83 protein-coding genes, 1 tRNA gene and 1 pseudogene (1 of these 85 running past the window's edge) are annotated in these 115,343 nt (G+C 70.7%); 39 read left to right on the forward strand and 46 right to left on the reverse strand.

The features are described 5' to 3' along the window. Positions 1-37: 37 nt before the first annotated feature. Together AB0M67_RS02240 and mgt are read right to left on the reverse strand one after the other, a co-directional pair. On the reverse strand, positions 38-1,246 hold the full coding sequence (locus tag AB0M67_RS02240; protein WP_365741650.1) for a S8 family peptidase: 1,209 nt from the start codon (positions 1,244-1,246) through the stop codon (positions 38-40). Positions 1,247-1,685: 439 nt separating this feature from the next. Next, complete coding sequence (gene mgt / locus AB0M67_RS02245) at positions 1,686-2,897, reverse strand: macrolide-inactivating glycosyltransferase (RefSeq protein WP_365741652.1); 1,212 nt, start codon at positions 2,895-2,897, stop codon at positions 1,686-1,688. Between the two features lie 163 nt (positions 2,898-3,060). Between mgt and AB0M67_RS02250 the strand changes: the two genes are divergently transcribed. After that, positions 3,061-3,933, forward strand: a complete 873-nt coding sequence (locus AB0M67_RS02250) for an aminoglycoside phosphotransferase family protein (RefSeq protein ID WP_365741654.1) — start codon at positions 3,061-3,063, stop codon at positions 3,931-3,933. Positions 3,934-3,960: 27 nt separating this feature from the next. On the opposite strand, the gene AB0M67_RS02255 is transcribed toward AB0M67_RS02250, so the two are convergent. Further along, positions 3,961-4,578: a GNAT family N-acetyltransferase gene (locus AB0M67_RS02255; RefSeq protein ID WP_365741656.1), complete on the reverse strand. Its 618-nt coding sequence runs from the start codon at positions 4,576-4,578 to the stop codon at positions 3,961-3,963. A gap of 116 nt (positions 4,579-4,694) precedes the next feature. Here AB0M67_RS02255 and AB0M67_RS02260 point away from each other — a divergent pair, with 116 nt between their 5' ends. Then, on the forward strand, positions 4,695-5,183 hold the full coding sequence (locus AB0M67_RS02260; protein ID WP_365741658.1) for a hypothetical protein: 489 nt from the start codon (positions 4,695-4,697) through the stop codon (positions 5,181-5,183). Positions 5,184-5,271: 88 nt separating this feature from the next. Here AB0M67_RS02260 and AB0M67_RS02265 read toward each other — a convergent pair whose 3' ends face one another. Then, positions 5,272-6,276 carry a polysaccharide deacetylase family protein gene (locus AB0M67_RS02265; protein WP_365741660.1) on the reverse strand — a complete coding sequence of 335 codons (1,005 nt, stop codon included), beginning with the start codon at positions 6,274-6,276 and terminating at the stop codon, positions 5,272-5,274. Between the two features lie 201 nt (positions 6,277-6,477). Here AB0M67_RS02265 and AB0M67_RS02270 point away from each other — a divergent pair, with 201 nt between their 5' ends. After that, entirely contained in the window at positions 6,478-8,109 is a 1,632-nt protein-coding gene (locus AB0M67_RS02270) for a putative glycoside hydrolase (RefSeq protein WP_365741661.1), read from the forward strand. 97 nt (positions 8,110-8,206) lie between these two features. On the opposite strand, the gene AB0M67_RS02275 is transcribed toward AB0M67_RS02270, so the two are convergent. Together AB0M67_RS02275 and AB0M67_RS02280 are read right to left on the reverse strand one after the other, a co-directional pair. Beyond that, positions 8,207-8,926 carry a 3'-5' exonuclease gene (locus tag AB0M67_RS02275; protein ID WP_365741663.1) on the reverse strand — a complete coding sequence of 240 codons (720 nt, stop codon included), beginning with the start codon at positions 8,924-8,926 and terminating at the stop codon, positions 8,207-8,209. Between the two features lie 143 nt (positions 8,927-9,069). Beyond that, positions 9,070-10,302 (reverse strand): SAV2148 family HEPN domain-containing protein, encoded by a 1,233-nt coding sequence (locus AB0M67_RS02280; protein WP_365741665.1) that lies wholly within the window; start codon positions 10,300-10,302, stop codon positions 9,070-9,072. Between the two features lie 440 nt (positions 10,303-10,742). Between AB0M67_RS02280 and glgX the strand changes: the two genes are divergently transcribed. From glgX to AB0M67_RS02295, 3 genes are all read left to right on the forward strand, one after another. Then, a complete protein-coding gene (gene glgX, locus AB0M67_RS02285; RefSeq protein ID WP_365741667.1) occupies positions 10,743-12,863 on the forward strand; it encodes a glycogen debranching protein GlgX in 2,121 nt (706 codons plus the stop codon). Positions 12,864-13,091: 228 nt separating this feature from the next. After that, positions 13,092-15,446: a malto-oligosyltrehalose synthase gene (gene treY / locus AB0M67_RS02290; RefSeq protein WP_365741669.1), complete on the forward strand. Its 2,355-nt coding sequence runs from the start codon at positions 13,092-13,094 to the stop codon at positions 15,444-15,446. Positions 15,447-15,632: 186 nt separating this feature from the next. Beyond that, positions 15,633-16,706 (forward strand): lytic polysaccharide monooxygenase, encoded by a 1,074-nt coding sequence (locus tag AB0M67_RS02295; protein WP_365741671.1) that lies wholly within the window; start codon positions 15,633-15,635, stop codon positions 16,704-16,706. Positions 16,707-16,833: 127 nt separating this feature from the next. On the opposite strand, the gene AB0M67_RS02300 is transcribed toward AB0M67_RS02295, so the two are convergent. Continuing rightward, entirely contained in the window at positions 16,834-17,382 is a 549-nt protein-coding gene (locus AB0M67_RS02300) for a DUF1707 and FHA domain-containing protein (protein WP_365741673.1), read from the reverse strand. A 193-nt stretch (positions 17,383-17,575) separates the two neighbouring features. On the opposite strand from AB0M67_RS02300, the gene treZ reads away from it, so the two are divergent. Beyond that, on the forward strand, positions 17,576-19,378 hold the full coding sequence (treZ, locus tag AB0M67_RS02305; protein WP_365741851.1) for a malto-oligosyltrehalose trehalohydrolase: 1,803 nt from the start codon (positions 17,576-17,578) through the stop codon (positions 19,376-19,378). A gap of 75 nt (positions 19,379-19,453) precedes the next feature. Here the strand turns inward: treZ and AB0M67_RS02310 are convergent, their stop codons facing one another. From AB0M67_RS02310 to AB0M67_RS02320, 3 genes are all read right to left on the reverse strand, one after another. Next, complete coding sequence (locus tag AB0M67_RS02310; protein WP_365741675.1) at positions 19,454-20,374, reverse strand: zinc-binding dehydrogenase; 921 nt, start codon at positions 20,372-20,374, stop codon at positions 19,454-19,456. A 123-nt stretch (positions 20,375-20,497) separates the two neighbouring features. Then, entirely contained in the window at positions 20,498-21,628 is a 1,131-nt protein-coding gene (locus AB0M67_RS02315; RefSeq protein WP_365741677.1) for an aminopeptidase P family protein, read from the reverse strand. Positions 21,629-21,692: 64 nt separating this feature from the next. Beyond that, positions 21,693-22,649 (reverse strand): hypothetical protein, encoded by a 957-nt coding sequence (locus tag AB0M67_RS02320; protein ID WP_365741679.1) that lies wholly within the window; start codon positions 22,647-22,649, stop codon positions 21,693-21,695. A gap of 160 nt (positions 22,650-22,809) precedes the next feature. On the opposite strand from AB0M67_RS02320, the gene AB0M67_RS02325 reads away from it, so the two are divergent. Then, positions 22,810-23,244, forward strand: coding sequence for a VOC family protein (locus AB0M67_RS02325; RefSeq protein ID WP_365741681.1), 435 nt, complete (start codon positions 22,810-22,812; stop codon positions 23,242-23,244). A 147-nt stretch (positions 23,245-23,391) separates the two neighbouring features. Here AB0M67_RS02325 and AB0M67_RS02330 read toward each other — a convergent pair whose 3' ends face one another. After that, positions 23,392-23,559, reverse strand: coding sequence for a hypothetical protein (locus AB0M67_RS02330; protein WP_249947818.1), 168 nt, complete (start codon positions 23,557-23,559; stop codon positions 23,392-23,394). A gap of 262 nt (positions 23,560-23,821) precedes the next feature. Here AB0M67_RS02330 and AB0M67_RS02335 point away from each other — a divergent pair, with 262 nt between their 5' ends. Then, the gene (locus tag AB0M67_RS02335; RefSeq protein ID WP_365741683.1) at positions 23,822-26,239 is read left to right on the forward strand and encodes a GTPase-associated protein 1-related protein; all 2,418 of its coding nucleotides are present in this window, start codon (positions 23,822-23,824) and stop codon (positions 26,237-26,239) included. A gap of 30 nt (positions 26,240-26,269) precedes the next feature. Here AB0M67_RS02335 and msrB read toward each other — a convergent pair whose 3' ends face one another. The 4 genes from msrB to AB0M67_RS02355 all read right to left on the reverse strand — a co-directional run bounded on the left by msrB (position 26,270) and on the right by AB0M67_RS02355 (position 29,667). After that, positions 26,270-26,677 carry a peptide-methionine (R)-S-oxide reductase MsrB gene (gene msrB / locus AB0M67_RS02340; RefSeq protein WP_030350719.1) on the reverse strand — a complete coding sequence of 136 codons (408 nt, stop codon included), beginning with the start codon at positions 26,675-26,677 and terminating at the stop codon, positions 26,270-26,272. Positions 26,678-26,721: 44 nt separating this feature from the next. Next, entirely contained in the window at positions 26,722-28,125 is a 1,404-nt protein-coding gene (gene murC / locus AB0M67_RS02345; RefSeq protein WP_365741685.1) for a UDP-N-acetylmuramate--L-alanine ligase, read from the reverse strand. 74 nt (positions 28,126-28,199) lie between these two features. Continuing rightward, positions 28,200-28,670, reverse strand: coding sequence for an indole-3-glycerol phosphate synthase (locus tag AB0M67_RS02350; RefSeq protein WP_365741687.1), 471 nt, complete (start codon positions 28,668-28,670; stop codon positions 28,200-28,202). 154 nt (positions 28,671-28,824) lie between these two features. Continuing rightward, on the reverse strand, positions 28,825-29,667 hold the full coding sequence (locus tag AB0M67_RS02355; protein ID WP_365741689.1) for a pyrimidine reductase family protein: 843 nt from the start codon (positions 29,665-29,667) through the stop codon (positions 28,825-28,827). A gap of 37 nt (positions 29,668-29,704) precedes the next feature. Here AB0M67_RS02355 and zapE point away from each other — a divergent pair, with 37 nt between their 5' ends. The 5 genes from zapE to AB0M67_RS02380 all read left to right on the forward strand — a co-directional run bounded on the left by zapE (position 29,705) and on the right by AB0M67_RS02380 (position 34,774). Further along, positions 29,705-30,802: a cell division protein ZapE gene (gene zapE / locus AB0M67_RS02360; protein WP_365741691.1), complete on the forward strand. Its 1,098-nt coding sequence runs from the start codon at positions 29,705-29,707 to the stop codon at positions 30,800-30,802. A 153-nt stretch (positions 30,803-30,955) separates the two neighbouring features. Next, positions 30,956-31,381 carry an OsmC family protein gene (locus AB0M67_RS02365; protein WP_249947824.1) on the forward strand — a complete coding sequence of 142 codons (426 nt, stop codon included), beginning with the start codon at positions 30,956-30,958 and terminating at the stop codon, positions 31,379-31,381. Between the two features lie 103 nt (positions 31,382-31,484). After that, positions 31,485-32,858 (forward strand): alkaline phosphatase PhoX, encoded by a 1,374-nt coding sequence (locus tag AB0M67_RS02370; protein WP_365741693.1) that lies wholly within the window; start codon positions 31,485-31,487, stop codon positions 32,856-32,858. A 79-nt stretch (positions 32,859-32,937) separates the two neighbouring features. Continuing rightward, the gene (locus AB0M67_RS02375; protein ID WP_365741695.1) at positions 32,938-33,822 is read left to right on the forward strand and encodes a PPK2 family polyphosphate kinase; all 885 of its coding nucleotides are present in this window, start codon (positions 32,938-32,940) and stop codon (positions 33,820-33,822) included. A 190-nt stretch (positions 33,823-34,012) separates the two neighbouring features. Then, positions 34,013-34,774, forward strand: a complete 762-nt coding sequence (locus tag AB0M67_RS02380; RefSeq protein WP_365741853.1) for a polysaccharide deacetylase family protein — start codon at positions 34,013-34,015, stop codon at positions 34,772-34,774. A gap of 93 nt (positions 34,775-34,867) precedes the next feature. Here the strand turns inward: AB0M67_RS02380 and AB0M67_RS02385 are convergent, their stop codons facing one another. Beyond that, a complete protein-coding gene (locus AB0M67_RS02385) occupies positions 34,868-35,545 on the reverse strand; it encodes an AIM24 family protein (RefSeq protein ID WP_365741697.1) in 678 nt (225 codons plus the stop codon). Between the two features lie 112 nt (positions 35,546-35,657). On the opposite strand from AB0M67_RS02385, the gene AB0M67_RS02390 reads away from it, so the two are divergent. The 6 genes from AB0M67_RS02390 to AB0M67_RS02415 all read left to right on the forward strand — a co-directional run bounded on the left by AB0M67_RS02390 (position 35,658) and on the right by AB0M67_RS02415 (position 42,851). Next, complete coding sequence (locus AB0M67_RS02390) at positions 35,658-36,383, forward strand: peptidyl-tRNA hydrolase (protein ID WP_365741699.1); 726 nt, start codon at positions 35,658-35,660, stop codon at positions 36,381-36,383. Between the two features lie 113 nt (positions 36,384-36,496). Next, the gene (locus tag AB0M67_RS02395; protein WP_365741701.1) at positions 36,497-37,276 is read left to right on the forward strand and encodes a DUF4142 domain-containing protein; all 780 of its coding nucleotides are present in this window, start codon (positions 36,497-36,499) and stop codon (positions 37,274-37,276) included. 158 nt (positions 37,277-37,434) lie between these two features. Next, positions 37,435-38,757 carry a DUF692 domain-containing protein gene (locus tag AB0M67_RS02400; RefSeq protein WP_365741703.1) on the forward strand — a complete coding sequence of 441 codons (1,323 nt, stop codon included), beginning with the start codon at positions 37,435-37,437 and terminating at the stop codon, positions 38,755-38,757. 6 nt (positions 38,758-38,763) lie between these two features. Further along, on the forward strand, positions 38,764-39,753 hold the full coding sequence (locus AB0M67_RS02405) for a TIGR04222 domain-containing membrane protein (RefSeq protein ID WP_365741705.1): 990 nt from the start codon (positions 38,764-38,766) through the stop codon (positions 39,751-39,753). 212 nt (positions 39,754-39,965) lie between these two features. Beyond that, positions 39,966-41,600 carry an alpha/beta hydrolase gene (locus AB0M67_RS02410; protein ID WP_365741707.1) on the forward strand — a complete coding sequence of 545 codons (1,635 nt, stop codon included), beginning with the start codon at positions 39,966-39,968 and terminating at the stop codon, positions 41,598-41,600. A gap of 132 nt (positions 41,601-41,732) precedes the next feature. Continuing rightward, positions 41,733-42,851, forward strand: a complete 1,119-nt coding sequence (locus AB0M67_RS02415) for a SpoIIE family protein phosphatase (protein ID WP_365741709.1) — start codon at positions 41,733-41,735, stop codon at positions 42,849-42,851. A gap of 362 nt (positions 42,852-43,213) precedes the next feature. Here the strand turns inward: AB0M67_RS02415 and hemQ are convergent, their stop codons facing one another. Both hemQ and hemG read right to left on the reverse strand, forming a co-directional pair. Continuing rightward, the gene (gene hemQ / locus AB0M67_RS02420) at positions 43,214-43,930 is read right to left on the reverse strand and encodes a hydrogen peroxide-dependent heme synthase (protein WP_351409086.1); all 717 of its coding nucleotides are present in this window, start codon (positions 43,928-43,930) and stop codon (positions 43,214-43,216) included. Between the two features lie 4 nt (positions 43,931-43,934). After that, positions 43,935-45,389 (reverse strand): protoporphyrinogen oxidase, encoded by a 1,455-nt coding sequence (gene hemG / locus AB0M67_RS02425; protein ID WP_365741712.1) that lies wholly within the window; start codon positions 45,387-45,389, stop codon positions 43,935-43,937. A 143-nt stretch (positions 45,390-45,532) separates the two neighbouring features. Here hemG and AB0M67_RS02430 point away from each other — a divergent pair, with 143 nt between their 5' ends. Together AB0M67_RS02430 and AB0M67_RS02435 are read left to right on the forward strand one after the other, a co-directional pair. Further along, on the forward strand, positions 45,533-46,525 hold the full coding sequence (locus AB0M67_RS02430) for a DUF4349 domain-containing protein (RefSeq protein WP_365741714.1): 993 nt from the start codon (positions 45,533-45,535) through the stop codon (positions 46,523-46,525). Between the two features lie 57 nt (positions 46,526-46,582). Continuing rightward, positions 46,583-47,962, forward strand: a complete 1,380-nt coding sequence (locus tag AB0M67_RS02435) for an FAD-dependent oxidoreductase (RefSeq protein ID WP_365741715.1) — start codon at positions 46,583-46,585, stop codon at positions 47,960-47,962. 11 nt (positions 47,963-47,973) lie between these two features. On the opposite strand, the gene hemE is transcribed toward AB0M67_RS02435, so the two are convergent. After that, entirely contained in the window at positions 47,974-48,981 is a 1,008-nt protein-coding gene (hemE, locus tag AB0M67_RS02440; protein WP_365741855.1) for a uroporphyrinogen decarboxylase, read from the reverse strand. Positions 48,982-49,129: 148 nt separating this feature from the next. Between hemE and AB0M67_RS02445 the strand changes: the two genes are divergently transcribed. The 5 genes from AB0M67_RS02445 to AB0M67_RS02465 all read left to right on the forward strand — a co-directional run bounded on the left by AB0M67_RS02445 (position 49,130) and on the right by AB0M67_RS02465 (position 55,699). Continuing rightward, a complete protein-coding gene (locus AB0M67_RS02445) occupies positions 49,130-49,819 on the forward strand; it encodes a DUF3000 domain-containing protein (RefSeq protein WP_365741717.1) in 690 nt (229 codons plus the stop codon). Positions 49,820-50,061: 242 nt separating this feature from the next. Further along, complete coding sequence (locus tag AB0M67_RS02450; RefSeq protein WP_030350743.1) at positions 50,062-50,721, forward strand: response regulator transcription factor; 660 nt, start codon at positions 50,062-50,064, stop codon at positions 50,719-50,721. Between the two features lie 76 nt (positions 50,722-50,797). After that, complete coding sequence (locus tag AB0M67_RS02455; protein ID WP_365741718.1) at positions 50,798-52,096, forward strand: ribonuclease D; 1,299 nt, start codon at positions 50,798-50,800, stop codon at positions 52,094-52,096. A gap of 253 nt (positions 52,097-52,349) precedes the next feature. After that, a complete protein-coding gene (locus AB0M67_RS02460; RefSeq protein ID WP_365741720.1) occupies positions 52,350-53,570 on the forward strand; it encodes an acetyl-CoA C-acyltransferase in 1,221 nt (406 codons plus the stop codon). Continuing rightward, positions 53,567-55,699, forward strand: a complete 2,133-nt coding sequence (locus AB0M67_RS02465; RefSeq protein ID WP_365741723.1) for a 3-hydroxyacyl-CoA dehydrogenase NAD-binding domain-containing protein — start codon at positions 53,567-53,569, stop codon at positions 55,697-55,699. The genes AB0M67_RS02460 and AB0M67_RS02465 overlap by 4 nt, the downstream gene beginning before the upstream one ends. A gap of 121 nt (positions 55,700-55,820) precedes the next feature. On the opposite strand, the gene AB0M67_RS02470 is transcribed toward AB0M67_RS02465, so the two are convergent. Beyond that, positions 55,821-56,981 carry a hypothetical protein gene (locus AB0M67_RS02470; protein WP_365741725.1) on the reverse strand — a complete coding sequence of 387 codons (1,161 nt, stop codon included), beginning with the start codon at positions 56,979-56,981 and terminating at the stop codon, positions 55,821-55,823. A 117-nt stretch (positions 56,982-57,098) separates the two neighbouring features. On the opposite strand from AB0M67_RS02470, the pseudogene AB0M67_RS02475 reads away from it, so the two are divergent. After that, positions 57,099-57,461, forward strand: a pseudogene (locus AB0M67_RS02475) (NTP pyrophosphohydrolase); the annotation flags it as partial. Between the two features lie 29 nt (positions 57,462-57,490). On the opposite strand, the gene AB0M67_RS02480 reads toward AB0M67_RS02475, so the two are convergent. The 10 genes from AB0M67_RS02480 to ngcE form a co-directional block, all read right to left on the reverse strand. Beyond that, positions 57,491-59,149: a glycosyltransferase family 39 protein gene (locus AB0M67_RS02480; RefSeq protein ID WP_365741727.1), complete on the reverse strand. Its 1,659-nt coding sequence runs from the start codon at positions 59,147-59,149 to the stop codon at positions 57,491-57,493. 92 nt (positions 59,150-59,241) lie between these two features. Then, positions 59,242-60,741 (reverse strand): amino acid permease, encoded by a 1,500-nt coding sequence (locus AB0M67_RS02485; RefSeq protein WP_365741729.1) that lies wholly within the window; start codon positions 60,739-60,741, stop codon positions 59,242-59,244. Between the two features lie 180 nt (positions 60,742-60,921). Next, positions 60,922-62,835, reverse strand: coding sequence for a 1-deoxy-D-xylulose-5-phosphate synthase (gene dxs, locus AB0M67_RS02490; RefSeq protein ID WP_365741731.1), 1,914 nt, complete (start codon positions 62,833-62,835; stop codon positions 60,922-60,924). Between the two features lie 190 nt (positions 62,836-63,025). Continuing rightward, positions 63,026-64,351: a sugar ABC transporter permease gene (locus tag AB0M67_RS02495; RefSeq protein ID WP_365741733.1), complete on the reverse strand. Its 1,326-nt coding sequence runs from the start codon at positions 64,349-64,351 to the stop codon at positions 63,026-63,028. Then, positions 64,348-65,136, reverse strand: coding sequence for an ATP-binding cassette domain-containing protein (locus AB0M67_RS02500; RefSeq protein WP_365741735.1), 789 nt, complete (start codon positions 65,134-65,136; stop codon positions 64,348-64,350). Before AB0M67_RS02500 ends, AB0M67_RS02495 begins: the two co-directional genes overlap by 4 nt. Before the next feature lie 245 nt (positions 65,137-65,381). After that, complete coding sequence (locus AB0M67_RS02505; RefSeq protein ID WP_365741857.1) at positions 65,382-66,482, reverse strand: substrate-binding domain-containing protein; 1,101 nt, start codon at positions 66,480-66,482, stop codon at positions 65,382-65,384. A 133-nt stretch (positions 66,483-66,615) separates the two neighbouring features. Further along, a complete protein-coding gene (locus tag AB0M67_RS02510; protein WP_365741737.1) occupies positions 66,616-67,815 on the reverse strand; it encodes an ROK family transcriptional regulator in 1,200 nt (399 codons plus the stop codon). A gap of 203 nt (positions 67,816-68,018) precedes the next feature. Further along, positions 68,019-68,954, reverse strand: a complete 936-nt coding sequence (locus AB0M67_RS02515; protein ID WP_365741739.1) for a carbohydrate ABC transporter permease — start codon at positions 68,952-68,954, stop codon at positions 68,019-68,021. Further along, the gene (locus AB0M67_RS02520; RefSeq protein ID WP_365741741.1) at positions 68,954-69,877 is read right to left on the reverse strand and encodes a sugar ABC transporter permease; all 924 of its coding nucleotides are present in this window, start codon (positions 69,875-69,877) and stop codon (positions 68,954-68,956) included. The genes AB0M67_RS02515 and AB0M67_RS02520 overlap by 1 nt, the downstream gene beginning before the upstream one ends. 105 nt (positions 69,878-69,982) lie before the next feature. After that, positions 69,983-71,428, reverse strand: a complete 1,446-nt coding sequence (gene ngcE, locus AB0M67_RS02525) for an N-acetylglucosamine/diacetylchitobiose ABC transporter substrate-binding protein (RefSeq protein ID WP_365741743.1) — start codon at positions 71,426-71,428, stop codon at positions 69,983-69,985. A 422-nt stretch (positions 71,429-71,850) separates the two neighbouring features. On the opposite strand from ngcE, the gene AB0M67_RS02530 reads away from it, so the two are divergent. Next, positions 71,851-75,696 (forward strand): GH92 family glycosyl hydrolase, encoded by a 3,846-nt coding sequence (locus tag AB0M67_RS02530; RefSeq protein ID WP_365741745.1) that lies wholly within the window; start codon positions 71,851-71,853, stop codon positions 75,694-75,696. A gap of 85 nt (positions 75,697-75,781) precedes the next feature. Here the strand turns inward: AB0M67_RS02530 and acnA are convergent, their stop codons facing one another. From acnA to AB0M67_RS02545, 3 genes are all read right to left on the reverse strand, one after another. Further along, on the reverse strand, positions 75,782-78,496 hold the full coding sequence (gene acnA / locus AB0M67_RS02535; RefSeq protein WP_365741747.1) for an aconitate hydratase AcnA: 2,715 nt from the start codon (positions 78,494-78,496) through the stop codon (positions 75,782-75,784). Between the two features lie 233 nt (positions 78,497-78,729). Further along, on the reverse strand, positions 78,730-79,362 hold the full coding sequence (locus AB0M67_RS02540) for a histidine phosphatase family protein (protein ID WP_365741749.1): 633 nt from the start codon (positions 79,360-79,362) through the stop codon (positions 78,730-78,732). Continuing rightward, entirely contained in the window at positions 79,359-80,837 is a 1,479-nt protein-coding gene (locus AB0M67_RS02545) for an FGGY family carbohydrate kinase (protein WP_365741860.1), read from the reverse strand. Before AB0M67_RS02545 ends, AB0M67_RS02540 begins: the two co-directional genes overlap by 4 nt. Before the next feature lie 310 nt (positions 80,838-81,147). Between AB0M67_RS02545 and AB0M67_RS02550 the strand changes: the two genes are divergently transcribed. The 3 genes from AB0M67_RS02550 to AB0M67_RS02560 all read left to right on the forward strand — a co-directional run bounded on the left by AB0M67_RS02550 (position 81,148) and on the right by AB0M67_RS02560 (position 84,547). Beyond that, entirely contained in the window at positions 81,148-81,933 is a 786-nt protein-coding gene (locus tag AB0M67_RS02550) for a DeoR/GlpR family DNA-binding transcription regulator (protein ID WP_365741751.1), read from the forward strand. Between the two features lie 88 nt (positions 81,934-82,021). Then, on the forward strand, positions 82,022-83,038 hold the full coding sequence (locus tag AB0M67_RS02555; RefSeq protein ID WP_365741753.1) for a 2-hydroxyacid dehydrogenase: 1,017 nt from the start codon (positions 82,022-82,024) through the stop codon (positions 83,036-83,038). Positions 83,039-83,095: 57 nt separating this feature from the next. Next, positions 83,096-84,547, forward strand: coding sequence for an FGGY-family carbohydrate kinase (locus AB0M67_RS02560; protein WP_365741755.1), 1,452 nt, complete (start codon positions 83,096-83,098; stop codon positions 84,545-84,547). Positions 84,548-84,584: 37 nt separating this feature from the next. Here the strand turns inward: AB0M67_RS02560 and AB0M67_RS02565 are convergent, their stop codons facing one another. From AB0M67_RS02565 to AB0M67_RS02585, 5 genes are read right to left on the reverse strand one after another with little or no spacing between them, the layout of a single operon-like run. Then, on the reverse strand, positions 84,585-88,745 hold the full coding sequence (locus tag AB0M67_RS02565; RefSeq protein ID WP_365741757.1) for a hypothetical protein: 4,161 nt from the start codon (positions 88,743-88,745) through the stop codon (positions 84,585-84,587). A 21-nt stretch (positions 88,746-88,766) separates the two neighbouring features. After that, positions 88,767-89,630 carry a carbohydrate ABC transporter permease gene (locus tag AB0M67_RS02570; RefSeq protein WP_365741759.1) on the reverse strand — a complete coding sequence of 288 codons (864 nt, stop codon included), beginning with the start codon at positions 89,628-89,630 and terminating at the stop codon, positions 88,767-88,769. Continuing rightward, positions 89,627-90,613 carry a sugar ABC transporter permease gene (locus tag AB0M67_RS02575; RefSeq protein WP_365741761.1) on the reverse strand — a complete coding sequence of 329 codons (987 nt, stop codon included), beginning with the start codon at positions 90,611-90,613 and terminating at the stop codon, positions 89,627-89,629. Before AB0M67_RS02575 ends, AB0M67_RS02570 begins: the two co-directional genes overlap by 4 nt. Next, the gene (locus tag AB0M67_RS02580; protein WP_365741763.1) at positions 90,610-91,920 is read right to left on the reverse strand and encodes an extracellular solute-binding protein; all 1,311 of its coding nucleotides are present in this window, start codon (positions 91,918-91,920) and stop codon (positions 90,610-90,612) included. The genes AB0M67_RS02575 and AB0M67_RS02580 overlap by 4 nt, the downstream gene beginning before the upstream one ends. Further along, positions 91,917-94,892, reverse strand: a complete 2,976-nt coding sequence (locus tag AB0M67_RS02585; RefSeq protein WP_365741765.1) for a family 78 glycoside hydrolase catalytic domain — start codon at positions 94,890-94,892, stop codon at positions 91,917-91,919. Before AB0M67_RS02585 ends, AB0M67_RS02580 begins: the two co-directional genes overlap by 4 nt. 398 nt (positions 94,893-95,290) lie before the next feature. On the opposite strand from AB0M67_RS02585, the gene AB0M67_RS02590 reads away from it, so the two are divergent. Then, the gene (locus AB0M67_RS02590) at positions 95,291-96,901 is read left to right on the forward strand and encodes an alkaline phosphatase D family protein (protein WP_365741767.1); all 1,611 of its coding nucleotides are present in this window, start codon (positions 95,291-95,293) and stop codon (positions 96,899-96,901) included. 207 nt (positions 96,902-97,108) lie between these two features. After that, positions 97,109-98,638: a UDP-N-acetylglucosamine 1-carboxyvinyltransferase gene (locus AB0M67_RS02595; protein WP_351390396.1), complete on the forward strand. Its 1,530-nt coding sequence runs from the start codon at positions 97,109-97,111 to the stop codon at positions 98,636-98,638. Between the two features lie 236 nt (positions 98,639-98,874). On the opposite strand, the gene AB0M67_RS02600 is transcribed toward AB0M67_RS02595, so the two are convergent. Together AB0M67_RS02600 and AB0M67_RS02605 are read right to left on the reverse strand one after the other, a co-directional pair. Further along, positions 98,875-99,798, reverse strand: coding sequence for an RNA polymerase sigma-70 factor (locus tag AB0M67_RS02600; protein WP_365741862.1), 924 nt, complete (start codon positions 99,796-99,798; stop codon positions 98,875-98,877). 29 nt (positions 99,799-99,827) lie between these two features. Beyond that, positions 99,828-100,301 carry a carboxymuconolactone decarboxylase family protein gene (locus AB0M67_RS02605; protein WP_365741769.1) on the reverse strand — a complete coding sequence of 158 codons (474 nt, stop codon included), beginning with the start codon at positions 100,299-100,301 and terminating at the stop codon, positions 99,828-99,830. 497 nt (positions 100,302-100,798) lie between these two features. On the opposite strand from AB0M67_RS02605, the gene selA reads away from it, so the two are divergent. Then, complete coding sequence (gene selA / locus AB0M67_RS02610; RefSeq protein WP_365741771.1) at positions 100,799-102,127, forward strand: L-seryl-tRNA(Sec) selenium transferase; 1,329 nt, start codon at positions 100,799-100,801, stop codon at positions 102,125-102,127. A gap of 6 nt (positions 102,128-102,133) precedes the next feature. Continuing rightward, entirely contained in the window at positions 102,134-103,936 is a 1,803-nt protein-coding gene (locus tag AB0M67_RS02615; protein WP_365741773.1) for a SelB C-terminal domain-containing protein, read from the forward strand. Between the two features lie 54 nt (positions 103,937-103,990). On the opposite strand, the gene AB0M67_RS02620 is transcribed toward AB0M67_RS02615, so the two are convergent. Further along, positions 103,991-104,084: transfer RNA gene (locus AB0M67_RS02620), tRNA-Sec, on the reverse strand. A gap of 170 nt (positions 104,085-104,254) precedes the next feature. On the opposite strand from AB0M67_RS02620, the gene selD reads away from it, so the two are divergent. Further along, complete coding sequence (gene selD / locus AB0M67_RS02625) at positions 104,255-105,280, forward strand: selenide, water dikinase SelD (protein WP_365741775.1); 1,026 nt, start codon at positions 104,255-104,257, stop codon at positions 105,278-105,280. Between the two features lie 73 nt (positions 105,281-105,353). Here selD and nrfD read toward each other — a convergent pair whose 3' ends face one another. The 3 genes from nrfD to fdh are packed head-to-tail and all read right to left on the reverse strand — an operon-like array spanning position 105,354 to position 110,736. Further along, a complete protein-coding gene (gene nrfD / locus AB0M67_RS02630; RefSeq protein WP_365741777.1) occupies positions 105,354-106,409 on the reverse strand; it encodes an NrfD/PsrC family molybdoenzyme membrane anchor subunit in 1,056 nt (351 codons plus the stop codon). Then, complete coding sequence (locus tag AB0M67_RS02635) at positions 106,406-107,425, reverse strand: 4Fe-4S dicluster domain-containing protein (protein ID WP_365741779.1); 1,020 nt, start codon at positions 107,423-107,425, stop codon at positions 106,406-106,408. The genes nrfD and AB0M67_RS02635 overlap by 4 nt, the downstream gene beginning before the upstream one ends. Next, positions 107,422-110,736 carry a formate dehydrogenase gene (fdh, locus tag AB0M67_RS02640; protein ID WP_365741781.1) on the reverse strand — a complete coding sequence of 1,105 codons (3,315 nt, stop codon included), beginning with the start codon at positions 110,734-110,736 and terminating at the stop codon, positions 107,422-107,424. Before fdh ends, AB0M67_RS02635 begins: the two co-directional genes overlap by 4 nt. A 447-nt stretch (positions 110,737-111,183) precedes the next feature. On the opposite strand from fdh, the gene AB0M67_RS02645 reads away from it, so the two are divergent. Both AB0M67_RS02645 and AB0M67_RS02650 read left to right on the forward strand, forming a co-directional pair. After that, positions 111,184-112,329, forward strand: coding sequence for a PP2C family protein-serine/threonine phosphatase (locus AB0M67_RS02645; RefSeq protein ID WP_365741783.1), 1,146 nt, complete (start codon positions 111,184-111,186; stop codon positions 112,327-112,329). Positions 112,330-112,500: 171 nt separating this feature from the next. Further along, positions 112,501-113,211, forward strand: coding sequence for an ABC transporter ATP-binding protein (locus AB0M67_RS02650; protein ID WP_365741785.1), 711 nt, complete (start codon positions 112,501-112,503; stop codon positions 113,209-113,211). Positions 113,212-113,487: 276 nt separating this feature from the next. Here the strand turns inward: AB0M67_RS02650 and AB0M67_RS02655 are convergent, their stop codons facing one another. Further along, positions 113,488-113,688 (reverse strand): hypothetical protein, encoded by a 201-nt coding sequence (locus AB0M67_RS02655; RefSeq protein ID WP_365741787.1) that lies wholly within the window; start codon positions 113,686-113,688, stop codon positions 113,488-113,490. Positions 113,689-114,102: 414 nt separating this feature from the next. Then, positions 114,103-115,343: the 3' portion of a S8 family peptidase gene (locus AB0M67_RS02660; RefSeq protein WP_365741789.1), read on the reverse strand. It continues 2,122 nt past the right edge of the window; only the last 1,241 of its 3,363 coding nucleotides appear in the window; the start codon falls outside the window, past its right edge; it ends in the stop codon at positions 114,103-114,105.

Consider the following 115,343-nt stretch of genomic DNA (forward strand, 5'->3'; position numbering starts at 1 on the left):
AGCCGGCCGGACCTACGGATGCGCCGGGGGTGTGCCGCTACTCGACGATCTTGAGCAGCTTGTTCGGCGTGCCCGCGGACGGGTTGGTGATGGCATCCGGGACGGCCCCGTCGGTCAGGGCCGTGGCGACCTGGTCCGGGGTGGCGTCCGGGTGACCGGCGAGATAGAGCGCGGCGGCGCCGACGACATGGGGCGTCGCCATCGAGGTGCCGGAGATGGTGTTGACGCCGGTGTCGCTGTCGTTCCAGTCCGAGGTGATGGCGGAGCCCGGCGCGTAGAGGTCCACCAACGAGCCGTAGTTGGAGAAGCCCGACTGAGCGTCGGCCTCGGTGGACGAGGCGACCGTAATGGCCTCCTCGACCCGCGCGGGTGAGGTCAGGCTCGCGTCGCCGGCGTTGTTTCCGGCCGCGACACCGAAGGTGACGCCGGAGGCGATGGCGTTACGGACGGCCTCGTCGAGGGCGGGGTCGGCGCCGCCGCCGAGGCTCATATTGGCGACGGAGGGGCCCTGGTGGTTGGCGGCGACCCAGTCGATTCCGGCCACGACCTGCTCGGTGGTGCCGAAGCCGTTGTCGTCGAGCACCCGGACGGAGACGATCTTGGCCTTCTTGGCGACGCCGTGCGCGGCGCCCGCGATGGTGCCGGCCACATGCGTGCCGTGGCCGTAGCCGTCATCGGCGGAGTCGTCACCGTCGATGGCGTCGTAGCCGTAGCTCGCGCGGCCCTCGAAGTCCTGGTGGCTGATCCGGACTCCGGTGTCGAGGACATACGCCGTCACGCCCTCGCCCGCGCTGTCCGGGTAGGTGTAGGCGTGGTCACCGGCGGTCGCGGTCTGGTCGATCCGGTCGAGACCCCAGGACGGCGGGTTGTCCTGGGTGGCGCTGACGGTGAACGTCCTGTTCTGGACGACCTTGTCGACAGCCGGATCGGCCGCGAGGCGCTTGGCCTCCTTCACGGTGAGTCCACTGGCGGAGAAGCCGTCGACGGCCGTGCGGTAGTCGCGCCTCAGCTGACCTCCGTACTCCTTCGCGAGGTCCTTCTTGTCGGTCTTCCTGGCGGTCCGCTGGTCCAGCAGCACGATATAGCTGCCGGCGACCGCGTCCTCGGCGTCGGCGCCGTACACCACTCCCTGTGCCGGAGCCGCGCCCGCTGTGGGGGAGGTGAACGCGGTGATTCCGGCGGCGGCGGCCACGGCGGTGAGGGCGGCGGTGAGCTTGATCCTGCTCGCGCGCTTCTGTATAGCCATGAAGAGGGGACTCCTCGTCACTGTCTGTGGGGGGATCGCCCGCAGGACGGAAGATCTCCGGCGGGCTGATGCGAAACCCTGGCCGATTGACGCGCTCATATCAAGACCTTCATGCGGCCGTGACGAGGTAAACAACTTTCCGTCATAGGAAATCGGCCAGTCCGAAAGCTGTCGGCCCTGGCCGCCAACCCCCTTCAGGCGAAGGGAGCTTCGATCCTCCTGGTGAGAGATGTCCCCACGGTCACGGGAGGAGGGAGCCCCCCTCCCGGACCGCCGGCGCGCGGGACGATACGGCTTGAACCCGCCGCTGCCCGAACCCCCGACCCGGTTGACCGGGGCGGCCGTTCATTGAGCGCGCGCGGTTCAGTGAACGCGGGGCCGTTCAGTGAACGCGGGGCCGTTCAGTGAGCGCGCGCCGTTCGCACCGCACACGCGCCGCTCAGGCCGCGCCCTTCGGCAGGGCCTCCTCGATCAGCTCCGCCGCCCGTCGCGTACCGCCCTCCGCCGCCATCTCGCGCGCGATCTCCCCGAGCCGCTCGGCCACTTCGGCGTCCGAGGCCAGGGCGAGAACCGCCGCGCGCAGGGCCTCGGGGGTGGCCGTCTCCGCGTCGAGACGACGCGCCACGCCCAGCGCGACCAGCGCGTCGGCGTTGCCGAACTGGTCGACGGCCTGCGGCACCGCGACCATCGGCGTGCCCGTCGCCAGCCCCTCCTGGCTGCCGCCGGCGCCCGCGTGGGTGATGAACGCGTCGGCCTGCTTGAGTACGGCGAGCTGCGGCACCCAGTGGTGCACCTCCACATTGGCCGGTACGTCGCCCAACTCGGCCTCGTCGACATACGCGCCGATCTGCAGGACGACATGCCAGCCCGGCAGATCCCCGAACGCCTCGACACACGCCCGGTAGAAGGCGGGCTGCTTGGTGAAGGCCGAACCGAGCGAGACCAGCAGCACCCGCTCCGCCCCGGCGGGCCGCCGCCACTCCCCCTGTTCCGCGCGGTCCCCCTGACAGGCACCGACGAAGGTGAACACGGACTTGTCCACGGATTCGGCCTTGTACTGGAGCACCTTGGGGATCAGTACGAGGGAACGGGCCGGCCTGGCGACCAGCCGGTCCGGGTCGGTGTGGTCCATGTCGTGCTCGTCCAGCCACTCCTGGAACCGCGCGCGGTACGCCCTGCCGCGTTCGGAGGCGTTGAGTTCCGCGAGCATCGGTTCGGCGACATCCTTCTCGTATCCCTCCCAGGCGACGGCGTGCGTCGAGAACTGGAGGTACGGAACGCCCCAGCGGTGCGCGAGCAGGGGCGCCTCATAGGCCGTGGTGTCGCCGAGTACCAGATCGGGGCGGTCGTCCTCGAACGCCTCGGCCAGTTGGGGCAGCGCCTGGATGGCGTCGTCGAGGAACGGCTCCAGATTGTCGATCAGCTCCGTGCCCCAGGCTTCGGGATCGTCGTCGGGGCCGGGCAGTACGGAGGTGTAGATCACCGGATCGGCGCCGGTGGCCGCGACCTTCGCGGCGAAGGAGGCGGGGATCGCGTAACTGACGCGATGGCCCCGGGCGACCAGCTCCCGGATGACCTCCAGGCTCGGGTTCACATGCCCGTGGGCGGCGATGCAGAACATGGCGATATGGGCACGCTTCGATGCGGTCATGGCCCGACCGTAGGCGAGACGAGACGTCTCGTGCAACTCAATACCGACGTGAGGCCGCCTCCACCGCGCCCCCTCGGCCCGCCGGGCGTACCGGCACGGATGCGAGACTTTGCCCGACAGGAGCCACCAACAGGTGCGACCACCAGAGGTAAGTGAGCCATCGATGGACGAGGCGCGGGCGCGGGAGATCCTGGCCGCGACGGGGCTGCCGCGCGACGCGGAACTGCTGGCCCTGGGAGAGAACGCGGTATTCGGAACGGCCGGGCTGGTCATCAAGGTCGGCCGGGACGCGACGGACCACACCGAGCTGCTCAAGCGGGCGCGGCGCGAGGTAGCTCTCGCGTCCTGGCTCGCGGAGTCCGGCATTCCGGCCGTACGGGCGGCCGAGCCGGAAGCGCGGTCGGTGGAAGGTCATCCGGTGACGCTCTGGCACCGGCTGCCGGCCGCCGTACGGCCCGCCGGGCCCGGCGAGCTGGCATCCCTCCTGCGGCAGGTGCACGCCCTGCCCGCCCCGGACCCGTCGCTGTTCACGCTCCCCCGCCGGGAACTGCTCGGTGGCGTCGAGCGCTGGCTGCGGCTGGCCGGGGACGCGATCGACCCGGCCGACGCCGATTATCTGCGTGGCCGCCGCGACGGCTTCGCCGAGGCCGCGGCCACGCTCGTCCCCCGGCTCCCCATGGGCCCGATCCACGGCGACGCGCTGCCGCGCAATGTCCATGTCGGCCCGGACGGCCCCGTCCTGGTCGATCTGGAGACCTTCTCCTCGGACCTCAGGGAACACGATCTGGTCGTCATGGCGCTCTCCCGCGACCGGTACGGTCTGCCCGCCGAGGCGTACGACACCTTCACCGCGGTCTACGGCTGGGACGTACGCGAATGGCCGGGCTGCCCGGTCCTGCGCGGCGCCCGCGAGACGGCCAGCTGCGCCTGGGTGGCCCAGCACGCGCCGGCCAACCCCAAGGCCCTGGACGAGTTCCGCCGCCGGGTCGCCTCGCTGCGCGACGACGATCCCGAGGTCCGCTGGTACCCGTTCTGACCGACCCGCGGGGCCCGCGGACGATCCTCAGACGCCGGCCGGGGGACGGGGCTCGCGCCTCATGGCCCACAGCACGGGCCCGCCGCCCGGCAGTCGCACCTCCTCGCGCACGGCGAATCCGAAGTGCTCGTAGACGGGCAGATTGGACGGCTTGGAGGACTCCAGATAGGCGGGCAGCCCCTCCGTATCGGCCTTGGCCAGACCCGAGCGCAGCAGGGCGGCCCCGTGTCCCTGACCCTGGGCGGCCGGGTCGGCGCCGATCACCGCCAGGTACCAGTGAGGTTCCTTCGGTGTGTGCTCGGCCGCAGCCTCGACGGCGTCGCGGAACAGCGGGGCACGGTCGCCGAGGATGTTCTGGAGTTCCTGGATGGTCTCCGCGTCAGGCACGGCCTTCGCCTGGCCCTCCGGCGATACCCAGAAGGCGGCCCCCGCGTCCGTGCGCTCGCACACGCCGTGGTGGGCGTACTGCCGGGTGAAGAGCGTGGTGAAGTAACGGCCCAGCACCGCCTCGCGAGAGGAATCGTCGGGGAAGAACCAGCGCATCATCGGGTCATCTCCGAAGGCACGCGCCAGCGCCCGGCTGACCGGTTGAGCGTCGTCGAGCGTTGCCGCCCTCGGGGTGTTCTTTATCGGCATACGGGTCATTCTGCACCCCTGATGATCTTCGAAGAACGGCGGGGCGTCCTCTCGTTCGGAAACAGCGGACCGGCGCGGAGCCCGGGATCTATCGTGGTGCGGGAGATCCTCGGAAGGGGCGATCGATGGCTGCTGATGTCAGCGAACTGGTCCGGGTACTCCAAGCCATGGACCACGCGGTGAAGCTGCTGCGCGAGGAGGACACGCGGCTGCACGAGCTGCTCGGGCGGCAGCGGGGCGAGGACATGTCCGCGGGAAGTCCGCAGCAGACGCTGATCGGTATCGGCGAGCTGCGCAATGGCGCGGTGGAGTCCGCCGAGCGGATCGCCCTGGCGATCGGTTATGCCACCGCGGGGCTGGACAGGGCCGCCAGTGCGGCCAAGTGGGCCCGGCGCAAGCCGATAACGCTGCCGAGCGGAACGGAGCGGATGGCCCGCCCCCTGGGTGAGCGTACGGTCCGGGCACTGGAGCTGGTCCGCGACGCCAGTGCCTTCTTCGACGGCGACCTGGCCACCGCGATCGATGTCTGCCTCGCCGCTCCGCAGGCCACCTATCCGCCGCGGGACTGGTCCCTCGCCCACGGGCTGCGGCCGATCCCGGCATCCGACGGATGACACAGACGTAGGAGGTACGTCGTCCAGTGCGCGCGACGCCGGGGGCGTGCGCACACTGGACGACGCGGTGGGACTCTCACCACACGCCTCAGTACGGCCGGGCCTTCTTCGCGAAGGCCGGCGCCACCTTGTCCTGCGAAGCGCTGGGGAAGGAGATCGTGTTCGGGTCCCCGTCCGAGACGTACCAGTTCTTCCCCTCGGCGAGCTTGTCCAGCCATCGCGACGAACCGAACTCGGCGTCCGGGTCCTTGGGGCCCGCCGAGCGGATCCGCGGGATCGCGCCGGGTTTGAAGTCCTTGGTGAACGGCGAGACCGACGGGTTGGCGCCCACGAGGTACACCCCGTCGTTGCGGTAGCCCGTCCCCTTCGCGGCGACCTCGGGCGGCTTGGGCATGGCACCGAAGGGCAGGGCGAGGGACGTGACCTTGGTCCCGGGCGCGGCCTTCACGATCGCCTGCTGTCCGCCGGCGATGGCCCGCGCGGCGCCCGCCTGGTCCAGGGAGCCCAGGTTCGGGTGCCGGTCGGTGTGGTTGCCGATCTCGTACCCGTGAGCCTTCAGCCATGCGAGCGCCTTGGCGGGACCGGTGGCCGAGAAGGCGTCCGCGTTGACGAAGAAGGTCGCCACCGGCTTGAACTCGGGGTGCTTCTTCGCCGTCTCCGCCAGGATCGCGATGGCCGAGTCCCGCGTCGGGTTGCCGCTCGCGTCGAGGCTCACCTGGCTGTTGGTCGAGTCGTCGAACGTGAGGACCACCGGGTGCGTTCCGGCCGGGATGTCGATGTGGCCCGTCTGGAAGTCCCGGGCGGTGACCGGCACGTACTTCTCCCGGGCGAGGCGCTCCAGCTCGGCCCGGAAATCGGCCGGGGTACGGTCGTAGACGCTGGTCGGCTTGGCGGTGAGCTGGTGGTACATCAGGACCGGCACCTGGCCGAGTTCGTCGGCACCCACCTCCGCCGGTGCTTTCGCGACGACGGGGCTGGCCATCGCCGCCGAGGCGGCCGACTGACCACCGGCTGATGACGACCCCGGGGAACAGCCCGAGGCGAGCAGGGCGGCGCCCGCCAGGGCGCAGAGCGGGACGAGCGGGTGGCGCATGAGGGACCTCCAAGGCGAATGTGTCGCGCCATCCCTACCGGCGGCGGGAGCCCCCGTACCGCACCGTCCCCTGGATGGCGCAGTCACCACGCCGGAGCCGAACGCGGCCGTTCGTGTGAAATCCCGTCAGAACAGGAGCGCCGACACGCCGGTGCGGCAAGCAATGGAGGAACCACCTCCGGCCACAGCACGAAGGGCGTCATGATGGCCACGACACACATATCCCGTTCTCCCTCCTCCTACCGTCCCCACCGTCCGGCCCGCCGACGCGCCCTGATAGCGACGGCCGTGGCGCTCGCACTGGCCGGAGCCGGCGTCGGGGCCTGGACCTTCCTCGCGCCGGGACCGGGCGTGCAGGGTCTCAGCGATGGCGCCGTCCTCGACGGACGCAAGGCCGCACAGGTGAGCGCCTACCTCGACGCCGGGGAAGCCGGCAGCAAGGACAAGGTGCGCGCCACCCTCGATGGCACGGTGGTCCCCATCACCGCTGAGGGCGCCCGGCTGAAACTCGGCCTCCCGCGCCTGACCGAGGGCAAGCACACCCTGGTGGTGGAGGGCGAGAGCAGTCTCCCCTTCGCCTCGTACCGCGAGGTCGTGGGCTTCACCGTGGATACCACCGCTCCCGATCTGACGGTGGCCGATCCCGAGATCAAGAACGCCAACGACCCCGTGACCGTCACCGGCAAGGCCTCCACCGACGCCAAGGTGAGCGTCGACGGCAAGGAGGTTCCCCTCGACAAGGGCGGTGCCTTCAAGATCACGGTTCCCAAGGGCACTCCCTCTGTGAACATCACCGCTGTGGACCGCGCCGGAAACCTCACCGCCAAGGCCGTGTCGACCCGGGGCCGTCGCCCCATGATCCGTGCCGCACACATCACCGCCATCGGCTGGGGCGACAAGACCCTGCGCACCAACGTCATGGCACTGGTCCGCAGCGGCAAGCTCAACGCCGTGGAACTGGACATCAAGGACGAGGACGGCGAGGTCGGGTACGCCTCCCAGGTGGCGCTGGCCCGTCAGATCGGCGCTGCCAAGGGCTACTACGACGCCCGCAAGGCCATTGCCGAGATCCACGCCGCCGGCGCCCAGGTCATCGGCCGCATCGTCGCCTTCCGTGACCCCAAGCTCGCCACGGCGGCCTGGAAGGCCGGCAAGCGCGACCAGGTCGTGCAGACCCCCGACGGCGGGGCGTACGCGGGCGGCGGTCACTACGGAAACCTCGCCTTCACCAACTTCGCCGACCCCACGGTCCGCAAGTACAACCAGGACCTCGCCGTCGAAGCGGCTCAGCTCGGCTTCGACGACGTCCTCTACGACTACGTGCGCCGCCCCGACGGCCCGCTGTCGAAGATGCGCTTCCCCGGCATCGGATCCGCGACGCCCGAGCAGGCCATCACCTCGTTCGTCGGCGACACCCGGATCGCGATGCGCCCGCACGGCAAGTACCTCGGCGTCTCGGTCTTCGGTATAGCCGCGACCCGGCCCAAGGAGATCGCCCAGGACATCCCCGCCCTGGTCAAGGTCACCGACTACATCGCACCGATGGTCTACCCGTCCCACTGGGGGCCGGGTGAGTACGGTGTCGCCAACCCCGACACCGCCCCGTACGCGATCGTGCAGCGCTCGCTCGCCGACTTCCGCCGCCTGGCGAAGGGCACCCAGACCGAGATCGTCCCGTGGCTCCAGGACTTCTCGATGGGCAGCAAGTACGGGCCGACTCAGGTGGCCGACCAGATCAAGGCCGCGGCGGCCAACAAGATGAACTCCTTCATCCTCTGGAACGCCGGTGCGCGCTACCAGGGAGCGGCGCTGCAGCAGATCGCCGCGCACTGACGAGGGGGCGAGTGCCAAGGAGCGGGCGTCCCGTATGTGTGATCGTCAGGCGAAGGGTCTCCCCCGTACGGAACCGTACGGGGGAGATCTCTGTGAGTCAGGGCGTCGCCCGGGCCGAGGGCTCGGTGGCCGGCTCGCGCAGCGGCCAGACCCCGTCGATCACGGCGTCCGCGTTGCCCTTCTTCCGCAGGAACTTCTGGAAGTCGGCCGCCCACTCGGCGTACCAGCCGATCTGACGCTCATGCAGCAGAGCCGGGGTCAGCCCGGCCACCGAGGCATGCCGCTCCGCTATCGCCGTGGCCACCCGGACCGCCGCCAGCGCGTCCGCGCCCGCCTCGTGCGCGGCGTCGAGCACCACGCCGTACTCCGCGCAGACCGCCTCCAGCGTGCGTTTGCCGCGACGGTAACGGTCGACCGAGCGGTCGATCGTATACGGATCGATCACCGGCCCCACCGGCGCCAGCGGCGGCAGTCCGTACCGGCGCAACTCGGCGGAGAGCAGCGTCAGATCGAACGGCGCGTTGTACGCCACGACGGGCACCCCGCGTGTCCAGTACTCCCCGAGGACCCCGGCGATCTCCCCGGCCACCTCGGGCGCCGGACGCCCCTCCGCCGCGGCCCGTTCACTGCTGATGCCATGCACCGCGGACGCCTGGGCGGGGATCCGGATACCCGGGTCGGCCAGCCACGTCCGCTGCCGTACCACCTCGCCGCCCCGCACCTCGACCACCGCGGCCGTGACGATCCGTGCCTCCAGCGGCTCGGTGCCCGTGGTCTCCAGATCGAATCCGACCAGTGCTTCCCCATGCCAAGTCATCGTGGCCCTCCCTCATGGTGCGGTGGTGCTTCCCCCGTTGGACACTCACCCTGCCACGCACCACTGACAGTGCCGTGGCACGCGCTCCGGCTCCTGACGCCCGCCGCCGGCCCTCGGCCGCGGCTCCCGGCTCCCGCGCCGGCTCAGGAGACCGGCCTGGAATCGGCCCAGACCGCCTCGAACTCCTCGCGGTAGGTCTGGAAGAGACCGTGCTCCGAGTCCTGCCCCGTACGCACCACCTCACGCCCGCCGCCCCTCAGCACCAGTACCGGCGCCTCCATGCCCCGGGCCCGGCGCAGATAGGACTGGACGACGGCCAGCCCGTCGGAGCCGTCCCCGTCGACGAGATACGCGGTGAAGCGAGGGGTCTCGTCGAAGACATGGATCTCGAAGGCGCCCGGATCGCGCAGCTTGGAGCGCACCCGGCGCATATGCAGGATGTTCATCTCCACCGACCGGCTCAGCTCGCCCTTCTTGAGCCCCAGCTCGCGCTCCCTGCGCTTGACTGCGCTGCTCGCCGGGTTGAGGAAGACCAGCCGTATCCGGCAGCCCGATTCGGCGAGCCGGATCAGCCGCCGTCCGGAGAAGTTCTGTACGAGCAGGTTCAGACCGATCCCGATGGCGTCGACACGCCGGGCGCCGCCGAACAGATCCTCGGCGGGGATCTGCCGTTGCAGCCTCACCCGGTCGGGGTGTACGGAGACCACGTCCGCGTACCGGTCGCCGACCAGATCCTCCACCGCGTCGACCCGGAGCCGCGCCGCGGAGGGCACCCCGCTGCCACCGCCCAGGATCTCCAGGAGCCTGGCCGAGGCCCGTTCCGCCTGGGCGAGGACCGTCTCGGAGAGCGCGCGGTTGCGGGAGACGACATTGCGCGCGACCTCCAGTTCGTCCAGCGCCAGTTCCACGTCCCGGCGGTCGTCGAAATAGGGCTCGAAGCAGGGCCAGTGCTGGACCATCAGCTCCCGCAGCTGCGGGAGGGTGAGAAAGCTCAGGACGTTGTCGTCGGCCGGGTCGAGCAGATACCCCTTGCGCCGCGACACCTCCCGTACGGCGACGGCGCGCTGCACCCACTCCTGTCCGGCGGGTCCGGCGGCGGCGACCACCCACTCCTCGCCGTGCACGGGCTCGTAGATGGGCCGCAGGACCGCGGCGACCACCGCGCGCAGCCGCTGTTCCACGAGATTCAGCCAGATATAGGCGCGTCCGGCCCGCTGTGCGCGGGTACGTACTTCGCTCCAGGCGTCAGCGTCCCACTCCAGTTCCGCCCCGATCTCCATCGGTCGCGCGAGGGAGACCGCTCCGGGCGGGATGTCGCCGGATTCCCCCGTATGACCTGCGTCACCAGGGGGCAACTCCAGCCCTCCCGAGCTCACCCGCGCACCGCCTTCTCTCCCCTTCAACGATCAAGGAAGGGTACTCCGCATCCCGGAGGCGGTGCAGCAGGATGCACAGGCTCCTTTCTCAACTCCCTTATTCGTGAGGCTTGTTCCTGGCGCCGAGATCAGCCGGAGTGAGGCGATTCATAGCGGTTGGACCTGGTCCGTACCCCGGTCCACCGGGACGCCGTGGGGCGCGCGGGTCTCCGGGGGCCGTCGTGGCGATCCCGGCGACGGCCCGTCACGCGAGATTGACGCCGGGCCCCTTCCCTGGTGCCGCCCCGGCCGAGAACCGGCAAGAAGAGGCAAGAACCCATCGGGTTCCTAGGTGGTTGCCCTTCTTTCGGGGAAGATCTGGCTCAGAGACCGCCCCGCCCAGGCACGCGGCCTCTCAAGAGCCCCGCAGCACCCGGATCAGAAATGGAAGAGTCTTATCTATGCAGGTCTGGCCGGGACAGACGTATCCCCTCGGCGCCACGTACGACGGCGCCGGCACCAACTTCGCGGTCTACTCAGAGGCCGCCAGCCGAATCGAGTTGTGCCTGCTGCACGACGACGGTTCAGAAACGGCGGTGGAGCTGCGCGAGACGGACGCCTTCGTACGGCACGCCTATCTGCCGGGCATCATGCCCGGTCAGCGCTATGGCTTCCGGGTCCATGGCCCCTATGAGCCGGAGCGCGGACACCGCTGCAACTCCGCCAAGCTGCTTCTCGATCCGTACGCGCGTGCGATCAGCGGCAGTATCGACTGGGGTGAGTCGGTGTACGGCTACCACTTCGGCAAGCCGGACTCGCGCAATGACATGGACTCGGCCCCCCACACGATGTCCTCCGTCGTCGTCAACCCGTACTTCGACTGGGGCGACGACCGGCTGCCCCGTACGGACTATCACCGTACGGTGCTCTACGAGGCCCATGTGAAGGGCCTGACCATGCTCCATCCGGAGCTGCCCGAGGAGCTGCGCGGCACCTACGCCGGACTCGCCCATCCGGCGGTGATCGAACATCTGACGGAGCTGGGCGTGACCGCGCTGGAGCTGATGCCGGTGCATCAGTTCGTCAACGACCACCGGCTGGTCGACGCCGGTCTGGGCAATTACTGGGGCTACAACACCATCGGCTTCTTCGCCCCGCACAACGCGTACGCGTCCTGGGGCGACCGGGGCGAACAGGTCCTGGAGTTCAAACAGGCCGTACGGGCGCTGCACCGCGCCGGGATCGAGGTCATCCTCGATGTCGTCTACAACCACACGGCGGAGGGCAACCACCTCGGCCCGACGCTCTCCTTCCGCGGTCTCGACAACGCGCAGTACTACCGGCTCGCCGACAATCCCCGCTACTACACGGACACCACGGGGACCGGGAACTCCCTGCTGATGCGGAGCCCGCACGTACTCCAGCTGATCATGGACTCGCTGCGGTACTGGGTGACCGAGATGCATGTCGACGGCTTCCGCTTCGACCTCGCGGCGACGCTGGCCCGTCAGTTCCACGAGGTGGACCGGCTCTCGTCGTTCTTCGACCTCGTCCAGCAGGACCCGGTGGTCAGCCAGGTGAAGCTGATCGCCGAGCCGTGGGACGTGGGCGAGGGCGGCTACCAGGTGGGGAACTTCCCGCCGCTGTGGACGGAGTGGAACGGCAAGTACCGCGACACCGTACGGGACCTGTGGCGGGGTGAGCCCAGGACGCTGGCGGAGTTCGCGTCCCGGCTGACCGGCTCGTCCGATCTCTACCAGGACGACGGACGCCGGCCACTGGCCTCCATCAACTTCACCACCTGTCACGACGGTTTCACCTTGCACGATCTCGTCTCGTACAACGAGAAGCACAACGAGGCCAACGGCGAGTCCAACCGGGACGGCGAGAGCCACAACCGGTCCTGGAACTGCGGGGCGGAGGGCGACACCGACGACCCGGAGATCCTGGAGCTGCGCAACCGCCAGATGCGGAACTTCATCGCGACGCTGATGCTCTCGCAGGGTGTCCCGATGCTCAGCCACGGCGACGAGTTCGCCCGTACGCAGGGCGGCAACAACAACGCGTACTGCCAGGACAACGAGGTCTCCTGGGTCCGCTGGCCGGAGAAGGGCGTGGAGACCGACACCACCATGCTGGAGTTCACCCAGGCGATGGTGTGGCTGCGGCGCGACCATCCGGTGTTCCGGCGCCGGCGCTTCTTCCACGGGCGCCCGGTGGAGGGCACGCACGACGATCTCTCGGACATCTCGTGGTTCACGCCGGAGGGCGAGGAGATGACCCAGCAGGACTGGCAGGCCGCGCATGCCAAGGCCATGACGGTCTTTCTGAACGGTGGCGCGATCTCCGAGCCGGGGCCGCGCGGTGAGCGGATCTCGGACGACTCGTTCCTGCTGATGTTCAACGCGAGCGCCGAGAAGCTGGAGTTCGTGGTGCCGGTGAACCACGGCGAGCACTGGCGGATCATGGTGGACACGGCACGGCCGGAGGGAGTGACTCCCGGGCAGGGCGAGAAGGTCGACGGCGGTGAGCGGATCACGATGATCGGCCGCAGCCTTACGGTGCTGATGCGACCGGCGTAGGACCCGTTCTCCGGGTGGGTCCCGGCCGGCACCTGGGTCCGTACCGAGGGGCGGCGCTCGCGGGAAACCCGGTTGCCGCGCCGCCCCCGTGATGTTCCAGTGGCCGGATGGATCACGTTGCGGAACTGGCCCGGCGCCCTCGGACGACCACGCATGACCTCGTATGACACAGATCTCGTACGGAACCCGTATGACACAGATGCCGAGAAGCGGGGTACGTACGATCGTATGACTCCCACCGCGACCTATCGGCTCCAGCTCCAGCCGGACTTCCCGTTCGCGGCCGCCGCCAAGGCCGTCCCGTATCTCGCCGCGCTCGGGGTCTCGCATCTGCATCTGTCGCCCGTCCTGGAGGCCGTACCGGGCTCGACACACGGCTATGACGTGGTCGACCACTCCACCGTACGGGCCGAGCTGGGCGGCGAGGAGGGGCTGCGGCGGCTGGCCGGCCGGGCGCGGGAGCACGGCCTCGGGATCGTCCTCGACATCGTGCCCAATCACATGGCCGCCGCCCCCCGGCACAACAAGGCGCTCTGGGAGGTACTGCGCGAGGGCCGGGACTCGCCGTACGCCCGCTGGTTCGACATCGACTGGCCGGCGGGGGACGGCAAGCTGCTGCTGCCGGTGCTGGCCGGGCCGATCGGGGAGGAGCTGGACGGCGGCGGGCTGAGCGTCGAGGGCGGGGTGCTGCACCACGGCGACCAGCGCTTCCCGCTCGCGCCCGGCACCGAACACCTGGGGCTGCCCGAGCTGCTCGATGTCCAGCACTACCGGCTCGCCTGGTGGCGGCTGGCCCGTACCGAGCTCAACTACCGCCGCTTCTTCACCATCTCCGAGCTGATCGGCCTCCGGGTGGAGGACCCGGAGGTGTTCGCCGCCACCCACGCCAAGATCATCGAGCTGGTACGGGACGGAGTCGTCCAGGGGCTGCGTATCGACCACCCGGACGGTCTCGCCGACCCGGAGGAGTATCTGCGCCGGCTGCACGAGGCGACGGCCGGGCAGTGCTGGACGGTCGTGGAGAAGATCCTCGCCGACGACGAGGTGCTGCCCGCGGGGTGGCCGGTCGCCGGCACCACCGGCTATGACGCGCTGCGCCATGTCGACGGGGTGTTCACGGACCCGGTGGGCGCCGAGGCGCTTGAGGTGCGCTACCGCGATGTCGCCGCGCCCGTCGGGGACCGGGGCGGCTACTGGGAAGGGACGGTGCGCCGGGCCGCGTACAAGGTCGTCTTCCATGAACTGGCCGCCGAGATCTCCACCTTGGTCCGTACGGCGCAGCGCGTCTGCGCCGCCGACCCCGCGCTGCGCGACCACGCGCCGTGGGCGCTGCGCACCGCGATCCGGGAGCTGCTGGTACGGATCCCCGTCTACCGCCCCTACACGACGGCGGGCGGTCCCTGCCCCGAGGCGGCCGAGGCGGCGCTCTCGGTGGAGGCGGCCCGGCAGGCGAAGACGGTGTTCCCGGTGGAGCGGGAGGCGACGGCCGTGGACGTGGTGCGGGAGCTGGCCCTCGGCAGGCTCGGTACGGGCCCTGACCATACGGCCTTCTGCGCGCGCTTCGCCCAGACCGCGTCCGCGCTGCGCGCCAAGTCGGTGGAGGACACGGCGTTCTACCGCTATGTGCCGCTGATCTCCGCGAACGAGGTGGGCGGCGATCCGGGCAGTCCCGCGGTGAGCCCGGAGCGGTTCCACGCGTACTGCGCGCGGCTCGCGCGCGACTGGCCGGCCACCGGCACCGTACTGACCACGCACGACACCAAGCGCAGCGCGGACGTCCGGGCCGGGATCGCCGTGCTCTCCGAGTGCCCCGAGCGCTGGGACGAGTTGCTGGAGCGGGTGGCGGGGGACGTGCCCGCGCCGGCGCCCGATCCGCAGGTGGCCTGGCAGGCGTGGCAGACGGCGGTGGGCTTCACCCCGGCCGCCGAGGGCGTGCTCCCGGAGGGCTCGCGGATGGTGCCCGCGCTGCTGAAATCCGTACGGGAGGCCGGGCTGCACACCAGCTGGACGGAGGCGGAGCCGCTGTACGAACAGGCGGTGGCCGCGTTCGTGGAGGCCGGTCCCGCCGGTCCCGCGCGGCGTACGGTCGCGGCGCTGAGCCGCGCGCTGGCGCCGTACGCGCGGGCGAGTGCGCTGGGCGCGGCGCTGGTACAGCTGACCATGCCGGGGGTGCCCGATCTCTACCAGGGGACGGAGCGCGCGTACTTCGCGCTGGTGGACCCGGACAACAGGCGGCCGTTCAGGACCGGGCCGCCGGACGACAAGACGGTGATCACGACGGCGGCGCTCCAGCTGCGCGGTGAACGGCCCGAGCTCTTCGGCGAGTCGGGGACGTATGCCCCGCTGCCCGCGGCAGGACCCGCCTCCTCGCACTGTCTGGCCTTCGTCAGATCGGGGCGCGTGATCACGGTAACCACCCGGCTGCCGTACGGACTTGAGCGCTCCGGGGGATGGCGCTCCACGGAACTGGCGCTGCCGCCGGGCCGCTGGCGCGATGTGCTGACGGGGCGTGAGGTGTCGGGCGCGCCCAGGCTCGCGGAGCTGCTCGACCAGTTTCCGGTGGCGCTGCTGACGGCCGACTGACGGGATGTCGCCCGACGGGGGCGGCTGACGGACCGGAGAATCCGGCCACGAAGCCTTTACGTCCACGAAGCGTTTACGTCCACGAAGCGTTTACAGAGTGGGCCGCCCGCGCTACGTTCCGAAATGGGAGCGCTCCCAATCGTCCGCTCATTCACTTGTCATGATCACGTCGAAGGGACTCGCGTGATGAAGCACCCCCCACGACGGCCCCGGTGGCTGTCGCATCCCCGGAGAGCCGTCCTCCTCGCCCTGCTCGCCGTACTCCCCGCCCTGCTGCTGGTCGTCGGCAACAGCGGGACCTCGTCGGCCCACGGCACCCCGATGCAGCCGGCCAGCCGTACGTTCATGTGCTGGAAGGACGGCCTGAGCAGCACCGGTGAGATCAAACCCATCAACCCCGCCTGCCGGGCCGCCGTCGCCGCGGGTGGCACGACCCCGCTCTACAACTGGTTCTCCGTGCTGCGCTCCGACGGCGCCGGCCGGACCCAGGGCTTCATCCCCGACGGGCAGTTGTGCAGCGGCGGCAACACCACGTTCACCGGTTTCGACCTGGCCAGGAACGACTGGCCGCTGACCCATCTGACCTCGGGCGCGTCGCTCGACTTCTCGTACAACGCCTGGGCGGCGCATCCCGGTTGGTTCCGGGTCTACATCACCAAGGACGGGTTCGACCCCACCAAGACCTTCACCTGGTCCGATCTGGAGTCGACGCCCTTCCTGACCGTCGACCACCCGCAGGTCACCGGGCCCGTCGGGACGGTGGAGGGCGCCTACAAGTGGACCGGCAACCTCCCCGGCGGAAAGTCCGGCCGGCACATCATCTACATGGTGTGGGAGCGCTCGGACAGCAAAGAGACCTTCTACAGCTGCTCCGATGTGGTCTTCGACGGCGGCAAGGGCGAGGTGACCGGCGTCGGTGACCCCGGGAACCCGACCGACCCGCCCACCGATCCCACGGCCACCTGCACCGCCACCCGCGCGACCACCGGCACCTGGTCGGGCGGCTATCAGACGGAGGTCACGGTGAAGAACACCGGCGGCCACCCGATCCTCGGCTGGATGGTGGAGTTCACACTGCCGAGCGGCCAGCGGGTGGACAGTCTCTGGAACGGCAACGCCACCTATGGCGGCCAGGAGGTGATGGTCCACAACGCCGACTGGAACGGCTCGTTGGCCGCCGGGGCCTCCACCACCTTCAGTTACGTGGCCACCGGAGGCCCGCCGGACACCGCCTCCGCATCGCCCTGTTCCGTGCACTGACCCGCGCGGTTCCGCGCACCGAACCACGAAGCGCCCGGCCCGCCGTTCCCCACCCCCACCCGGAACGGCGGGCCGGGTCCGTCTTCTCGCCGCTCGATGCGGGATCCCGCTCAGCGCGAGATCCCGCTCAGTGCGAGGCGAGCCGGAAGCCGATCGTCCCGAAGCTCACCAGATCGCCGTCCCGTACCTCGACCGTCGTGATCACCCGCAGTCCATTGACGGTCGTGCCATTGGTCGAGCCGAGATCGCGCAGGATCCATCGCCCGCCCCGCGTGCTCAGTTCGGCGTGCAGCCGCGAGACCGTGTCATGGCTGAGCCGAAGCCCGTTGACCGGATCGCGGCCGATCCGCAGGGGATACGGGCCGGGCTGAGGCAGCAACAGCTTCGGCAGCCGCTCCGCCTGCCAGGCCCTGCGCAGCCGCTCCGAGAACGCGGACATCCGGCTCACCGTGCCGAACACCCGGCGGGACCAGGGCCCTTCGGACTCCAGATCCGCGGTGAGCGGCTTCAGCTCATCAGCCCTGCGGGCGGCCAGCGCCAGATCCATCCGGCGCAGGAAGGTGTCGTGCGACAGCTTGCCCTGCGCGGCGCCTTCCCGGAGTACCGCGAGGACACGGTCGCGCTCGGCGTCGGAGAGCCGCGCGGGATACGTGTGGAACTCGAAGGAGGACGTCACAGACGTGATTGTCCTTCCGACGGACCTGAGGTGTCCAGACAGAACGGGTTCCCGGCCCTCCGTACGCACCGCCGGACACACCCGCCCCTTCACCACCGTCACCGCGCCTCGCGCCGCCTCGCTTGTCACCATGGAATTTGTCACCGTGTGGCGGAGAGCAGTGGACAGTGCCGACGACGAGGGGGAACCACCCGTGCGGTTCGAGGTATGGGCGCCGCAGGCGCGGAACGGGGTCGTACTCCGGCTGGCGGACGACCGGGACGGCGGGCACAGCGGAAGCGCCGGCGGGCATCGCGCGGACGACGCGCCCGCCGGGCTGTCCATGGAGCGCGATCCGGAGCGGGCGGGCTGGTGGACCGCCGAGGCGCCCGCCGCCGACGGTACGCGGTACGGCTTCTCGCTCGACGGCGGGCCCGTACTGCCCGATCCGCGCTCGCGCCGCCAGCCGGACGGCCCCGACGGTCCGAGCGCCGTCGTCGACCAGGCGGCGTACGCGTGGCACACGCCGTGGCGGGGCCGCGATCTGCCCGGCGCGGTCCTGTACGAGCTGCACATCGGCACGTTCACCCGCGAGGGCACCTTCGACGCGGCGGCCGAACGGCTCGCTCCCCTGGCCGAACTGGGCATCACCCATGTCGAGCTGCTGCCGGTGTGTCCCTTTCCCGGAACCCACGGGTGGGGGTACGACGGCGTCTCGCCCTGGGCGGTCCATGAGCCGTACGGCGGTCCCGAGGGGCTGAAGCGCTTTGTCGACACGGCACACCGTCTGGGCCTGGGCGTGGTGCTCGATGTGGTGCACAACCATCTCGGCCCCGCCGGCAACCATCTGCCGCGCTTCGGCCCGTACTTCACCGACACCCACCACACACCGTGGGGCGCCGCCGTCAATCTGGACGCCCCGGGCTCGGACGAGGTGCGCGCGTATCTGCTGGGCAGCGCGCTGGCCTGGCTGCGGGACTTCCGGCTCGACGGGCTGCGGCTCGACGCCGTGCACGCGCTCGCCGACCGGCGCGCGCTGACTTTCCTCGAAGAGCTGTCGACGGCCGTCGACGCGCTCTCCGCCGAGCTGGGACGGCCGCTCTTCCTGATCGCCGAGTCCGACCTGGGCGACCCGCGCACCACCACCCCGCGCGCGGCCGGCGGCCTCGGGCTGCACGCCCAGTGGAACGACGACTTCCATCACGCGCTGCACACGGCGCTCACCGGTGAATCCCAGGGCTACTACGCCGACTTCGCGCGTGAACCGCTCGCCGCGCTGGCCAAGACGCTCACCCGCGTCTTCTTCCACGACGGTACGTATTCGAGCTTCCGGGGCCGGACGCACGGCCGGCCCGTCGACCGTACGAGAACGCCCGCGCACCGCTTCCTCGGCTACGCCCAGACCCATGACCAGATCGGCAATCGCGCGCTCGGCGACCGGCTCTCCGCCACCCTCTCCCCCGGGCTGCTCGCCTGCGCCGCCGCGCTCGTCCTGACGGGGCCGCACACCCCGATGCTCTTCATGGGCGAGGAGTGGGGCGCGACCACCCCCTGGCAGTTCTTCACCGACCACCCCGACCCGGTGCTCGCCGAGGCCGTACGCACCGGCAGGCGCCGGGAGTTCGCGGCGCACGGCTGGGCGGCGGCGGACATCCCCGACCCGCAGGACCCGGCGACGCGGGAACGCTCCTGTCTGGACCGCTCCGAGGCCGGGAAGGAACCGCACGCGCGCCTGCTGGCCTGGTACCGCGAGCTGATCGCCCTCCGGCACAGCCAGCCGGATCTCTCCGATCAGGATCTGGCCGCGGTCCGGGTGGCGTACGACGAGGAGGCGCGCTGGCTGGCGTACCGGAGGGGCGATCTGCGGGTCGCGGTGAATCTCTCCGGCGAGCCCGCGGCGATCCCGCTCGGCGACGCGGGCCGGGTACTTGCGTCCTGGGGGCCCGCCGAGCCGCCGGGCGCGGACGGTGTGCTGCGGCTGCCGCCGGAGTCGTGCATGGTGCTGACGGACGGCTGATTCCGGCTCGGCCGCCCCGGGCGGTCCCTCGGCGGGGCCGCGCCGTCCCGCGCGGGACGGCGCGGCCCGTGGCCGTCAAGGCCGGGTGACGTCGAGCACGGCCTTCCCCCGGACCCGGCGGCCGAGCAGCGCCTCCGCCGCCTCCGCCGCGCGCTCCCAGGGGCCGCGCCAGCCGATCTGCGGGTCCAGCAGTCCCTGGTCCAGAAGGCCCACCAGATAGGCGAGATCGCCCCCGATCGGCGCGTCCACGGTGAAGACCTCGATCCGCCGATGTCCGCCGCGATGCCGCTCCGCCTCGAAGTCGATGACGGTCGACTGGAGGGATGCCTTGCCGATGGCCTGGACGGAGCCGCCGACCTCAACCTTCGAGAAGGCCTCGGCCAGTTGGGCGCCGCCCACGTTGTCCAGCACCCCGAAGACGGGCTCCGTGACATTCTCCGGACCGATGACGACCTCGTCCGCGCCCAGCTCGCGCAGCCCTTCACCACGGGCCCGGCTGCCCACCGAGGCCACGACCCGCGCGCCCGCGCGCGCGGCCAACTGCACCGCGTAGCGTCCGACACCGCCCGACGCGCCGGTGATCAGCACCCGGCGGCCCACCACCGGGCCGAGGCGCCGCAGCGCCTGGAGCGCGGTGACACCCGCGACGGGCAGGGCGCTCGCGGCGCCGAGGTCCACCGCGTCAGGCACGACCGCCAGCTCCGCGGTGTCCACCGCGCGGAGCGCGGCCCAGGCCCCCGTCCAGCCGAAGGTCACCACACGCGCCCCCGCCGACGGCCCGGAACCATCGGCCGCGGCCCGTACGACGACACCCGCCGCGTCCCAGCCGGAGACCTGACCCGGGCTCAGACTCCCTTCCCGGTAGGCGATTTCCCCGAAGTTGAACGACACCGCGTGGACCTCGACCAGGGCCTGGGATTCCGTCGGCACCGGATCGGGAGCCTCCCCGAGGCGGAAACCCTGAGGTGCCTCGGGGTCGTACAGGAGCGCTCGCATGTCCGTTCCTTCCGCTCAACGCCTCGCCGATACGCGGGGCCTCTCCCGGACAACCCGTCGCGCTCCCGGAATATGCTCGCCACGGGGCAACTGTGACCTAGGTCCTGTCCGACCGGACAGGACCTATTCGACGATCGCCATCTCACGCGGGGTGTTGTTGAGGCGACGGCCGCCGTCCTGCGTGACCGTGACGATGTCCTCGATCCGCACCCCGAAGCGCCCCGGCAGATAGACACCGGGCTCGACCGAGAAGCACATGCCGGGGACCATCGGACGCTCCTCGCCCTCGATCATGTACGGCGGCTCATGGGTGGTGACCCCGATGCCATGGCCGGTGCGGTGGATGAAGTACTCGCCGTACCCCGCACCGGAGATGACCGCGCGGGCCGCCCGGTCGACGTCCTGGCAGGCGGCTCCTGGCCGGACGGCCTCGAACCCGGCCTGCTGCGCCTCCCGTACGAGATCGTGGACACGCCGCTCCTCGGCGTCGGGCTCACCGACATGGACGGTACGGGTGGTGTCGGAGCCGTAGCCGTACTTGAGCCCGCCGAAGTCGAGGACGACCATGTCGCCGTGGACGATGACGCGGTCATCGGCCTCATGGTGCGGATCGGCTCCGTTCGGGCCCGAGCCGACCACGGTGAAGTCGACCTGGGAATGGCCGTGTTCGAGAAGGAGCGCGGCGAGGTCGGCGGCCACGTCCGTCTCCCGGCGCCCGGCGAAGCGGACCTTCAGGATCTCGCCGTACGCGGCGTCGGCCGCCGCGCCCGCCGCCGCGAGCCGGGACAGCTCCCGCGCGTCCTTGACGGCGCGCAGCATCGGCAGCGCTTCGGTGAGCGCCACGTACGAGGTACCGGGCAGCGCCTGTTGCAGCGCGAGCAGATGCATCGCCCAGGCGTTGTCGCTGACGCCGAACCGTCCGGCGGGGTCGAGCAGCGGGGCCGTCACACCGTACGGATCCTTGCCGTCCGTCCAGTCGCGCAGGGTGAGCGCCGGGGCGCCGGGGGCCCGCGCCGCGTCCGGCGCCTCCAGCGTGGGCACCACGAGCACCGGGTCCTGGCCCGCCGCGACGACGAGCATCGTGAGCCGCTCGGTGTCGGCGGTCGGCCGGTATCCGGTGAGATAGGTCAGATCCGGGCCCGGCGCGATCAGCACGCCCGTCAATCCGGCCTCGGCGGCGGACTCGGCCGCGCGGGCCATCCTGGCGCGGTAGTCGTCAGCGGTGAAGGGCGGGGGCGGGGCGGTGGTGGGCATAGGTGCTCCTTCTCGGTCTCTCGCGGACCGGGGTGTCATTCCCGGATGTCACGGGATGTCATGCTCAGAGGTCATCCGGTGACTCCTTGCGGGCCAGCCGTTCGAGCAGCTCGTGGAAGTCGTCCCCGACGACGATCCGCAGCCCCTCGCCGTCCCTGGCACTCAGCTGCGTGAGCGTACCGGCGCGCCACCAGTAGACATACGGGCTCACCGCCCCGGGGGCGTCCTCGTACCCGGAGGCGGCGAACGCGGTCATGGCGTTGAGCGTCGGGATGATGGAGGTGTCGTGGATGACATGGAAGGCGAGCTGGTGCCGGTAGGGCATCGCGACCAGCGCGCCGTCCGGCGGGATCGGCCGGCCCGTCACCTTCGGTACGACGGTGTCCAGGGCCAGGACCCGGCTGGCCGTGTAGAACGAGTCACCGAGGAGCACCTCGAAGCGCATCCCGTCGGAGTCCTTGACGGTCTCGTGCCCCTCGATGGGCAGCTCCTGGAGATTGCTCAGGGCGCGGTCGCGGAGGTGCCGGAGCCGGCCCAGCGGCTCCAGGGCCTCGTCGGTGAGCATCATGACGCTCTCGGGGAGGTCGAGGGCGAGCACCTCGTAGAGCCCGGGGGCGACCGAGCGCGCGTAGCCGAACGTCTGCGGGTCGAGGCCCTCCTCGCTGATCACCCGGGGGTAGAGCTGGGCCCTGATCTGCTCGGGAGGCAGGGTGTCAAGCGCGGACGGGGAGTCCATGGTCCGCAGCACCATGCCCGCGTGGCGCCGGGCCAGATCTCCCCAGACGCGGGGGCCGCGCTCGTCGTGGTGGCAGACGGCGGCGAGATTGGCCAGCCCGAACTGACGGCCGGAGCTGTCGGTCACCTGGTCCGCGTAGAGGGTCACCTCAAGGCCGTGCTCGGCGAAGGCCTCCCGGACCTGGCTGCGGAAGAGGGCGGCCTCATCGATCGAGAAGAAGGGGAACGCGAGGTCACGGGGCGCATCGCGGCTGTCGCGCCTCGGCCCTCGTCGGAACAGCCCCACACCATCGCCTCCCGCCCGATCGTCCGGTGATCGCCCGTCCCGGTGATCGCCCAACCTCTCATGCTAGTCGCAGGGGGTGACAACGCGGCGGGCCGCATCCTCTCGTCCCCTCGCTCACCCACTCTTGCTGGCCACCGGTCATACGTATAACGTACGTCACATGCCTTACATCGCCCTGGTCACGCTCGTCGTGGACGACTACGACAAGGCGCTCGCCTTCTATACGCGGACTCTCGGCTTCGAGCTGATCGAGGACACCGAGCGGGGCGACGGTTCGCGCTGGGTCGTGGTCCGCCCGCGCCCCTCGGCCGGGGGCGGCGGCCAGGACGGCTCGGAAGGCTCGGACCGCTCGTCGGCGTCCGTATGCCTGCTGCTGGCACGCGCCAAGGACGACGCCGAGCGCGCGAGCATCGGCGTGCAGACCGGCGGGCGGGTCGGCTTCTTCCTCCACACCGACGACTTCGCCCGCGATCACGCGCGGATGCGGGCCGCCGGTGTCCGCTTCCTGGAGGAGCCGCGGCACGAGCCGTACGGCTCGGTCGCCGTCTTCGAGGACCTCTACGGCAACCGCTGGGACCTGCTCCAGCCCGCCTGAGGGTCCGGCCACCCCACGCCGCCGGCCACCCCACGCCGCCGGGCCACCCCACGCCGCCGGGCCCATACGGCTGAGGGCCGTACGGCGTCTTCCCGTACGGCCCTCGATGGCCCTGCCCGGCGCCTCCCACCAGGTCCCGCCCCCGTCCTAGGAGGGGGACTTCCGCAGCAGCCATAAACCCAGTCCTGACCCCACCACTCCGAGCCCGGCCACGACGCTCAGCGCGATCTCCGTCCCGCCGTCGTCCACCAGGAAGTTCAAGTACACGTTGGCCAGCAGGCAGCCGATAAGCACGATCCAGAGCAGGGCTTTCATGGGGATTCCTTCACCTTCCGCGACGCTTTCCTCAGCACGTCCACTCTCTCGCACCGAGCCCGCGAGCACAGGAGGGCAGCCCCCCGAACCGGGGGTTCAGCACACCCCCCGAACGCGGGTGTGATTCCCTGACTCCGCCCGTGCGGGGACGGGGGTCCCTGCGCGCGGTCTCCTCATGGACGGTACCTTCGTGCTGCCGAACTCGACGCCGCCCGAGCCGGGTTGACGGCCGGGGCACGCAAGGAACGAAGGGGGCCGGCGCATGAGCCTGGCGCAGCTGCACTACACCTCGGCCCCGCAGGGACCTGACGGTTCCGATGGACCGCACGGACCGGGCTCCCGGTTCACCGCCGTCACCCCGGGCATACCGCCGTCGCTGCTCAAGGAGGCCGAGCCGCTGCTCGGGTACGAACCGCCGCGCGACGCCCCCGCGCACCCCGGCGCCGCCGAACTCGCCGCCTTTCCGCAGGCGTTCAGTCACAGTCTGCTCTCCGACGGCACGCGTCTGCTCGCCCGCGCGGTACGTACGGGCGCGGGCGGCGGGCCGGCCGGCTCCCACACCCATGCCGTGCTGCTGCCCGGGGACGCGGGTCTGCCGGGCGGCGGGCTGCCCATCTCCGCCTGGAACTCGTCGCGATGGGCCTCCGCCGCCCCGGCCGACGGGGCTCCGGCGCAACTGGAGGCCCTTCCCCCGTCGGGTCTTCTCGGGCGGGAGGCGCTGGTCGGCTTCGCCGCCTCGCGCGGCCCCTGGCTCCCCGGCTTCCTGGCCGGTCTGCGCGAGCTGACGGAGGAGACATCCGTGCCTCGGGACACGGAGCCGGCGGCGCGGATCGTCCTCGTGGAGCGCGACAGCGCCGATGTGGCCCTGTGGATCGCGCTGGCCTGCGCCGTACTGCCGCGCGACCACGCCGACCGGCTGACCTTCACCACCTATACGCGCCGGCCGCGCGACGCCCGGCAGCGGATCGTGGGCGTACTGCCCGGGGACGCGCCGGAGCCGGACGGCCGCGACCACGGTTGCCGGGTGCACGACTGCACCGCCCCCGTGCCCGCGGAGCACATCCCCACGGACAGCTGGGCCGGGATCGCCGCGCGCGTCTGGCTGGGCCGGGCCCCCGAGCTGTTCACGGAGGCGGCGGCGCTGCCGGGCGGTGTCTTCTCCCCCGGCGCCCTGGCCGCTGTTGCCCTCTGCGCGGATCTCGCGCCCGGTCCCGACGGCCGTACGGCGGCGGCCGGCTGGGCGCACACGCACGCGCGGGCCCTGGGCGACGCCCGGCTGCACCGACTCGTCGAGGCGTTCCGGACGACCGCCGAGGACCGGACGACGGCCGAATTCACCGCCCTGACGCGGCTGTTCACCGCGCTCCCCGAAGACCTCGGCCGGCGGCTCGCCGCCGGTCTGGCTCCCGAACTGCGCGCGGGCGTCGCGGACTCCGGGCCCGGTATCAGCCGGCCGGTGGAGCTGCTGCGGGTCGCCGACGCGCTCGGGGTGGACTGTACGGATCTGCTGCCCGGTCTCGCCCACCGGCTGGCCCGCTCCCTGCTGGGCCCGGGGACCGCGGAGGCCCAGGGGACCACGGACGCCCCGGGGACCGCGGACACCCCGGATCCGCTCGCGGTCCTGGAAGACGTCCTGGAGGAGCATTTCGAGCTGCGAACCGCGCTGCTCAGCGCGCTGGACGCGCTCGCCGCCGAGGACCCGCCCGCCGCCGTCCGGCTGCTCGGCCGTACGCCCCTGGCTCTCACGGGGGTGCAGGCCCTGCCGCATCTGCGGATGTGCGCCGGTGCGCCCTGGACGCGGGCCGCCGGGGGCGGTGACGGCCTCGCCGCGCTGCATGCCGCGCTGCGCGCCTGCGGAGTCTCGCCGTTCACCGATCCACTGGTGCTGCGTACGGCAGTACGGCTGGTGTGGGACGGTGGCGCCCCGGCCCCGGGCGAGGCGCGGCGACTGCTCAGCGAGACGGGTTCCGACGCGCACCGCGCCGCGGGCACCTGGCGCACGCTGGTCCGGGCCGCGCTCGACGGCCCCGCCGACACCGCCGCGGACGCCCACGGCGGTGTCGAGGCCAATGACGCGGACGCCGCCGCGCTCGCGCACGATCTGCTGCGCTGCTTCCCCGACGAGCTGGAGCCGCGCGTACGGGGCGCCCTGCTGCTCCTCGAATTCGCCGGCGAGATCGGCGCGGGCCGGGCCGGACCTCCGTGGACGGAACGGGTGCTGGCGCTGCGCGCCGAGGCCGAGCCGGTGGAACCGGCCCTGCTGGCCCGGGTGTTCGGGACCCTCGCACGCCGGCTGCTCTCCGAGGAGCGGCCGGAGGGCGAGCTGTACGCCCTGATCCACTGCGGCGAGCCACGGCTGCTCAGTACGTACGCGACCGCCGCCCAGGAGGAGCGGGTACGCGACCGGCTGCGTACCGCCCCGGCCTACGCGGCCGACTGCTTCATCGCGTGGAGCTCCCTCCCCGGCGCGAACCGGGCGTGGGACTCGACCCGTACCGCACTGCTCGACAAGGTGTTGCGGCCGGTCGTGCGCGCACTCTCCGACGAGGACACCGCCTCCGTCGAACGGAGCCTTGAGCGCGCGGGGGTCCACCGCGCTGAGGAGTTCAGGACCTGGAACCGCCCGGGGGCCCTCAGCCGGCTGAGCCGTCGCCTCGGCGGCCTCGGACGGCCTCGCTGACGAGGCCGTCCACACCGCGCCGCGGACGCGTCAGCTCTCGTCCGGGGCCAGCCGCAGCGAGATGCTGTTGATGCAGTACCGCTGGTCCGTCGGGGTCGGGTACCCCTCGCCCTCGAAGACATGGCCGAGGTGCGAGCCGCAGCGTGCGCAGCGGACCTCGACCCTGACCATGCCGTGGGAGCGGTCCTCGATCAGCTCGACCGCGTCCGTGTCCTTCGGGTCGTAGAAGGACGGCCAGCCGCAGTGCGACTCGAACTTCGTGTCGGAACGGAAGAGATCGGCGCCGCACGCGCGGCAGGAGTAGACGCCGGTCGTCTTGGTGTCCGTGTATTCGCCGGTGAAGGCGGGCTCGGTGCCGGCCTTGCGGAGTACCTGGTACTCCGCGTCGGTCAGCTCCGCGCGCCACTGCTCGTCCGGCTTGTCGATGTCGTACGGCATGCGCTCTCCTCAGTCGGTCGGACGGGCCCGGCAGCCCCGGCGGGTCAGTCCCCGAGCCGGGCCAGGATGTCGGGACCGAGGTCCGTGACATCGCCCGCGCCCATGGTGAGAACGAGATCACCGGGGCGTGCCATTCCCGCGACCGCCTCGGGGACGGATCCCTTGTCGTGGACGGCGGTGACGGTGGCGCCCGCCGCCTCGGCCGCGTCGGTGATCAGGGCGCTGGTGACACCGGGCAGCGGGTCCTCACGGGCCGGGTAGATGTCCAGCACCAGCGAGGCGTCGGCGAGGGCCAGGGCCTGGCCCATCTCCGTGCCCAGCTCCTGCGTACGGGAGAACAGATGCGGCTGGAACACCACCAGCAGCCGGGAACCGGGGGCCGCCGCGGCCCGCATCGCCTCCAGGTCGGCGGTCATCTCGGTGGGGTGGTGCGCGTACGAGTCGATCACCTGCACGCCCGCGGCCTCGCCCTTGAGCTGGAGACGACGCTTGACCCCGGTGTACGCGCCGAGCGCCGAGGCCAGATTGTGCGCGGGGATACCGAGGGCGATACCGGCGGCGAGGGCGGCGACCGCGTTGTGGGCGTAGTGCCGGCCGGGGACCGAGACGGTGAAGGTCAGGAAGCGGCCGTCGAGCAGTACGGTGACCTCGCTGGTCAGACCGCGTGCGGTGACCTTGTGGACGCGTACGTCGGCGCCCTCGGCCGCCCCGTAGGTGACGACCTTGAGCGCGCTCGAACCCCGGACCCGGGAGGCCAGCTCGACGGCGCCTGGCTGGTCGGCGGCGATCACCAGCGTCCCACCGGGGACGATCTTTCCGGTGAACGCCTCGAACGACTCGTAGATCTCGTCCATCGACGCGTAGTTCGCGTGGTGGTCCAGCTCGACATTGAGGACGATCGCGACCTCGGGGTCGTACTTCTGGAAGCTGCGGTCGCTCTCGTCCGCCTCGGCGACGAAGATCTCGCCCTCGCCGTGCCGGGCGTTCGTACCGGGCCCCGCGAGATCGCCACCGATGGCGTAGGAGGGGTCGAGGCCCAGCTCGGTGAGGGCGACGGCCAGCATGGAGGTCGTGGTGGTCTTGCCGTGGGTGCCGGCGACGGCGATCGCGCGCAGCCCGCCCATCAGCGAGGCCAGCGCGTCGGAGCGGTGCACGACGGGTACGGAGAGCTCGGCGGCGCGGGCCAGCTCGGGGTTGTCGGCCCGGATCGCGCTGGAGACGACCACGCACGAGGCGTCGTCCGCGAGGTGCTCCGCGGCATGGCCGATATGCACGGTGACCCCCAGCGCCCGCAGCGCCTCGGCGGTCTCCGACTCCTTCGCGTCGCTGCCCGCGACCTTGGCGCCGCGCTGGGCGAGGATCTTGGCGATACCTGACATTCCGGCGCCGCCGATACCGATGAAGTGCGGCCGTTCCATGGCTGCGGGAATACCGGGTGCCGGTGCCATACGTGTTCTCTCCCAAGGTGCAGGCGGGCCCAGGATGCGGGCGCGGTACAGCGTGCAGCTGTAGCGGAGCCAGCTTATTCGCTGTGTGCGAAGAGTTTGAGCACCGGTACGCCGACCTTGTGCCGCGCCCGGGACGCCCAGTCGCGGTGGAAGAACTCCTCCACGTAGTGCGGCTCGGTGAGCACGATCACCTCGTCGGCCCCGGCTTCGTCCACGACCTCCTTGAGCCGGTCGAGCGGATGCTCCTCCACGACCTGGCCGGTGGCCGCGGAACCCTGCCCGCGAAGCAGCGCCAGCGAGTGTTCGAGCGCGAGTTCGGCGGGCTGTCTGGCCTCCTGGCCCTCCGGCACCTCGTCCTCCCTGGCCGCGTCCCGCAGCTCGCCGATCGCGATGTCGTCGATGGCGCGCAGCAGCAGATCGGCCTGGTCGCCACGTGGCTGCATGAGCACCACGAACGAGATCTCCTCGTCGCCGTGGAGGGTGGTGACGAACTCCACGTCCTCCGACGACAGGGGCTTCTCGATCATCAATACGCTTGTGAACACGACGGGCGCCCTTCTTCTTCCAGGGCCGTGCGGCCCACTGCTGAAACCATCCTTCCCCGTGCCCCCACGGGGTCCCTGAGGTTAAGTCTGCCCAGCGGAAGCTAACCGGAACGACAAATTCCGCTGATTGTCAGACACGCGGGTGGCGGGTGGATCAGACGTGCCGGTACCGGGTGAAGAGGAACCCGTCCTGCTCCAGCAGCGACGCCAGCGCGAACCGTTCGGGCACGGCGGGAGCCGGCCCGCCCGCGATGCGCTGCGCGTACCCCGAAGTGAGCATCGGAGACACGGTCAGACAGAGTTCGTCCAGCAGCCCCGCCGCCACGAACTGCCCGAGCAGCCGGGGTCCGCCCTCGGTGAGCAGCCGGACCAGTCCGCGATCCGCCAGGGCGCGTACGACACGCTCCGGGTCCGCCCCGGCGCCGTCCCCGGCGATCACCACCTCCACGCCCGCCTTCTCCGCCGCGCGGATCCGCTCCGCGGGCGCCGCCGCGCCGGTCAGCACCAGCGTCGGGACGAGGGGGGCGGTGAAGAGCGGCAGCGAGAAGTCCAGCTCCAGACTCGCGCTGACCACGGCGATCACCGGCGCGGGCCGCTGCCCGGCCGCCGCCCTGCGCCCGGCGAAGGCCTCGCGGGCGCGGGCCGGCCGGTATTTCTCCTGGCGAACCGTTTCCGCACCCACCACCACCGCGTCGGCGAGCGCCCGCAGAGTGCCGAAGACGCGCATATCGGCGGCGGAGGAGATGGACTGCGAACGGCCCTCGTGGTGGGCGGCGCCGTCCAGCGTGGACACCATGTTGGCGCGCAGCCAGGGCCGCGCGGCACCGTCGGCATCGCTGCCGGCGCCGGTGCCGCCGCCCGTGCCGACGGGGTACGCGTAGACGTCCGCCAGCTCGTCGAGCGTCCAGTCGCGGTCCACGCCGGACACAACCGCCGAATCCCCTTCGGAAGCCGCGGCGGAGGGTGTCTGATCGGTCACAGGGAACAGGCGTCGCATGCGAAGCAGTCTGGCATGGCGCATAGAGTTACGAACTGTGTCGTCCTCCACCACCGCGTCCGGCCGTCAGTCGATAACCGAAGCGGCCCCGCTCTCCCTCTGCGCACGTGAGCCACATGTCCCCGCCGACCGGCTGGTCGCGGAGATGGTGCCGCCGCCGCGCTTCGACTCCGTACGGTTCGACACGTACGTACCCGACCCCCAGCAGCCCAGCCAGACCGAGGCGGTCTCGGTCCTGAGCGCGTTCGCGGCGGGGCTCGGCGGGGCGCATCCGGCCGGCGGTGGACACGGCAAGCGGCGCTGGTTCTCCAGAAAGCCCGCGGCGCCCACCGGACCGCGCGGTGTCTATCTGGACGGCGGTTACGGCGTCGGCAAGACACATCTGCTGGCGTCCCTCTGGCACGCCACTCCCGCCGCGCCCGAGCGAAAGGCTTTCGGCACCTTCGTGGAGCTGACGAATCTGGTCGGCGCGCTGGGCTTCCAGGAGACCGTACGGACGCTCAGCGGCCATCGGCTGCTCTGCATCGACGAATTCGAGCTGGACGATCCGGGCGACACCGTCCTCGTCTCCTCCCTGCTCGGCAAGCTGGTCGACGCGGGCGTGGCACTGGCCGCGACCTCGAACACCCTGCCGGGCAAGCTCGGCGAGGGCCGGTTCGCCGCCGCGGACTTCCTCCGCGAGATCCAGGGCCTGTCGGCGCGGTTCCGCCCGCTGCGCATCGACGGCGAGGACTACCGGCACCGCGGACTGCCCGCCGCTCCCGCCCCGTACTCCGACGAAGAGGTGACCCGGGCCGCGTACGCGACCGAGGGCGCCAGCCTGGACGACTTCCCCGGGCTGCTCGAACATCTCTCCCGGGTCCATCCGAGCCGGTACGGAGCGCTCACGGACGGGGTGCGGGCCGTCTGTCTCACGGATGTCTCGCCCGTGCCCGACCAGTCGACCGCGCTACGGCTCGTCGTCCTCGCGGACCGGCTGTACGACCGGGAGGTGCCCGTCCTCGCCTCCGGGCTCCCCTTCGACCGGCTGTTCAGCGAAGAGATGCTGAACGGCGGCTACCGGAAGAAATACTTCCGGGCGATCTCACGGCTGACGGCGCTGGCGAGGGACGCGAAGGGGCTGGTCGCCCAGTAGGTTCGGAGCCGTAACTCCGCGGCGCCGTAAGGCCGCCACGGCCGAGAGTCCCCACACGTCGAAGCCTTGACACTTCGAAGCGCTGGCACCTCGCGTCGTCGCATCTGCTGTACTCACACCCGTATCACCACGACCAAGCAGAAGGGTTCCACCATGGCCACCACGCGCCAGGCGCACACGGTCTGGGAGGGCAACCTCCTCCAGGGCACGGGCACCGTCACCTTCGACTCCTCCGGCATCGCCGACCAGGCGGTCTCCTGGCCCTCCCGCGCGGAGGCGGCGAACGGCAAGACCAGCCCGGAGGAGCTGATCGCCGCGGCCCACTCCAGCTGCTTCTCGATGGCGCTCTCCAACGGTCTCGCGAAGGGCGGCACACCGCCGACCAGGCTGACCACCCAGGCCGATGTCACCTTCCAGCCGGGCACGGGCATCACCGGTATCCACCTCACCGTTCAGGGCGAGGTCCCCGGTATGGACGCCGCGGACTTCGAGAAGGCGGCCGAGGACGCCAAGGTGAACTGCCCGGTCAGCCAGGCGCTCACCGGCACGACCATCACGCTGAGCGCGTCACTGGTCTGACGCGACACCTGAGGCAGCGCTGACCCGCATGGTTCACGTGTCACACGACACGTGCTACACACATGCGGGTCACGTCTCCTGTCCGCCAACAGGGAGTTGCCTCATGTCAGCAACACGGCGTCAGATCCTCGCCCGCACCAGCGCCATCGCCGCGGGTATCACCTTCAGCGGAGCCGTCTCCGAGCTCTTCTCCGGCACCGCCGCCGCCCAGGGACTCGGCCGCCGCGGCTACGGTCCGCTGGTCACCGACCCGGACGGGCTGCTCGATCTTCCCCGGGGCTTCCGCTACAAGGTCCTCTCCAGGGAGGGCGACCCGCTGCGCTCGGGCGAGGGCCCGGTCCCCGGTAACCACGACGGCATGGCCGCCCTCCCGGGCCGCCGTGGCCGGGTGCATCTGGTCCGCAATCACGAGAACCGCGCCACCGCCCCGATCCCCGTCCCGGCCGTGCCCGGCCTCACCTACGACCCGATGGGCAAGGGCGGCTGTACAGCACTGGAGCTGGACGGCCGCGACAACGTACTCGGCGAACGCGTCGCCATCGCCGGAACCGCCGTCAACTGCGCGGGCGGCCCCACTCCTTGGGGTACCTGGCTCACCTGCGAGGAGACCGAGGACCGCGCGGGCACCAACGGCTACACCAAGGACCACGGCTTCGTCTTCGAGGTCGACGGCGCCGATCCGCGCCGTACCGGAGCCGTACCCCTGACCGCCATGGGCCGCTTCCAGCACGAGGCGGTCGCGATCGATCCCGGCACGGGCATCGTGTACGAGACCGAGGACGCGTTCGACCGGCCGTTCGGGCTCTTCTACCGCTTCCTGCCGCGGAAGCCGCACGGCGGGACCGGATCGCTGCGTGCGGGCGGCGCCCTGGAGGCCATGCGGGTGCCGGGGATGCCCGATCTGTCGGCCGTCCAGGAACCGGGCATGTCCTTCGACCGGGTGGAGTGGGTCCCCGTACCGGACCCGCTGGCCCGGGAGACCCCGATCCGCCTCCAGGACTTCGGGCCCGGGGGCATCACCCACGCGCAGAAACTGGAGGGCTGCTACTGGGGCCGGCGCGCGGTGTACTTCGTGTCGAGCTACGCGCGCAGCGCGGAGGGCTCGGCGGCGGACCACTACGGGCAGGTGTGGAAGTACGAGCCGGGGCGGGGCCGGCTCACGCTGGTGGTCGTCTTCGGCCCCGGCACGGACATCCAGCTGCCGGGCGAGTCCCCCGACAACATCTGCCTCGCGCCGAGCGGCGGCCTGATGGTGTGCGAGGACGGCGGGGGCGCCCAGCATGTGTTCGGTGTGACGCGCGAGGGCGAGGTGTACGCGCTGGCCCGGGGCGCCCAGGAGCTCCCGTCGGCCACCGCGGAGGAGCCCGAGTGGGGCGAGTTCGCGGGCGTCACCTTCTCGCCGGACGGCGCGACGATGTACCTGAACTGCTATACGCCGGGGACCACGTTCGCGGTGACCGGGCCCTGGCGGGAGTAGGGCCTGTCCGGCGGCGTCAGCGGTCGCAGAACGCTCCGATCCGACGCACCCTCTAAGGAGCCGACCGAAGGGGTGCGCAGTGGCCAAGAAGGACAGAGAAGCCGGACAGCGGAAACAGCCGCCACCGCCGCTCCGTGAGCTGCTGCGCGTCCCCGAGGGCGAGCCCGTCGACCTCTCCTCGTACGACTCCCGCGCCACCCCGGGCGGCCCGGAGAACAAAGCGGCGGCGCTCGCCGCCGTCCCTCCGCTGGCGCAGCGTCTGGCCGCTCTCCAGGACCGGCTGTACGCGGCCAGCACCGCGGGCGACCGGCGCCGGGTGCTGCTGATCCTCCAGGGCATGGACACCAGCGGCAAGGGCGGCACGATCAAGCATGTGATCGGCCATTTCAACCCGGCGGGCTGCCGGGTCAGGGCCTTCAAGACCCCGACCCCGGAAGAGCGGAGCCACCCCTTCCTGTGGCGGATCAGACGGGCGCTGCCCCAGCCGGGCGAGATCGGGATCTTCGACCGTTCGCAGTACGAGGACGTCCTGATCGCCCGCGTACGGGAACTGGTCCCCCGGCGCGATCTGGGCCGCCGCTACGGCCAGATCAACCGCTTCGAAGAGGTGCTCGCCGACAACGGCGTGACGATCGTGAAGGTCTTCCTCCATCTCGGCCACGAGGAGCAGCGCGACCGTCTCCTGGCCCGGCTCGACAACCCGGACAAGCACTGGAAGTTCAGCCCGTCCGACATCGAGGACCGCGCCCTGTGGCCCGACTACCAGGAGGCCTACGAGCTGGCCCTGAACCGCTGTTCGACGGCGACCGCCCCCTGGTACCTGGTCCCCGCGGACCGTAAGTGGTACCGCAACTGGGCGATCAGCACGCTGCTTCTCGAACATCTGGAGGCACTGGACCCGGCTTATCCGGAGGGCGACTTCGACGTCGAGGAGAGCCGCCGGGAGCTGCTGGAGACGGGCTGATCCCGGGTGTGATGCCTCTGGGGCGACTCATGACCGTACGGGACGACTTCGGCGTGGGCGAGTGCCGTGCGACCGTTCCGGGCCGATCATCATATATTTTCCGTGAGTGACCACATATGTACGTATTCTCGCCATCGCTGTCGTCCTGGGCGCCGCCCTCACCAGTTGCGCCGACGGCGCCGGCAAGGCCGTGACCTCCGGCTCCACCGGCGCGCGGGCCGCCGCGACATCCAATTCCGCGGCGGTGAAGGCGCCGCCGACCCTGGCCCCCGGTCCCGGCGGGCTGACCCCGGTCTTCAAGCGCGGGAACCCGGCCGCGGGCAAGACCGTGGCGCTCACCTTCGACGCCGATATGACGGCGGATCAGGGCACCCGGGCGGCGCGCGGCGAGCGGTTCGACAACCCTTCGCTGATCGCCCTGCTGCGCAGGCTGGAGGTGCCCTCGACGGTCTTCATGACGGGCCGCTGGGCCGAGGAGTATCCGACGCAGGCCAAGGCGATCGGCGAGGACCCGCTCTTCGAGATCGCCAACCACTCCTACAGTCACTTCGCCTTCACGGCCGACTGCTACGGGCTGCCGCGGGTGGGCGAGACGAAGATGAACGAGGACGTGCAGCGGGCCTTCACCGCCTTCCGCGACGCCGGGGCACGCAATGTGGTGCCGTACTTCCGCTTCCCGGGCGGCTGCTACGACGACGCGGCGCTCCGGGCGCTGGCGCCCTCGAAGGTGACCGCGGTCCAGTGGGATGTCGTCAGCGGCGACGCCTTCGCCACAGACGCGGACGCGGTCGCGCAGCAGGTGCTGGAGGGCGTGAAGCCCGGGTCGCTGGTGGTGATGCACTGCACGCGCAGCGCGGCGCCGGTGACGGAGGACGCCGTGCAGCAGATCGTTCCCGAGCTGCGGAAGCAGGGCTACCGGTTCGTCAAGGTCTCCGAGCTGATGAGCCACTGACCGGGCGTGTCCCGGGCGCGGCCCGGCGGGACGGCGGTCGGCCCGCGCACGCCGTCCGCGCGGACCGGGGTGCGCGGTGCCGGACCGAGATCGTCAGTGCGCGGCGGCCTTCTGCGGGGTGGCCTCGCTCGGCCGGACGATGACGAAGCCCTCGCCCTGGAGCATCAGCTGGACGGCCTCGCCCGAGCCGCCGCGGATCATCGAACCGACGGACTGCGACCGGTGCAGCGAGGTGGAGAGCTGCGCGCTCCATCCGACGATCGCGTCGGTGTCGACGTACACCGGGGCCTGGCCCGTGACGGGGATCACGATGGGGTTGCCCTCGCATATGACGCCGAGCTTCCCGTAACCGGTGAAGAGGCTGTTGAAGAGTCCGCCGCCGGTCATCCCGGCGCCCTTCACCGTCTTGATCTCGTACGAGAGGGTCGGGTCGAAGCAGAGGACATTGCGCCCGTTGATGGTGAGCGCGTCGCCCTGCTCGATGTCGACGATGAAACAGTTGGCGGCGTCCTGCGCGAACCACGCCTCGCCCTGGCCCTTGACGCTCATCAGCGGCAGGCCCTCGCCCGTGACGGCCCGCTTGAGCATGCCGCCGATGCCCTGGCCCTTGCGTTCGAACTGGAGGCCGCCGCGGAAGGCGATCATGGATCCCTGCCGTGCGTACATCTCACCGTTGACGGCGTACTTGATCGACTTGGCGTTCTGCAGCGTCATCCCGGGGGCGGCGGCCGGCTGCGCCAGGTACTCGGCGGAAAAGAGATCGCTCTTCATGCCGTGCATACTCACCCGGACGCACCCGTTCCGCCATGAAAGGTTTGCCCAAGAAATCCGCCCCGGAAAGTGGGCCCGGGGCTGCTGGCAGACTGGACCGGTGAGCAGTGACATGAGTGACAGCGGCGCCGGCGTGCCCGACCGGACCTCCCCCGACGAGGCCCCCCAGTTCGTACTGCCGCTGGTGGTCCGGATCGAGAAGGCCGCGCCGCCCGCCCGTACCGACGCCCTGGAGACGGCCGCCCGCGCGGTGCTCGTCATGCTCTCCGACGAGCGGTCGGTGGGTGAGGGCGAGTGGGCGCGGGCCATGCGGGACTGGCAGGACGCCCGGATCCGCAAGGTGGTACGGAGGGCACGCGGCGCGGAGTGGCGCCGCGCCTCCGCGCTCCCCGGGCTCACGGTCCTGGGCGAGGGGCCCACGACGGAGACGGCGTCCACCGCCGAGGTACGGGTCTTCCCGCCCGTCCCGCTCGACGGCTGGCCCAAGGAGCTGGCGAAGCTCCAGGTCTCGGGGACCGAGCTGGCCGACGCCGAGGAGCCGCCCGCGCCGGATCCGGCGCTGCCCGTGCTCTGGCTCAGCCCCGATCTGGACATGTCGGCGGGCAAGGCCATGGCCCAGGCCGGACACGGCGCCCAACTCGCCTGGTGGGAGCTGTCGGAGACGGAGCGCAAGGCATGGCGCGAGGCCGGCTTCCCGCTCGCCGTACGTACCTCCGACGCGCGGCGCTGGCCCGAACTCACCGCCAGTGGACTGCCGGTGGTCCGGGACGCCGGATTCACCGAGATCGCGCCCGGCTCCTGCACCGTGGTCGCTGATCATCCGGCGCTGCGGAGCTGAACACCGCGGCCTGACCGTACGTATCTCCCAGTACCGCGACGCGGGTTGAACCGCCGGCGAGGCCGGCGGGAGGGTCAGCGGTGTCGGAATTCGGTTCGGGAGGCAGCACATTGTTGCGACGCATCAACGGTACGGCGCTCATCATCGCGGCACTGGTCGTCACGGTCGGGGCCCTGGCCTTCCCCGTATGGTCCTACGCCGACCGCTCCGGCACCGGTCAGGCGAACCTCAACGCGTCCAGTGTGGCCACCCAGTGGGGCCCGCTCTCCGCGACCGACCGCGATCTTCTGGTGAAGGTGCGGCTGGCGGGGCTCTGGGAGCTGCCCGCCGGGCAGCAGGCCATCGAACGCGCCCCCAGCCAGGCGATCAAGGAGTGCGGTGACCATCTGGTCGTCGGCCACACCGATCTCGACAAACGGGCCCGCGATGTCGCGGCGAAGCTCGGGGTCGAGCTGCCGAACCAGCCGAACGAGCAGCAGCAGGGCTGGCTGAGGGAGCTGTCGGCGGCCACCGGCCAGGAGTACGAGCGGAAATTCGCCAATCTGCTGCGCAATGCCCACGGCAAGGTCTTCGCGCTGATCGCGCAGGTCAGGCACACCACCAGGAACACGCTGATACGGCAGCTGGCGAGCGACGCCAACCAGACCGTCCTGGACCACATCACGATGCTGGAGGCCACCGGCATGGTCGACTTCGACACGCTCGCCAACGAGGCGGCGGGCACCCTGACGGCCAGCCCGACCGGACCGCCGCCCCCGAACGGGAACCTGCCGCCCGCGCCGGACGCCGTGGCGCCCACCGGCAACGACACCTTCACCTCCCGGCCCTCCACCCAGCCGGGCGCTCCGACAGCGATCAACACCGACCGGCCGGCGCCGGGGACCGACCCGTAGAGATCCGTCCGGTCCGTACGGGCCCCGCGCGCGTGGAACCTCAAATCAACCTCTGAACGTCCCCCTCAGCGGATTCACCGGCGCGCCACGGGGTCATTACCTCCAGACCGCGCCCGTCGCGGACAGGGGAGGACCTCGGACACCGAGGAGGGGGAGCCATGAACGACACACCACAGCTGGGGATCGGCATCGGCTGGCGCCCGGAGATCGCGGACACGGTCGAGGCGCTGTCCGGTGTCGACTGGGTCGAGGCCGTCGCGGAGAATCTCTGCCCCGGCCATCTGCCCGACTCGCTGATACGGCTGCGGGAGCGCGGCGTCACCGTCGTACCGCACGGGGTCTCGCTCGGCCTCGGCGGAGCGGAGCGTCCGGACGCGGGGCGGCTCGCGGATCTCGCGGAGCGCGCCGAGGCCCTTGGCTCCCCGCTGGTCACCGAGCACATCGCGTTCGTACGGGCCGGCGGGGCGCTCACCGCGTCCCCCGTCCTGGAAGCCGGTCATCTGCTGCCGGTCCCGCGCACCCGCGACGCCCTGCGTGTGCTCTGCGAGAACATCCGGATCGCCCAGGACTCGCTGCCCGTGCCGCTCGCCGTGGAGAACATCGCCGCGCTGATCTGCTGGCCGGACGAGGAGATGAGCGAGGGGCAGTTCCTCGCGGAGCTGGTCGAGCGCACGGGCGTACGGCTGCTGATCGATGTCGCCAATCTGCACACCAACAAGGTGAACCGGGGCGAGGACCCCGCGAAGGCCCTGGACGAACTGCCGGTCGAGGCCATCGCGTACGTCCATGTCGCGGGCGGGGTCGAGCGCGACGGCGTCTGGCACGACACCCACGCGCACCCGGTCACCGCACCGGTACTGGACGTACTGTCCGAGCTGCGCGCCCGGGTCGCCCCGCCGGGCGTTCTGCTGGAACGGGACGACGATTTCCCGCCCGCGGCGGAGCTGGCCGGCGAGCTCACCACGATCCGGGAGACGATCACGGCAGGCGCCACGGCCGCGCGTACGGGGGCGGGAGCGGCGTCGGGATCGGGAGCAGGGGCTACGGAGGAGCGGAAGCCCGGCGACACCGACGCAGCCCGCGGCCGGCTCGCGCTGAGTGAGACCGCCCTGCTCTCCTCGCTGGTCGCCGGTACGCCCGTACCCGAGGGGTTCGATCCGCGGCGGCTGCGCGTGCAGAGCCACGCCCTCGCCGCCAAACGCGCCGGGGTCGTCGCCAAGGTCGCCCCCGAGCTGCCGGAGATCCTCGGCAAGGGCTTCCGCCCGGCGTTCCTCGCGTACGCCGCGCACACGCCCATGCGCGCCGGATACCGCCGTGACGCGCTCGACTTCGCCGAGAGTCTGCTGTTCGAGGGCCGGCCCGAGGACTCCGCCGCCCGGCGGCGGCTGACCCTCTGGTGGCATGAGCGGGCCGCCGCGAGGCCACCGCGCCGGGCGACGCGTCTCCTCCGTGTGGCCCGTGCCGCGCTGGCCGGGAGGTGAGGGGCGGTGACGACGTTCCTCTTCACCGCGGTCACTCTCGCGGTCGCCGTCTCCTCCGTCCTGCTGATCGCCGGGGTGGTCCGGTCGCGCGGCGGGGTGACGGGGACACCCGCCGTCCATGACGTGTGGGAGGCCGCGTTCCTCGGCGGCGGTCCCGGCAGGGTCGTGGACGCCGCGCTCGCCGGGATGCGGGCGGACGGCCGACTGGCCATCGGCGGCCCCGGCATCGTCGCCGTACTCCAGCGGGTCGCCCATCACCCGGTGGAGCGGGCGGTGCTCCAGGAGCACGCCATGGCGCCCAGTGGCGCCCTGCACGCGCTGCGGCTCGCGGTGATGCGCGCCCCCGCCGTGCAGCAGGTGGGCGACGCGCTCGCGGCGCGCGGGCTGGTGGTGCCGCGCGCGCGGATCCGCCCGTGGCGGACCTGGGGCGTCACTCAGGGGGCGCTCTGCTTCGCCGCCCTGCCCGTGTCGTTCATCGCGGGCGCGCTGGTGACCTTCGGTTCCCTGGAGTTCGGTCCCAGCGGGATGTGGGCGTTCTCCCTGCTGCCGGTCCTGTTCGGGGGCATGATCACGGGGTTCGTCTGCGCGACCGTCGCCGGGCGGCGGATCACCCGAGCGGGACGGCGGGCGCTGCGCGACTTCGTCGTGGGGCTCACTTACTCGGCCGCGGACCAGGTCGCGGCGTACGGGGTGACGGGGGTGCCGGATCCGGAGCTGCGGGGGCAGTTGAGCACCGCCGCGCGGATGCGCCCGGGGCGTGACTTCGCACCGGCGGAGCAGCTGTCCACGGCCGTGGTGGCCTGGTGCTACGGCGCCGAGCCGGGCTCGGGGACGGGCTGCGGCGGTTCGGGGTCGGGCTGTGGCGCGAGCTCCTGCGGAGGCGGCGGTTCCAGCGGTTCCGACGGAGGCGGCGGAGGTTCCGACGGAGGAGGCGGAGGTTCCGACGGAGGAGGCGGAGGAGGCGGCGGCTGTGGGGGCGGCGGCGGGGGATCGTAAGCCTCCGGGCGGTCGTCGGTCCGGGCCGTCCGTGCGATCCGGGCGGCACATCCCGTACCGTCCGGCCACTCCTCAGACCCTTCGGAGTGGCCGGACGACGCATCGGGGTCATTGCGACCGACACCGCGTACGGATGCTTGTCCGCCCCCGGCACTCTGCTGACCTTCTGTCTGCGGATCACCCTCCGATCCGCACGCACGGAAGGGAACGCGATGAGAGCAGTAACGAAATACGGGGCGTTGACCACCCTCGGCTCCGTGGTCCTGTCGGCCCTCGTCGTCGTTCCCGCGGACGGCGCCGACACCACCGGCGGACACGCCACCACCAGCGCGGCCCGTGGCGTCGCCCGCGCCGCCGAGCGCGCCGCCACCGCCGGCATCACCTTCGGCGCCTGCCCCGAGGCCGAGCGGCTGCCCGAACCCCTCGTCTGCGGCACGGTCGAGGTCCCTCTCGACTACACCGAACCCGACGGCAGGATGATCAGCCTCACCGTCAGCCGGGTGCCCGCGAGCGGGAGTCCGGAGCGGCGGCAGGGCGCGCTGGTCTTCAACCCCGGCGGACCCGGCGCCTCCGGTATGTACTTCCCGATGGCCGCCGAGGTGCCCCACTGGAAGCGGATCGCCGAGGCGTACGACCTCATCGGCTACGCCCCTCGCGGAGTGGGCCGGTCCGCCCCGCTCTCCTGCGAGGATCCGGTGGACCACGTCAAAGCCCCGACGCAGTCCCCCATCCATCCCTCCGCGTCATACAAACGGGAGCGGATCGCCGAGGCCAAGGCGTACGCGCAGGGCTGTGCCCGCGCCGCCGGCGCCGCGCTCCCCCACTACAACTCGCTGAACAACGCCCGCGATCTGGACGTGCTGCGCGCGGCGCTCGGTGAGCAGAAGCTGACCTTCATGGGCGCCTCGTACGGGACCTACTTCGGCGCGCTCTACGCGACGCTCTTCCCCTCGCACGTGGGCCGGATGGTCTTCGACTCCGCCGTGAACCCGGACCCCGAGCAGATCTGGTACCGCAACAACCTCGACCAGTCGGTCGCGTTCGAGCGGCGCTGGGAGGACTTCCGTACCTGGGTGGCCAAGCATGACGCGACGTACCACCTGGGCACCGACGCCGAGCAGGTGGCGCAGAGCTACGAGAGAGTGCGCGCGGGAGTCGCGCACAAGCCGGCCGGCGGGAAGGTCGGGCCCGGCCAGCTCCAGGCGGCGATGCTCGGGGCCGGCTACTACGACGACTACTGGCCGACGCGCGCGACGGCCCTCGCCGAGTATCTGAAGGGCAATCAGCAGCCTTTGATCGCCCAGGCCTCGCCGCGTCCGGCCGCCGCGGCGGAGAGCGAGAACGCCGGGGCGGTCTATACCGCGGTCGAGTGCAATGACGCGCCGTGGCCCACGGACTTCGCGGTGTGGGACCGCGACAACACCGAGCTGGCGCGGCGCGCGCCGTTCGAGACCTGGGACAACGCCTGGATGAATCTGCCGTGCGCCTACTGGACCGCGCCGCGCCGTCGGCCGGCCGAAGTCCGCACCTGGCCGGGCCAGTTGCCGCCGACGCTGATCCTGGCCGCGGAGCGGGACGCGGCGACGCCGTACGAGGGGGCGGTGGAGCTGCACAAGCGGCTGGCCGGTTCGGCCCTGGTGACCGAGCGGGACGCCGGCACGCACGGGGTGTCGGGCGGCGCCAACGCCTGCGTCACCGCCTATGTGGAGGACTACCTGCTGCACGGCAAGGCGCCGGTGCGGGGCGCCGACTGCGCGCCGCACGCGGAGCCCGACCCGGCGTCGCCGCGACCGACCGACCGACTCGTCGAACTGCGCAGACGGCTCAATCCGGGTATTCGTCTCTGAGCCGGCACCGAGGCCCGGGCCCCCGGTCCGCGTCGCTGCCCCGGCTCCCCGCGCCTATCGTGAAAGACACGGCGAAAGACACGGCGAAGGACACAGCAAACACAGCATCGGCGACGTCGAGGCGAGACAGACGTGACGGAACCGGAGATCGACTACAGAGCGGTGTTCCAGGCCCTTCCCGGGGCGGTGGTGCTGCTGACCCCGCAGCTGCTCTACCTGGACGTCAACGAAGAGTTCCTGCGGCAGATGGGCCGCACCCGCGAGCAGGCCGCCGTCGGCCGCTATATCGGGGACGATTTCGCCCACAGTCCGAACGACCCCGGCGCCGCCGTGGTGGGTAACGTCGTGGCCTCACTGCGCCGGGTGGCGGAGACAGGTGAGCGCGAGACCATGGAGCTTCAGCGCTACGACAGGGAGGACCCCGAGCGGCCCGGAACGCGGTACGAGCGGTACTTCAGCATGATCAACACGCCCGTGTTCGGCCCGGACGGACGGATGGCGCTGCTGATGCACCGGGTGGAGGACGTCACCGAACTCATCCGCGCCCGCGAGGTGGCGCTGAGTCTGCAAGAGGCGATGCTGCCCACTCTCCGCTGCCTCGGGAACCACCCGTCGGCCGCACGCTACCGGCCCGCCGTCGACACGCTGGAGGTGTGCGGTGACTGGTACGACCTGGTCGACCTGGACGGTGACCGCGGCGCGGTCGCCGTCGGCGATGTCGTCGGCCACGGTCTGCCCGCCGCCCAGGTCATGGGGCAACTGCGCAGCGCGCTCAGCGCCGCCTCCCGCACCACCGAAGGACCCGCCAGGGCCCTGGAAGTCCTCGGGCTCTACGCCCGCTCCGTCGAGGGCGCCGAGAACACCACCGCGGCCACCGCGTTCATCGACTGGGACACCCGCACCATCACCTACAGCAGCGCCGGCCACCCTCCGCCGGCGCTCCTGCGCGGGGACGGCACCGTCGAGTTCCTGGACCGGGCCACCGACCCCCCGCTGGGCGCCCGCCCCGAACCCGCTCCCCGCCCCCAGGCCACCGCGTCCTTCAGCGAGGGCTCCGTCCTCGTGCTGTACACCGACGGCCTGATCGAGCGCCGCCGCGAGGACATCGACATCGGCCTCGCCCGGCTCGCCCGCTCCCTGGCCCGCCATCGGGCGGCCGACCCCGAAACCCTCGCGGACGCCCTGCTGGCCGACCTGCTCCCGCCGGACGGCGTCACCGACGACACCGCGCTGGTCATCGTGCGCCTATGACCGCGCTGGTCCTTGCTCGATGACCGGGCGCCTCGCCCGGGGTGTCCTTCTCCGTCCCGACTCGGGTTCCATGTACCAACTCGGGTTCCATCGGCCGTGATCGGCGCGGAACGGAGCGGAACCGGGAGGAATGAGAAACTCCCCCGCGGTCACCGCGTTTCCGTTTCCGCGGATCAGCGGCCGATGGGAACCCTGAGCCGGACCCGGTGTCGCTGGACGAGCCGGCGAGCGGCCACAAGCCGCCGCCGAACGTCTGATCTTCCGGGCGGGATGGCCGGGCCGGCCCGCACCGGGCCGGCCCCTCCACCACATCCACATCGTTTCCTGAGGCCGGGGTCAGGTCCTTGCCGGCCGGACAGGACCTAGGCGAGTCCCGCCACGAGGTCGGCGACCGACTTGCGGCGGCCCGTGAAGAACGGGACCTCTTCCCGGACATGCATCCGGGCCTCGGAGCCGCGCAGATGGCGCATCAGGTCGACGATCCGGTAGAGCTCGTCGGCCTCGAAGGCCAGCACCCACTCGTAGTCGCCGAGCGAGAACGAGGCAACCGTGTTGGCCCGCACATCGGGGTAGCCGCGGGCCATCTTCCCGTGGTCGGCCAGCATCCTGCGGCGGTCCTCGTCGGGCAGCAGATACCAGTCGTAGGACCGTACGAAGGGGTAGACGCTCACATAGTCGCGGGGCGTCTCGTCGGCCAGGAAGGCCGGTACGTGCGACTTGTTGAACTCGGCGGGGCGATGCAGCGCCATGTTCGACCAGACCGGCTCCAGCCGCCGTCCGAACCGGGTGCGCCGGAAGCGGTTGTACGCGTCCTGGAGTTCGTCCGCGGTCTCCGCGTGCCACCAGATCATGACGTCGGCGTCCGCGCGCAGCCCTGACACGTCGTAGGTGCCGCGTACGGTGACGTCCTTGGCGCCGAGCTGGTCGAACAGCTCCTGGACCTCGTCCGCGAAGCCGGTCCGGTCCTCGGGCAGCACATCGCGCAGCTTGAAGACGGACCACAGCGTGTAGCGGATGACCTCGTTGAGGTCCTTGGCCTTCTTGCCCGCGTTCGGGGTCTTCTCTGGTGCAGCAGTCATGGGGCTATTCTCCCGCGCCCCGCCCCGTGCCCCGCGCCAGGGTCGACGTGGCGATGATCTCGTCGGCGGCGCGCCGGGCGGACGCGACGCACGCCGGGATACCGACGCCGTCGTACGCGGCGCCGCACAGCCGCAGCCCCGGGAGCTTGGCGACGGCCTCACGGACCCGGGTGATCCTGGCCTGGTGGCCGACGGGGTACTGCGGCAGACCGCCGATCCAGCGGGTGACTTCCGTGGCCACCGGCTTCGCGCTGAGCCCGACCGCGTCGCCGAGGTCGCGCAGCGAGGCACCGACGAGTTCGGCGTCCTCGCGCTCCAGTTGCTCCTCCTCGCCGTACCGCCCGATGGAGGTACGGAGGACGAAGAGACCGGGCGCGGCGTCCGCGACCCACGCCCACTTCCGGGTGGAGAAGGTCGACGCCTTGATCGTGCGGCCGTCGACGGGCGGTACGAGGAAGCCGCTGCCCTCGGGCATCGCGCCGAGATCAGCGCGCCGGAACGCCATCGTGACCAGCGCCATCGACGCGTACTCGACCCCGGCGAGTTCGGCGGCGGCTGCCGGGGACTCGTCCGAGAGCAGCGCCGAGGCGGACCAGGCGGGGGTGGCGAGCACCACGCCGTCGGCGGGCAGATCGCCCCGCTCGGTACGGATCAGCCAGCTGTCGGGGGTGCGCCGGAGGCCGAGGACGGGCGTCTCGACAAGGATCTCGCCGCCGCCCGCCCGTACGGCGTCCGCGACCGCGCCGGGCAGGGTGCCCACACCGCCCGCGATGCCCGCGAAGACCGCGCCCGGCGCCGCGCCGGCGCGCTGCCCGGCGGCGGTCGTGGCCTGGAGGTCGCGCACACCCGCCAGCAGGGAGTCATGGGTCCGGGCCAGCTCGAAGAGCTGCGGGACGGCCGCCTTCATGGAGATGCGGTACGCGTCGCCCGCGTAGACCCCGCCGAGCAGCGGTTCCACCAGCCGGTCGACGACCTCGCGGCCGAGCCGCTCGGCGACGTACTCGCCGACCGAGACATCGTCGCCGACCTCGGTGGGCGGCAGTTCGGGTTCGCGGGCGATTCTGGCGAGCCCTTCGTCGGAGAGCAGCCCGGCGAGGGCGGCGGGGTCGCCCGGCACCCCCATCACATGGCCCTTGGGCATGGGGCGCAGCTCCCCGCGCGTCCACACCGACGCGGTGGTGGCGGTGGGCGGCTGGAGCAGTCCGCCGAGCCCGACGGCCTCGGCGAGATCAACGGCCTCGGGCCGCCGGGCGAGCATCGACTCGGCCCCGAGGTCGACGGGGGCGCCCTCGATCTCGCCGGTCCGCAGCTTGCCGCCGAGCCGGTCGGTGGCCTCCAGCAGTGTCACCCGGATCCCGGCGCCCAGCAGCCGGTGCGCGGCGGCGAGACCGGCGATACCGCCCCCGATGACGACGACATGGCCCGTGTGCGTGTCCGCGTGCTGCGCGCTCGACTCCATGCCCCCACTCTCTCAAACCGGTGTGGACGGTCCATAACGAGTCCCGACCGTGACCGCTTCGGGACCGTGGACGAGCATCCGTGCCCGGCTCTCGCGCGTCGAACGGGCATCACACTTTTCTCAACCGTCTCTGGGGGGCCGATATGCGTGCGACGCCGGCGTTCGCGGCAGCACTACTCACCGTCTCACTCGCGCTCGCGGGATGCAGTGCCTCCGATGGCGGTGGCACGACATCGGCGGCGGACAGCGCCGCGAAACCGGTTCAGGAGCGGCAGGCGGACGCGGCGGACACCGCGTCGGGCGCCGGTGCGCCGGCGTCCGGCAGCGAGGGGACGGACGCCGCACAGCGGCCCTCGACGGCCCGTACGCATGTGATCCGCACCGCCGAACTCACCGTGCGCGTCAAGAACACGGAGAAGGCCCTCGCCACGGCCCGGGCCGCGGCCGTGAACTCCGGTGGCCTCGTCGAGAACGAGTCCACCGAGCGGGTCCAAGGCGACCATGTCGGCTCGCGCATCGTGCTGCGGGTGCCGCAGGACGCGTACGACGATGTCCTCGCCGAACTGGCGGGCGCCGGCACGCTGGTGGCGCGCAAGGCCGACGCGAAGGACGTCACCGACCAGGTGGTCGACGTGAACAGCAGGATCGCCTCGCAGCGGGCGAGCGTCGCGCGCGTAAGGGAGTTGATGGACCAGGCGACGACGCTCAGCGAAGTGGTCTCGCTGGAAGCCGAGTTGAGTACGCGTCAGGCGGCTCTGGAGTCGCTGCTCGCCCAGCAGGCGTCGCTCAAGGACCGTACGTCCCTGGCCACCATCACGCTGGAGCTCACCGAGGCTCCGGCCGTCAAGAAGGTGACGAAGAAGGAGGAGGACACCCCCGGGTTCCTGGACGCGCTGGGCGGCGGCTGGGACGCGCTGACCGCGACCGTGCGGTGGATCGGGGTGGTGGTCGGCGCGGTGGCGCCGTTCGCCGCCGTGCTCGCGGTGCTCTATGTGCTGTGGCGGCTGATACGGAGCCGGCTGCCCCGCGGGCCGGAGCCGGTACCCGCGCCCTGGCCCACCCCCGCGCACGCGCCCGGGGACGAGCCCTCGCCGGCCCCCGACATGCCGACCGCCCGGCGGACACCCGAGCACTGATCCCGTGACGCCCGCGTAGCGTTCCCCCTGAGAACACGGGAGTGAGAGGGGCGCGCAATGGCGGCGGAACGCATGGTGGTCATCGGCGGCGACGCGGCGGGCATGTCCGCCGCGTCGCAGGCCCGCAGGCTCAGGGGCCCGGAGGAACTGGAGATCGTCGCGTTCGAGCGCGGCCACTTCACCTCGTACTCCGCGTGCGGCATTCCCTACTGGGTGGGCGGGGACGTCTCCGGGCCCGGTGACCTGATCGCGCGCACCCCCGAGGAGCACCGCGCACGCGCCATCGATCTGCGGATGCGCACGGAGGCCGTGGAGATCGACGTGGCCGGGCAGCGGGTGCGCGTACGTGATCTCTCCGACGGTACGGAGAGCTGGACCGGCTTCGACAAGCTGGTCGTCGCGACGGGCGCCCGCCCGGTGCGCCCGGCGCTGCCCGGGATCGACGCGCCGGGCGTGCACGGCGTACAGACCCTCGACGACGGACAGGCGCTGCTGACCACCCTCGGGGCGACGAAGGGCGGGCGCGCGGTCGTCGTCGGCGCGGGCTATATCGGGGTGGAGATGGCGGAGGCGCTGCTGAAGCGCGGCTATCAGGTCACCGTGGTCCACAACGGGGACCAGCCGATGGCGACGCTCGACCCCGATATGGGCCGGCTGGTCCACGAGGCGATGGACGGGATGGGCATCACCACGGTGGGCGGCACGACGGTCACCGGCGTACGCACCGGCGCGGACGGCCGGGTGCGCGCCGTGGTCACGGACGCCGCCGAGTACCCGGCCGATGTGGTCGTCCTCGGTATCGGTGTGGAGCCGGAGACCACGCTCGCCCGCGCGGCGGGGCTGCCCCTCGGGCCGCACAGCGGGCTGCTCACCGATCTGGCGATGCGGGTGCGCGGCCACGAGAACATCTGGGCGGGCGGGGACTGCGTGGAAGTCCGCGACCTGGTGTCGGGCTCGACCCGGCATATCGCGCTGGGCACTCACGCGAACAAGCACGGCCAGATCATCGGCGCGAACGTCGGCGGCGGCTACGCCGTCTTCCCCGGGGTGGTCGGCACGGCCGTCAGCAAGGTCTGCGATCTGGAGATCGCCAGGACCGGGCTGCGGGAGAAGGACGCTCGCCGGGCGGGCCTCCAGTTCGTCACCGCGACCATCGAGTCCACCAACAGCGCCGGTTACTACCCCGGCGCCGCCTTCATGACGGTGAAGATGCTCGCGGAGCGCCGTACGGGCCGGCTGCTGGGCACGCAGATCGTCGGCCGCGAGGGCGCGGCGAAGCGGGTGGACATCGCGGCGGTGGCGCTGACGGCCGGGATGACGGTGGAGGCGATGACCACCCTGGACCTGGGCTACGCCCCGCCGTTCTCCCCGGTCTGGGACCCGGTGCTGGTCGCCGCGCGCAAGGCGACGACAACGGTACGGACGGCGGGGCTATAGCTCACAAACACTCAGCGGGCGGTCTGGGTGTGGACGTACTCCACGAGCCGGGTCAGCGCGTCCGGGTCCATGGTCGGCAGCACACCATGGCCCAGATTGAAGACATGGCCCTCCAGACCGGCCGCCGCGTCCAGTACCTCGCGGGTCTTGGTCTCCACCGCCGCCGTCGGGGCGAAGAGCACGGCCGGGTCGAGGTTGCCCTGGAGCGCCTTGCCCGGGCCGACCCGGCGGGCCGCCTCGTCCAGCGGGACCCGCCAGTCGACGCCGACGACATCCGCGCCCGCCTCGCCCATCAGACCGAGCAGTTCGCCCGTCCCGACCCCGAAGTGGATGCGCGGGACGTCGTACGGGGCGATGGCGTCGAAGACCTTCGCCGAGGCGGGCAGGACGGAATGGCGGTAGTCGGCCGGGGCCAGGGCGCCCACCCATGAGTCGAAGAGCTGTACGGCGCTCGCGCCCGCCTCGATCTGCACCTTGAGGAAGACGGAGGTGATGTCCGCGAGCCGGTCCAGCAGATCGGCCCACAGCTCCGGGTCGCCGTACATCATCGCCTTGGTGTGCTCGTGGTTGCGGGACGGGCCGCCCTCCACGAGATAGCTGGCGAGCGTGAACGGCGCGCCCGCGAAGCCGATGAGCGGGGTGGCGCCCAGCTCGCCGGTGAGCATGCCGATCGCCTCGGTGACATACGAGACGTCGTCCGGGGTGAGATCGCGCAGCCGGGCGAGATCGGCGCGGGTCCGGATCGGCTCGGCGACGACGGGGCCGATCCCGGGCTTGATGTCGAGGTCGAGGCCGATGGCCTTGAGGGGGACGACGATGTCGCTGAAGTAGATCGCGGCGTCGACCTTGTGGCGTCGTACCGGCTGGAGGGTGATCTCGGTGACCAGCTCGGGACGCATGCAGGACTCCAGCATCGGAATCCCCTCACGGACCTTCAGATACTCCGGCAGCGAGCGCCCCGCCTGTCGCATGAACCAGACCGGTGTGTGCGGCACCGGTTCACGCCTGCACGCCTTCATAAAGGGCGATTCGTACGGCTTCGTCTGCTGGCCCGGGGGGCGGTCAATGGCGCTCACGACCAGAATCTTCGCATGTACGGGGAAGCCGCTGCCCCGGCCCGGGTGTCCTTCCCTGCGCGAGGCGCGCGTTCCGCCTACTCTTCCCCGCATGGCTGCGGCTCAGGGACAGTTTTCCGATCATTCCAACGGCACCGAGGGAACGGGGGGCGCGGAGGGGGATTCCGGTCCGGCCACGTTCCGTTCGGCGGTCGAAGCACTGCGAACGGCGCGGCTGCGTCCCGAGATCGAGGTCGACCCGACACCGCCGCCCAAGCGGCTGGCACCGTACGCGTACGCCCTGGAGGCGGCGGTCGTCGACGGCGACGACGATCTGGCGGACGGCCGGCTCATCCTGCTCCACGACCCGGCCGGACATGACGCCTGGCAGGGCGCGTTCCGGCTGGTGACGCTCGTACGGGCGGAGCTGGAACCGGAGATGGCGGCGGACCCGCTGCTGCCGGAGGTGTGCTGGTCCTGGCTGACCGGCGCGCTGGAGGCGCGCGGACTGTCGTACGGGGAGGCCAGCGGCACGGTCACGCGCGCCGGGTCGCACTACTTCGGCGGTCTCGCCGAACGCAGACCCGCCACCCAGATCGAGATCCGCGCGTCCTGGACTCCGCGCGAGGGCCGGGGCGGGGTGCCCGACACGGCGGCGCATCTGGCGGCCTGGTGCGATCTGCTCTGCCAGATCGCGGGGCTGCCTCCCGCCACGGCGGGCCCGGTCACGGGTGCGGCGGACCCGGGCGCCGGAGCGGGTGTGGTGTCACTGCCCCAGCGGCGCGGGCCGCAGGTGTCCTGACCGCCCTCACCGCGCCGCCCCGGGCGGGGGGCGCGGGGGCCGGCCATGGGGGGAGTCGTGGGGGCGCGGCGCGGAATGATCGATCACCCGTCCGAATTGCCCGAATTGTTACTCACCAAATCGTGATCTTTCTCTAAAGGCGGGCGGGATTGCTGCCGAAGAGGTCAATGACCCTTCAAGCACGGATCGCCCCGGCTTCATCCCCAGAGCCGGCCCCGTCCCGCACCTTCCCAGGAGGCCTGGTGTCCGTTCTCCTAGAGCAGCCCGCAAGCCTGGTCGCCTACCGCCCGAACAAGCCGACGGCCATGGTCGTCGTGGCCGACCCACGCGTCCGCTCCACCGTCACCCGCCACTTGTGGGCCCTTGGAGTACGTGACGTCATCGAGGCGTCGTCCATCGCGGAGGCCCGCCCCCGCGTCGGTAACCCGCGCGACATCTGCGTTGCCGACGTCCATCTGCCCGACGGTTCCGGGCTGACCCTGCTGTCCGAGACCCGAGCCGCGGGCTGGCCCAACGGCCTGGCCCTCTCCGCCGCCGATGACATCGGCGCGGTGCGCAACGCCCTCGCGGGCGGCGTCAAGGGCTATGTCGTCACCGGTACCCGTACGAACATCGGCCACCCGGGCCGTCCCGGCGCCGCCCCCATCGGCGCCGGCCAGCGGATGCACCGCCGCCCTCCGGGGGCCCCGAGCCACCCGGGCGGTTACCGGGAGCTCTCCGGCCGTGAGGTCGAGGTGCTCAGGCTGGTCGCCGAAGGCCAGTCCAACAAGGCCATCGGTGTCTCGATGGGCCTGTCCGCACTCACCGTCAAGAGCCATCTCGCCCGGATCGCGCGCAAGCTCGGCACGGGCGACCGGGCGGGGATGGTCGCCGTGGCCCTCCGTACCGGAATCATCCACTGACCACTTCTCGCCCCCACCGCCCGTCGACGGAACGTTCCGTCGACGGGCGCCTTCCGTTCACGGATACCCTTGACAGGTGACCGACGCCCAAGAGACCGCAGCAGAGCCAGCACTGCGAACCACCGGGGGCCAGGGGCGGCAGCCGCTCATGTCGCTGCCCCCGGACGACGTCGAATCGGCGCCGATCCCCTTGCTGGAGCCCCGCGAGGGCATTCCGCCGGTAGTCGCCAGCGATGAGGCGCTCGCCGAGGTGATCGCGGCCTTCGCCGCGGGCACCGGCCCCGTGGCCGTCGACGCCGAGCGGGCGTCCGGTTACCGGTACGGTCAGCGCGCCTATCTCGTCCAGCTGCGCCGCGAGGGCGCGGGCACGGCGCTGATCGATCCCGTCGGCTGCCCCGATCTCTCCGGTCTCGGCGAGGCGCTCGCCGGGACCGAGTGGATCCTGCACGCGGCGACCCAGGATCTCCCCTGCCTGCGCGAAATAGGCATGACGCCCACCCGGCTGTTCGACACGGAACTGGCAGGCCGGCTGGCGGGCTTTCCCCGGGTCGGCCTCGGCGCGATGGTCGAGAACGTCCTCGGCTACGCCCTGGAGAAGGGCCACTCCGCCGTCGACTGGTCGACCCGTCCGCTCCCCGAGCCGTGGCTGCGCTACGCCGCGCTCGATGTGGAGCTGCTCGTCGATCTGCGGGACGCGCTGGAGAAGGAGCTGGACCGCCAGTCCAAGCTGGACTGGGCGCACCAGGAGTTCGACGCGATCGCCTCGGCCCCGCCGCCGCCCCCGCGCAAGGACCCGTGGCGCCGTACGTCGGGGATGCACAAGGTGCGCCGCCGCCGCCAGATGGCGGTCGTACGGGAGCTGTGGACCACCCGCGACCGCGTCGCGCAGCGGCGTGATGTCTCCCCCGGCAAGGTGCTGAGCGACGCCGCGATCATCGAGGCGGCGCTGGCGCTGCCGGTGAACGTACACGCGCTGACCGCGCTGACCGGTTTCGGCCACCGGATGGGACGCCGGCAGCTGGAGCAGTGGCAGGCGGCGGTCGACCGGGCCAGGGCGCTGCCCGACGCGGAGCTGCCCCAGCCGGGGCAGCAGGTGGCGGGGCCGCCGCCGCCGCGCTCCTGGGCGGACAAGGACCCGGAGGCCGCGGCCCGGCTGTCGGCCGCCCGCGCGGCGGTCTCGGAGCTGGCCGAGCGGCTGAACATGCCGCAGGAGAACCTGATCACGCCGGACACGGTGCGCCGGGTGTGCTGGGAGCCGCCGCACGAGCCGACGGTGGAGAAGGTCGCGGACGCGCTCGCGGGGCATGGGGCGCGCGCCTGGCAGGTCGAGCAGGTGGCGCCGCTGCTGACGCGCGCGCTGTCGGTGCCGGACTGACCGGCCGTGTCGTCCTGACCGACGGTGCACCTCGCGTTCCGGCGAGGTGTGGGCTGTCGGCCGGTGATCCGTTGCGGCCCGGCCAGGTGTGTGGGACGCCGCCACGTCCCGGGTGTCGTCTTTCCGGAGGCGAACCGAGCCCCAAAAAGGGGAGGGGGACTGGGCAGCGTGGTTACCCGCAAGTAGCATAGAAGTGGAAGCGCGTCCCAAGCGCGCCCCGCAGTGCCACCCCGCACCCTGGAGGAGAGCCATCGTGCCTCGTACCGTCAGGGATGTCGTCTTCGTCGACGGCGTCCGCACCCCGTTCGGCAAGGCGGGCCCGAAGGGCATGTACCACGAGACCCGCGCCGACGATCTCGTCGTGAAGGCGATCCGGGAGCTGCTGCGCCGCAACCCGGACCTCGACCCGGCCCGGATCGACGAGGTCGCCATCGCCGCCACCACTCAGATCGGTGACCAGGGCCTCACGCTCGGCCGTACCGCGGGGATCCTCGCGGGGCTGCCGCAGTCCGTGCCCGGCTACTCGATCGACCGGATGTGCGCGGGCGCGCTGACCGCGGTGACCAGCACCGCGGGCTCCATCGCGTTCGGCGCGTACGACATCGTCGTGGCCGGCGGTGTCGAGCACATGGGCCGCCACCCCATGGGCGAGGGTGTCGACCCGAACCCGCGCTTCGTCTCCGAGAAGCTCGTGGACGACTCCGCGCTCTTCATGGGGATGACCGCGGAGAATCTGCACGACCGCTTCCCGCAGCTGACGAAGGCGCGCGCCGACGAGTACGCGGTGCGCTCGCAGGAGAAGGCCGCCAAGGCGTACGCCGACGGCACGATCCAGCAGGACCTGGTGCCGATCTCCATCCGGCGCACCAACCCCGAGGTGGGCGAGACCGGCTGGGGGCTCGCCATCGCCGACGAGCCGATGCGCCCGGGGACGACGCTGGAGATGCTGGCCGGGCTCAAGACCCCGTTCCGGCCGCACGGCCGGGTCACCGCGGGCAACGCGGCGGGGCTCAACGACGGCGCCACCGCCTCGCTGATCGCCGCGGAGGACTTCGCGCGCGAGCAGGGCCTTCCGGTCAGGATGCGGCTGGTCTCGTACGCCTTCGCGGGCGTCGAGCCGGAGGTCATGGGGTACGGTCCGATCCCCTCGACGGAGAAGGCGCTCGCCAAGGCGGGTCTTTCGATCTCCGACATCGGTCTGTTCGAGATCAACGAGGCCTTCGCCGTGCAGGTGCTGGCCTTCCTGGACCACTACGGCATCGCGGACGACGACGAGCGCGTCAACCAGTACGGCGGCGCCATCGCGTTCGGCCACCCGCTGGCCTCCTCCGGTGTCCGGCTGATGACCCAGCTCGCGCGGCAGTTCGAGTCGCACCCGCAGGTCCGCTACGGGCTGACCACCATGTGCGTCGGCTTCGGCATGGGCGCGTCGGTCATCTGGGAGAACCCGCACTTCGACGGAGGCACCAAGTGAGCACCAGCACCGCCGAACTCCTGAAGGGCGCGGCCGAACTGTTCCCCGGCGAGGTCGTCACGCAGGCGCACGTACGCCATCTCGATCTCCCCGCGGGCGCCGGGCGGTTCGCGCTCATCACGCTGGACAACGGCCTGGACCACACCAAGCCGACCACCTTCGGACCGCAGTCGCTGGCGAACCTCAACGCCGCGATCGACCAGGTCGAGAAGGAAGCGGCCGACGGTACGGTCGTCGGCGTCGGGATCACCGGCAAGCCGTTCATCTTCGCGGTCGGCGCCGACCTCAAGGGCGTGGAGCTGCTGAAGCGCCACGAGGACGCGCTCGCGATCGGCAAGGGCGGCCACGAGGTCTTCAAGCGGCTCGCCACGCTGGCCGTGCCGACCTTCGCGTACTACAACGGCGCGGCGATGGGCGGCGGTGTCGAGGTCGGTCTGCACTGCCAGTACCGCACGGTCTCGGCCGCGCTGCCCGCGTTCTCGCTGCCCGAGGTGTTCCTCGGTCTCGTCCCCGGCTGGGGCGGCTGCACGCTGCTGCCGAACCTGATCGGCGCGGACCGCGCGGTCTCGGTCGCCATCGAGAACTCGCTCAACCAGAACAAGCAGCTCAAGGGCGCCCAGGTGCGTGAACTGGGCATCGCCGACGCGATCTTCGAGGGCGCCGACTTCCTGGAGCGGTCGCTGAGCTGGACCGCGTCCGTGCTGACGGGCGAACTGACCGTCGAACGACCCGAGGTGGACCGCGGTGAGGCCTGGGACCGCGCGGTGGAGCGCGGCAGGCAGATCGCCGACTCCAAGGTGCATGGCGCGGCCCCGGCGGCTTACCGCGCGCTGGACATCATCGCCGCCGCCAAGGACGGTGACCTCCAGGCCGGCTTCGACGCCGAGGACCGGGCCCTCGCGGATCTGATCATGGGCGGCGAACTGCGCTCCGGCATCTACGCGTTCAACCTGGTGCAGCGGCGCGCGAAGCGGCCGGCCGGGGCCCCGGACAAGGCGCTGGCGCGCCCGGTCACCAAGGTCGGCGTCGTCGGCGCGGGTCTGATGGCCTCGCAGCTGGCGCTGCTCTTCCTGCGCCGTCTCGAAGTACCGGTCGTCCTCACGGACATCGACCAGGAGCGGGTCGACAAGGGCGTCGGCTATGTCCATGGCGAGATCGACAAGCTGCTGCTGAAGTCCCGTATCAACCAGGACAAGGCCAACCGTCTCAAGGGCCTGGTCTCGGGTGTGCTGGACAAGGCCGAGGGCTTCTCGGACGCGGACTTCATCATCGAGGCCGTCTTCGAGGAGATGGGCGTCAAGCAGAAGGTGTTCGCGGAGGTCGAGGCGGTCGCCCCGGCACACGCGATCCTCGCCACCAACACCTCGTCGCTGTCGGTCTCCGAGATGGCGTCGAAGCTGAAGAACCCCGAGCGGGTCGTCGGGTTCCACTTCTTCAACCCGGTCGCGATCCTCCCGCTGCTGGAGATCGTGCGCGGGGAGCGGACCGATGACGCCGCGCTGGCCACGGCGTTCGGGGTGGCGAAGAAGCTGAAGAAGAGCGCGGTACTGGTGAAGGACGCCCCGGCGTTCGTCGTCAACCGCATCCTCACCCGCTTCATGGGCGAGATCCAGAACGTCATCGACGAGGGCACTCCGGTGGCGGTGGCGGAGCGCGCGGTCGAGCCGCTGGGGCTGCCGATGTCCCCGCTGGTGCTGCTCGAACTGGTCGGGCCCGCCATCGGTCTGCATGTCTCGGAGACCCTGCACGGCGCGTTCCCGGACCGCTTCACGGTCTCCGCGAACCTCGCGGCGGTCGTCAAGGCGGGCAAGCGCGGCTTCTATGTCCACGACTCCGGAAGGCCGGAGCTGGACCCGGAGGTGGCCGCGCTTCTCCAGCAGGGTGATGTCGTCCTCACCGAGGAGCAGACGCGCGAGCGGGTGCTGGACGCGGTGGCCCAGGAGATCGGTCTGATGCTGGACGAGGGCGTCGTGGCCGAGGCCCAGGACATCGACCTCTGTCTGCTCACGGGCGCGGGCTGGCCCTTCCATCTGGGCGGCATCACTCCGTACCTGGACAGGGAGGGTGTCTCGGAGCGGGTGAACGGCAAGCGGTTCCTGGCGCCTGGCGTGGCGAGCGTTCCCGCGTAGGCTCCCGGGCGTACGGCGTACGGCGAACGGCGAACGGGCCGGTACGGAAGGCGACTTCCGTACCGGCCCGGTCCGTTGTGACAGCTGTGTGTGCCAATGGGACGTGGCGCGGGTACCTCGCTCAGATCCGGGTCCACGCCTCCAGCGCCAGGCCCGGCTCCGCCTTCTGACGGGCCGTCCGCAGGGCGCCGTCCTCGCCGATCACCGCCAGGGTCACCCGCCCCCGGCCGTCCAGCGCCAGCGCGGGGGCGCCGGAGCAGCGCTCCCCGGTCGGGGTCCAGTGGAGGCCCGCCGCCTCGTTCTCCGTCGGGTAGGCGGCGATGTGCGGGCGGCCGTCGGCGCCGCGCTGGGCCAGGATCGTGCAGTCATGGCCGTCCACGGGGGTACGCAGCAGGGCGAGCGGGCCCGTGCCGGGACCGCCCAGCCGCGCGGGTCGCGTCCCGGGGCGCCAGGCGCGGACGGTGCCGTCGCCCGCGTCGCGCCAGAAGTGGGTGAGCCGTCCGCCCCCGGTGGGGCAGGCGGTGATGGTGCCGGGCTCGACTCCGCCTTCCGGTTCGTCCTCGGCGCGCTCCAGCTTCGCGTCGGGTTTCGGGCGCAGCCAGCGGACCACGGTGTCCCCGGCCGGGACGAGGACGTCGATCAGTCCGTGGTCGGTGACGGCGGCGGCCGTCTCGCCGGTCAGCGCCGTGTCCTCGGCGTTGGCACCGCCCCAGGGCTGCCAGCGGCCGGTGGGCGACTGGTGCTTGGCCGAGAGTCCGCCGTTCGCGTTGCGGAGGAACAGGTGCACCGAGCCGGTGGCGTCCAGGACCGCGGAGGGCAGGCCGATGTCCACGGCTTTCTCACGGTCCTTCCCGTGCGGGTTCCCCAGCGACTGCCAGTCCCGCAGCGGGCGGCCCGTCTGGTACTGGACGGCGTGGACGAGATCGGTGTCGGCGGGTCCGTCGGCGCGCGGGCGTTTCCGTACGCCCACCAGATGGACGAAGCCCTCGGCGCTGCGCGCGACCGACAGATACGGCAGCAGGCCCCGGGCGGCCAGCGGCTCGGGCCCCGACCAGTCGGGGCCGCCTGGGCGGGTCTCCGTCCAGCGCAGCACTCCGTCGGCGGTCGGCGCGTACGCCGTGAGCCTGCCGTCCTTGCCACGCAGCAGCCAGCCGGTGGTCGCGGGGAGGGCGTCGTCCATGAGGGGCGCGGGCGGCGTACGGAGTGGCCTCGTGCCCTGGTCGGGGGCCCGGCTCGCGCTCTCCCCCGACCGCTTCGACGTCCGTCCGGACCGCGGTGTCATGGCCCACTGCCACCTTCCCGAGCGCGGAAAACCCAGAGCTCGATACTAACCAGGGGCGGCGGCGGAGGCTCCGGGAGGCCGTACGTGCCGGCACTGTGCGAGGCTGCGGCTGTGCTGATGCGGTTGATCGTCGACGCGGCGAATGTGGTCGGATCCGTTCCCGACGGGTGGTGGCGCGATCGGCGCGGTGCCACCGAGCGGCTGCGTGACTCCCTGGTGCCGTACGCCGCGCGAGGAGCGGCGGGGCATCCGGGGCCCGTTGAGGTCGTGCTCGTCGTCGAGGGCGCCGCGCGGGGCGTGGAGTCCGTACCGGGGGTACGGGTGGAGTCGGCGGCCGGTGGCGGGGACGAGCTCATCGTGGAGCTGGCCGCGCGGGCGGCGGCGGACGGCGCGGGCTGTGTCGTCATCACGGCCGACCGTGAACTGCGCCGGCGGGTGGCGGCGCACGGGGCGGAGTGCGCCGGGCCCAGGACCGTACGCCGGGCAGCGGAGGGACGGCCACCGGAGGATCAGCCACCGGCCCCCGGCATGACTCCTGACCCGGCCCCGGACCAGACCGGGGACCGGACGGAGGACCGGAGCACGGACGCGCCTGCGGACGGGCCCCCGGACGGTCCGTCGGGCGGTCCGTCGGGCGGCTCGCCTGGCGCGGGTACGTAGAGCACCGCTCCGTCGACCGTCCCCGGCAGTGGTTCGTAGTGCCGGGCGAGCAGCCCGCGCAGTGTGGGCAGCCGGTCGGGGGCGAAGGGCTTGCCGCGTGAGTCGTCGACGACCAGTGCGGGCGGGTTCGCGCTCAGCTCGTCGACGAGGACTGTCCAGGTGCCCGCCATCGCGTACTTCTCGCCGACCCGGGGCCCGTCCCGGCCGCCGCTGTAGTTGGTCAGCAGACCGGCCGTCAGATAGCGGCTGGCCGGGGCGCGGTCGGCGAGCCAGTACACCTCCGGGTGTATCCCCCAGACCAGGACCCGGTCCGTGGGCGCTGTACGGGCCCGTACGGCGTCCGCGAGACGCTGGGCGTGCGCGAGTTCCGGCCGGGGCGCCAGGATGCCCCAGGTGAGGAACAGCGCGCAGGCGCAGGCCGAGGGGAGCAGCGCGGAGGCGAGCCGGTCGCGGGGCAGCAGTCGCAGCGCGGCGGTCGCCAGGAGCACCAGTGGCGGCAGCAGTTGCAGGAAGTAGTGGCCGAAGAAGTGGAAGCCGAGCAGGACGGCGGCGGCGGAGGCGGCGAGCCACACCCAGAGGTCGGCGCCCGGTCCGCGGCTGGCGCCGCGGGTGCGCAGGGCGCGGACGACGGGTGGCAGCAGCCCCACGCAGGCGAGACAGAGCAGCGAGGTGTTCGCCAAGGCCCGGGAGAGCACATGGAGTTCGGAGCCGGTCAGGGTGGCGTACGCGCCCGATCCGGTCACCGCCCAGAAGAGGAAGCCGGACGGGGTGGTGAGCAGGGCCACCGCGAGTACGGGCAGCACGAGCCCGGCGGCGAGCCGCCCGAGGGCGCCCCGGACGAGGGGGGCGGGAGTGGTGCGCGAGGTGTTCCAGAGCAGCCACAGGACCGGGGCGAGGACGGCGCCGCCCGTCTGCTTGGTCAGCAGCGCCCCGGCGACGGCGAGCCCGGCGGCGCCCCAGCGGCCCCGGCCCGCGCACCATACCGCCGCGACGGTGAACGGCAGTATGAAGACCTCGAAGGTGGCCGACTGGGTGTCCTCGGGGTTGAGTCCGATGGAGACCAGCGGGTGGAGGACGCCGGCGGTACGGCCCGCGCGGTCGCCCCAGCGCTCCCGCGCGACGGCGGCGAGCAGCGCGGCGGTGGTCAGTTGGGCGAGGACGGCGAGCGCCTTCACGGCGTACAGGGACTGGTCGCCGAAGAGCGCGAAGGCCGATTCGTAGAGCCAGGGCAGCAGCGGCGGCTTCCGGTCGACGACGGTGTCGTACAGCGCTCCCCCGGCGGCCAGTATCCGTGCCTGGACGGCGAGATAGCCCTCGTCGGGGCTCCACAGGGGCGGTCGGAAGGAGGGCAGCCGGGTGACGAGTGTCAGCAGCGCGAGAACGGGAAGCAGCCGCCGCCAGTAGCCGGCGGTGGGGCGGACCGGCGGCCGGGCGGGGGCCGGTACGGGGTGCGGGGCGGAACGTCGCGGTGGCGTGACGTACCGGAGGGCGGGCGGCTCGACGACCATGCGCGGCACAGTAACCGGCCCCGCGGTCCGTGCCGGAGCAGGACATACGGGGCCGGGCCGCGTGGCGGACCTCCGCGCGGGGTGACGGACCGTCAGCGGGACAGCCCGAGGCGGCTGTGCGCGCGTCCGTACACGACGTACACGACCACGCCGACGCACATCCAGATGCCGAAGCGGAGCCAGGTCTCGGCGGGCAGGTTGAGCATCAGCCAGAAGGAGGCGAGCACGGACGCGATCGGCAGATACGGCACCAGCGGGGTGCGGAACGAGCGCGGCAGGTCGGGGCGCCGTTCACGCAGGATGATGACGCCGACCGCGACCACGACGAAGGCGAACAGCGTGCCGATGTTGACCAGTTCGGCCAGTTCCTCGATGGACGTGAAGCCGGCGACGATCGCGACGATCACCCCGAGCAGGACGGTGGAGCGGTACGGCGTGCCGAACCGGTGGTGGACATGGGAGAAGGTACGCGGCAGCAGTCCGTCGCGGCTCATCGCGAAGAACACCCGGGTCTGGCCGAGCAGCAGGATCATGCAGACCGAGGTGAGTCCGACGGCCGCCCCGAAGCTGATCAGCCCGGCCCAGAAGGGATGTCCGACCGATTTGAAGGCGTCGGCGAGCGGGGCGTCCACCGTCAGCTCGCTGTAATGCTGCATTCCGGTGACGACGAGCGAGACGGCGACATAGAGCACGGTGCAGATGAAGAGGGAGCCGAGGATGCCGCGGGGTACGTCGCGCTGCGGGTTGACGGTCTCCTCGGCGGCGGTCGCGACGATGTCGAAGCCGATGAAGGCGAAGAAGACGACGGCCGCGGCGGTGAAGATGCCGAGGATTCCGAAGTTGGTGGGGGTGTAGCCGGCCATCAGCTGGATGAGCGGGGCCCTGAGCCCGCCGCCGCCGCCGCTCGCCTCGGACGGCGGGATGAACGGCTGGTAGTTGGCGCCGTTGATGAAGAACGCTCCGACGATGATCACGAGCAGCACGACGGTGACCTTGACGCCGACGATGACGCTGGTGACGCGTGAGGAGAGCTTGACACCGACGACGAGGACGCAGGTCAGGGCGAGGACGAGCAGGAACGCGAGCAGATCGAAGCCGAACTTCCCGTTCTGCGTGCCGGAGAGGAAGTCCGGCAGACTCGCTCCGGCGTTGCCCAGCAGCGAGCGCACATAGCCGGACCAGCCGACGGCGACGACCGCGCAGCCCAGCGCCAGTTCCAGGACGAGGTCCCAGCCGATGATCCAGGCGGGCAGTTCGCCGAGCGAGGCGTACGAGAAGGTGTACGCGGATCCGGCGACCGGCACCGTCGAGGCGAACTCGGCGTAGCAGAGGGCGGCCAGCGCGCAGACGATCCCGGCGACGACGAAGGCGATGGCGGTGGCGGGGCCCGCCGTCTGTCTGGCCACCACACCGGTGAGGACGAAGATGCCGGTACCGATGATCACACCGACGCCGAAGACCGTCAGATCGAGCGCGGAGAGGGACTTTCTGAGCGCGAACTCGGGGTCCTCGGTGTCACGGATCGACTGCTCGACATCCTTGGTGCGGAATAAACCGTTTCGGGCCGGTCCCGAGTCCTGCTGCGTACTCACCGGCGTACCTCCGTGTGCGCGTTCATCCGGCCATGATCGAGAGGTGTGCCATCTCCGGACACCCGATATGGACGGATTTCACACGGATGGGCCGATTGGACCACCCTTACAGGGCGGCCCCACCGGCCCATCGGTACCGCGCGCCAGGGCCTGCCCGGCGCATCCGGCTCTCAAGGAGGATCAGTCGCGGGCGGCCTCGGTGGGCGAGTCCACCAGCCGGCCGTCCAGCTTCGCGACCAGGCCGGTGACCTGGCGTGCGATGTCCGGCGCGGTCAGCCCGATCTCGGCCATGACCTCCTTGCGGGAGGCATGGTCGAGGAAGCGCGGCGGAATGCCGAAGTCCCGCAGCGGTACGTCGACCCCGGCGTCGCGCAGCGCCTGGGCGACCGCCGAACCGACGCCGCCGACCCGGCTGTTGTCCTCGACGGTGACGACCACGCGGTGCTGCTCGGCGAGCGGGGCGAGCGTCTCGTCGACCGGCTTGACCCAGCGCGGGTCGACAACCGTGGTCGTGATGCCCTGTTTGTCGAGAAGGTCGGCGATGTCCAGGCACATCGGGGCGAGCGCGCCGACGGAGACCAGCAGGACGTCCGCCGTACCCTCCTCGGTCCTGCGCAGCACGTCCATCCCGCCGACCCGGCCGACGGCGGCGACCGCCGGGCCGACCGCGCCCTTGGAGTAACGGACCACGGTCGGGGCGTTCTCCACCGCCACGGCCTCGCGCAGCTGGGCGCGGACCTGGTCGGCGTCGCGCGGAGCGGCGATCCGCAGCCCCGGCACGCACTGGAGCATCGACAGATCCCACATGCCGTTGTGCGAAGCGCCGTCGGTGCCGGTGATCCCGGCCCGGTCCAGGACGAACGTCACACCACAGCGGTGCAGGGCGACATCCATCAGCAGCTGGTCGAAGGCGCGGTTGAGGAAGGTCGCGTAGAGGGCGAACACCGGGTGCACACCGCCGGTGGCCAGACCCGCGGCGGAGACCGCGCCGTGCTGCTCCGCGATCCCGACGTCGTATACCCGGTCGGGGAAGGCCTTCGCGAACTTCTCCAGACCGACCGGCTGGAGCATGGCCGCCGTGATGGCGACGATGTCCTCGCGCTCATGGCCGAGCTTGACCATCTCCTCGCCGAACACGGAGGTCCAGTCCATGCCGGCGGCGGCGATGGGCAGTCCGGTGTCGGGGTGGATGGGGCCGATGCCGTGGAAGTGGTCGGCCTCGTCCTGCTCGGCGGGCTTGTAGCCGCGGCCCTTCTCGGTGATGCAGTGCACGATGACCGGGCCGCCGAAGCGCTTGGCGCGCTGGAGCGCGGACTCCAGGGCCTCAATGTCATGGCCGTCGATCGGGCCCACGTACTTCAGTCCGAGGTCCTCGAACATACCCTGGGGTGCGATGAAGTCCTTCAGGCCCTTCTTGGCGCCGTGCAGGGTGTCGTAGAGGGGCCTGCCGACGACCGGTGTGCGGTCCAGGATCTCCTTGCCGCGGGCCAGGAAGCGTTCATAGCCGTCGGTGATCCGCAGGGTCGCGAGATGGTTCGCGAGGCCGCCGATGGTCGGCGCGTACGAACGCTCGTTGTCATTGACGACGATGACGAGCGGACGGTCCTTGGCGGCGGCGATGTTGTTCAGCGCCTCCCAGGCCATACCACCGGTCAGCGCGCCGTCACCGATCACCGCGACCACATGGTCGTCCTTCTTCAGGACCTCGTTGGCCTTGGCGAGACCGTCGGCCCAGCCGAGCACGGTGGAGGCGTGGGAGTTCTCGATGATGTCGTGGTCGGACTCGGCACGGGACGGATAACCGGAGAGTCCGTTCCTGCTCCTGAGCTTCGAGAAGTCCTGACGGCCGGTGAGCAGCTTGTGGACGTACGACTGGTGCCCCGTGTCGAAGAGGACCTTGTCCTTGGGGGAGTCGTACACACGGTGCAGGGCGATGGTCAGCTCGACGACACCGAGATTGGGACCGAGGTGGCCGCCGGTCTTGGAGACCGCGTCCACGAGGAAGGACCGGATCTCTCCGGCCAGCTGCTTCAGCTGCTCCGGGCCGAGCCGGTCCAGATCGCGCGGTCCCCTGATGCGGGTCAGCAACGCCACCCGTGCCTCCTTGGGTATGAGCTGTCGAGCATGCCGATCTGGCGAGTCTAATGTTCCACTCGCGCGAGTGGTCGGCGGGCGGTGCGTTCTACGTCACCCGATCGACGGTATGTACGTCATATCGGATGTCCCCGGAGCACAGCCGTGCCCGGCACCCCGAGGGTGCCGGGCACGGCGCGCGGGACCACGGTCAGGCGCGACCCGCGGTCTTCTGGGTCTTGCGGGTGACCGAGTCGATGACGACCGTGGCCAGCAGCACACCACCGGTGATCATGTACTGGATCGGAGTGGCGATGCCCTCCAGCGCCAGTCCGTACTGGATCGAGGTGATGACCATGACACCGAGCAGCGCGTTCCAGGTGCGGCCCCGGCCACCGAAGAGGCTGGTGCCACCGATGACGGCCGCCGCGATCGCGTTCATCAGCAGGTCGCCGGTGCCGGCGCCCTGGTTGGCCGCGGCGATCTTGGAGGCGATGAAGAGACCGCCGATGGCCGCGAACGTACCGGCGATCGAGTAGACCGAGACCCGGATCAGCGTGACGTTGATACCCGCGCGGCGGGACGCCTCGACACTGCCGCCGAGCGCGAAGACCTTGCGGCCGTAGGTAGTGCGCCGCAGTACGAAGTCGGTCGCCACCAGGACCAGCAGGAAGATGACCGGCGCGAGGGGCAGACCCTTGTACTGGTTGAACATGAACGCCGCGGCGAAGGCCACGATCGCGAGGACGGCCGTGCGCAGCGCGGTCTCGCTGACCGGCCTCGACGGGACCCCGGCCGCCTCGCGGCGGCGGTTCTCCAGGAAGGAGGTCAGGAAGAACGCCACGACCGCGACGAGGGCGAGACCGTAGGCCGCCGCGACATCGGTGAAGTAGTAGGTGGTGAGCTTCGCCACCAGACCGTCGGAGTTCAGGTTGATGGTGCCGTTGTCGCCCAGGATCTGGAGCATGAAGCCGAGCCAGAAGAGCAGACCGGCCAGGGTGACGGCGAACGCGGGCGCGCCGACGCGGGCGAAGAAGAAGCCGTGGATCGCGCCGATGACCGCGCCGCTGAGGATGGCGACCACCAGGGCCAGGAACTCGTTCATGCCATGGGTGACGCTCAGTACGGCCACGATGGCGCCGGACACACCACTGACCGAGCCGACCGAGAGGTCGATCTCACCGAGCAGCAGGACGAAGACGATACCGACGGCGATCATGCCGGTGCCGACCATGGCCACGGAGATATTGCTCAGGTTCTCCGCGGACAGGAAGTTGGAGTTCAGGCTCTGGAAGACCACGCAGATGATGAGCAGCCCGACGACGACCGGGAGAGAGCCCAGATCACCGGCGCGTATCTTGCGCTTGAACTCGGAGACATAGCCCGCGAATCCCTGCTCGCGCACCAGCAGCCGGGGGTCCACCGCGGTGACCGCGCCTTCCGCCGCGGCGGGGGCGTCGACCTGGGCGGGGATCGTCTCTCCCGGTGTCTTGCCCGGGGTCTTGTCAAGAGACGTGGAGGTGTTGTCCGTACTCACTTCTGAACCTCCACGGTGCGCGACGCGCGGCGGGTCACGGCATTGTCCGTGGCGCCGGTGATGGCGGCGATGATCTCTTCCTGAGAGGTGGACGCGACGTCGAAGACGCCGTTGTTGCTGCCCAGCCTGAGCACCGCCACCTTGTCGGCGACGGCCTTGACATCGGCCATGTTGTGGCTGATGAGCAGCACGGCGAGACCGCGCTCGCGCAGCCGCTCGACGAGGTCGAGCACCTGTGCCGTCTGCTCGACGCCGAGGGCCGCCGTCGGCTCGTCGAGGATGACGAGCTTGGGGTCGCCGAGCATCGACCTGGCGATGGCCACGGTCTGGCGCTGACCGCCGGAGAGCGAGGCGATCGGGATACGGACACTGGGAATCCGGATCGACAGTGTGGTGAGCAGCTCGCGCGAGCGGCGCTCCATCTCGACCTCGTTGAGGACGCCCCAGCTGCGGAGTTCCCTGCCGAGATAGAGATTGCCGACGACGTCGATGTTGTCGCAGAGCGCCAGGTCCTGGTAGACGGTCGCGATGCCCAGGTTCTGGGCGTCGTGCGGCCGGTTGATCGAGACGGGCCTGCCCTCCCACTCGATGACGCCGTCATCGATGGGGTGGACGCCGGCGATGGTCTTCACCAGCGTTGATTTCCCGGCGCCGTTGTCGCCCACGAGGGCGATCACCTCACCGGAGTGGACCTCAAGCTCTACGTCGGTGAGCGCCTGGACGGCACCGAATCGCTTGGAGACCCCTCGCAACGCCAGCACGGGCGTAGCGGTCACGTGAACCATCTCCTTCGCCGCCTGACCGGCGGGGATGCCGCGCCGGGGGGAGGCGCGGAGGTCGAGCAGAAGAGACGAGCAAGGGGGCCGGCCGCGCGGGTCCTGATCACGGATGCCACGCGGCACGGCGCGCGGGGCGCACCGGCGGACCGGGGTGGTTCCATCCGGCACCCCGCCCCAGCTGCGGGGCGTTGACGGGCGGGGTGCCGGACAGGCTTTCACCGGGGGCGGTCACCGGACGGTCCCGGAGCGGACTACTTCAGACCGATCGCGTCGCAGCCGGCCTTGTACTTGTCGGTGCAGATCTCACCGGCGGTGTAGATGCCTTCCTTGATGACCGTGTCGTTGATGTTGTCCTTCGTCAGCGACACGACCGGGACGAGCACGGACGGGACACCCTTGGTGGTCGGGCTGTCCACGGTGCTCTTGGCGATGGAGTCGAGCTTCTCGCCCTTGGCGAGCGCGACGGCCATCTCGGCGGCCACGGCCGCCTCCTGCGGGTAGGACTTGTAGACGCTCATGAACTGCTCGCCCGTGACGATGCGCTGCACACCGGCGAGTTCGGCGTCCTGGCCGGTGACCGGCGGGAGCTTGCTGAAGCCGGCGCCCTTGAGCGCGGTGATGATGCCGCCCGCCATGCTGTCATTGGCGGAGTAGACGCCGATGATCTTGTCCTTGCCGATGGCGGAGATGGCGCCCTCCATGTTGGCGTTGGCGTTCTCCGGCTTCCACTCCTTGGTGTCGTACTCCTTGCCGATGTTCACCTTGCCGTCGAGCTCGGAGTGCGCGCCCTTCTTGAACAGGGCGGCGTTCGGGTCGGTGACGGCGCCGTTCATCATCACGATCTGGCCCGACTTGGCCTTGTCGCCGAGCGCTTCGAGGAGCGCCTTGCCCTGGACCCGGCCGACCTCTTCGTTGTCGAAGGAGGTGTAGGCGTCGATCGGCCCCTCGGCGAGACGGTCGTACGCCACGACCGGTATGCCCGCCTCCTTGGCCTTCTTCACCGAGCTGGCGATGGCCTTGGAGTCGACCGCGTCCACGACCAGCACATCGACCTTGTTGGTGACCATGGTGTCGGCCTGCTGGTTCTGCAGAGTCGCGTCCTGCTTGGCGTTCGCGTAGACGACCTTGCCCGTGCCGTCGGTCAGCTCGCTGACCTTCTTCTCGATCAGCGGCTTGTCGAACTTCTCGTACCGCGCGGTCTGGTTCTCCGGCAGAAGCAGGCCGACCGTGATCGGGCCCTTCTTGTCCGACGCGGACGCTTCGGCCTTGTCGCCGGACTCCTTGGCGCTGCCACAGGCGGCGAGGGAGACGGCCATCGCGGTAGCGGCGGTGGCCACGGCAGCACGACGCATCTTTGCGCTCACTTCAAAAACCTCCCTGACGAGGCCGCGTCGTTGCGGCCGAGGTGGCAGGAAGTCAACTCCGGCGCGAGGCCAGCGTCAAGGAGTAAATCCTTAACGAGATGACAACGGTGCCATTCGTTATCTAAGTGAAGGCAGGCGTCCCCGCCGGGAGGGAGCTCTCCAGAAGAGTCGAATCGCCCATCTCACTCAGGACGAGGGCGAGTGCGCCGAGTACCTCGGCGCGACCGCCGAGCGCCCCCGGGAGCACCGACAACTGCCGTGCCGCGCTGGGGATCGCGTACCGGGAGACGGATTCGCGTATGGGACCGAGCACCAGTTCCCCAGCCTCCGCCAGATCCCCGCCGAGCACCACCCGGCTGGGGTTGAGGAGATTGCAGAGATTGGCCACGCCGCTGCCGATGTGCCGGCCGACATCGGCGATCACCCGGCGGCAGCCCGGATCGCCCTCCCTGGCGAGCTGGACGACCCGCTCCATGGTGAGATCCACGCCATGGCTGGGCTGGAGCAGCGGCAGTACGTAGCGGGCCGCCGTGAAGGTCTCCAGGCAGCCGCGGTTGCCGCAGCGGCAGACGGGGCCCGACTCGTCGAGCGTGATGTGGCCGATCTCGCCGGCCGTACCGCCGGGGCCGCGGTAGATCTGGCCGTCTATCACCAGCCCGGCGCCGACCCCGCTGGCGACCTTGATGTAGGCGAGGTCCCTGACCCCGCGACCGCTCCCCCAGACCAGCTCGCCGAGGGCGCCGAGGTTGGCGTCGTTGTCCACGTACACCGGTACGCCCAGCCGCCCGGCCAGCTCGTCGCTCGGGTTGATGCCGGTCCAGCCGGGGAGGATCGAGGTGGAGCCGAGCGTGCCCGACTCGACGTCTATCGGTCCGGGGACACCGAGGCCGACTCCGATCACCTTCTGACGGCTGACTCCGGTGGTGACGATCAGCCGCTCGACCAGTTCCTCGGCCCGGCCGAAACCCTGCGCGGACGAGGCGTCCACATCAAGGGGCTCCGACTCCTCCGCGAGCACCTGGTGGGCCAGGTTGCCGACCGCCACCCGCAGATGCGTATGGCCGAAATCCACCCCGATGACAATGCCCGCGTCCCCGCTGAGCGAGACGCTGCGGGCCCGGCGGCCCCCCGCCGAGGTGGGCGTGACCTGGACAGTCCCGCTCTCCTTCAGCTCACGGACGATATTGGAGACCGTGGCCGCCGACAGTCCCGTGCTTCTGGCGATCTCCGCCTGGGTGAGCGAACCGGCCATACGCACCGCGCGCACGACCCGTTCGAGGTTGGCCCGGTGCAGAGACGACTGCGACCCCGGAGTCTCCACGACTCATCCACTCCTGCCCTTGGCGGACGGTACGACCACCGCCCCCGGCCGGGGCCGCGCCAATGAGACCCCGACGTATCTCCAACTTGTGAACCCTAAGCTCAGCCTTTGGGGCGCCTCCCCGTCAAGACCTTGAGCAATCGGAACACGTCGAACCCGCCCGCCGGCGCGAGGCCGACAGACGGGTTCGTCCAGGTAACGCGCTACTTCAGCGCGCCGGCCGTCAGCCCGGCCACCACCTGACGCTGGAAGATGATGTACGCGGCGAGCACGGGCAGCATCGCCATCACGAGCCCGGCGAAGAGACCGGACCAGTCCCCCTTGTACCCCTGGCTGACGGCGAGCTGCACCAGCCCCTGGGAGAGGACCTTGTTGTCCGGGTCGGTGTTGAGCACCGTGGGCAGCAGGTACTGGTTCCACTGCCCGAGGAAGTTGAAGATGCCGACACTGATCAGACCCGGCTTGGCCATCGGCAGCATCACCTGGAAGAAGGTCCTGGTGTGCGAGGCCCCGTCGATGATCGCCGCTTCCGCCACCGAGGTCGGCAGCGTTCTGAAGAACGAGGTCAGGAAGAAGACCGTGAACGGCAGCGAGTACGCGATGTAGACCAGGATCAGACCGTGGATCGTGTTCAGCAGGCCCATATTGTTCATGACATAAAACAACGGGACCAGCGCGAGGATGATCGGGAAGCTCATCCCGCCGATGAACAAGTAGTAGATGAGCCGGTTCCCGGGAAACTCGAAGCGGGCCAGCACATAGGCCGCCATCGAGCCGAGCAGCAGCGTGCCGAACAGTGAACCCGCCACCACCAGAACGGTGTTGAGGAAGTAGTCGCTCATATGCGCCTGGGTCCAGGCGCGCGACCAGTTCTCGAAGCGCAGCGTGTCCGGCAGCGACCACGGCGAAGTGAAGATCGACTTGTCGTCCTTGAAGGACGTCATCACCGCCCACAGCAGCGGCATCGCGACCAGGAAGGCCCAGATGACGAGCACGCCGTGGGAGAAGACATTGAGCACGCCGCCGGTCCTCGACTCCTTGTCGGGCGGGGCGGCCGTCTTGGTCACGGGGGGCCGGGTCCGTACGGCGTCCGCCGGCGGAGGCGTGTCGGCGGGGGGAGGGGTCTCAGTGGTCTTCATCAGAACTCCAGCCGCTCACGTCGACCCAGCCGCATCACGATGGCGGCGAAGGCCAGCGTGACGACGAGGAGGGCGACACCGATCGTGGTCGCATAGGCCGCCTGACCGTCACGGAACGCCTTCTGGTAGACGAGCAACGTCAGCACATTGGTGGAATCGGCGGGACCGCCCGGTCCCACGGTCATGATCTGGACGACCGCGAAGGACTCCGCGCCCAGGGCGAGAATGCCCATATAGACCCAGCCGGACTGCACGGTGTCCCACAGCAGCGGCAGCGTGATCCGGAAGAAGGTGGTGAAGCGGCTCGCGCCGTCCAGCAGCGCCGCCTCGTAGAAGTCCTTCGGAATGGAGGCCATTCCCGCGGAGAAGAGTACGACGAAGAAGCCCGTCGTACTCCACACCAGGACGGCCATCACACACCACAGCGCGAGTTTCGGATCGCCCAGCCAGTCCGGCTTCACACCGTCCAGGCCGACCGCGCTGAACGCCGAGTTGATGGCGCCGCTGTTCGGGTTGTACGCGAACTGGAAAAGCAGGGCGACGATCGCGATCGAGAGCACTTGCGGGAAGAAGTAGACGATCTTGTAGAACGAGGATCCACGGACCCCCGCGATGGCCGCACCCTTCCGGCTGCGCCCACCGACATTCAGCATGAAGGCGAAGAACAGCGCGAGGCCGAGGACCACCACGGGCAGCAGGAGCGCGAAGATCAGACTGTGCTGGAGGGAACTCCAGAAGGTGTCGTCATCGAGCATCCGCGTGTAGTTGTCGAAGCCCACCATCGTGAAGTCAGGGCTGAGACCGGTCCAGTCCGTGAACGAGTAATAGATGGACTGGATGAAAGGCCATACGACGAAGAGCGCGTATATCGCCAGGGGGAATACCAGAAACCCCACAATGAACCGGTACTTGCCGTGTTGCATGTCTCCCGACCCCGAATCTCCGGCGGGTGCCGCCGTGCTGCCTTGGGGGCCCGTGCGACGGGCCGGAACCGGAAGCCCCGGCGGGGCCTCCGGTCACTTCCACTCCTACTGGTGCTTGTAGTGCTTGATGGAGGTGTCCTTGGCGGCCGCGTCGGCGAATTCCTGGCACTTGTTGATGGCCTCGACGGGGGTGAGACGTCCGGCCATCATCTCGCCGAGGGCGCCCACGCCGATCTTCTCCTTCTGGAGCGCCACGTACCAGTCCTGGAGCCGGGGGTTGAGCACATTGGCACCGGCCTTGGCCAGCGCGTCCACCCCGGCCTGCAGCGCGCTGGAGAGGGTGAGGCCGTCGGTGCCGCCGTTGAAGGAGCTCAGCGACTTCACCTTGGACGTGAAGTTCTTCGACGACGCCTCGCTGAGCATGATGCGCAGCTGCTCCATGCCGCCGTCGGGGTTCTTGGCGTTCGCCGGTACGACGAAGGGCTCGCCGCCGGACGCCCAGAGCGTGCCGAAGGGAAGCTTGTCCGAGCTGTCCAGGCTGGACGGCGCGGCCACCTTCATCTGGAAGTCCTTCGGCGTCGTCTTCGCCGCCTCGTTCTCCACCCAGGAGCCGTTCGGGATGAAGAGCGCCTTGCCCTCGGTCCACGCGGTCTGCGACTGGATGTGGTCGAGACCCGGGGTGCCCTGGAGGATGTAGCCCTTCTTGAAGAGCTCGAAGTACGCCTCGAAGGCGGACTTCACCGCCGGGTGCTTCCAGGCGTTGGGCTCCAGGTTGTCAATGGCGTCGAGGACCTCGCGGCCACCGATCTTGCCGATGAAGGGGTAGAGCGAGAAGGGAAGGTAGTACGGGTACTTGCCGGCGTACGTCCAGCCCGCGATGCCCTTCTTCTTGGCCTTCGCGCAGAGGGCCAGCATCGCGTCCCAGTCCTCGGGGTACTCCGCGTCGAGCTTGTCCAGCGCGGTCTGCGAGTACCAGACACCGTAGACGGTGTAGGCGTAGTAGAGGATCCACACCGGGTCGCCGTCGAACTGGCCCATCTCCACGACACCGGGGCGCAGCGTCTCGCGGACCTTCTTGGCCGGGTCGTCGATGGAGGGGGCGTCCAGCAGCGGAGTGAGGTCGGCGAGCTGCTTCTTGCCGACGAGAACACCCATATCCATCTGCTCGGCGCCCGAGTTGTCGATCAGGTCGGGCGGGGTGCCGCCATTGAAGCGCGGCTGGAGCACGGACTGGATCTTCTGGGTCGGGGTGAACTTCACGTCGGCGTCGGGGAACGCCTTCTCGTACTCCTTGACGGCGTCCGTGGCGTACTCCGTACCGAATCCGCCGTCGAACAGGACGAAGTCAAGAGGCGCGCTCGCGTTCACCCCGAGCGGGTTCTTCTCGGTCGCCTCTCCCTTGTCGACCTTCTTGTCGCTCCCGCTGTTGCCACTGGCGCACGAGGCCAGGAAGCTCATCGTCGGGACGGTGATCAGACCGATCGCGGCGGACCGCTTGATCACATCGCGACGGCCAAGGCCCTCGCTGTTCTGAGCGGAGGTGGATCCCATGCTCAAGTCCTCGCCTTCTCCAGGACTCAGGCGGTGTACCGGTCGCCCGTCCTTCTCTTCTGAGGCGAAGGGCCCCGCCACCGCGGTCAAATGAAGCTGGGTCGTGCGGAATTGGTGTGCTTGATCGTGCTTGGTCGTGCTCGATCGCAACGCTTGGGCGGACGCGACAGGTATAGTCCACTTCCCGTCGACGGGGCAAGATCGAAAGCAGGTTTGGACGGCAGTCTTTCCCGAGTTGAGACCTCGTGGATATCTGAGCCGGGTGTGTACTCATTCGACCACCTCGGTCTCTCAGGAATGAGCCATTTCGATCACGCCATCCCCGCAACACCCTTGACACCACACGTCACTTGGCCCCTACTGGACCCTGCGCTTCGTTTGACAACGTTGTCCAACTTGGTACGCAGGATGAAAGGCTCGGTATGCGGCAGAGAACCGGACCCCGGCACAGACAATGGCATACGGCCGCCCTGGTGGCGGCCGCCTCACTGCTCGTCGTCACGGCACAGTCGGCCGCTGTGGCACAACCCGCTCAACCGAAGCCGGCGGAAAGGGAATTCACCTCCTCCTTCGAGGCGGACGAACCCCAGCCGGACTGGCGTAATACCGTCGAAGTGGGACCCGACGGAGCGAAGCGGGCATCCGGCGTCGACGGCGGCTTCACCAACGGGATTCCGGGCAATGTCACCGACCGGGTCGTGGAGCTGCGCGCGAGCGGGGAGAACACGGGCGGCGGTGAGACCAAGGAGAACCTCATCGACGTCCAGTCGGCCACCAAGTGGCTGGCGTTCGAGCCGACGGCCTGGATCGAGTTCGATCTCGACGCGCCGGTCAAGGTCGTCACCTACGCGCTGACCTCGGCGAACGACCACGACGAGCGCGACCCCAAGGACTGGACGCTCCAGGGTTCCACCGACGGCAAGGAGTGGAAGGAGCTGGACTCCCGGAAGGGCGAGACCTTCACGGAGCGGTTCCAGACCAAGTCCTACGACATCGCCGTCCCGGGCCAGGCCGCCTACCAGCACTTCCGGCTGGACATCACGGCGAACAACGGCGCCTCCGACGCGACCCAGCTGGCCGACGTGCAGTTCTCCGACGGGGATACGAGCACGCCCGCGCCCCAGGACATGCGTACGCAGGTGGACCGCGGCCCCTCCGGCTCCCCCACCGCCAAGGCGGGCGCCGGATTCACCGGTACGAAGGCGCTGAAGTACGCCGGGACGCACCAGCCGGACGGGCGGGCGTACTCGTACAACAAGGTCTTCGACGTCCACACGGCGGTACGGCGCGACACCGCGCTCTCGTACCGGATCTATCCCTCCCTCCCGGAGACGGATCTGAACTATCCGGCCACGAACGTCTCGGTCGATCTCGCCTTCACCGACGGCACCTATCTGAGTGATCTGAAGGCCACCGACGCGCACGGCGGGCTGCTCACACCACAGGGCCAGGGCGACGCCAAGCGGCTCTATGTCAACCAGTGGAACCAGGTGGACGCCCGGATCGGCGCCGTGGCGGCCGGCAAGACCGTCGACCGCATCCTGGTGGCGTACGACTCCCGCAAGGGCCCGGCGAAGTTCCAGGGCTGGATCGACGACATCAGCCTGGCGCCCAAGGCTCCCGAGAAGCGGCTCGCGCATCTGTCGGACTACGCCTCCACCACCCGGGGCACCAACTCCAGCGGCTCCTTCTCGCGCGGCAACACCTTCCCCGCGACCGCCGTGCCGAACGGCTTCAACTTCTGGACGCCGGTGACCAACGCCGGTTCCACCAGCTGGCTCTACGAGTACAGCCGCGCCAACAACGCCGACAATCTGCCGACCGTGCAGGCCTTCAGCGCCAGCCATGAGCCGAGCCCCTGGATGGGCGACCGGCAGACCTTCCAGGTGATGCCGTCGGTGGCCGCCGGGACGCCCGACGCGTCCCGTACCGCGCGGGCGCTGCCCTTCCGGCACGAGAACGAGATCGCGAAGCCGCACTACTACGGCGTGACCTTCGAGAACGGTCTCAAGACCGAGATGACCCCGACCGACCACGCGGCGATGATGCGGTTCACCTATCCCGGTGATAACGCCAGCATGGTGTTCGACAACATCTCCAACGCGGGCGGACTCACCCTCGATCCGGCGACCCGTTCCTTCTCCGGCTTCTCCGATGTCAAGAGCGGACTGTCGACGGGCGCGACACGGCTTTTCGTATACGGCGTCTTCGACGCGCCGGTTACCGCGAGCGGCAAGCTCTCCGGCGGCGGTGGCGACGATGTCACCGGCTATCTGCGCTTCGACGCCGGCAAGGACCGTACCGTCAACCTTCGGCTGGCGACCTCGCTGATCAGCCTCGACCAGGCGAAGAAGAACCTCTCCGACGAGATCCCCGCCACCACTCGCTTCGAGCGGGTCAAGGACCGGGCGCAGAGCGCCTGGGACGACATCCTGGGGCGGGTGGAGGTGGAGGGCGCGGACCACGACCAGCTGACCACGCTCTACTCCAGCCTCTACCGGCTGTATCTGTATCCCAACTCCGGCTTCGAGAACACCGGGACGAAGTCCCGCCCGAAGCAGCAGTACGCCAGCCCGTTCTCACCGCAGACCGGGCCGGACACCCCGACCCACACCGGCGCGAAGATCGTCGACGGCGAGGTGTATGTCAACAACGGCTTCTGGGACACCTACCGGACGACCTGGCCCGCGTACTCCTTCCTCACCCCGAAGAAGGCGGGCGAGCTGGTCGACGGCTTCGTCCAGCAGTACAAGGACGGCGGCTGGATCTCCCGCTGGTCCTCCCCCGGCTACGCGGATCTGATGACCGGCACCAGCTCGGACGTGGCCTTCGCCGACGCCTACGTCAAGGGCGTCGACTTCGACGCGGAGGCGGCGTACGAGGCGGCGCTGAAGAACGCGACGGTGGTGCCGCCCAGCTCGGGTGTGGGCCGCAAGGGCATGGAGACGTCGCCGTTCCTCCGCTATGCCTCCACGGAGACCCATGAGGGTCTGTCCTGGTCGCTGGAGGGCTACCTCAACGACTACGGCCTGTCGAAGATGGGCGAGGCGCTCTACAAGAAGACGAAGAAGGAGCGCTACAAGGAGGAGTCCGAGTACTTCCGCAACCGCGCCCAGAACTATGTCTCGCTCTTCGACCCGAAGGCCGGCTTCTTCCAGGGCCGCGACCTCAAGGGCGACTGGCGGGTCCCCTCGGACTCGTTCGATCCCCGGGTGTGGGGCTACGACTACACCGAGACGAACGCGTGGGGCTACGCCTTCACGGCGGTCCAGGACAGCCGCGGGCTCGCCAACCTCTACGGCGGACGGTCCGGTCTCGCGGACAAGCTGGACACCTACTTCTCAACCCCCGAGACGGCGGGACCCGAGTTCGTCGGCTCGTACGGCGGTGTCATCCATGAGATGACGGAGGCACGCGACGTACGGATGGGTATGTACGGCCACTCCAACCAGGTCGCCCACCACGCCGCGTACATGTACAACGCGGCCTCGCAGCCCTGGAAGACCCAGGAGAAGGTGCGCGAGGTCCTGGGGCGGCTCTACGTCGGAAGCGAGATCGGCCAGGGCTACCACGGTGACGAGGACAACGGTGAGCAGTCCGGGTGGTACCTCTTCTCCGCGCTCGGCTTCTATCCGCTCGTGATGGGCAGCGGGGAGTACGCGATCGGCTCGCCGCTCTTCACCAAGGCGACCGTCCATCTGGACAACGGCCGCACGCTGGTCGTCAAGGCGCCGAAGAACAGCGACAAGAACATCTATGTCCAGGGTCTGAAGGTCAACGGCAAGTCCTGGAACTCCACGGCGCTCCCGCACGATGTGCTGGCGCGCGGCGGTCAGTTGGAGTTCGCGATGGGTCCGAAGCCGTCGTCCTGGGGCACGGGCGGGAACGCGGCGCCGGTCTCGATCCAGCAGGACGACAAGGCGCCGTCACCGCGCACCGACGCGCTGACCGCGTCGGGCCCGCTCTTCGACAACTCCTCCCGCACCTCGGCGCCGGTCGAGTCCGTGGAGCTGCCGGTGGAGTCGGCGACGAAGGCGGTCCAGTACACCCTGACGTCGGCCACGGCGGCGAAGGCCCCGGCCGGCTGGACGCTCCAGGGCTCGGCGGACGGCACGACCTGGCGCACCCTGGACACCCGCTCGGGCCAGTCCTTCGGCTGGGACCGGCAGACCAGGGTCTTCACCGTCGGCAAGCCGGGTACGTACGCGAAGTACCGCCTGGTGAGCGACGCTCCGTCGACCCTGGCGGAGGTGGAGCTGCTGCGGTAGCGGCTGGGCCCGCGCGCTGAATGGCGAGGGCCGTGCCCCGTACTCTCCGTACGGGACACGGCCCTCGATTCCGTCGCGGCGCCGTCTACTTGCGGATCAGGCTGCGCAGCACGTACTGCATGATGCCGCCGTTGCGGTAGTAGTCCGCCTCACCCGGGGTGTCGATACGGACGACCGCGTCGAACTCGACGCCCGTGTCCGTCGTCACCTTGACCGTGCGCGGGGTGGTGCCGTTGTTCAGCCCCGTCACGCCGGTGAAGGAGAAGGTCTCCTCGCCGGTCAGGCCCAGAGCCTGTGCCGAGGCGCCTTCCGGGTACTGGAGCGGCAGTACGCCCATGCCGATCAGGTTCGAGCGGTGGATGCGCTCGTACGACTCGGCGATGACGGCCTTCACACCGAGCAGCGCGGTGCCCTTGGCGGCCCAGTCGCGGGACGAGCCCGAGCCGTACTCCTTGCCCGCCAGGACGACCAGCGGGGTGCCGGCGGCCTGGTAGTTCTGGGAGGCGTCGTAGATGAAGGAGACCGGGGCGCCCTCGACGGTGAAGTCGCGGGTGAAGCCGCCCTCCGTGCCCGGTGCGATCTGGTTGCGCAGCCGGATGTTGGCGAACGTGCCGCGGATCATGACCTCGTGGTTGCCGCGGCGGGAACCGTACGAGTTGAAGTCGCGGCGCTCGACGCCGTGCTCCGTCAGATACTTCCCGGCCGGGGTGTCGGCCTTGATCGCACCCGCCGGGGAGATGTGGTCGGTGGTGACCGAGTCGCCGAGCTTCGCCAGCACGCGCGCGCCGGTGATGTCCTCGACCGGGGAGGTCTCCATCGTCATGCCCTCGAAGTACGGGGGCTTACGGACGTAGGTGGACCGCGGGTCCCACTCGAAGGTGTTGCCGGTCGGGATCGGCAGCGCCTGCCACTGCGCGTCGCCCGCGAAGACGTCCGCGTAGGACTTGTTGAACATGTCCTCGCCGATGGCGTTGGCCACGACATCGTTGACCTCGGCCTCGGTGGGCCAGATGTCCGCGAGGTGGACCGGCTTGCCGTCCTGGTCGATACCGAGGGCGTCCTTGGTGATGTCCACCTTCATGGAGCCGGCCAGGGCGTACGCGACGACCAGCGGCGGCGACGCCAGGTAGTTCATCTTGACGTCCGGGTTGATCCGGCCCTCGAAGTTACGGTTGCCGGAGAGCACCGAGGTGACGGCCAGGTCGTGCTCGTTGACGGCCTTGGAGACCTCCTCGGGCAGCGGGCCCGAGTTGCCGATGCAGGTGGTGCAGCCGTAACCGACGAGGTTGAAACCGACCTTGTCGAGGTACGGGGTGAGACCCGCCTTGTCGAAGTAGTCGGTGACGACCTTCGAGCCCGGGGCGAGCGTGGTCTTGACCCACGGCTTGCGGGTCAGGCCCTTCTCGACCGCCTTCTTGGCCACCAGCGCGGCGGCGACCATGACATACGGGTTCGAGGTGTTGGTGCAGGAGGTGATCGCGGCGACGGTGACGGCGCCGTGGTCGATCTCGTACGTCGTCCCGTCGGGCGCCGTGACCAGGGTCGGGCGGGTCGGCACACCGTTGGCGGAGGCCGGCGCGTCGGAGGCCGGGAAGGACTCCTTGCCCGCCTCCTCGTCCTCGGAGACGTAGTTGCGTACGTCCTCGGCGAACTTCTCCTTGGCCTCGGCCAGGATGATGCGGTCCTGGGGGCGCTTCGGGCCCGCGATGGAGGGGACGACCGTGGCGAGGTCCAGCTCCAGCTTCTCGGAGAAGTCGGGCTCGGCGGCCGGGTCGAGCCAGAGGCCCTGCTCCTTGGCGTACGCCTCGACGAGGGCGACCTGCTGGTCGCTGCGGCCGGTCAGGCGCAGGTACTTCAGCGTCTCGTCGTCGATCGGGAAGATCGCGGCGGTGGAGCCGAACTCCGGCGACATGTTGCCGATGGTGGCGCGGTTCGCGAGGGAGGTGGCGGCGACGCCCTCACCGTAGAACTCGACGAACTTGCCGACGACGCCGTGCTTGCGCAGCATCTCGGTGATCGTCAGGACCAGGTCGGTGGCGGTGGTGCCGGCCGGCAGCTCACCGGTCAGCTTGAAGCCGACGACGCGCGGGATGAGCATCGAGACGGGCTGGCCGAGCATCGCGGCCTCGGCCTCGATACCGCCGACGCCCCAGCCCAGCACACCGAGGCCGTTGACCATGGTGGTGTGCGAGTCGGTCCCGACGAGGGTGTCGGGGTACGCCTGGCCGTTCCGGACCATGACCGTACGGGCCAGGTGCTCGATATTGACCTGGTGGACGATGCCGGTGCCCGGCGGGACGACCTTGAACTCGTCGAACGCGGTCTGGCCCCAGCGCAGGAACTGGTAGCGCTCCTTGTTGCGGCCGTACTCCAGCTCCACGTTCTGCGCGAAGGACTCCGGCGTGCCGAACTTGTCGGCGATGACGGAGTGGTCGATGACCAGCTCGGCGGGGGCCAGCGGGTTGATCTTCGCCGGATCGCCGCCCAGCTCCTTCACGGCCTCACGCATGGTGGCGAGGTCCACGACACAGGGCACACCGGTGAAGTCCTGCATGATCACCCGGGCCGGGGTGAACTGGATCTCCTGGCTCGGCTGCGCCTGGGAGTCCCAGGAGCCGATGGAGCGGATGTGGTCGGCGGTGATGTTCGCGCCGTCCTCGGTACGGAGCAGATTCTCCAGCAGCACCTTCAGGCTGTAAGGGAGGCGGGCGGAGCCCTCGACCTTGTCCAGCCTGAAGATCTCGTACGACTCGTCGCCCACGCGCAGCGTGCTGCGGGCGTCGAAGCTGTTCGCCGACACGACAGTCTCCTTCATCAATGTGCGCGTACTACCGTCATGCTGCCGCCACGACTCCTCGCCGATCCGCTAAGGTAAGGCTTAGTTAGGTACCCCTTACCAGCTGGGCGGCCGCGGTACGCCTTCGGCAGATATCTCGATGTCGAGATAACTCTAGTACATGACCGCCGCTGGGTCATGCGTGGGTGACGGCCGTACCGTCCGCGCCCGATCCACGACAGCGTTCGCGCCGGTCGTCACTGGGTCGGCACGTTGTACGACATGAGGGCGACCTGCCGCGATCGGCCGGCCGGCACCGCCGGCACCCGCAGTTCGGTGATCGCGCAGTTGCGCATCGCCGGGAACACGCGTCGGTACTCGCTCCCCGGGATGCCGAGCAGACGGCACAGGACCAGCCGGAACAACGTGTTGTGCGCGACCGTCAGCACACGCTCTCCCCGATGGGTGTCCGCGAGCCGGAGCAGGGCCCCGGCACCGCGCGCGGCGGCGGCGGCCGGGTCCTCACCGTCCGGCAGCGGATGGGCGGCCGGGTCGCGCCGGAACGCCGCCACCTCGCCGGGATGGGTCGCTTCGAGTTCGGCGATGGTCCGGCCCTCGGCGATCCCGAAGTCGACTTCGAGCAGCTCCGCTTCGACCACCGCCGCCAGCCCCGTCACCCGGACCGCGGGCTCCGCCGTGCGCCGGGCGCGGGAGAGGGGAGAGGTCACGATCGCGTCGAGCCCGGCGCCCGCGGCCCACACACCGAGCGCCTCCGCCTGCACCAGGCCGCGCGGGGTCAGCTCGATGTCGCTGATACCGGTGTAGCGGTTCTCGTCGTGCCAGACGGTCTCTCCGTGGCGGGCGAGAAAGAGGGTGGTGCTGGTCGTCATCCGTGCTCCCGTGCGTAGGTGGCCGTGTCCGAGGGCAGCCAGCCGCGCCGTTCGAGTGCGTCGACCAGGGCGATGAAGGGCCCCTCGAAGCGCCGGCCGGCCTCGGGCCGCGGTTCCAGGATCGTACGGATGCGCACCATGCGGCGGGCCGCGTCGTCGCCCGTCACCGCGTGGGCGGCGAGCACGGCCATGCCGAGGGCGGAGTCGGCCTGTTCGGGGAGGGCGGCGGGGCGGCCCAGGATGTCCGCGCGCAGCTGGTTCCAGTAGCCGCTGCGGGTCGCGCCGCCGGTGAAGGTGACGGGCCCGTCGATCGGGGCGCCGAGGAAACGTACATACGCCAGACAGAGCCGTTCGGCGAGCGCGACGCCCTGGAGCAGCGCCGCGTAATGATCGGCTTCGTCGGACGGGCGGCCGAGGGTGAAGGGCTCGGCGTCGGCGGCCAGGAACGGGAAGCGTTCGCCTCGGGAGACGAGGGGGTACGCGACGACGCTCGCCGGCTCCCGGTCCGCCGCGAGGCGGTCGAGACGCGCGAGATCGGCGCCGGGGAACGCGTGGGTCAGGGCGCCCGCGCCGACGCTGGAGGCTCCGCCGGGAAGCCAGTGCCCGTCCGGGGAACGGTGGTTGTAGAGGACACCGGCGGGATCACGGAGCGGGGTGGCGGTGACGCCCTTGAGGACGAGCGTGGTGCCCAGAACGGTGTTCCACCGGCCCACCTCCCAGGCCCCCGAGCCGAGTTGGGCCGCGCAGCCGTCGGTCATGCCCGCGATGACCGGGGTGCCTTCGGCGAGACCCGTCTCGGCCGCCGCCTCGGCGCACACCGTACCGAGCGGGGTGCCGGGGGCCACCACGGCGGGGAAGTCGAGTCCGGACAGACCGAGCCGGTCGTGGACGGCGGCGGGCCAGGAGCGGGTGTGGAGGTCGTAGCCGGTCTTGAGGGCATGGCTGGAGTCGGTCGGTACGGGCCGCCCGACCAGACGCCCGGTGATGAAGTCCGGCTGGTGGCAGACGCGAGCGCCCTGAAGACCGCCATGGGAGTCGCGCGCGCCCGCGCCGGTCAGCCAGAGCAGTTTGGCCAGTGCCCAGCTCGGCTGGATACGGAGCCCGAGCGCGTCCCACACCTCGGCGCCGGTCTCCTGCGCGTGCCGCGCCTCGGCACCGGCCCGGCCGTCGTCGTACATCAGCGCGGGGGTCAGCGGCACCCCGCGCGCGTCGGTCAGCAGGACCGTGCCCGACGTACCGCACACCGCCACTCCCCGTACGCGCGCGTGTCCCCGCGCGGGCGCGGCGGAGGCGGACAGATCGCTCAGTGTCCGGCGGATGGCGTCGGCGGCGCCCTGCCACCAGTCGGCGGGCAGCTGTTCATGACGGTCCCCCTCGCGGTGACCGGTGAGCGGTGCGGAGCCACGGCCGAGTACCCGCCCGTCGTCGGTGACAGCCAGGGCGCGTACGCTCTGCGTCCCCAGGTCGACTCCCATCCACACGTCCTGGTGGCGTGTGTCCGTCAGGGGCTCGCGCACAGGCTCCCGCCTTCTCGTTGTCGTCCGGTGTTCTCGCGAATGTTGATCTCACGATGTATTTCACATCGCGGATGCGGATTCCATCGAGGGCGTCAGCACAGCTCAGCGCCCCGGACTCCGCGTCTCACCTGGTAGGGAACGGGCTGACGTGGCGTCGGACGGGTTGACCAGGCCATCGACCGTGCGGAACACTGCCGAACGGTACCTCAACAATCTATGTTATAACCTCAGAGCTTCATGTTAATCATGAGGTGAACAGGACCAAGGAATGTCACAGGACAAAAGCCAGCGGGGCCCCATAGAGCGCCGCCGGGAGATCTCCGATCATGTGCTGACCGAGGGATCGGTTTCGGCGTCGGACCTGGCGGAGCGGTTCGGCGTGAGCGTGATGACGATCTACCGCGATATCGACGAGCTCGAAAGCGAGGGCGTCCTGCGGAAGTTCCGCGGGGGTGTCACCGCGCAGCCCTCCGGGGTGTTCGAAAGCAATGTCGCCTACCGCAAGAAGTCCATGCGGCCGGAGAAGGAGGCGCTCGCCGCCAGGGCCGCGACACTGATCGACCCCGGTATGTCGGTGATGATCGACGACTCGACCACCGTGCTGGAACTGGCCAGGCTCCTGCCCCGTATCGAACCGCTGACCGTCGTCACCAACTTTCGGGAAGCGCTGAATCTGCTCGCCGGTGAACGCGGGATCCATCTGATGGCCCTGGGCGGCGACTACGACCCCCTGCACGACTCCTTTCTCGGGGTGCCCTGTGTGGAGGCCGTCGAGGCACTGCGGGTCGACATGTGTTTCGTGTCCACCTCGTCCGTCTACGACGACTTCGCCTTTCACCAGGAACAGCGCATCGTCGCCGTCAAGCGCGCGATGCTCAAGGCCGCGGGCCGCAAGGTGCTGATGATCGACCACTCCAAACTCGGCCGCACCGCGCTGCACCGGCTGACCCCGCTGTCGACCTTCGACCTGATACTGATCGACGACCGCACGCCGCCCGAGGTACGGCGCTCGCTCGACGAGAGCGGTGTCCACTACGAGGTCGCCGAGACCTGAGCCCGGCGCCGAGCCCGGTCGTGGCCGTTCCGCCTGTGCCGCCTGTTCCGCCCGTTCCGCCGACCTGACCGTCAAGGAGACCTCGACGATGAGAATCCTCGCCGCCGGTGACCACTTCGTCGCCCCCGATCTGTTCGCCCGGGAGCTGACGGCCGAGATCGGCACGGACCACACCATCGACCAACTGCGCCTGCCCTGGCCGCTGACACCCTTCGGGCCGGTCTCCGAGGTCGACGAGGCGTCCGGTGACGAGGACACCCTCCTCACCGCGCTGCGCGGGGCGCGGGTGTGTGTCACCCAGATGGCTCCGGTGACCCGCAAGGTGCTCGACGGCTCGCCCGACCTGCGTCTGGTGGTCGTCGGCAGGGGCGGACCCGTCAACGTCAACCTCGACGCGGCGAAGGAGCGTGGCGTCCAGGTGTGCAACACCCCCGGACGCAACGCGGCGGCCACCGCCGAATACACCGTCGGGCTGCTGCTGGCCACGATGCGCCGGATCCCGGAGACCTCGGCGGCGCTCGCGGCGGGCCGCTGGGCGGGCGAGTTCTATACGTACGACAACTGCGGTCCCGGTCTGGACGGGACGACCGTCGGGCTGATCGGCTGCGGCGCGGTCGGCAGCCGGGTGGCCCGCGCGCTCGGCGCCCTCGGCGCGCACGTCTGTCTCTACGACCCGTACGCGGACCCGGAGGCGCTGCGCGAGTGGGGAACCCCGGTCGCCGACCTGGACGAACTGCTGCGCCGCTCCGATGTCGTCTCGCTGCACGCACGGCTCACGCCCGAGACCCGCGGGCTGCTCGGCGCCCGCGAACTCGCCCTGCTCCCCGAGGGCGCGGTCGTGGTCAACTGCGCGCGTGGCGCGCTCCTGGACGAGGACGCGCTCTGCGACGCCCTGGAGTCGGGCCGGCTCGCCGGGGCGGGGCTCGATGTGTTCGCCGTGGAGCCGCCGCCCGCGGACTCCCGGCTGCGTACCGCTCCCCGCCTGGTCATGACGCCCCATCTGGCCGGGGCGAACATCTCGGTCGCGCACAACGCGGCGCGTATCGCCGCCGCCGAGGTGGGCCGGTTCCTGCGCGGGGAACCACTCGCCCATCGCGTCGGCTGAACGTTCGTCACGCTCGTCAGGCTCGTCACGTTCGCCGTACCGACCGGAGGAGACAGGGTGTTCGTCGGACTGGACATGGGAACCTCGATCGTCAAAGCCGCGGCCTTCGCCGAGGACGGCTCGGCGCTGCGGGTGGAATCGAAGCCGATCTCGCTCGGCGGCCACGGTGACGGTGTCGAGCAGGATGTCGACGAGGTGGTCCTCGCCGCCACCGACGTCCTCGGCTCGGTGACCGGCGGACGCGCGCCCGCCCTGGTCGCGATCACCGGTCAGGGCGACGGCCTGTGGCTGGTCGACGCCGAGGGACGCGCCGTACGTCCCGCGCTGTCGTGGATGGACGGCAGGGCCGGTGATCTCGTCGCCGGATGGATGGACGACGGGACCGCGGAGAAAATGTACCGGCGTACGGGGAACGTGCTCTTCCCGGGCTCCCCGGGGCCTCTGCTGGCGTGGCTCGACCGTAACGAGCCGGCCTCCCTGGACGCGGCCACGACCGCCGCGAGCTGCAAGGACGTCGTACAGCTGCGTCTCACCGGCGAGCGCGCCACCGATCTCTCCGACGCGTCGGTCCCCTTCCTCGATCCCCGCACCCGGACCTACTCCCCCGAGGCGCTCGCGGCCCTCGGGGTGGAGCATCGCGCGGGGCTGCTGCCGCCCATCGCGGCGACCCTGCCGTACGGGGAGGCCCATGGCCGTACCCCGGGGCTGTCGCGCGGCACCCCCGTCACCTCCGGCCCCTACGACCTTCCCGCGAGCGCGATCGGCGCGGGCGTGACCGAGCCCGGTGACGGGCTGCTGATCGTCGGTACGACCCTGGCGTGCCAAGTCGTCGTCGAGCGGGTCGCGTTCGACGACGACCCCGTCGGGTTCCATCTCGCGCTGGCCCGGCCCGACCGCCATATGCGGGCGCTGCCCGCGATGACCGGTACGGTCGCGCTCGACTGGGTGCTCGAACTCACCGGCACCACCCACGACCAGGTCTCCGGCATCCTGGACGCGACCCCGCGCGGCGCCCGGGGGGTCGCCGCGCTGCCCTATCTGTCCCCGTCCGGCGAACGCGCCCCGTTCGTCGACCCGACCGCGCGCGCGGAGTTCACCGGTCTCGATCTGCGGGCCTCGCGCGAGGATCTGGTACGGGGCATGTGCGAGGCGATCGCGTTCGCGGCCCGGCACTGTCTGGAGGCCGCGGGGCTCACCGGCGAGCTGGCCGTGTGCGGTGGCGGCGCGCGCAACCTCGCCTGGCTGCGGCTGTTCGCGGATGTCCTCGGCCGCCCGCTACGGGTCGCGCGGGGGCCGGAACCGGGCGCGCGCGGCGCCGTGCTGGCCGCGGTCGACGCGCGGGGAGCGGAGCTGGGACAGAGCCTGGACGTCGCGGCGTGGACCGCGCCCGACGCCGTGGTGGACCCGGATCCGGCGGGCGTCGCGTTCTACGAACAGGCCTACGCCGACTATCTGTTCCGGGTCGGGAGCGCGCGGACCCGGTGGCGGGGGCCGGCCGCCACCCACTGAGCGGCGCGGCCCCCGGTCAGCCGTACGGGCCGGGTGATCAGCTGAACGGGCCGGTGATCAGCCGTACGGGGCCCATCAGACCGGTGACGCGCTGCCCCGGGAAGACGAAGTGGGTCGGGCTCACGGCGTCCAGATACGGCGCGAGCGTGCCGAAGACGGTGATCTCGACCGTGCGGTCGCCGGGCCCGGCCGGTCCCGTCACATCGAAGACGTACGGAGAACACACCCGCACCCCGGCGGCGACGCCGTCGACCCGTACCTCCGCGGTGCCCCGCACCCGTCCCAGGTCGAGGGAGACGCGGCCGGTTCCGGCGTCGGCGGGCAGGGTCAGCACGCGGCTGTAGCGCACACCGCCGCTGTACTCGGCGAGGCCGCGTGACTCCCAGTCCCCGGTACGGATCCGCCCGGGGCCGACCTCGCACCGTACGGGGCCCGCCAGCGCGGCGCCGCCCTGGTGGCCGGGCCGGGTCTCCACACGGAGCGTGGCGGTCCGTGTCCCGGATGGGCCGTCGGCGGACAGATCGACGGTCACGGTATGGGCGCCGGCCACACCGCCGGAGCCGCTGCCGGAGCCGCCGGGGTCGCTGCCGGGGTCGCTGCCGGCGGCCGATGTCGCGGTACGTTCGTGGCCGTCGACGAACACGGTGGTCGCGCCATAGGTGTCCACCGTCAACCGACGTGTGCCCGGCGGGAGTTCACACCGGAACCACTCCACTTCCGGCCGTGCTCCCGGGACGGCGAAGCCGACCGGTACGACCGTGCCGTCATCGGCGTCGGGGTCCAGCCAGGCGGCGCCCGGGAGCGGATGCGGCCGGCGCCGCAGATACAGTGCGGCCGGGTCCCCCACCTGTTCCCGGCGCACCACGACCGGCACCGGTTCACCGGCGCGCTCGGCCCGCCATGTGCCGTCGCTGTGCACGGTCGTCACGCACCGGCCATGGATGTCGTAGAGGGCCGCGTCCACCAGAACGGCGGGGTCCTCGCCATCGTCCGTCTCCACCAGCAGTTCGTTGACGCCGGTCCGCAGGGCCGACGCGATGTCATGCCGTCGCACGCGCGGCACGGAGTGTTCGGCGTACGGGTCGAATCCGCCCTGTATCCCGACCAGTTGACCGTTGACCCGCAGCACACACCGCCCCCGGGCCGCGATCTGGACGATCGCACGGGCCGGGAGGTCCGCCACGGTCAGCGTCGTCGCCACGGAGGCCCGGCCACCGGGCACGAGGATCCACTCCGGGCGGCGGTAGCGCTCCGGATCGCGTACGAGTGCCATATGCGCGCGCAGGTCGACGTCCTGATCGGGCGTCAGCTCCAGTTCGAGGAGATGGCTCCCGGGCGCGAGCCGTACGGGCCCCATGGCGAGATGGCCGCCGTCGTCCAGCGCCACGGGCACGCCTCCGAGCCGTACCGTCTTCCGTGCCGCGGCCCCGACCGCCAGATGTCCGTCGAACGCTTCGTCCAGGAGCAGTTCGGTCCGGACGCGCGCCACCGTCCCGGCGGCTGCCGGGCCGATCCGCAGGAACTCCTCGGGCACATGCCCCTTGGGTCCGAGGACATCACGGTGGATCGGGTCCTTGTGGATGCCCCGGGTGTCGGACCATTCGAGCGGTGAGCCGCCGGCACTCTCGCCGTCGCGGTCGCGACCGCCGTCGAGGAGGAGCGCGTGCGGGCCGAAGGTGGCGTGCGCCCGGGGCCGGGCCGGATCGCCCGCGCGGCCCCGCCGGAACGTACGGCACTCGACAACGGCGCGGCCCTCACGGTCATCGGCCCCCACCGGACCCTCGGGGCCCGCGTACGGGCCGGGCCGCGCGAAGTCGCCCCAGGTGTTGTCCAGCGTCGGTACCAGCGTCATGTCCCACTCGGCGTCCGGCGGGACCTCGACCGTCGTACGGGCCGAGCACCCCACGACCGGACCCGCCGCGGACCCGGACCCTGCCCCAGCCGCGGCCCCGGACCCGGCCTCGGCCGCCGGAAAGACCAGTACCGCCGCGGGCCCTCGGTCGAACGGCACCTCGGCCTCGACAGCCCGTTCGTCGTCCTCGACACGCCGGACCGGTACGGTACGCGGCTCACCGCCGAAGGGATCGAGCAGTACGGCCGGCCCCTCCACATCCCTGACCCGCACGTGTGCGTGGCGCACATAGCGGTCGGGGTCGAAGTCGTAACGGGCGTCGATCCACCCCTGTGCGGCGCCCCGTTCATCGGGAGCCGCGACCGCGGCGCGGGTCGCGCGCGGCGCGTCGAACGAGGCAGCGGTCAGAAACACCACCGTCGCGTCCTCCACCCGGCGCGCGAGCGCGGGTACCGACGCCCGTACGACCGGCTCCGTCCCGGTCCGCGCCCGGACCCGCCCCAGCGCCTCGCCCAGATCGTCCGCCGTGGGGACGAGCACCGCCCTGCCATCGGCGAAACAGGCGCGCAACTCGTCCCGTACCTTGTCCGGTCCTGCGGCCCCGTCCTGCCCTATGACCTCCTCGGCGAGCGCGCCGATCGCGATCAACTCCCCGCCCGCCGAGGCGAATTCGATGAGCCGGAGCGCGGTGTCCTCTTCGAGCGCGGTGCACGCGGGCAGCACGACCGTCGCGTAGCTCTCACCCGCCACGCACAGCCGCGTCCCGTCGCCCGCATCCCTGACCAGGGCGCGGGCGAGGGAGTCGTCGTCGATCACATCGGCGTCGAGACCGAGCCGGTCGGCCACCCCTGGCAGGGTTCGGAACCAGGTCATGTCCCCGACGAGTGACAGATAGACCGCCTGGGCCCGGCGCGCGTCGGCGGAGACACCGTCGAGTGCGGCGCCGGTCTGTGCGGTGGTCGTGGGCAGCAGGATCGCGGTGTCGCACAGATGGCTGCCCAGGCTGAGGATCGCGCACAGCCGGGTGACGGCGTCGGCGAAGACGCGATGGTGCGTCCAGTACGGCTGGCGCCAGTCGGTGCCCGGCGGCGCCCACTCCCACCAGCCGCCCTTGGTCGTGTAGTAGACGGCGTGCGGGTTGTAGAGGGTCGCGCCGGCCCGCAGCCAGGGCAGGAGCCAGTCGTAGGTCTCCTCCAGCGTGCCGCCCCAGCCGGTGGAGTGGAACGCCTCGATCCAGGTCCGGGGCCTGCCGTACAGATGGGCGAGGGAGGAGTGGATCCGGGCATCCCCGTGATGGTCGGAGCCGGGCGCGGAGAACCAGCGGTGGGTACGGGCGTAGTCCGCGTACAACTCCACACCGGCGACCGGGTGTCCGGCGCGGGCCGGGTCCTGCTGGTCGCAGCCGACGACCAGCCCGTGCCGCTCGTGCCAGCCGGCGAGGGGGCGGAAGAAGGCCGCCTCGGCGAGTTCCGCGCGGGTCAGCTGGTAGTCGTGGCGGATCCGGTGGACATCGGGCCGGTGCGCGCCGTCCTCGTACAGGGCGTCCAGATGCCGTACGAGGTCGTAGCCCCGCCATCGCCGGAAGACCTCGGCGAACTCCGGTGACCAGGTGGGCAGGGCGGGCAGTTCGTCCTGGAACGACCCGACGACGACGGTCCCCAGACGGTCGCCGAGCCGTCGCTCGAACTCGCCGTGCACCCCGGCGAGCAGCGCCGCGCAGGCGTCGGCGCCGAGGTAGTCGAAGCCGAGGGCGGTGTGGTGATGGAGCGTCAGCCGCCACCGTCCGGGGCCGGGTGCCCGTACGGTCACGGTCCCCCCGTCCGCGACGAGGGGGAGCGGGATCGCCGGACCGACGGGAGATCCGTCGCCGTCGACCGGCTCCGCGTGGCCCGCCAGCGGCTGCCCGCCGTCGGGGCAGCGCAACTCGCCGGGGCCGTCGACCAGGGCACGTACGCGTTCGAGCCGACGGCCCGCGTACCCGGGCCGCTCGTCGACCAGACGTGCCTGGAGATCGGCTCCGGAGAATCCGAGCTGGTCGTAGAACCAGAGCCCGACGCCCAGTTCGCGCGCGTCGTCGCAGACCCCTTCGAGCAGGGCCCACCAGGCGTCGGAGAGGAACGGTGGGTCGTCGGCGTCGGAGCCGAACAGCGGCCCTGACGGCGCGAGGTTGAGCAGGACCAGATTGAACACCCCTCCCCGCGCGAAGCGTTGAAGCTGGTCGCGCAGGCGCGCGCGGTCGAGCCGTTCCCCGCTCCACCACCAGATGGCGGTGGGCGAGAACGCGCGCGGCGGTTCGGTCAGGACCTCCGCGATGCTCGTGGGGAGGGAGGGTCCTACGTACGTCATGAACTGTTCCTAGCCTTGCCTTCAGCCTTTGAGTCCGCCCGCGAAGCCCTTGATCACATAACGCTGGAGCAGCAGGAAGACCACGAGGATCGGCAGGGCGGCCAGCGCCAGACCGGCGAACACGAGGCCGTAGTCGGAGACGTACTGGCCCACGAACGAGAACACGCCCACGGGGACGGTCTCCTTGCCGGATCCGCCGAGGTACAGCAGCGGGGTGAAGAAGTCGTTCCAGATGAAGACCGCGTTGAGGATGATCACGGTGCCGGTGATCGGCCGTAGCAGGGGGAAGACGATACGGGTGAACGCCTGACGGTGGTTGCAGCCGTCGATGAGCGCGGCCTGCGCGTAGTCCTGGGGCAGGGCGCGGATGAACCCTGTGTAGAGGAAGACCGTGAACGGCAGCTGGATGCCCGTGTAGAAGAGGACCATGCCGTGGTACGTGCCGAGCCAGCCGAGGTCGTCGACGAGTTTGTACAGCGGGATCATGCCGAGCTGGAACGGCAGCACGATGCCCAGCAGGAAGAGGATGTAGAGCCCGTAGCCGAGTCCGCGGGCGCGGCGTGCGAGGTAGTAGGCGCCGGTGGAGCCGAGGACGATCAGCAGCAGCAGACTGACGACGGTGATGATCGTGCTGTTGAGCAGGGCGGGTCCGAGGGACGCGGAGGACCACGCGTTGCCGAAGTTGGCGAAGGTGGGTGGCGCGGGAAGTGACAGGGGCGAGTCCGCGATCTGCGCCGGGTCCTTCATCGCGAGGGTGACCAGCGCGTACACCGGGAACAGGAACACCACGGCGACGGCGGCCATGACCAGCTCCAGGCCGTAACCGCCGTATCGGGGGCGGCGCTTGCCGGGTGTGCTGCGGGCAGTCGTGGCGGTGGTGCTCACGCGGTGACCTCCCGGGCGCGCAGATAACGGAGTTGAACGAGGGAGACGGCGGCGACGAACAGCGCGAGGACGAGCGCGACGGCCGTGCTGTAGCCGAACTTCCCGAAGACGAAGGCCTCTTTGTACAGCACGGTCGAGAGCGTCTCGCTCGCTGTGCCGGGGCCGCCGTTGGTGGCCGCGTAGACCTGGTCGAAGAGTTTGAGGCCGCCGATGGTCGACAGCATGAGGTTGATGGTCAGCGCCGGGGCCAGCAGCGGCCAGGTGACATAGCGGAAGCGCTGCCAGGTGCCCGCGCCGTCGATACGGGCGGCCTCGTGGAGTTCGGCGGGTACGCCCTGGAGGCCGGCGAGGAAGATGACCATCGAGTATCCGGCGTACTGCCAGATGACCATGGCGGCGACGGACCAGAGCGCGAGCGAGGGGTTGCCGAGCCAGTCCTGACGCAGTCCGCCGAGGCCGAGGGCGCCGAGGATCGCGTTGAGCCCCGCGCCGTTGTCCGGGTTGTAGACGTACTTCCACAGGAAGGCGACCATGACGGGGCTGACGACGGCGGGCGCGAAGAAGATCACCCGTAGCAGCGACCGGGATCTGATGTTGGCGTTCACACCGAGCGCGAGCAGCAGGCCGATGCCGTTCTGGACGATGACCACCGCGAGGGTGAGCAGCAGGGTGTTGCTGACGGATTCCAGGGCACGGTCGTCGTCCAGCAGGGTACGGAAGTTGTCCAGACCGACGAAGGCGAAGTCACCGACGCCGGACCAGTCGGTGAAGGCGTACACCACCCCGGCGAGGCTCGGATAGAGGACGACGACGGCGTACACGAGCAGCGCGGGGACGACGAAGGCCCAGGGCGGGAGGGTGGCGTCGCGATGGCGCCGGGTCCGTCCCGCCGGAGCGGGAGCGCCGCTCTTCGCGGGCGCCTCGCCGTCCGCGACGCCGGGTCGCCCATGGTCGGACGTAGCCGTGTCCGGGAGGGAGTTCACGACGCTTTCCCGTAGGCCTGGTCCATCTTCCCCAGCGCTCCCGCGACATCCGTCTTCCCCGCGAGCAGGTCCTGCACGGCGGCGAAGTGGGCCGGCTGGACCTCGGCGTTGGGCCAGCTCTGGTCCATGAAGGGGACGGCGCGGTTCGCGTCGATGATGGGCAGGAAGTCGGCGAGGGCGGGGTCGATCTCGGTGGTGGCGTCGCGGGTGAAGGGGATCGCCGAGACGGCCGTCGCCCAGCGGTTGATGTTCTGCTGCTGCCCGAGGAACTCGATGAACGCCTTCGCCTCGGCCGGGTTCTTGGCGTGCGCGGCGACACCGAGGCCGACGACGATGCCCGCCGGAATCCACAGCTCGGCGGCGTTGTCACCGCCGGGGAAGGGGAACATGCCCAGATCGTCCGGGGTGGGCGTGGCCTGCCGGAAGTTGGCGAGTACGGCCGAGACCTGGACGGCCATGGCCGCCTTCCCGCTCGCGACGAGCGAGGTCTGCTGTTCGTAGGTGGTGCCGTTGGGGTTGTCGTTGAAGAAGCCCTTGCGCTGGAGCTCCTGGTATTTGCCCATCGCGTCGGCCCAGCCGGAGCCGGCGAACTTCGCGCGGCCGGCGGCCATGTCGGCGTCGAAGCCGGGGGTCTTGGCGTAGACGGCGTTGGGAACCAGCGCGTAGCTGATCAGCTGGGTGACCCATGGGGTCTGGGCGCCGAGCGCGATGGGCACTATGCCCTTGGCCTTGAGCTTGGCGCAGACATCGAGCAGTTCGCTCCAGGTCCTGGGTGGCTCGACACCCGCCGTGGCGAAGGCTTTCTTGTTGTAGATGGCGCCGATGACACTGCTGCCCGCGGAGTACAGATAGGTCTTGCCGTCGTGGCGGTAGGCGGGGTCGAAGTTCTTGGGGATGCGCCGGGTCCACTCCTGTCCGCCGAGGTCGGTGAGCAGTCCGGCCTTGGCCAGCTCGACCATGGACATCGCGCTGCCACTGCCGGGGTACAGCACATGCACATCGGGCGCGTTGCCGCCGGCCAGCTGAGTGCGTACGACCGTCTGCACCTGGTCGGTGGGGGCGAAGGAGGTGGAGAAGGCGGGATCGGGGTGGCTCTTGCGGTAGAGCGCGAGCAGTTCCTCGATGGGCTTCTGCTGGTCGGCGACGCCGACAACACGTACCTTGCCCGGGCTTCCGGAGCTGGAGCACGCGGTGAGCAGCGGGGGAAGCGCGGCCAGGGCCGCGACTCCGCCGCCGGCGCGCAGGAACCCCCGCCGGCTGAAAGTGCCCGGGACAGACTCTGGCAGGCTGCGGGAACCCGTGGTCATGGTGTGTCCTCCTCGTGGGATCCGGCGAGCGACGTCGCCGGGCTTGGAGCACGTCGGGGCGCTGCGCTCGCGACGGGCGCCGTCGGGTACCCGCCCGTGGGACGCGAGGGGTACGACGCGGTGAAGCGGTAGACGCCCGAGCCGACGCGGTAGACCGAGTGGCCGGAGACGGTGCCGGTGTCCGTGTCTGTACGGATGTGGCTGTCGGTGGCGGTGTCTGTGTGGGTGGCGGGGATGGTCGCGAGGAGCGTGAGGTGCTCGCCGTCCACCGGTACCGCGCCCGACTCGCGGACCGAGTCGTGGTCGTCGGTGGGCACATGCACCTCGGCGCTCGCGCCCGGCGGCACCTGGACGCGCAGGCCGATGGTGTGGTCGTGGCGTTCCCAGCGCACAGTGACGGTGCCACGGGCCGATTCGTAACCGGCGCTCGCGTGGCTGAGTTCGCCGGGCCGGGGCCGGATCAGCAGCCGCCGGTATCCGGTGGAGTCCGGGCTCTGGTCGAGTCCGGCGACGCCCCGGTAGAGCCATTCGCCGATCGAGCCGAGCGCGTAGTGGTTGAAGGAGTTCATCGAGGGGGCGCGGAACCCCGTACCGGGCGTCCAGCCGTCCCAGCGTTCCCAGATGGTGGTGGCGCCGTGGCGCAGCGGGAACAGCCAGGACGGCACGTCGGTACGGCGCAGCAGGGCGTGGGCCAGATCCGCGCGGCCGTACGCGTCCAGCACGGGCGCGGCGAGCGCGACACCGAGGAAGCCGGTCTGGAGAGCGGGCCCGGCCGTCTCGATGAGCTCGGCGAGCCGCCGGGCGGCGGGGCCGGTGGCGTCCTCGGGCAGCAGACCGAAGGCGAGGGCGACGAGATAGCCGGTCTGGGTGTCGCCGGCGATCCGTACGGTGGGGTCGCCTTCCGCGTTCTTGTCGGTCGTCACGAACTGCTCATTGAAGGCGGTACGGATGTCGGCGGCCAGCCGATGGCGGTCGCGCGCCACATCCGGGAGCCCCAGCACCTCGGCGGCGCTCGCGGTCAGACGTGTGCTGTGTGCGAAGTAGGCGGTGGCGATGACCTCGCGCGGGGTCGGGACCCCGGGGGCGAGCCAGTCGGAGAAGTGCGGACCGACGTGCCGGCGCCAGATCAGGTCCGGGTTGTGACGGTGGATCAGATCGACCCAGGCGCGCATGGCGGGCAGCGCGCGGGCGAGGAAGCGCGGGTCGTCGTACGTGCGGTACAAATGCCAGGGGATGATCACACCCGCGTCGCCCCAGCCGGGGGCGCCCTCGTCCGCGACGCCGATGAGACGCGGCGCGACATTGGTGAAGCCGCCCTCGGGGGTGCGGGCGTCCTCGATGTCGCGGAGCCACTTGGTGAAGAACGCGGCGACATCGGCGTTGAGCGCGGCGGTCGGCAGGAAGACCTGCGCGTCGGCGAGCCAGCCGAGCCGTTCGTCGCGCTGCGGGCAGTCCGTGGGCACACTGACGAAGTTCGAGCGCTGTCCCCAGACCACACAGTCGTGGAGCCGGCGGATCTCGGGGTCGGAGCAGTCGAAGGCGCCGGACCATGGTGTGTCGCTGTGCAGCGCCACGGCGACGACATCGGAGTCGTACACCCGGGGGACTCCGCTGATCTCCACGAAGCGGAACCCGTGGTACGTGAAGCGCGGCTCGAAGACGAGGTGTTCACGGCCGTCACCGATCAGTACGTCGGTGGCGGCGGCGGTGCGCAGGTTCGCGGTGTAGAGGCGGCCCGTCTCGTCCAGCGCCTCGGCGTGCCGTACGACCACCCGCGCGCCGACGGCGAGTCCGGCGACGCGGAGCCGTACCCGGCCGGCGAGGTTCTGGCCGAAGTCGACGATATGGGTGTCGTGTCCGCCGTCGCCCCGCTCTCCTTCGCCCCGCTCGCCCTCTTGGCGGGGGACACGGGTGATCGAGCGGGGGCGCAAGGCGGTCGTGGCCCGTACCGGTTCGTCGACGGACGCCACGAGCAGGCGATGGTCGGTGTCCGTGATCAGCGCCGGTGACCACTCCGTGTCGTCGAAGCCGGGCAGTTCCCAGCCGTCGGCCGCGTGCCGCAGATCATGGCACTCCCCCATGAGCAGATCGGCGTGGCGGATCGCGCCGGTGTGGGTACGCCAGGTCTCGTCGGTGACGATCGTGGTGGTACGGCCGTCGGCGTGGTCGATATGGAGCTCCGCCAGAAACTCCGGGGACGCGCCGTAGTGGGCACCGGCCCTGCGGGGCTCGAAGCCGACGAAACCGCTCCACCAGCCGTCGGCGACGGTCGCGGCGAGGACGTTCTCGCCGTCGCGGACCAGTTCGGTCACGTCGTACGTCTGGTACTGCACACGACGGGTGTAGTCGGTCCAGCCGGGCGCGAGTTCCGCGTCGCCGGCCCGGGTGCCGTTGAGGCGGACCTCGTACAGACCGCGTGCGGTGACATAGAGCCGGGCGCGGACGGCGGCCGGGGCGGTGAAGGCGCGCCGGAGCGTGGGGCAGGGGGCGAGACCGTGGTCGTCCAGGGCGCGTTCGCCCTCGGTCGGCGCGTCCATCACCGGGATCGGGCGGGGATCGTGGCCGATCCATGAGGCGCGCCACTCGTCCGTGGTACGGAACGCGGTCTCGAACCAGGACGTCGCCTCGGCGGCGGCCGAACCGGCCCCGGCCCGGGCGCCGTTGGGGTCCGGCCGCTCGGCCGGCCAGACGGCGACCCGCCAGTGATAGCGCGTACGGGACTTCAGCGCGGGTCCGGCGTAGACGGCGCCGATCGCGTCGGGGTCCTCGATCCGGCCGGTGTCCCAGAGGGGTTGGCCCCCCTCGTCCAAGTCCTCGGCCCGGTCGGCGACCCGCACGCGGTACGCGAGGGGCGCGTCGCCCCGGTGCGCGGACGCGAGCCGCCAGGAGAGCAGGGGCGCGGCCTCGTCGATGCCCAGCGGGGTGGCTCGGTGGTCGCATCGCAGGGCGTAGGGCCGCAGGGACACGAGCACGTCCTTCCTTCGCGCCGGGAGCGGCGCGTCAGCGTCGACTGTTCGTCAGTTCGTCCGCTCGTCGTCACTTGCACGGCGTGAAGACGACCATCTTCGAATGTGAAATCTAACGTGAATTCTGTGGCGTGGAGACTATGAGCCCCTCGCGAGAGGTGTCAAGAGTGTTACCGGGGTGCGCGTTGGCCATCTCATGCCGCGATCGATCTTCGCTGAGGAGCCGCTTACAGTCGCCTACGACAAGCGTTGTAGCCCCCACAGCGGGTGCTCTTGTACCCCGTGATTCTCATGTGATATTCACCGTGTGATTACAACATGAACGGACGTTAAATCAAGCGTCGATACCCCTTCGAGTACCTCGGCTCGGGCGGGATCCCGCACGACGGAACGGACCAGCATCCATGCCACTGAACAGTGGGATCGACAGATCCAGAGGGTTGGGGCGACGCGCGATGCTCGGCGCCTCGGGAACGCTCGCGTTGGCGTTCGCCGCCGGCAACCTGTCGGCCGGCCGGGCCCGAGCCGCCGAGCGATTCACTGAGGACCCCTTCACCCTGGGGGTCGCGTCCGGCGACCCCTGGCCGGACGGATTCGTCCTGTGGACCCGCCTCGCGCCTCACCCCCTCGCCCCCGATGGCCACGGCGGCATGCCTCCCCACTCGGTCACGGTCCTGTGGGAGGTCGCCGAGGACGAACGCTTCCGGCGTGTCGTACGCCGGGGACGGACCAGGGCGGTGGCGGAGCTCGCCCACTCCGTGCATGTCGAACTGACGGGCCTTCAGTCCGGTCGGCAGTACTACTACCGGTTCAGCGCCGGTGGCGTGATCAGCCCCGTCGGCCGCACCCGTACCGCGCCCTCGCCGTACAGCCGGCCCAAGGAGCTGAACTTCGCCTTCGTCTCCTGCCAGGCGTGGTTCGAGGGCTTCTACACCGCCTATCGCCATCTCGCGCAGGAGGACATCGATCTCATCCTGCATCTCGGTGACTACATCTACGAGAACCCCATCGACGCGATGGGCGGCGTACGCCAGGTCCCCGTCGCCGCCGAGCTGCGTCCCGAGCCGATGGACCTCGCCCAGTACCGCAACCGGCACGCGCTGCACCGCTTCGACCAGGACCTGATCGCCGCCCACCAGGCCCACCCGTTCGCCGTCGTCTGGGACGACCACGAGGTGGAGGACAACTGGGCGGGCGACCACTCCAAGCTCGACAACGAACCCGACCAGGACCCGGCGGTCTTCCGCCTGCGCGCCGCCGCCGCGTTCCAGGCGTACTACGAACATCTGCCGCTGCGCCTGCCCAACAAGCCGAGGGGCTTCGAGGCCCGGCTGTACCGCAAGCTGGGCTACGGGCGGATGGCCTCGTTCCATATCCTTGACACCCGGCTGTTCCGTGACGACCAGCCCTGCGGTGACGGTACGAAGAGCGGCTGCGAGGAGCGCCTCGACCCGGACCGCAGCATCCTCGGCGCCGAGCAGGAGAGCTGGCTCTACAACAGCCTCGGCCGCTCCGGGACGACCTGGAACTTCATCCCCCAGCAGATCCCCATGAACCAGGTCGACACCGACCCCGGCCCCGGCCAGTCGTTCGTGATGGACTTCTGGGACGGCTACGCGTCCTCGCGGCAGCGGCTGTTCGACCAGATCGCCGCACGTCGGGTGAGCAACCCCGTGGTGCTCACCGGCGATATGCACCGCCATCTCGCCGCCAACCTCAAGCGGAACTTCGACGACCCGGACTCCCCCACGGTCGGCGTCGAATTCGTCGGCACCTCCGTCTCCACCAAGATGGACGGCATGGACCTCGACCCCTCCGGGGCGAGCCTGCTCGCGGCCAACTCGCATATCGAGTTCACCAACTACCAGCGCGGCTATGTCCGCTGCACGGCCACACGGCAGTACTGCCGCGCCGACTTCAAGGTGCTCCCCTACGTCACCCGGCCCGGCGCGCCCGTGTCGACCCGTATCTCCTATCTCACCGAGGCGGGACGGCCGGGACTCCAGCGCGCCTGATGGTACGTCAGCCGCCCTGACCCGTACGGCGGCGCTACGGTTGCCGGGGCGGCCCCCGGCTCCCACGATCGGAGCGTGGGTGGCCGCCCTCGGACCGTCCCCCGGATCGGCACGCGAGTGCCGCCCTCGGGAATCCCCCCGGGTGGCCGTCACCCCGACAGCGCACCCCGCCGGGCGCTTATCTCACACCTGAGATAATCTTCCCCTATGGCAGACGACTACCTCGTACGCATCGGCAAGCTCATCCGTGACGCCCGACAGCATCGTGGCTGGACACAGAGTCAGCTTGCCGAAGCTCTGGCCACCAGCCAGAGCGCCGTGAACCGCATCGAGCGCGGCAACCAGAACATCAGCCTTGAGATGATCGCGCGCATCGGTGAGGCGCTCGACAGTGAGATCGTGTCGCTCGGCTATGCCGGGCCCATGCATCTGCGAGTGGTCGGCGGACGCCGGCTCTCCGGCTCCATCGACGTCAAGACGAGCAAGAACGCGTGTGTGGCACTGCTCTGCGGCTCTCTGCTCAACAAGGGGCGCACGGTGCTGCGCCGGGTCGCGCGCATCGAGGAGGTGTTCCGGCTCCTGGAGGTGCTCAACTCCATCGGCGTACGGACCCGCTGGATCAACGACGGCGTGGACCTGGAGATCGTGCCGCCCGCCGAACTGGACATGGAGGCGATCGACGCGGAGGCCGCCCGTCGTACCCGCTCCATCATCATGTTCCTCGGCCCGCTGCTGCACCGGATGGACACCTTCCGGCTGCCGTACGCGGGCGGCTGCGACCTCGGTACGCGCACGATCGAGCCGCATATGATCGCGCTGCGCCGGTTCGGTCTGGACATCGCCGCGACCGAGGGCCTCTACCACGCCCAGGTGGACCACACGATCTCGCCCGACCGCCCGATCGTGCTGACCGAGCGCGGGGACACCGTCACCGAGAACGCCCTGCTGGCCGCCGCCCGCCATGACGGCACCACCGTCATCCGCAACGCCTCGTCGAACTACATGGTCCAGGACCTGTGCTTCTTCCTCGAAGCGCTGGGCGTCCGGGTCGACGGCATCGGCTCGACCACCCTGACCGTGCACGGCGTGCCGTCCATCGATGTGGACGTCGACTACTCCCCCTCCGAGGACCCGGTCGAGGCGATGAGCCTGATCGCCGCCGCCGTGGTCACCGAGTCCCAGCTGACGATCCGCCGGGTCCCGATCGAGTTTCTGGAGATCGAGCTCGCGGTGCTGGAGGAGATGGGGCTCGACCACGACCGCACCACCGAGTACTCCGCCGACAACGGCCGTACCCGGCTGGTGGATCTGACCGTACGGCCGTCCAAGCTGGAAGCGCCGATCGACAAGATCCACCCGATGCCGTTCCCCGGGCTGAACATCGACAATGTGCCGTTTTTCGCGGCCATCGCGGCGGTGGCCCAGGGACAGACCCTGATCCACGACTGGGTCTACGACAACCGCGCCATCTACCTCACGGACCTCAACCGCCTCGGCGGCCGGCTCCAACTCCTCGACCCCCACCGCGTCCTGGTCGAGGGCCCGACCCGCTGGCGCGCGGCCGAGATGATGTGCCCGCCGGCGCTGCGGCCCGCCGTGGTCGTGCTGCTGGCGATGATGGCGGCAGAGGGTACGTCCGTACTCCGCAATGTCTATGTCATCAACCGCGGTTACGAGGATCTGGCGGAGCGTCTGAACTCGGTGGGCGCGCAGATCGAGATCTTCCGCGACATCTGATCGGCCAAGGCCGCCGCCTCCTTCCCGAGCAGGCACAACGCCGGCTCGGAAGGAAGCGGCGGCAGCTGTGGGACGTCTCGGGGACTTCGCGCCCGAGCGGGGGCACATCTCACCCGTACTTCACCCAACCGCGGTGAACGGGCTCTGCCCGCTGCCGCCCCCGACCCTGGCGGACGGCGCCGCCGAACGGGGCCGGCGCGTACGCAATCACGATGGGGCGGGTCGTCACTCCGAGGTCAGTCCGCCTGTCGGCGGGCCCGCTTCACCTCTTGGTCGATGGCCCAGGCGTCGGCGACCGGCCCGATATGGCCGAGCTTGTCGGGATTGATCACCGCGCGGATGGTGTGAATCCGTCCGCCGAGCACATCAAGGGCCAGGGTGTGGAGCACCTTGCCGTCCCGGTCTCGGAAGATCGCCCCGGGCTGGCCGTTGACCTCACGCGGCTCGAACGTCACATCGACTCGGCTCATCAAGGGGAAGACCGTGCCCAGCAAGCGGGCCACCTGCTCCGCGCCCATGACGGCCCTGGCCAGCTGCGGGGCCTTGCCGCCACCGTCCCCGACCATCGACACGTCGGCGGCCAGCAGATTCCGCAGCCCGCCCACGTCGCCGCTCCTCAGCGCGTCGAAGAACCGCGTCGCCAGCTCCTGCCGCTCCCGCCGGTCCGCTTCGAACCGCGGCCGGCCCGCTTCCATGTGCCGCCGCGCCCGTACCAGCAGCTGCCGGCACGCCGCCTCCGAACGCCCCACCGCCGAGGCGACCTCGTCGAACCCGAAGGCGAACACCTCTCGCAGCACGAACACCGAGCGTTCCAGTGGGCTGAGGCGCTCCAGGAGCAGCAGCGCCGCCATGGACACCGAGTCGGCCAGCTCCGCCGAACGCGCCGGATCCTGATACGGATCGCTGAGCAGCGGCTCGGGAAGCCAGGGGCCCACGTACTCCTCGCGCCGCACCCGCGCGGAGCGCAGCACGTCGATCGAGATCCGTGTCACCGTGGTGGACAGAAACGCCTTGGTGGACACGGGCCGGGTGACCGAGGCGTCGTAGCGCAGCCAGGTCTCCTGCACCGCGTCCTCGGCCTCGCCCACACTGCTCAGAATCCGGTAGGCGATCGAGAACAGCAGCGGCCGCAGCTCCTCGAACTCCTCGACCTTGCTCACGCCGACCCCCGACATCTTCCCTCCACCGCTCAGTGGAACTGCCCGGCCTCGTAGTCGCCGGCCGGCTGCTGGGTGATGATATTCAGCCGGTTCACCGCGTTCATGAAGGAGACCAGGACCACCAGGGCGGTGAGCTGCTCCTCGTCGTAGTGCTCGGCGGCGTACGCCCACACCTCGTCGCTGACCCCACGGGCCGCGTCCGCGACACGGGTTCCCTCTTCCGCCAGCTCCAGCGCGGCACGCTCGGCCTCGGTGAAGACCGTGGCCTCCCGCCACGCCGCGACCAGGTTCAGCCGCCCGGAGGTCTCACCGGCGGCGGCGGCCTCCTTGGTGTGCATGTCGAGGCAGACGGCGCAGCCGTTGATCTGGCTCACGCGCAGCGCCACCAGCTCCTGCGTCACGGCCGGCAGCGGCGATTCCTTGAGCGACTTGCCCGCCGACATGAAGTGCTTGAGGGCCTTTCCGGCGGTCGGGCTGGTGAAGTAGTTCAGTCGCGCGTCCATGATGTGCTCCTCCGCGGTCTTAGTGGCTACACCCCCTGGGACGAGGTAGCCCGGCCCCCTGTGACATGGACGCGTGTGACCCACGTCTTCCTCTCCCCCCCCCCGGAAGTCCTCGTTCGAAGGTCTCCCTGGTGAGGTCTTCGTGTCCTCCCGAGGTCTGGAGGCGTCGCGACGCGTGGCGGACGAGATACGTGACCTCGGCCATGAGAGGGTGCGCGCCTTCGCGTGCGACCTCGCCGACGCCGCCTCGATCAGACGGTTCGCCGTCGAAGTGGCGCCCCCGAGGAGTGCGGGTTGTCTCGCACTATCCGCCGGACTTCCACAACCCGGATCCGCTGGCCTCACGCGCCCGTGCCGCACCCCGGTGTGGCTCCGTCGCCGGGCCTCGCGCCGACCGTACGCTGACCCCGGCCGGAAACCAGGGGCCGGCCCCGCTCTCCTTCCGGCCGTGCCGGACCGTAGGGGCGCAGGAGACGGAAGGCGACCACATTCCCACCATGCCTGACGACGCACGCCGTTCTCTGTCGCCGACCGACGCCGTACTCTCCGATCCCCGTTTGGCCGCCGCGACGGACCGGCTGGGACGGAAGCTGGTGAAGGCGGTGGTGGTCGGCGTACAGAAGCGGGCCCGGGCCGGTGAGATCCCTCCCTCGGAGGTCACCGAGCTGGCGGTGGCCGCGCTGCCCGCCACCGCGTCCGGGCTCCGGCCGGTGATCAACGCGACCGGAGTGCTGCTCCACACCAACCTGGGCCGGGCACCCCTGTCCGCGGCGGCGTGTGAGGCCCTGCTCGCCGCCAGCGGCACCACGGACGTCGAACTCGACCTGGTCACGGGCGTACGGTCCCGGCGCGGCGGGTCGGCGATCGAGGCACTGCTCCAGCAGGTGCCGGCCGCGGAAGCCGCCCAGGTGGTCAACAACGGAGCGGCGGCGCTGGTGCTGGCGGCGACCGCGCTGGCGAAGGGCCGGGACATCGTCGTCAGCCGGGGCGAGATGGTGGAGATCGGGAACGGCTTCCGCCTTCCTGACCTGCTGGTGTCAACCGGCGCCCGGCTCCGGGAAGTCGGCACGACCAACCGCACCGCCCTCGCGGACTACGCCTCGGCCGTGGGACCCGGGACCGGGTTCATCCTCAAGGTCCACCCCTCCAACTTCCGTATCACCGGCTTCACCCGCGATGTCGACGTCGCCGGCCTGAGCGGGCTGGGGGTGCCCGTGGTCGCGGACATCGGCTCCGGGCTGCTGGCCCCCGAACCGGCGCTTCCCGACGAGCCGGACGCGACCACCTGGCTGCGCGCCGGTGCCTCCCTGGTGACCGCCAGCGGCGACAAACTGCTGGGCGGTCCGCAGTGCGGCCTCCTGCTGGGACGCGCCGACCTCGTGCGGCGGCTCGCCCGCCATCCCCTCGCCCGTGCGCTGCGCGTGGACAAGCTGACCCTCGCCGCTCTGGAAGCGACCCTGCGGGGCCCCGCGACCCCGGTCCACACCGCGCTTCACATGGACCGTGGACGGCTTCGGGAGCGTGCCGAACGGCTCGCGGCGGAGCTGCGCCGGCACGGTCTGGACAGCCGGGCGGTCGACAGCGAGGCGGTGATCGGCGGCGGCGGCGCACCCGGTGTCACATTGCCGAGCGCGGCGGTGTCGCTGCCCGCGCACTGCGCGGGCCCGCTGCGCCAAGCGGTGCCCGCGGTGATGGGCAGGGTGGAGTGCGGACGGTACCTGTTGGACCTTCGAGCGGTCCCGGAGGCGGCGGACCCCGCGCTGGCGGGCGCCGTACGGCAGGCGTGCCCCGTACCGCCCGGCGGCCACGGCCCGCGGGGGAGGTGACGGCGCGTGCGTGTCGTCGCCACCGCCGGACATGTCGACCACGGAAAGTCCGCCCTGCTGCGGGCCCTGACCGGGATGGAGCCCGACCGGTGGGCGGAGGAGCGGCGCCGGGGAATGACCCTGGACCTGGGGTTCGTATGGACCCGGCTGCCGGGCGCCGGGGAACTGGCCTTCGTCGACGTGCCGGGACACGAGCGGCTGGTGGGCAACATGCTCGCCGGTGTGGGGCCGGTCCCCGCCGTGCTGTTCGTGGTCGCCGCCGACCAGGGCTGGCAACCGCAGTCGGAGGAGCACCTGGCGGTCCTGGACGCGCTCGGCGTGCGCCACGGGGTGCTCGCCGTCTCCCGCAGCGATCTGGCGGACCCGGCGGCCACGCGGGAGGAGGCGCTCGCCCGGATCGCGAAGTCCTCGCTGGGAGCCGTGGCGTCCGTGGCCCTGAGCTCGGTGACCGGCGCCGGTCTGGACGAGCTGCGTACGGCCCTGACCCGACTGGTCCGCTCGCTCCCCGCTCCCGATCCCGACGCGGACGTACGGCTGTGGGTCGACCGCGTCTTCACCGTGCGCGGCCGGGGCACGGTCGTCACCGGCACGCTCGGCGCGGGCTCGATCCGGGTGGGCGATCACCTCGAACTCGCACGGGACGGCAGGCCGTTGCGGGTACGGGGCCTGGAGACGCTCAAGGAGCCCCGGCAGGAGGTGAGCGCGGTCGCCCGGGTGGCGGTCAATCTGCACGGGCCCGGAGCCGGGGCGTCGCACCGCGGGGACGCGCTGCTCACCCCGGGACGATGGCTCACCACCGACACGGTGGACGTACGGCTCAACGGCGCTCTCCCCCGCGATCTGCCACGGCGGCTGACCCTGCATATCGGCTCCGCGGCCGTCCCGGTGACGTTCCGTCCGCTGGGCGAGGACACCGCCCGGCTGAGGCTCGCAGGACCTCTGCCGCTCCGGATCGGCGACATCGCGTTGCTGCGCGACCCCGGGCGGCACCACGTCCCGGCCGGGGTCACCGTGCTGGACGTCCGCCCGCCGTCGCTCACCCGGCGCGGCTCCGCCGCCGCCCGGGCCCGTGAACTCCATGCGGTGACCGGACCGCCGGACGGAGCCGTGGAGCTGCGCCGCCGGGCCTTGGTGCGCCGCACGGAACTGGTCGCCATGGGCGTGCGTCCACCGTCAGAACCGGTCGCCGGAGAGTGGCTGGCCGACCCCGTCCACTGGGCCGGCCTGCGCGACAGGCTCAGAAAGGCCGTCGAGGAGCACGCCGTCCACCATCCTCTGGAGCCCGGCCTCCCGTTGGAGGCGGCCCGTCAGACGCTCGGCCTGCCGGAGCGCTGCCTCGTCGAGGCGCTGGTGGCGGCCGACCCCGGGGTACGGCAGCGCGACGGCCGGCTCTACGGCGACCGGGTCCGTCCCGCGCTTCCGCCGCCGGTCCAGGCCGCTGTCGAGGCGGTACGCGCCGACTTGGCCCGAGCTCCGTTCCGCGCCCCCGAGGCCGAGCGGCTGGAGCGGCTCGGTCTGACGTCCCGTATGCTCGCGGCGGCCGCAGCGACGGGGGCCCTGCTGCGTATCGGAGACGGCATCGTGCTGCTGCCGGGCGCGGACGCGCAGGCCGCGACGGAACTCTCCCGGCTGGAGCAGCCGTTCACCGCGAGCCAGGCGCGCCGGGCCCTGGACACCACCCGCCGCGTCGTCATCCCCCTGCTGGAACACCTCGACCGGCGGAACTACACGGTCCGCCTGGACGGCGCCCTGCGCCGCTGCGCGGCGGGCGGTCCCCGGGACGGGAGGGGCCCGACCGATGCGGGCTGACACCGCCGGAGGCGCGCCGGCCCGTGCTCCCGCGCATGACGGCACAGCCACTGAGCGGAGACGGACGGGAATCGAACCCGCCTGCCCGAGTTGCTCGGGCACCTCGGTTTTGAAGACCGGGAGGGCCACCAGGCACCTCTACGCCTCCCTGCCGGACCTTCAGCCGCACGGCCCGACCAGGGGCCCATCGAATCTCCCGGTCGTGCGGGTGTCAACGCGCCGCGCTGCGAGCGCGATCCCGTACCGGCCGCGGTACGAGGCCGCCCTGAGCACCGATGTGAGAGCCGGCGCGGAAGCCGGCGTGAGAAGGGAATCGTGATGACGACGGCGACCCGGCGGGACAGCGTCCGGCTGACCCAGTACGCCCATGGCGGCGGCTGCGCCTGCAAGATCCCCCCGGGCGAGCTGGAGGAGGTCGTCGCCGGGCTGACCGGCCGCACGCCGCTCGCGGGCCGGGCCGCGGACCTTCTCGTCGGCCTGGACAGCGGGGACGACGCCGCCGTGGTGCGGCTGCCCGGTGGTGCCGGCGCACAGGCCGTCGTCGCCACCGCCGACTTCTTCACCCCGGTGGTCGACGACCCCTACGACTGGGGCCGGATCGCCGCCGCCAACGCGCTGTCCGACGTCTACGCCATGGGTGGCTCGCCGTTGGTCGCCGTGAACCTGCTGGCGTGGCCCCGGGACGTTCTCCCTCTCGCGCTGGCCCGGGAGGTGCTGCGCGGCGGGCTGGACATCGCGGCCGAGGCGGGCTGCCATGTGGCGGGCGGCCACAGCGTGGACGACCCGGAACCCAAGTACGGCATGGCGGTCACCGGTATCGCCGATCCCACGCGTCTGCTGCGCAACGACTGTGGGCGACCGGGGATGCCGCTGTCGCTGACCAAGCCGCTGGGCCTCGGCGTCCTCAACAACCGGCACAAGGCCACCGGCGAGGTCTTCCCCGAGGCCGTACGGACCATGGTGACGCTCAACCGCGAGGCGGCGGAAGCCGCTCTGGCGGGGTCGGCGGTCTGCGCGACCGATGTCACCGGGTTCGGCCTGCTCGGGCATCTGTTCAAGCTGGCGCGTGCCTCAGGAGTGACCGCCGTGGTCCACGCCTCGGCGGTCCCCGTCCTCGACGGGGCGAGGGAGGCCGCCAGGGACGGATACGTCAGCGGCGGCACCCGCCGCAACCTCGCCTGGGTCGCTCCGGACACCGACTTCGGCGGTACGGACGAGCTGACCCGGCTGTTGCTGGCGGACGCCCAGACTTCCGGCGGACTGCTGGTGGCCGGGGAGGTGCCCGGGGCACCGGTCATCGGGGAACTCGTCCCGGCGGGCGAACACCGGTTGGCCGTCCGCTGATCCGGCGTCAGTCCGCGCGGGCAAGGCGTCCCGTACGGTCACCGTCAGGGCCGGTGACCGTACCCCCGCGAGGTCATGGCCCGTGTCGCTCGGCGTCTCGCGCCCGCAGGCGTTCACGCTGCGGCACCACGACATAGGCGGGGTCCTTCGTGGACACGACGCCCGCCTCGAACGTGCCGAAGCGCTGCAGGACGCTGCCGGCGAGCAGGGCCAGTCCGGCGGCGGCCGCGGCCGGGCGGCTGCGCCGGGCGACGGTCAGCGCGGCGAGCGCTCCGCCCAGCGTGAGGTACTCCGACGCCCGGCGCAGCCGGTGGGCCCGCCCGGTGGTGTACGCCGTGGTCACCAGTCCTGGCCGGTGCTCGATCAGCCGGGACGCGACGAGTTCCGCCGCCGCCCCGGCCGCGCCGAGCCGGCGGGCGGGACCCGCCTCGGCCACCGGCGCGAGCAGCATCCCGAGGCCGCCCCCACTGGCCGCCGCGGACCCGGTGAACACGAACGGCATTTCCCGGCGCGCCTCGTGCCAGGCCGGCACGGCCGTCTGGGAGAGCAGCACCGCCGTGTAGGAGGCGAGCCCGGGGGCGAAGACCGCCGCGGACAACCCCGCCGGGCGCGCGGCCATCCGCAGCAGCCGGCCGGGCAAGGTGGCGCGCAGGGACGCGGGCAGCAGCTCGGCCGTGGCCGCCAAGGCGCTGCCGGGGCCGAAGGCCACCAGGATCCAGGTACCGACGGACATCGGGGAGGTCGGCTTGGCGACCCGCAGCATGTGAAGGAACCGCTCGGGCCGGCCCAGGTCCGCGACCAGCAGATACGTGCTCGCGGCCAGGGCGCCGAAGCTGCCCAGCCGACTCGCCCGGCGCAGTGCCGGGCGCCCGGTCAGATCGGCACCCGCGCCGAGCAGGGCCGAACTGGCCGCCAGCCCGCCGGTGAACAGGTACGCCGGGATCTTCCACTCCCACACGGGTGGTTTCAGCACGGGCCGGCCGTAGTAGGAGCGGAACTCCGTGCTCGGTACGACCGACCGCTCACGGCTCCCGTCGCCGTCCGGGCCCGCGCTGGAGGTGTGCGCCCGGACGCCGGTCGATCCGGTGCCGCCGCGCGGCTCCCGCGGGATTCCTTCGTTGTCGGTCATCGCCTGCCTCCGCCCAGGAAGACGGCGGCCGAGGCGGCCAGCAGGGCCGAGGCGGCCGCGCCCGCGTACTTCCACATCGCGGGCAGATCACGTGTGGGCACGACCGGGTCGGGCGGCAGTCCGTACACCTCGGGCTCGTCCAGCAGCAGGAAGAACGCGCCGTCGCCGCCCACCCCGTCATCGGGGTCGCGGCCGTACAGCCTGGCCTCGCCGACCCCCGCCTCGTGCAGCTGCTCCAGCCGCCGGTCGGCCCGCTCCCGCAGCTCGTCCAGCGGGCCGAACTGGATGGAGTCCGTCGGACACGCTTTCGCGCAGGCCGGTTCCAGATCGCCGCGCAGCCGGTCGTAGCACATGGTGCATTTCCAGGCCCGTCCGTCATCGGGCCGCCGGTCGATCACCCCGTAGGGGCAGGCCGATACGCAGTAGCCGCAGCCGTTGCAGATGTCGTCCTGTACCACCACGGTGCCGAACTCGGTGCGGAACAGGGCCCCGGTGGGGCACACGTCGAGGCATCCGGCGTGGGTGCAGTGTTTGCACACGTCGGAGGACATCAGCCAGCGGAAGGCCGTGCGGCTCTCCGCGCCCGTGCCGGCGCCGGGCAGTTCGAAGGAGGGGAACCCGAGGTGGACCGGGGCGGTGCCCAGATCAGCACCGCCTCGTTCGGCATGCGTGAGAGCGTCGGCCACCAGGGCCTGCGCGGCGTCGGTGCTGGAGGCGCCGGTGGGAAGGGCGGCCAGGCCCGCGTCCTGTCGGCCCAGCGGGCGTTCCTGCTCGATGAAGGCGACATGCCGCCAGGAACTCGCGCCGAGCATGCCGGTGTTGTCGAACGACATGCCCAGCAGGTCGAGGCCGTCCTCGGGCACGTTGTTCCATTCCTTGCAGGCCACCTCGCACGCCTTGCAGCCGATGCAGACGGAGGTGTCGGTGAAGAAGCCCACCCGGGGCGGGTGGTCGCGGTGGCCGGCGTCCGCCGCGGGATCCGCGAGCAGCCCGTACAAGCTGTGCTCGTGCGTCATGCTGGTCCCTCCGATGGGCCCGGTTCGGTGTGGGGCGGTCTGGGGCCGTCGCCGACCGTCACGATGCGGGTGCCGGTCTCCGGCGTGATCCCCGCCCGGCCGCGGTAGCCCTCGACGTACTCCAGCAAGGCCGGACCCCGCGGTCGGCGGCCGGGCCGGACATCGCAGGTCAGCACCTTGCTCTCCTGGATGAACACATTCGGCTCGACGACCACGCCGATCAGGTCGTTGACCACGTCCCCGGTGGTCAGTCCGCTCTGCCCCCAGTGGTAGGGCATCCAGACCTGGTGGACGATCCGGCCGTCGATCCGCAGCGGCGCCATCCGGTCGGTGACGACGACCCGGGCCTCCACCGCGGTCCTGCTGGTGATCACATGTCCCCAGTCCAGATGGCGCAGGCCGCGTTCGGCCGCCAGTTCCGGGGACACCTCCACGAACAGCTCCGGCTGAAGCTCCGACAGATACGGGAGCTGTCGGCTCATGCCGCCCGCGGTGTGGTGTTCGGTGAGCCGCGCCGCGGTGAAGACATAGGGGAACACCTCGCTGTGGGCCTCGGGCGGAGCGGGGTTGGACGGGTTGTCAAGACGGCCGTACACCTTCCGCACGGGGTTGCCCTGCTGACCGTAGAGGAGGTTGCGCGTGGGCGACTCGTGCGGCTCGTAATGGGTGGGCAGCGGGCCGTCCGCCAGTCCGGCCGGGGCGAACAGCCACGCCTTCCCGTCGGACATCATGATGAACGCGTCGTCGCCGCGCAGCGCCTCGGTCCCCGTCGCCCCCTCGGGCGGCCGGTATTCGGGCGGCTTGCCCTTCTCGAAGTCCGGTGTGTCGTGCCCGGTCCACTCACCTCGCCGCTCGTCCCACCAGACGAGGGCCTTCCGTTCGCTCCAGGGCCTGCCCTTCGGGTCCGCGGAGGCGCGGTTGTAGAGCACGCGCCGGTTCATCGGCCAGGTCCAGCCCCACTCCGCGTCGTACGGTCCCTGCTCGAACCGGGACTTCCGGCGCCGGGCCTGGTTGACTTCGTCGGCGTACACCCCGCTGTAGATCCAGCAGCCACAGGCTGTGCTGCCGTCGGCCTTGAGGTCGGGGTAACCGCTGACCGTCCGCCCGGTGCGCAGGTCGATCCCGTTGATATGGCGCAGCACGTCCGCGGCGGACGGCTCGTCGCCCTCGGTCAGGTAGTCCCAGGCCAGATCGAGGACGGGGCGGTCCCGCTCGTCGGCCGAGCCGGCCAGCTTCTCCTTGACCCGCCGGCCGAGCTGGTAGAAGAACCACAGCTCCGACCGCTGGTCACCGGCAGGCTCGACGGCCTGGTCCCGCCATTGCAGCATCCGCTGGGTCTGGGTGAAGCTGCCGGACTTCTCCACGTGCGAGGCCGCGGGGAAGAAGAACACCTCCGTGCGGCAGCGCTCGGTGACGATCTCACCGGTCTCGATCTCGGGGGCGTCCTTCCAGAACGTGGCGCTCTCGATCATGGCGAGGTCGCGGACGACCAGCCAGTCGAGGTTGGCCATGCCCCGGCGCTGGAGCCGGCCGTGGGCCGAGCCGACGGCGGGGTTCTGGCCGAGCAGGAAGTAGCCGAAGACCTTCCCGTCGATCATGTCCATCGCGGTGCGGTACGTGCCGTGGTCGCCGTTGATCCGCGGCAGATAGTCGAAGCAGTAGTCGTTCTCCGCCGTCGCCGCGTCGCCCCAGTACTCCTTGAGCAGCGAGATCATATAGGCGTCGGCATTGCCCCAGAATCCCTTCTGGTCGCGGGGGCGGACGGTGTCCAGATAGGCTGCCAGATTCCCGTGGCCGACGTCCGGCATGGGCAGATAGCCGGGCAGCAGGTTGAACAGGGTCGGGATGTCCGTGGACCCCTGGATGCTGGCGTGGCCGCGCAGCGCGAAGATCCCGCCGCCGGGACGGCCGATGTTGCCCAGCAGCAGCTGGATGATCGACCCGGCCCGGATGTACTGGGCGCCGACTGAGTGCTGGGTCCAGCCGACGCTGTACACCAGCGCGGTGGTGCGCTCCCGGCCGGAGTTCGCCGTCCAGTCGCGGCACACTCCCAGGAACAGCTCTTGGGGTACCCCGCAGATCCGCTCGACCATCTCGGGGGTGTAGCGGGAGAAGTGCCGCTTGAGCACCTGGAACACGCAGCGGGGGTGCTCCAGGGTGAGGTCGGACGCGATCTCGCCGGCGGCCCCTTCGACGGCCGGACCGCCGGCGCCGTGCTGGTACGGCGCGGACTGCTCCTTCTCGTGTTCCTGTCGGTCGGGGCGCGCTGCGTGGTCAGGTCCCCGCGCCGCCTCGGTGCTCTCGTACAGCCAGCTCGACGAGTCGTACGAGGCGGTGTGCGGGTCGTACCCGCTGAACAGCCCGTCCAGGTCCTCGGTGTCCTGGTACCGCTCGCTCAGCAGGAACGGCGCGTTGGTGTACGACCGCACGTACTCCCGGAAGTCCAGGCCGTTGGAGAGGATGTAATGGATCACGCCGCCGAGGAAGGCCATGTCCGTACCGGCCCGCAGCGTGACGTACTGGTCCGCCAGAGCGCTGGTACGGGTGAACCGCGGGTCGATGTGGATGACCCGGGCGCCGCGGGCCTTGGCCTCCATCACCCACTGGAACCCGACCGGATGGGCTTCGGCCATGTTCGAGCCCATGATGATGACGCAGTCGGAGTTGGCCAGGTCCTGCTGGTAATCGGTCGCGCCGCCGCGCCCGAACGAGGCTCCCAGACCGGGAACCGTCGCGGAGTGTCAAATACGCGCCTGGTTCTCGACCTGTAGTGCTCCCAGGGCCGTGAACAACTTCTTGATCAGGTAGTTTTCCTCGTTGTCCAGCGTGGCGCCGCCGAGGCTGGCGATGCCCATGGTGCGCCGTAGCGTCTTCCCGGCCCCGTCGGTGTCCTGCCAGCCCCTGCGCCGCGCGTCCAGTACCCGGTCGGCCACCATGTCCATGGCCGTGTCCAGGTCCAGGTCCTGCCACTCGGTTCCGTAGGGCGGCCGGTAACGCACCTTCCGCTCACGCTGCGGACCGGTGACCAGTTGCTTGCTGGCCGAGCCCTTCGGGCACAGGCGACCGCGCGAGATCGGGCTGTCCGGGTTGCCCTCGATCTGGATGACCCGCTCGTCCTTGACGTAGACGCGCTGCGCGCAGCCCACCGCGCAGTACGGGCAGATCGAGTCCGCCACGCGGTCGGCGCTCGCCGTCCGGGGCGTGAGACCGGCGGAGCGTCCGGACTCGGCGGCCTTACCCCGCCCCAGCGGGTCCGTGCCCGTGAGCTGCCGGTATACGGGCCATGCGCCGAGCCACCGTTTCACGCCCATCCGCCTGCTCCTTCGCGCGGTGGTGTTCACCTGGTCCGGACTGTACGCCCCGGTGCTTCTGCCGCAATCCCAGGAATGTACGGGGAGGCCCGGACTTCGCGTCCAGGGCTGGTGAGTCCCGACCTGACCAGGCTGAGCCATCCGGGTCTCACCCCGTGGGGGTCCGGTCGGCGCCGGTCAACGGCGAAGAACGCCTTGCCGGTCAGCAGTTGGTCGCCGCCACGATCGTCGCGGAGCCATGCCCCGGCGAGCTGTCTGACGCGCTCCTCGATCGGTAATCCGCGGCTGAGAACGACATGGTTGTTACTCATCGCCGCATTATGCGGGCGGGCACGCCCCCGTGGACAGGCCCCGCGATGACCTGAGGATCGACGCCACCGGTGGGCGAGTGGAAGTCTCCTGCCGCGCGAACGGGCGGGGCCGCGGGAGGAGGTGTATGCAGGAGGCATGGATATGCGGCATTTTCTGGGCCGCTTCGGCGGGTCACGGCGGCCCGGTAACGGACTGGTCGCCGTGCCTGTCGCGATCATCCTGGTGATCACCCTGGTCGATATCCGCACTCCACAGAAGATCCATCTCGATCCGTTCCTGGTGGCGGCGCCGGCGATCACGGCTTCGTTCGGCGGCCCCGGTCTCACCGCCGCCGTCGGGGCCCTCGCGGTGGGGGCCCAGATCCTGATCCAATACTCGCAGGACCCCCTGATGACCGCGAACCATCAGGCGCAGACCGCCGCTCTGATCCTGATCTCTGTCTTCGTCACGCTCTTCCGTTTCGTACTGGACCGGCGCCAGCGGCAGATGCACCGGGTACGGTCGGTGGCCGTCGCGGCACAGAAGCTTCTCCTACGGCCTCTTCCCCGGCGGATCGGACCGCTGCTGATCGCCTCCGTGTATGTCTCGGCCGAGGAGGACGCGCAGATCGGCGGGGATCTGTATGCCGTGGTCTCCGTCGCGGGCGCGGTCCGACTGGTGATCGGGGATGTCCGCGGCAAGGGCCTGTCCGCGGTCGAGGACGCCGCGGGCCTGGTCGCCGCCTTCCGCGGGTCCGCGTACCGGAACCTTTCGCTGCCCGCCATCGCGGCACACCTGGCGAATTTCACCCACTGGAACATCGTCCACCGCGCCGAGGTGGACGATGACGCCGCGGAGTCCTTCGTGACCGCGCTGATCCTGGACATCCACGACGACCGCCCGCGGGTGGATCTGGTGGACTGCGGGCATCCCCCGCCACTGTTGCTGCGTAACGGCACGGTACGGACGCTGGAGGTCGACGAGCCCGCGCCGCCCCTGGGTCTGAGCGCCGCGTCGGAGAGTGAGTATGTGGTCGAGACGTTCCGTTTCGTGCCAGGTGATCTGCTCCTGCTGTACACCGACGGTGTCGTCGAGGCCCGGGACCGGGGCGGGGGCTTCTATCCGCTGGCCGACCAGGTGGCCTCCTGGAACGAGGCCGACCCGCAGGTTCTCGTCGACCGTATCCACCAGGACCTGCTCCGACACACCGGCGGTGATCTCGGCGATGACGCGGCCATCGTCGCGCTCACCCGGCCCCTGGCCGAGGTGGGTCCCTCGGGAGGGGCCACGGAGAGTCGATGAACAGGCCCGAGGACCCGAGGCGGTCCCGGCGCTGCTCCGGATCCCAACGCTCCGGACGCTCCGGGATCTCATGCTCCGGATCACGGCCCCTACATCCCCGGGATGACCCGCGGGGCCGGTTACATCCGGGGAGGGACGTCGCCTGCGTACCGGGGCTTCTAGGTTCATGCCATGACTACTGATCTGGACAGCTCCCCACAGACCGTCGTGCGGCTGGACGACGTCCACAAGGAGTACGGCGACGCGAAGGCCCTGGACGGCGTCTGCCTGGAGATCCGTGCCGGGGAGGCGGTCGCGGTGATGGGGCCCTCGGGGTGCGGCAAGTCGACCTTGCTCAGCATGGTCGCGGGCCTGGACCGCCCGACGTCGGGCACGGTGCGGGTCCGCGGCCAGGATCTGGGGCAGCTGAACGAGACCGGGCTGGCGCTGTTCCGGCGCCGGCACATCGGCATGATCTTCCAGTTCTTCAATCTGATCGACGATCTGCCGGCCCTGGACAATGTCGCGCTGGCCGCCCAGCTGACCGGCACGTCCGCCCGCCAGGCGCGCCGCCGCGCGCTGGAGCTCCTCGACGAGCTGGGCGTCGCCGGCCGCAAGGACACCTATCCGGCCGCGTTGAGCGGCGGCGAGCGTCAACGAGTGGCCGTGGCACGGGCGCTGATGAACCGTCCGGCCCTGCTGCTGGCCGACGAGCCGACCGGCGCGCTGGACAGCCGCTCGGGCGAGCAGGTCATGGACCTGCTGATCGACCTCAATCAGATCGGGCAGACCCTGCTGATCGTCACGCACGACCCGCGTCTGGCCACCCGGTGCGCCAGCCGACTGGTCGAGGTCGCCGACGGCAGAGTGGCCCGCGAGAGCACACTGGAGTCGACCGTGTGAGCGACGCCGGACGCCGGCCTCTTCGACAGATGGGGGTTCTCCGACGGATGGGGGTTCTTCCGACTTCTCCGGGATTTCCCGATGTGTTGACGCACATGAGCGCGAAACACCCGAAAGGCAATTCAGACGAGCCGGTATCCAGGGGCCGACGGATCTCTTCTGTGGCATTCCGCGAGATTCCACGAGATTCCATCGGAATGTACGGACGCATACGGACCCCGGCGGGCCGGAATCATCTCCGGCCCGCCGGGGCTTTTCGCGTACGGTGCGGAATCGCTAGCTCGTCAGGCCCGTGGGCTGAGCGGCCCCGACGACCTTGCCGACGGCGTAGGCACCCGTGACGAGAGCCGCGCCACCCGCGAAGGCGAGGGCAGGCGTGGCCAGAACCGGAGACGTCTCATGCGCCAGCCAGCCGGGGGTCTCCTCGGAGAGCCCACCGAGGCTCTCCATCTGTGCGTTGAACTTGTCTTCGATCATTTGTCCCTCCCCATGAGGAATGTGCGGTGGACGGTGGACACACAGAAGGCGGCCGGGGAAAGGGATGGATGCGCAGCCCTTTATCTACTCGGACTCACCCGGGGTGAGATACAAGCAGCTATTCGAACTGAGTGAGTATGACGTGGATCACAGTGCAAATGGAATGGATAGTTCCAACGCCATTTCGGCACCATGACATTTATCAATCATGGGCATGACATCCGTCAGCCGACGCCATGAGGAACCTCACCCCCGGGGCACCGGCTCCGCGGTGATGGCGGCTACACGTATCCACCGGTCATTGTGACGGAGATCACAAATCCATCCGCGGCCGGCGGGCAGCGCGACGCCGCGCCCGGGGAAGGACGTTCATCCCCCGGGCGCGGCCGACTACGGGTCACACAGCTGGGCGCACTACTTCAGCAGGTACGCCTTCACGATGGTCGTCTCGTAGGTGTTGCCGTTCTTGTCGGTGAGCTTCGCCTTGAAGGAGACCGACTTGGCCGTCTTCGGGTGGCTCAGCGACAGGCTCTTCTCGCCGTCCTTGCCGGTGGTGACCGGGGCCTTGGCCCACTTGGTCCCACCGTCGTAGGAGACCTGCACGGACAGGGACTTGAAGCCCTTGCCCGCCGCCGGGCCCTGGAGGGTCAGCGGGACGGTCAGCTTCTTGCCGGCCGCCGCGGCACTGCCCAGATCCAGCTTCGGGGCGAAGCGGACGGTGGAGAGCGGAAGGGTGGCGATGGCGTCATCGGCGGGCTTCTTCGAGGCGAACGCCCACTCCGCGGTGATACGGGTGGTGACCCCGGCGACCTTGGTGGAGCGCGACGCGTCCGTGCTGATGCGGTACGCGGCCGACTTCGCGGGCAGACCCTCGATGAACTGGCAGAGACCGTCCTTCTCGTCCAGGACGTTCTTGCCGTCGACGGTGATCAGCGTGCGCTGCTTGGAGACCTCCGACTGTCCGAAGTGACCGGCTCCGTCGGTGAACACGGGTATACAGACGGCCAGTTCGTTCCCCAGGCGCAGCGCCGTGTTGTCCTTGTCCACCTTCGGGCTGAAGACACCGACGTTGTACGTCTTCTCGTAGGTCTTCTTCGCCTGGTACGTGCGGGGCGGGTCGGACTGGAGGAACAGGCCGCCCTCCTCGCCCGTGCCGTCCTGGCTGATGCCGAACTCCCAGCTGAAGCCCTTGGGAGCGGTGACATACGTCTTGGCCGTGGTGGGGAGGGCGAACGGCTGGGTGATCGTACCGACCCCGAAGGACTGCGGGGCGGTCCAGAACGGGTTGACCGTGCCCTTGCGGCCCTTGGCCGAGGTGCCGGTCTTGATGTTCACCAGGGCCAGTTCGCTCTTGGACGCGGTGTGGCTGAAGCCGGTGTGCAGCGAACCGGTGCGGTTGTAGAGGAGGTTGTAGCTGGTACTGCCCTTCTCCCAGGTACCGCCCACCTGGCTGCTGAACTCCTTGGCGGGCAGCGCCGCGCCGAGATGCGCGGTACGGAAGCCCTTGAACGAGTCCAGGTACCAGGTGCTGCCGTAGCCGTTCTCCCCCGTCTGGAGGAAGTAGTTGAAGTACGCGTCGCCCGGCTTCGCGGAGTCCGGCGCCGTGATGGAGAGGGGCTTGGACTTACGGGCGTCGAAGGTGACCGTGGTGTTCT

Source organism: Streptomyces sp. NPDC051662 (assembly GCF_040681655.1).
In the GTDB taxonomy this organism is placed as follows: Bacteria; Actinomycetota; Actinomycetes; order Streptomycetales; family Streptomycetaceae; genus Streptomyces.

Excerpts from the sequence above, each read along its gene's own strand:
- AB0M67_RS02240 (WP_365741650.1), bottom strand. The coding sequence starts at position 1,246 with ATGGCTATACAGAAGCGCGCGAGCAGGATCAAGCTCACCGCCGCCCTC.
- mgt (WP_365741652.1), bottom strand. The coding sequence starts at position 2,897 with ATGACCGCATCGAAGCGTGCCCATATCGCCATGTTCTGCATCGCCGCC.
- AB0M67_RS02250 (WP_365741654.1), top strand. The coding sequence starts at position 3,061 with ATGGACGAGGCGCGGGCGCGGGAGATCCTGGCCGCGACGGGGCTGCCG.
- AB0M67_RS02255 (WP_365741656.1), bottom strand. The coding sequence starts at position 4,578 with ATGACCCGTATGCCGATAAAGAACACCCCGAGGGCGGCAACGCTCGAC.
- AB0M67_RS02260 (WP_365741658.1), top strand. The coding sequence starts at position 4,695 with ATGGCTGCTGATGTCAGCGAACTGGTCCGGGTACTCCAAGCCATGGAC.
- AB0M67_RS02265 (WP_365741660.1), bottom strand. The coding sequence starts at position 6,276 with ATGCGCCACCCGCTCGTCCCGCTCTGCGCCCTGGCGGGCGCCGCCCTG.
- AB0M67_RS02270 (WP_365741661.1), top strand. The coding sequence starts at position 6,478 with ATGATGGCCACGACACACATATCCCGTTCTCCCTCCTCCTACCGTCCC.
- AB0M67_RS02275 (WP_365741663.1), bottom strand. The coding sequence starts at position 8,926 with ATGACTTGGCATGGGGAAGCACTGGTCGGATTCGATCTGGAGACCACG.
- glgX (WP_365741667.1), top strand. The coding sequence starts at position 10,743 with ATGCAGGTCTGGCCGGGACAGACGTATCCCCTCGGCGCCACGTACGAC.
- treY (WP_365741669.1), top strand. The coding sequence starts at position 13,092 with ATGACTCCCACCGCGACCTATCGGCTCCAGCTCCAGCCGGACTTCCCG.
- AB0M67_RS02295 (WP_365741671.1), top strand. The coding sequence starts at position 15,633 with ATGAAGCACCCCCCACGACGGCCCCGGTGGCTGTCGCATCCCCGGAGA.
- AB0M67_RS02310 (WP_365741675.1), bottom strand. The coding sequence starts at position 20,374 with ATGCGAGCGCTCCTGTACGACCCCGAGGCACCTCAGGGTTTCCGCCTC.
- AB0M67_RS02315 (WP_365741677.1), bottom strand. The coding sequence starts at position 21,628 with ATGCCCACCACCGCCCCGCCCCCGCCCTTCACCGCTGACGACTACCGC.
- AB0M67_RS02325 (WP_365741681.1), top strand. The coding sequence starts at position 22,810 with ATGCCTTACATCGCCCTGGTCACGCTCGTCGTGGACGACTACGACAAG.
- AB0M67_RS02330 (WP_249947818.1), bottom strand. The coding sequence starts at position 23,559 with ATGAAAGCCCTGCTCTGGATCGTGCTTATCGGCTGCCTGCTGGCCAAC.
- AB0M67_RS02335 (WP_365741683.1), top strand. The coding sequence starts at position 23,822 with ATGAGCCTGGCGCAGCTGCACTACACCTCGGCCCCGCAGGGACCTGAC.
- msrB (WP_030350719.1), bottom strand. The coding sequence starts at position 26,677 with ATGCCGTACGACATCGACAAGCCGGACGAGCAGTGGCGCGCGGAGCTG.
- murC (WP_365741685.1), bottom strand. The coding sequence starts at position 28,125 with ATGGCACCGGCACCCGGTATTCCCGCAGCCATGGAACGGCCGCACTTC.
- AB0M67_RS02355 (WP_365741689.1), bottom strand. The coding sequence starts at position 29,667 with ATGCGACGCCTGTTCCCTGTGACCGATCAGACACCCTCCGCCGCGGCT.
- AB0M67_RS02365 (WP_249947824.1), top strand. The coding sequence starts at position 30,956 with ATGGCCACCACGCGCCAGGCGCACACGGTCTGGGAGGGCAACCTCCTC.
- AB0M67_RS02370 (WP_365741693.1), top strand. The coding sequence starts at position 31,485 with ATGTCAGCAACACGGCGTCAGATCCTCGCCCGCACCAGCGCCATCGCC.
- AB0M67_RS02385 (WP_365741697.1), bottom strand. The coding sequence starts at position 35,545 with ATGAAGAGCGATCTCTTTTCCGCCGAGTACCTGGCGCAGCCGGCCGCC.
- AB0M67_RS02390 (WP_365741699.1), top strand. The coding sequence starts at position 35,658 with ATGAGTGACAGCGGCGCCGGCGTGCCCGACCGGACCTCCCCCGACGAG.
- AB0M67_RS02400 (WP_365741703.1), top strand. The coding sequence starts at position 37,435 with ATGAACGACACACCACAGCTGGGGATCGGCATCGGCTGGCGCCCGGAG.
- AB0M67_RS02410 (WP_365741707.1), top strand. The coding sequence starts at position 39,966 with ATGAGAGCAGTAACGAAATACGGGGCGTTGACCACCCTCGGCTCCGTG.
- hemQ (WP_351409086.1), bottom strand. The coding sequence starts at position 43,930 with ATGACTGCTGCACCAGAGAAGACCCCGAACGCGGGCAAGAAGGCCAAG.
- hemG (WP_365741712.1), bottom strand. The coding sequence starts at position 45,389 with ATGGAGTCGAGCGCGCAGCACGCGGACACGCACACGGGCCATGTCGTC.
- AB0M67_RS02430 (WP_365741714.1), top strand. The coding sequence starts at position 45,533 with ATGCGTGCGACGCCGGCGTTCGCGGCAGCACTACTCACCGTCTCACTC.
- AB0M67_RS02435 (WP_365741715.1), top strand. The coding sequence starts at position 46,583 with ATGGCGGCGGAACGCATGGTGGTCATCGGCGGCGACGCGGCGGGCATG.
- hemE (WP_365741855.1), bottom strand. The coding sequence starts at position 48,981 with ATGAAGGCGTGCAGGCGTGAACCGGTGCCGCACACACCGGTCTGGTTC.
- AB0M67_RS02445 (WP_365741717.1), top strand. The coding sequence starts at position 49,130 with ATGGCTGCGGCTCAGGGACAGTTTTCCGATCATTCCAACGGCACCGAG.
- AB0M67_RS02470 (WP_365741725.1), bottom strand. The coding sequence starts at position 56,981 with ATGACACCGCGGTCCGGACGGACGTCGAAGCGGTCGGGGGAGAGCGCG.
- AB0M67_RS02480 (WP_365741727.1), bottom strand. The coding sequence starts at position 59,149 with ATGGTCGTCGAGCCGCCCGCCCTCCGGTACGTCACGCCACCGCGACGT.
- AB0M67_RS02500 (WP_365741735.1), bottom strand. The coding sequence starts at position 65,136 with ATGGTTCACGTGACCGCTACGCCCGTGCTGGCGTTGCGAGGGGTCTCC.
- AB0M67_RS02505 (WP_365741857.1), bottom strand. The coding sequence starts at position 66,482 with ATGCGTCGTGCTGCCGTGGCCACCGCCGCTACCGCGATGGCCGTCTCC.
- AB0M67_RS02515 (WP_365741739.1), bottom strand. The coding sequence starts at position 68,954 with ATGAAGACCACTGAGACCCCTCCCCCCGCCGACACGCCTCCGCCGGCG.
- AB0M67_RS02520 (WP_365741741.1), bottom strand. The coding sequence starts at position 69,877 with ATGCAACACGGCAAGTACCGGTTCATTGTGGGGTTTCTGGTATTCCCC.
- ngcE (WP_365741743.1), bottom strand. The coding sequence starts at position 71,428 with ATGGGATCCACCTCCGCTCAGAACAGCGAGGGCCTTGGCCGTCGCGAT.
- AB0M67_RS02530 (WP_365741745.1), top strand. The coding sequence starts at position 71,851 with ATGCGGCAGAGAACCGGACCCCGGCACAGACAATGGCATACGGCCGCC.
- AB0M67_RS02540 (WP_365741749.1), bottom strand. The coding sequence starts at position 79,362 with ATGACGACCAGCACCACCCTCTTTCTCGCCCGCCACGGAGAGACCGTC.
- AB0M67_RS02545 (WP_365741860.1), bottom strand. The coding sequence starts at position 80,837 with ATGGGAGTCGACCTGGGGACGCAGAGCGTACGCGCCCTGGCTGTCACC.
- AB0M67_RS02550 (WP_365741751.1), top strand. The coding sequence starts at position 81,148 with ATGTCACAGGACAAAAGCCAGCGGGGCCCCATAGAGCGCCGCCGGGAG.
- AB0M67_RS02555 (WP_365741753.1), top strand. The coding sequence starts at position 82,022 with ATGAGAATCCTCGCCGCCGGTGACCACTTCGTCGCCCCCGATCTGTTC.
- AB0M67_RS02565 (WP_365741757.1), bottom strand. The coding sequence starts at position 88,745 with ATGACGTACGTAGGACCCTCCCTCCCCACGAGCATCGCGGAGGTCCTG.
- AB0M67_RS02580 (WP_365741763.1), bottom strand. The coding sequence starts at position 91,920 with ATGACCACGGGTTCCCGCAGCCTGCCAGAGTCTGTCCCGGGCACTTTC.
- AB0M67_RS02590 (WP_365741767.1), top strand. The coding sequence starts at position 95,291 with ATGCCACTGAACAGTGGGATCGACAGATCCAGAGGGTTGGGGCGACGC.
- AB0M67_RS02595 (WP_351390396.1), top strand. The coding sequence starts at position 97,109 with ATGGCAGACGACTACCTCGTACGCATCGGCAAGCTCATCCGTGACGCC.
- AB0M67_RS02605 (WP_365741769.1), bottom strand. The coding sequence starts at position 100,301 with ATGGACGCGCGACTGAACTACTTCACCAGCCCGACCGCCGGAAAGGCC.
- selA (WP_365741771.1), top strand. The coding sequence starts at position 100,799 with ATGCCTGACGACGCACGCCGTTCTCTGTCGCCGACCGACGCCGTACTC.
- selD (WP_365741775.1), top strand. The coding sequence starts at position 104,255 with ATGACGACGGCGACCCGGCGGGACAGCGTCCGGCTGACCCAGTACGCC.
- nrfD (WP_365741777.1), bottom strand. The coding sequence starts at position 106,409 with ATGACCGACAACGAAGGAATCCCGCGGGAGCCGCGCGGCGGCACCGGA.
- AB0M67_RS02635 (WP_365741779.1), bottom strand. The coding sequence starts at position 107,425 with ATGACGCACGAGCACAGCTTGTACGGGCTGCTCGCGGATCCCGCGGCG.
- AB0M67_RS02645 (WP_365741783.1), top strand. The coding sequence starts at position 111,184 with ATGGATATGCGGCATTTTCTGGGCCGCTTCGGCGGGTCACGGCGGCCC.
- AB0M67_RS02650 (WP_365741785.1), top strand. The coding sequence starts at position 112,501 with ATGACTACTGATCTGGACAGCTCCCCACAGACCGTCGTGCGGCTGGAC.
- AB0M67_RS02655 (WP_365741787.1), bottom strand. The coding sequence starts at position 113,688 with ATGATCGAAGACAAGTTCAACGCACAGATGGAGAGCCTCGGTGGGCTC.